This is a genomic window from Streptococcus suis (genome assembly GCF_002964575.1).
GTDB classification, from domain to species: Bacteria; Bacillota; Bacilli; order Lactobacillales; family Streptococcaceae; genus Streptococcus; species Streptococcus suis_R.
This window is the reverse complement of record NZ_POQQ01000089.1, coordinates 57209-172551: the sequence shown is the minus strand read 5'-3', so window position 1 is coordinate 172551 and position 115343 is coordinate 57209. Positions and strand designations below refer to the sequence as shown.

Annotated in this window: 106 protein-coding genes (2 of these 106 running past the window's edge); 25 read left to right on the top strand and 81 right to left on the bottom strand. The window is 41.7% G+C overall.

Features of this window, described 5'->3' with window-relative positions; all coding sequences use genetic code 11:
* The 8 genes from C1E58_RS11770 to C1E58_RS11735 form a co-directional block, all read left to right on the top strand.
* Nucleotides 1-176, top strand: the 3' portion of a protein-coding gene (locus C1E58_RS11770; RefSeq protein WP_105210458.1) for a NisI/SpaI family lantibiotic immunity lipoprotein. 214 nt of this gene lie to the left of the window's left edge; the window shows 176 of its 390 coding nt (coding positions 215-390); its start codon lies beyond the left edge, outside the window; it ends in the stop codon at nucleotides 174-176.
* An 8-nt stretch (nucleotides 177-184) separates the two neighbouring features.
* A complete protein-coding gene (locus C1E58_RS11765; protein WP_024407069.1) occupies nucleotides 185-937 on the top strand; it encodes an ABC transporter ATP-binding protein in 753 nt (250 codons plus the stop codon).
* A complete protein-coding gene (locus C1E58_RS11760; RefSeq protein ID WP_105210457.1) occupies nucleotides 938-2908 on the top strand; it encodes an FtsX-like permease family protein in 1971 nt (656 codons plus the stop codon). It abuts the gene before it with no gap.
* A gap of 90 nt (nucleotides 2909-2998) precedes the next feature.
* Nucleotides 2999-3250, top strand: a complete 252-nt coding sequence (relB, locus tag C1E58_RS11755) for a type II toxin-antitoxin system RelB family antitoxin (RefSeq protein ID WP_105210456.1) — start codon at nucleotides 2999-3001, stop codon at nucleotides 3248-3250.
* Nucleotides 3234-3491: a type II toxin-antitoxin system RelE family toxin gene (locus C1E58_RS11750; RefSeq protein ID WP_024397534.1), complete on the top strand. Its 258-nt coding sequence runs from the start codon at nucleotides 3234-3236 to the stop codon at nucleotides 3489-3491. The genes relB and C1E58_RS11750 overlap by 17 nt, the downstream gene beginning before the upstream one ends.
* Before the next feature lie 41 nt (nucleotides 3492-3532).
* Complete coding sequence (locus C1E58_RS11745; protein WP_105210455.1) at nucleotides 3533-4198, top strand: DNA-binding response regulator; 666 nt, start codon at nucleotides 3533-3535, stop codon at nucleotides 4196-4198.
* Entirely contained in the window at nucleotides 4195-5136 is a 942-nt protein-coding gene (locus tag C1E58_RS11740) for a sensor histidine kinase (RefSeq protein ID WP_105114731.1), read from the top strand. Before C1E58_RS11745 ends, C1E58_RS11740 begins: the two co-directional genes overlap by 4 nt.
* 75 nt (nucleotides 5137-5211) lie before the next feature.
* The gene (locus tag C1E58_RS11735) at nucleotides 5212-6720 is read left to right on the top strand and encodes a phosphomannomutase/phosphoglucomutase (RefSeq protein WP_105114732.1); all 1509 of its coding nucleotides are present in this window, start codon (nucleotides 5212-5214) and stop codon (nucleotides 6718-6720) included.
* A gap of 69 nt (nucleotides 6721-6789) precedes the next feature.
* On the opposite strand, the gene xerS is transcribed toward C1E58_RS11735, so the two are convergent.
* From xerS to C1E58_RS11715, 3 genes are all read right to left on the bottom strand, one after another.
* Nucleotides 6790-7860, bottom strand: a complete 1071-nt coding sequence (gene xerS, locus C1E58_RS11730; protein ID WP_105114733.1) for a tyrosine recombinase XerS — start codon at nucleotides 7858-7860, stop codon at nucleotides 6790-6792.
* 638 nt (nucleotides 7861-8498) lie between these two features.
* Complete coding sequence (locus C1E58_RS11720) at nucleotides 8499-8678, bottom strand: helix-turn-helix transcriptional regulator (protein WP_105210454.1); 180 nt, start codon at nucleotides 8676-8678, stop codon at nucleotides 8499-8501.
* A gap of 205 nt (nucleotides 8679-8883) precedes the next feature.
* Nucleotides 8884-9846: an Abi family protein gene (locus tag C1E58_RS11715; protein ID WP_193441748.1), complete on the bottom strand. Its 963-nt coding sequence runs from the start codon at nucleotides 9844-9846 to the stop codon at nucleotides 8884-8886.
* 441 nt (nucleotides 9847-10287) lie between these two features.
* Between C1E58_RS11715 and C1E58_RS11710 the strand changes: the two genes are divergently transcribed.
* Entirely contained in the window at nucleotides 10288-10722 is a 435-nt protein-coding gene (locus C1E58_RS11710; RefSeq protein WP_105125613.1) for a GNAT family N-acetyltransferase, read from the top strand.
* A 35-nt stretch (nucleotides 10723-10757) separates the two neighbouring features.
* On the opposite strand, the gene C1E58_RS11705 is transcribed toward C1E58_RS11710, so the two are convergent.
* The 4 genes from C1E58_RS11705 to C1E58_RS11690 form a co-directional block, all read right to left on the bottom strand.
* Nucleotides 10758-11423: a SatD family protein gene (locus tag C1E58_RS11705; protein WP_105125612.1), complete on the bottom strand. Its 666-nt coding sequence runs from the start codon at nucleotides 11421-11423 to the stop codon at nucleotides 10758-10760.
* Nucleotides 11424-11618: 195 nt separating this feature from the next.
* Nucleotides 11619-13193 (bottom strand): signal recognition particle protein, encoded by a 1575-nt coding sequence (gene ffh / locus C1E58_RS11700; RefSeq protein ID WP_105210453.1) that lies wholly within the window; start codon nucleotides 13191-13193, stop codon nucleotides 11619-11621.
* Between the two features lie 12 nt (nucleotides 13194-13205).
* Nucleotides 13206-13538, bottom strand: a complete 333-nt coding sequence (locus C1E58_RS11695) for a putative DNA-binding protein (protein WP_024378637.1) — start codon at nucleotides 13536-13538, stop codon at nucleotides 13206-13208.
* A 117-nt stretch (nucleotides 13539-13655) separates the two neighbouring features.
* Entirely contained in the window at nucleotides 13656-14354 is a 699-nt protein-coding gene (locus tag C1E58_RS11690) for a GntR family transcriptional regulator (RefSeq protein WP_105114737.1), read from the bottom strand.
* A gap of 273 nt (nucleotides 14355-14627) precedes the next feature.
* Between C1E58_RS11690 and guaA the strand changes: the two genes are divergently transcribed.
* The 3 genes from guaA to C1E58_RS11680 all read left to right on the top strand — a co-directional run bounded on the left by guaA (nucleotide 14628) and on the right by C1E58_RS11680 (nucleotide 17651).
* Nucleotides 14628-16178, top strand: a complete 1551-nt coding sequence (guaA, locus tag C1E58_RS11685) for a glutamine-hydrolyzing GMP synthase (protein WP_105210452.1) — start codon at nucleotides 14628-14630, stop codon at nucleotides 16176-16178.
* Between the two features lie 298 nt (nucleotides 16179-16476).
* Nucleotides 16477-16683 carry a hypothetical protein gene (locus tag C1E58_RS12030; protein WP_153055843.1) on the top strand — a complete coding sequence of 69 codons (207 nt, stop codon included), beginning with the start codon at nucleotides 16477-16479 and terminating at the stop codon, nucleotides 16681-16683.
* Between the two features lie 110 nt (nucleotides 16684-16793).
* Nucleotides 16794-17651, top strand: a complete 858-nt coding sequence (locus C1E58_RS11680) for a hypothetical protein (RefSeq protein ID WP_105210451.1) — start codon at nucleotides 16794-16796, stop codon at nucleotides 17649-17651.
* A gap of 51 nt (nucleotides 17652-17702) precedes the next feature.
* Here C1E58_RS11680 and C1E58_RS11675 read toward each other — a convergent pair whose 3' ends face one another.
* From C1E58_RS11675 to C1E58_RS11620, 12 genes are all read right to left on the bottom strand, one after another.
* Nucleotides 17703-18473 (bottom strand): DUF6287 domain-containing protein, encoded by a 771-nt coding sequence (locus C1E58_RS11675; protein ID WP_105210450.1) that lies wholly within the window; start codon nucleotides 18471-18473, stop codon nucleotides 17703-17705.
* A 9-nt stretch (nucleotides 18474-18482) separates the two neighbouring features.
* Entirely contained in the window at nucleotides 18483-19238 is a 756-nt protein-coding gene (locus tag C1E58_RS11670) for an SDR family NAD(P)-dependent oxidoreductase (protein ID WP_105210449.1), read from the bottom strand.
* Nucleotides 19239-19321: 83 nt separating this feature from the next.
* Nucleotides 19322-19921, bottom strand: coding sequence for a lysozyme family protein (locus C1E58_RS11665; RefSeq protein ID WP_105210448.1), 600 nt, complete (start codon nucleotides 19919-19921; stop codon nucleotides 19322-19324).
* Nucleotides 19922-20896 (bottom strand): nucleoid-associated protein, encoded by a 975-nt coding sequence (locus C1E58_RS11660; protein ID WP_105210447.1) that lies wholly within the window; start codon nucleotides 20894-20896, stop codon nucleotides 19922-19924. It lies immediately after the preceding gene.
* Nucleotides 20896-22155 (bottom strand): serine hydroxymethyltransferase, encoded by a 1260-nt coding sequence (glyA, locus tag C1E58_RS11655; protein ID WP_105210446.1) that lies wholly within the window; start codon nucleotides 22153-22155, stop codon nucleotides 20896-20898. Before glyA ends, C1E58_RS11660 begins: the two co-directional genes overlap by 1 nt.
* A 13-nt stretch (nucleotides 22156-22168) precedes the next feature.
* Nucleotides 22169-22600 (bottom strand): GNAT family N-acetyltransferase, encoded by a 432-nt coding sequence (locus C1E58_RS11650; protein WP_105210445.1) that lies wholly within the window; start codon nucleotides 22598-22600, stop codon nucleotides 22169-22171.
* A gap of 3 nt (nucleotides 22601-22603) precedes the next feature.
* The gene (locus C1E58_RS11645) at nucleotides 22604-23206 is read right to left on the bottom strand and encodes an L-threonylcarbamoyladenylate synthase (RefSeq protein ID WP_193441747.1); all 603 of its coding nucleotides are present in this window, start codon (nucleotides 23204-23206) and stop codon (nucleotides 22604-22606) included.
* Nucleotides 23193-24026, bottom strand: a complete 834-nt coding sequence (prmC, locus tag C1E58_RS11640; RefSeq protein WP_105210444.1) for a peptide chain release factor N(5)-glutamine methyltransferase — start codon at nucleotides 24024-24026, stop codon at nucleotides 23193-23195. Before prmC ends, C1E58_RS11645 begins: the two co-directional genes overlap by 14 nt.
* Nucleotides 24026-25105, bottom strand: coding sequence for a peptide chain release factor 1 (gene prfA / locus C1E58_RS11635; RefSeq protein WP_105210443.1), 1080 nt, complete (start codon nucleotides 25103-25105; stop codon nucleotides 24026-24028). Before prfA ends, prmC begins: the two co-directional genes overlap by 1 nt.
* Before the next feature lie 441 nt (nucleotides 25106-25546).
* Nucleotides 25547-26122, bottom strand: coding sequence for a thymidine kinase (locus C1E58_RS11630; protein ID WP_105210442.1), 576 nt, complete (start codon nucleotides 26120-26122; stop codon nucleotides 25547-25549).
* Between the two features lie 99 nt (nucleotides 26123-26221).
* A complete protein-coding gene (locus C1E58_RS11625; RefSeq protein ID WP_105210441.1) occupies nucleotides 26222-27475 on the bottom strand; it encodes a 5-methylcytosine restriction system specificity protein McrC in 1254 nt (417 codons plus the stop codon).
* A gap of 5 nt (nucleotides 27476-27480) precedes the next feature.
* Complete coding sequence (locus C1E58_RS11620; protein WP_105210440.1) at nucleotides 27481-29325, bottom strand: McrB family protein; 1845 nt, start codon at nucleotides 29323-29325, stop codon at nucleotides 27481-27483.
* A 430-nt stretch (nucleotides 29326-29755) separates the two neighbouring features.
* Here C1E58_RS11620 and C1E58_RS11610 point away from each other — a divergent pair, with 430 nt between their 5' ends.
* Nucleotides 29756-29938, top strand: coding sequence for a 4-oxalocrotonate tautomerase (locus C1E58_RS11610; protein ID WP_002934978.1), 183 nt, complete (start codon nucleotides 29756-29758; stop codon nucleotides 29936-29938).
* A gap of 49 nt (nucleotides 29939-29987) precedes the next feature.
* Here the strand turns inward: C1E58_RS11610 and lepA are convergent, their stop codons facing one another.
* Entirely contained in the window at nucleotides 29988-31820 is a 1833-nt protein-coding gene (lepA, locus tag C1E58_RS11605; RefSeq protein WP_105124578.1) for a translation elongation factor 4, read from the bottom strand.
* Nucleotides 31821-32139: 319 nt separating this feature from the next.
* On the opposite strand from lepA, the gene C1E58_RS11600 reads away from it, so the two are divergent.
* On the top strand, nucleotides 32140-33312 hold the full coding sequence (locus C1E58_RS11600; protein WP_105210439.1) for an IS110 family transposase: 1173 nt from the start codon (nucleotides 32140-32142) through the stop codon (nucleotides 33310-33312).
* A gap of 336 nt (nucleotides 33313-33648) precedes the next feature.
* Here C1E58_RS11600 and ndk read toward each other — a convergent pair whose 3' ends face one another.
* The 30 genes from ndk to nth all read right to left on the bottom strand — a co-directional run bounded on the left by ndk (nucleotide 33649) and on the right by nth (nucleotide 68586).
* Entirely contained in the window at nucleotides 33649-34062 is a 414-nt protein-coding gene (ndk, locus tag C1E58_RS11595) for a nucleoside-diphosphate kinase (protein WP_105210438.1), read from the bottom strand.
* Nucleotides 34063-34070: 8 nt separating this feature from the next.
* Nucleotides 34071-34658: a ribosome biogenesis GTP-binding protein YihA/YsxC gene (gene yihA, locus C1E58_RS11590; RefSeq protein ID WP_105210437.1), complete on the bottom strand. Its 588-nt coding sequence runs from the start codon at nucleotides 34656-34658 to the stop codon at nucleotides 34071-34073.
* A gap of 60 nt (nucleotides 34659-34718) precedes the next feature.
* Nucleotides 34719-35945 (bottom strand): ATP-dependent Clp protease ATP-binding subunit ClpX, encoded by a 1227-nt coding sequence (clpX, locus tag C1E58_RS11585; protein WP_105210436.1) that lies wholly within the window; start codon nucleotides 35943-35945, stop codon nucleotides 34719-34721.
* Nucleotides 35946-36142: 197 nt separating this feature from the next.
* Nucleotides 36143-36655 (bottom strand): dihydrofolate reductase, encoded by a 513-nt coding sequence (locus C1E58_RS11575; RefSeq protein ID WP_105210435.1) that lies wholly within the window; start codon nucleotides 36653-36655, stop codon nucleotides 36143-36145.
* Nucleotides 36656-36870: 215 nt separating this feature from the next.
* Nucleotides 36871-37710, bottom strand: coding sequence for a thymidylate synthase (locus tag C1E58_RS11570; protein ID WP_105210434.1), 840 nt, complete (start codon nucleotides 37708-37710; stop codon nucleotides 36871-36873).
* A gap of 52 nt (nucleotides 37711-37762) precedes the next feature.
* Nucleotides 37763-38065, bottom strand: a complete 303-nt coding sequence (locus C1E58_RS11565) for a hypothetical protein (protein WP_105210433.1) — start codon at nucleotides 38063-38065, stop codon at nucleotides 37763-37765.
* Nucleotides 38066-38077: 12 nt separating this feature from the next.
* A complete protein-coding gene (locus tag C1E58_RS11560; RefSeq protein WP_105210432.1) occupies nucleotides 38078-38356 on the bottom strand; it encodes a hypothetical protein in 279 nt (92 codons plus the stop codon).
* Between the two features lie 127 nt (nucleotides 38357-38483).
* Nucleotides 38484-39878 carry a glycosyltransferase gene (locus tag C1E58_RS11555; RefSeq protein WP_105210431.1) on the bottom strand — a complete coding sequence of 465 codons (1395 nt, stop codon included), beginning with the start codon at nucleotides 39876-39878 and terminating at the stop codon, nucleotides 38484-38486.
* A gap of 100 nt (nucleotides 39879-39978) precedes the next feature.
* Nucleotides 39979-43353: a MucBP domain-containing protein gene (locus tag C1E58_RS11550; RefSeq protein WP_105210430.1), complete on the bottom strand. Its 3375-nt coding sequence runs from the start codon at nucleotides 43351-43353 to the stop codon at nucleotides 39979-39981.
* Nucleotides 43354-43575: 222 nt separating this feature from the next.
* Complete coding sequence (locus tag C1E58_RS11545; RefSeq protein ID WP_105210429.1) at nucleotides 43576-44535, bottom strand: ROK family glucokinase; 960 nt, start codon at nucleotides 44533-44535, stop codon at nucleotides 43576-43578.
* A gap of 93 nt (nucleotides 44536-44628) precedes the next feature.
* Nucleotides 44629-44964, bottom strand: coding sequence for a hypothetical protein (locus tag C1E58_RS11540; protein WP_105210428.1), 336 nt, complete (start codon nucleotides 44962-44964; stop codon nucleotides 44629-44631).
* Entirely contained in the window at nucleotides 44965-46833 is a 1869-nt protein-coding gene (locus C1E58_RS11535) for an ABC-F family ATP-binding cassette domain-containing protein (protein ID WP_105210427.1), read from the bottom strand.
* Nucleotides 46826-48037, bottom strand: a complete 1212-nt coding sequence (locus tag C1E58_RS11530) for a CCA tRNA nucleotidyltransferase (protein WP_105210426.1) — start codon at nucleotides 48035-48037, stop codon at nucleotides 46826-46828. The genes C1E58_RS11535 and C1E58_RS11530 overlap by 8 nt, the downstream gene beginning before the upstream one ends.
* Nucleotides 48034-48801: a 4-hydroxy-tetrahydrodipicolinate reductase gene (gene dapB, locus C1E58_RS11525; protein WP_105210425.1), complete on the bottom strand. Its 768-nt coding sequence runs from the start codon at nucleotides 48799-48801 to the stop codon at nucleotides 48034-48036. The genes C1E58_RS11530 and dapB overlap by 4 nt, the downstream gene beginning before the upstream one ends.
* An 8-nt stretch (nucleotides 48802-48809) precedes the next feature.
* Nucleotides 48810-49661, bottom strand: coding sequence for a DegV family protein (locus C1E58_RS11520; protein ID WP_105210424.1), 852 nt, complete (start codon nucleotides 49659-49661; stop codon nucleotides 48810-48812).
* A 1-nt stretch (nucleotide 49662) separates the two neighbouring features.
* A complete protein-coding gene (locus C1E58_RS11515) occupies nucleotides 49663-50037 on the bottom strand; it encodes a DUF1149 family protein (RefSeq protein ID WP_105210423.1) in 375 nt (124 codons plus the stop codon).
* 134 nt (nucleotides 50038-50171) lie between these two features.
* Nucleotides 50172-56270 carry a ZmpA/ZmpB/ZmpC family metallo-endopeptidase gene (locus C1E58_RS11510; RefSeq protein WP_105210422.1) on the bottom strand — a complete coding sequence of 2033 codons (6099 nt, stop codon included), beginning with the start codon at nucleotides 56268-56270 and terminating at the stop codon, nucleotides 50172-50174.
* Nucleotides 56271-56457: 187 nt separating this feature from the next.
* On the bottom strand, nucleotides 56458-58413 hold the full coding sequence (locus C1E58_RS11505; RefSeq protein ID WP_105210421.1) for a fructose-specific PTS transporter subunit EIIC: 1956 nt from the start codon (nucleotides 58411-58413) through the stop codon (nucleotides 56458-56460).
* The gene (gene pfkB / locus C1E58_RS11500) at nucleotides 58410-59321 is read right to left on the bottom strand and encodes a 1-phosphofructokinase (protein WP_105210420.1); all 912 of its coding nucleotides are present in this window, start codon (nucleotides 59319-59321) and stop codon (nucleotides 58410-58412) included. The genes C1E58_RS11505 and pfkB overlap by 4 nt, the downstream gene beginning before the upstream one ends.
* Entirely contained in the window at nucleotides 59318-60067 is a 750-nt protein-coding gene (locus C1E58_RS11495) for a DeoR/GlpR family DNA-binding transcription regulator (protein ID WP_105210419.1), read from the bottom strand. Before C1E58_RS11495 ends, pfkB begins: the two co-directional genes overlap by 4 nt.
* A 115-nt stretch (nucleotides 60068-60182) precedes the next feature.
* Nucleotides 60183-61250, bottom strand: coding sequence for a pyridoxal phosphate-dependent aminotransferase (locus C1E58_RS11490; protein WP_105210418.1), 1068 nt, complete (start codon nucleotides 61248-61250; stop codon nucleotides 60183-60185).
* Between the two features lie 29 nt (nucleotides 61251-61279).
* The gene (trmD, locus tag C1E58_RS11485; RefSeq protein ID WP_105210417.1) at nucleotides 61280-62005 is read right to left on the bottom strand and encodes a tRNA (guanosine(37)-N1)-methyltransferase TrmD; all 726 of its coding nucleotides are present in this window, start codon (nucleotides 62003-62005) and stop codon (nucleotides 61280-61282) included.
* Nucleotides 61995-62513 (bottom strand): ribosome maturation factor RimM, encoded by a 519-nt coding sequence (rimM, locus tag C1E58_RS11480; RefSeq protein WP_105210416.1) that lies wholly within the window; start codon nucleotides 62511-62513, stop codon nucleotides 61995-61997. Before rimM ends, trmD begins: the two co-directional genes overlap by 11 nt.
* 139 nt (nucleotides 62514-62652) lie before the next feature.
* Nucleotides 62653-63675: a DUF6287 domain-containing protein gene (locus C1E58_RS11475; protein ID WP_105210415.1), complete on the bottom strand. Its 1023-nt coding sequence runs from the start codon at nucleotides 63673-63675 to the stop codon at nucleotides 62653-62655.
* A 113-nt stretch (nucleotides 63676-63788) separates the two neighbouring features.
* Entirely contained in the window at nucleotides 63789-64124 is a 336-nt protein-coding gene (locus tag C1E58_RS11470; protein ID WP_105114777.1) for a hypothetical protein, read from the bottom strand.
* A gap of 9 nt (nucleotides 64125-64133) precedes the next feature.
* Nucleotides 64134-64649: a hypothetical protein gene (locus C1E58_RS11465; protein ID WP_105114778.1), complete on the bottom strand. Its 516-nt coding sequence runs from the start codon at nucleotides 64647-64649 to the stop codon at nucleotides 64134-64136.
* A gap of 179 nt (nucleotides 64650-64828) precedes the next feature.
* Nucleotides 64829-65143 carry a DUF5301 domain-containing protein gene (locus C1E58_RS11460; protein WP_161941153.1) on the bottom strand — a complete coding sequence of 105 codons (315 nt, stop codon included), beginning with the start codon at nucleotides 65141-65143 and terminating at the stop codon, nucleotides 64829-64831.
* Nucleotides 65144-65278: 135 nt separating this feature from the next.
* Nucleotides 65279-66616, bottom strand: coding sequence for an MATE family efflux transporter (locus tag C1E58_RS11455; RefSeq protein WP_105117063.1), 1338 nt, complete (start codon nucleotides 66614-66616; stop codon nucleotides 65279-65281).
* Between the two features lie 69 nt (nucleotides 66617-66685).
* Complete coding sequence (gene guaC / locus C1E58_RS11450) at nucleotides 66686-67669, bottom strand: GMP reductase (RefSeq protein ID WP_105210414.1); 984 nt, start codon at nucleotides 67667-67669, stop codon at nucleotides 66686-66688.
* Between the two features lie 293 nt (nucleotides 67670-67962).
* Nucleotides 67963-68586: an endonuclease III gene (nth, locus tag C1E58_RS11445; RefSeq protein WP_105210413.1), complete on the bottom strand. Its 624-nt coding sequence runs from the start codon at nucleotides 68584-68586 to the stop codon at nucleotides 67963-67965.
* A 99-nt stretch (nucleotides 68587-68685) separates the two neighbouring features.
* On the opposite strand from nth, the gene C1E58_RS11440 reads away from it, so the two are divergent.
* Nucleotides 68686-69528: an NAD(P)H-hydrate dehydratase gene (locus tag C1E58_RS11440; protein WP_105210412.1), complete on the top strand. Its 843-nt coding sequence runs from the start codon at nucleotides 68686-68688 to the stop codon at nucleotides 69526-69528.
* Between the two features lie 290 nt (nucleotides 69529-69818).
* Here the strand turns inward: C1E58_RS11440 and C1E58_RS12565 are convergent, their stop codons facing one another.
* From C1E58_RS12565 to C1E58_RS11395, 8 genes are all read right to left on the bottom strand, one after another.
* Complete coding sequence (locus C1E58_RS12565) at nucleotides 69819-74771, bottom strand: S8 family serine peptidase (protein WP_105210411.1); 4953 nt, start codon at nucleotides 74769-74771, stop codon at nucleotides 69819-69821.
* A 163-nt stretch (nucleotides 74772-74934) separates the two neighbouring features.
* Entirely contained in the window at nucleotides 74935-76005 is a 1071-nt protein-coding gene (locus C1E58_RS11425) for an ABC transporter substrate-binding protein (RefSeq protein ID WP_105210410.1), read from the bottom strand.
* Entirely contained in the window at nucleotides 76005-76775 is a 771-nt protein-coding gene (locus C1E58_RS11420; RefSeq protein ID WP_029187210.1) for an ABC transporter permease, read from the bottom strand. Before C1E58_RS11420 ends, C1E58_RS11425 begins: the two co-directional genes overlap by 1 nt.
* Nucleotides 76775-77575 carry an ABC transporter permease gene (locus tag C1E58_RS11415; RefSeq protein WP_024400543.1) on the bottom strand — a complete coding sequence of 267 codons (801 nt, stop codon included), beginning with the start codon at nucleotides 77573-77575 and terminating at the stop codon, nucleotides 76775-76777. Before C1E58_RS11415 ends, C1E58_RS11420 begins: the two co-directional genes overlap by 1 nt.
* Nucleotides 77559-78713: an ABC transporter ATP-binding protein gene (locus tag C1E58_RS11410; protein WP_105210409.1), complete on the bottom strand. Its 1155-nt coding sequence runs from the start codon at nucleotides 78711-78713 to the stop codon at nucleotides 77559-77561. Before C1E58_RS11410 ends, C1E58_RS11415 begins: the two co-directional genes overlap by 17 nt.
* A 261-nt stretch (nucleotides 78714-78974) precedes the next feature.
* Nucleotides 78975-79880 carry a UDP-N-acetylmuramate dehydrogenase gene (gene murB / locus C1E58_RS11405; RefSeq protein ID WP_105210408.1) on the bottom strand — a complete coding sequence of 302 codons (906 nt, stop codon included), beginning with the start codon at nucleotides 79878-79880 and terminating at the stop codon, nucleotides 78975-78977.
* 127 nt (nucleotides 79881-80007) lie between these two features.
* Nucleotides 80008-80868 (bottom strand): homoserine kinase, encoded by an 861-nt coding sequence (thrB, locus tag C1E58_RS11400; RefSeq protein WP_105210407.1) that lies wholly within the window; start codon nucleotides 80866-80868, stop codon nucleotides 80008-80010.
* A 3-nt stretch (nucleotides 80869-80871) separates the two neighbouring features.
* Entirely contained in the window at nucleotides 80872-82158 is a 1287-nt protein-coding gene (locus C1E58_RS11395) for a homoserine dehydrogenase (protein WP_105210406.1), read from the bottom strand.
* 105 nt (nucleotides 82159-82263) lie between these two features.
* Between C1E58_RS11395 and C1E58_RS11390 the strand changes: the two genes are divergently transcribed.
* Nucleotides 82264-83202 carry a polysaccharide deacetylase family protein gene (locus C1E58_RS11390; RefSeq protein WP_105210405.1) on the top strand — a complete coding sequence of 313 codons (939 nt, stop codon included), beginning with the start codon at nucleotides 82264-82266 and terminating at the stop codon, nucleotides 83200-83202.
* A gap of 228 nt (nucleotides 83203-83430) precedes the next feature.
* On the opposite strand, the gene C1E58_RS11380 is transcribed toward C1E58_RS11390, so the two are convergent.
* The 10 genes from C1E58_RS11380 to C1E58_RS11335 all read right to left on the bottom strand — a co-directional run bounded on the left by C1E58_RS11380 (nucleotide 83431) and on the right by C1E58_RS11335 (nucleotide 94996).
* A complete protein-coding gene (locus C1E58_RS11380) occupies nucleotides 83431-85239 on the bottom strand; it encodes an ABC transporter ATP-binding protein (RefSeq protein WP_105210404.1) in 1809 nt (602 codons plus the stop codon).
* 9 nt (nucleotides 85240-85248) lie between these two features.
* Complete coding sequence (locus C1E58_RS11375; RefSeq protein WP_105210403.1) at nucleotides 85249-86985, bottom strand: ABC transporter ATP-binding protein; 1737 nt, start codon at nucleotides 86983-86985, stop codon at nucleotides 85249-85251.
* Between the two features lie 281 nt (nucleotides 86986-87266).
* Nucleotides 87267-87509, bottom strand: a complete 243-nt coding sequence (locus C1E58_RS11370) for a KH domain-containing protein (protein WP_002940680.1) — start codon at nucleotides 87507-87509, stop codon at nucleotides 87267-87269.
* Nucleotides 87510-87530: 21 nt separating this feature from the next.
* A complete protein-coding gene (rpsP, locus tag C1E58_RS11365) occupies nucleotides 87531-87803 on the bottom strand; it encodes a 30S ribosomal protein S16 (RefSeq protein WP_002940682.1) in 273 nt (90 codons plus the stop codon).
* Between the two features lie 346 nt (nucleotides 87804-88149).
* Nucleotides 88150-89895 carry an ABC transporter ATP-binding protein gene (locus C1E58_RS11360; protein WP_105210402.1) on the bottom strand — a complete coding sequence of 582 codons (1746 nt, stop codon included), beginning with the start codon at nucleotides 89893-89895 and terminating at the stop codon, nucleotides 88150-88152.
* Nucleotides 89882-91618 (bottom strand): ABC transporter ATP-binding protein, encoded by a 1737-nt coding sequence (locus C1E58_RS11355; RefSeq protein WP_105210401.1) that lies wholly within the window; start codon nucleotides 91616-91618, stop codon nucleotides 89882-89884. Before C1E58_RS11355 ends, C1E58_RS11360 begins: the two co-directional genes overlap by 14 nt.
* A gap of 4 nt (nucleotides 91619-91622) precedes the next feature.
* Nucleotides 91623-92609 (bottom strand): phosphate acetyltransferase, encoded by a 987-nt coding sequence (gene pta, locus C1E58_RS11350; protein ID WP_105117080.1) that lies wholly within the window; start codon nucleotides 92607-92609, stop codon nucleotides 91623-91625.
* 20 nt (nucleotides 92610-92629) lie between these two features.
* Complete coding sequence (locus C1E58_RS11345) at nucleotides 92630-93523, bottom strand: RluA family pseudouridine synthase (RefSeq protein WP_105210400.1); 894 nt, start codon at nucleotides 93521-93523, stop codon at nucleotides 92630-92632.
* The gene (locus C1E58_RS11340) at nucleotides 93523-94341 is read right to left on the bottom strand and encodes an NAD kinase (RefSeq protein ID WP_105117082.1); all 819 of its coding nucleotides are present in this window, start codon (nucleotides 94339-94341) and stop codon (nucleotides 93523-93525) included. The genes C1E58_RS11345 and C1E58_RS11340 overlap by 1 nt, the downstream gene beginning before the upstream one ends.
* Nucleotides 94325-94996, bottom strand: coding sequence for a GTP pyrophosphokinase (locus C1E58_RS11335; RefSeq protein ID WP_105210399.1), 672 nt, complete (start codon nucleotides 94994-94996; stop codon nucleotides 94325-94327). The genes C1E58_RS11340 and C1E58_RS11335 overlap by 17 nt, the downstream gene beginning before the upstream one ends.
* Before the next feature lie 86 nt (nucleotides 94997-95082).
* On the opposite strand from C1E58_RS11335, the gene C1E58_RS11330 reads away from it, so the two are divergent.
* The 6 genes from C1E58_RS11330 (at nucleotide 95083) to C1E58_RS11305 (ending at nucleotide 99259) form a co-directional block, all read left to right on the top strand.
* Nucleotides 95083-95658 carry a CYTH domain-containing protein gene (locus C1E58_RS11330; RefSeq protein ID WP_105210398.1) on the top strand — a complete coding sequence of 192 codons (576 nt, stop codon included), beginning with the start codon at nucleotides 95083-95085 and terminating at the stop codon, nucleotides 95656-95658.
* A gap of 122 nt (nucleotides 95659-95780) precedes the next feature.
* Nucleotides 95781-96758, top strand: coding sequence for a ribose-phosphate diphosphokinase (locus C1E58_RS11325; protein WP_105210397.1), 978 nt, complete (start codon nucleotides 95781-95783; stop codon nucleotides 96756-96758).
* An 11-nt stretch (nucleotides 96759-96769) separates the two neighbouring features.
* Nucleotides 96770-97885, top strand: coding sequence for a cysteine desulfurase family protein (locus tag C1E58_RS11320; protein ID WP_105210396.1), 1116 nt, complete (start codon nucleotides 96770-96772; stop codon nucleotides 97883-97885).
* A 1-nt stretch (nucleotide 97886) separates the two neighbouring features.
* Nucleotides 97887-98231, top strand: a complete 345-nt coding sequence (locus C1E58_RS11315) for a DUF1831 domain-containing protein (RefSeq protein ID WP_105210395.1) — start codon at nucleotides 97887-97889, stop codon at nucleotides 98229-98231.
* Between the two features lie 2 nt (nucleotides 98232-98233).
* Nucleotides 98234-98437, top strand: coding sequence for a DUF4649 family protein (locus C1E58_RS11310; protein ID WP_105210394.1), 204 nt, complete (start codon nucleotides 98234-98236; stop codon nucleotides 98435-98437).
* A 180-nt stretch (nucleotides 98438-98617) separates the two neighbouring features.
* Nucleotides 98618-99259 (top strand): redox-sensing transcriptional repressor Rex, encoded by a 642-nt coding sequence (locus C1E58_RS11305; protein ID WP_105117927.1) that lies wholly within the window; start codon nucleotides 98618-98620, stop codon nucleotides 99257-99259.
* A 42-nt stretch (nucleotides 99260-99301) separates the two neighbouring features.
* On the opposite strand, the gene radC is transcribed toward C1E58_RS11305, so the two are convergent.
* The 3 genes from radC to gyrA form a co-directional block, all read right to left on the bottom strand.
* The gene (gene radC, locus C1E58_RS11300; RefSeq protein WP_105210393.1) at nucleotides 99302-99982 is read right to left on the bottom strand and encodes a RadC family protein; all 681 of its coding nucleotides are present in this window, start codon (nucleotides 99980-99982) and stop codon (nucleotides 99302-99304) included.
* A gap of 77 nt (nucleotides 99983-100059) precedes the next feature.
* Complete coding sequence (locus tag C1E58_RS11295; protein ID WP_105210392.1) at nucleotides 100060-100809, bottom strand: class A sortase; 750 nt, start codon at nucleotides 100807-100809, stop codon at nucleotides 100060-100062.
* Between the two features lie 6 nt (nucleotides 100810-100815).
* Nucleotides 100816-103266, bottom strand: coding sequence for a DNA gyrase subunit A (gene gyrA, locus C1E58_RS11290; protein ID WP_105210391.1), 2451 nt, complete (start codon nucleotides 103264-103266; stop codon nucleotides 100816-100818).
* 188 nt (nucleotides 103267-103454) lie between these two features.
* On the opposite strand from gyrA, the gene C1E58_RS11285 reads away from it, so the two are divergent.
* Nucleotides 103455-104438, top strand: coding sequence for an L-lactate dehydrogenase (locus C1E58_RS11285; protein ID WP_105210390.1), 984 nt, complete (start codon nucleotides 103455-103457; stop codon nucleotides 104436-104438).
* 36 nt (nucleotides 104439-104474) lie between these two features.
* Here C1E58_RS11285 and C1E58_RS11280 read toward each other — a convergent pair whose 3' ends face one another.
* The 9 genes from C1E58_RS11280 to C1E58_RS11240 all read right to left on the bottom strand — a co-directional run bounded on the left by C1E58_RS11280 (nucleotide 104475) and on the right by C1E58_RS11240 (nucleotide 113165).
* Nucleotides 104475-105008: a dihydrofolate reductase family protein gene (locus C1E58_RS11280; RefSeq protein ID WP_105210389.1), complete on the bottom strand. Its 534-nt coding sequence runs from the start codon at nucleotides 105006-105008 to the stop codon at nucleotides 104475-104477.
* A 417-nt stretch (nucleotides 105009-105425) separates the two neighbouring features.
* Nucleotides 105426-106379 (bottom strand): ABC transporter permease, encoded by a 954-nt coding sequence (locus tag C1E58_RS11275; protein WP_105210388.1) that lies wholly within the window; start codon nucleotides 106377-106379, stop codon nucleotides 105426-105428.
* Between the two features lies 1 nt (nucleotide 106380).
* Entirely contained in the window at nucleotides 106381-107442 is a 1062-nt protein-coding gene (locus C1E58_RS11270) for an ABC transporter permease (RefSeq protein WP_105210387.1), read from the bottom strand.
* Nucleotides 107435-108970 (bottom strand): ABC transporter ATP-binding protein, encoded by a 1536-nt coding sequence (locus C1E58_RS11265; protein ID WP_105210386.1) that lies wholly within the window; start codon nucleotides 108968-108970, stop codon nucleotides 107435-107437. Before C1E58_RS11265 ends, C1E58_RS11270 begins: the two co-directional genes overlap by 8 nt.
* A 134-nt stretch (nucleotides 108971-109104) precedes the next feature.
* The gene (locus C1E58_RS11260) at nucleotides 109105-110166 is read right to left on the bottom strand and encodes a BMP family lipoprotein (RefSeq protein ID WP_105114813.1); all 1062 of its coding nucleotides are present in this window, start codon (nucleotides 110164-110166) and stop codon (nucleotides 109105-109107) included.
* A gap of 81 nt (nucleotides 110167-110247) precedes the next feature.
* Complete coding sequence (locus C1E58_RS11255) at nucleotides 110248-110637, bottom strand: cytidine deaminase (protein WP_105114814.1); 390 nt, start codon at nucleotides 110635-110637, stop codon at nucleotides 110248-110250.
* Complete coding sequence (gene deoC / locus C1E58_RS11250; protein WP_105114815.1) at nucleotides 110624-111286, bottom strand: deoxyribose-phosphate aldolase; 663 nt, start codon at nucleotides 111284-111286, stop codon at nucleotides 110624-110626. Before deoC ends, C1E58_RS11255 begins: the two co-directional genes overlap by 14 nt.
* A 14-nt stretch (nucleotides 111287-111300) precedes the next feature.
* Entirely contained in the window at nucleotides 111301-112578 is a 1278-nt protein-coding gene (locus C1E58_RS11245) for a pyrimidine-nucleoside phosphorylase (protein WP_105210385.1), read from the bottom strand.
* Nucleotides 112575-113165, bottom strand: a complete 591-nt coding sequence (locus tag C1E58_RS11240) for a class I SAM-dependent methyltransferase (protein ID WP_105114817.1) — start codon at nucleotides 113163-113165, stop codon at nucleotides 112575-112577. Before C1E58_RS11240 ends, C1E58_RS11245 begins: the two co-directional genes overlap by 4 nt.
* Before the next feature lie 112 nt (nucleotides 113166-113277).
* On the opposite strand from C1E58_RS11240, the gene coaA reads away from it, so the two are divergent.
* Entirely contained in the window at nucleotides 113278-114198 is a 921-nt protein-coding gene (coaA, locus tag C1E58_RS11235; RefSeq protein ID WP_105114818.1) for a type I pantothenate kinase, read from the top strand.
* Nucleotides 114199-114256: 58 nt separating this feature from the next.
* Nucleotides 114257-114505: a 30S ribosomal protein S20 gene (rpsT, locus tag C1E58_RS11230; protein ID WP_012027069.1), complete on the top strand. Its 249-nt coding sequence runs from the start codon at nucleotides 114257-114259 to the stop codon at nucleotides 114503-114505.
* Between the two features lie 50 nt (nucleotides 114506-114555).
* Here rpsT and C1E58_RS11225 read toward each other — a convergent pair whose 3' ends face one another.
* Nucleotides 114556-115343, bottom strand: the 3' portion of a protein-coding gene (locus C1E58_RS11225) for a transglutaminase domain-containing protein (protein ID WP_105210384.1). 442 nt of this gene lie beyond the right edge of the window; the window shows 788 of its 1230 coding nt (coding positions 443-1230); the start codon falls outside the window, past its right edge — the gene reads right to left on this strand; it ends in the stop codon at nucleotides 114556-114558.

The window sequence follows — 115343 nt, the reverse complement described above, 5'->3', positions numbered from 1 at the left end:
CAGTGAAAAAGACAGTATCCCTGAATAATCTCTATGTAACCACTAGCAATGACTGGGCCATCGGTGTCCAGGATGGTTATTATCAGGTGGATTTAGAAGATAATATTGCTGAATCAGACCGAATCGACTATCAAGCATTACTTGATACAGTTGATTTATCCAAAGAAAACAATTAGGAGTTTGTATGTTATTAGAAATCAATCATTTAGAAAAAGTTTACCGCACGCGCTTTTCAAAAGAGGAAACTCGTGCCTTGCAAGATGTGGATTTTAAGGTAGAGGAGGGCGAGTTTATCGCTATTATGGGGGAAAGTGGTTCTGGTAAGACGACTTTGCTCAACATTCTAGCAACCTTGGACAAGCCGACTAGGGGCTCTGTTATCTTAAACAATCAAGACATCACCAAAATCAAGGAAAGCAAGCTGGCAGATTTCCGTTTGCGTAACCTTGGCTTTGTCTTCCAAGATTTTAATCTCTTGGACACCCTGTCCATCCAAGACAATATCTTTTTACCTCTGGTATTGGCCCGTACCAGCCATGAGGAAATGGAAAAACGGTTGAAAGTTTTGGCGCCAAAACTGCGGATTCAAGATTTACTGAAAAAACGTCCTTTTGAACTGTCTGGTGGACAAAAGCAGCGCGTGGCCATTGCCCGTAGTTTGATTACCCAGCCACAGATTGTCCTAGCAGATGAGCCGACGGCTGCCCTAGATTACCGCAATTCGGAAGACTTGCTGAATTTGTTTGAAGACATTAACCTAGACGGACAAACCATTCTCATGGTGACCCACTCAGCCAACGCAGCCAGCCATGCCAAACGGGTTCTTTTTATCAAGGATGGTCGGATTTTCCACCAACTGTACAAGGCAGGCAAGAGCAATCAGGACTTTGCCAAGGAGATTTCGCTCAATATGTCTGCACTTTTAGGGGGTGAGTAGATGTTTTACCTCAAACTTGCTGGACAAAATATCCGAAAATCCATGGGTGTGTTTGCTCCTTTTGTTTTAGCCAGTCTGGTCCTCTTTACCTTGATTTGTTCTATGTTCTTGCTCATGCTCAGTCCAGTCATGAAAACCATGGGAACAGGTGCCGTGTCTATCGGGCTGGGTGTCGTTGTATTGACCATTTTCTCGCTGATTATGGAAATATATAGTTTTAATTTCCTTATGCAACAACGGACTAGAGAGTTCGGTCTCTACAATATGCTGGGGATGAACAAGAAGAAGGTGGCCTTGGTTGCTAGTATTGAATTGTTTTTCATCTTCCTCTTGGTCATTGTGCTGGGATCTGCATTAGCTGGTGTGTTTGCCAATGTTCTCTACTTGATTTTTGTGAATTTGACCAGTTATGGCGATCTTCACTTTAGCATTTCTCCTCTGGCATTTGTGCTCACTGCTTTTCTCTTTGCGGGTATCTTCTTTATCTTGGAATTGCTGGCTATTCGGACTATTGGCAAGACCAGTCCACTGATTTTGTTCCGAGCTAGTGAAAAAGGGGAGAAGGAGCCACGTGGGAATCTTCTCTTGGCTGCTCTTGGTGTCCTTAGCCTAGGTGTTGGCTACTACCTGTCACTTTCTTCTCGATCTGCAGGAGTTGGCGTCCTCTATCGTTTCTTTATCGCTGTTCTCTTTGTCATTGCGGGGACCTACTTGTTCTACATCAGCTTTATGACTTGGTATTTGAAGGCTCGGCGGAAAAACAAAGGCTATTTTTACACGCCAGAGCATTTCATTACCACATCGCAGATGATTTTTCGGATGAAGCAACACGCAACAGGCTTGGCCAATATCACGCTACTTGCGGTCATGGCCTTTGTCACCATTGCTACAACGACCTCCCTCTATACAGGCATGGCCAATATGACCAGTGGACTTTATCCAAAGGAAACATCCATTACCTATCCTGTTGCGGATAGGAGTCAGGGTGAAAGTGCTTATCAGCAATCGGTGCTCAGCCATTTTCCAGAAAAAGCCAATGACAGCTTATCTTATCTGACCTATCAAGCTGGTCTAGTCTATGACGGTGGGAAGGAGATTGTCATCAGTCCAGAAACCATTGCCAATCCAGACTTTAGCAAGATGGCCGTTACCTACTTCATCACCCAAGATGATTTCAGGAAGTTGGGCAATGACTTGCCAGAGCTGGCTGCCAATCAAGTTGCCTTTATGCGTCCGAGTGAAATGCCGTCGTTAGAGAAAGTCACTTTGGGAGATAGTACTTTCGAGAATGTAGTTAATCTAGATACAGCTATTTTCCCTGATATTACTAATACGCTCAATGCAGCTGTTATGGTGGTTAGTGATGATAGTGTTCTGGAAACCATTCGCAGTTACTATGAAGCAAATAATCCGCAAGGCTATCAGGTTAGTCTTGACTACCGTGTCTTTACCGACTTGACCAATGAAGAAGTGCTCTCTCTTGGGAAGCAGTCTGGGGATATGTATCATATTCTGGATGAAAATGGAGAATATCTTGGAAATGTTATGCAACGCACGGATTTCAACAATATGCTCATGGGCTTCACAGGTGGATTCCTCTTTACAGGCTTCTTGTTGGGCATTAGTTTCTTGCTGGGTGCTGCCTTGATTATCTACTACAAGCAGTATTCGGAAGGTCATGAGGATAAGAAATCCTACAAGATTTTACAGGAAGTGGGCATGAGCCAGCAGGCTGTCAAGAAAACCATCAACTCTCAAACGCTTTTGGTCTTCTTCATGCCACTAGCTATGGCAACCCTGCACTTTGTCGTTGCCCTAGTTATGCTCAAACAAATGTTGATGATGTTCGGTGTGGTTTCTTCCAGCATGATTTACACGGTTAGTGGAATTACATTGTTGGCAGTTGCACTAATCTACTTTGTCATTTACAAGTGGACCAGCCGAACCTATTATCGCATTATTGAACGATAGCAGAATTCTCGCTTATGCGGGATTTCTTGCTTTTTTAGGGAAGTGGTGTTACAATGGTAATACCAAAGGAATACTAGAAGAGGTGAGAAAATGGCAGCTATTACATTGAAAGTTTCTGAGCAGGATAAGCTCTTAATGCAGGCTATGGCAAAGTTTGAAGGTGTCAGTTTGTCAGAACTCATTCGGACTAAAACCCTTGAAGCTCTTGAGGACGAATACGATGCCCGCGTGGCAGACATAGCCTGGGCAGAATACCAAGAAGACTTGGCAAACGGCATTGAGCCGATTAGCTGGGAGGAAATGTTGGAAGAGTTGGGATTGACGAATGAAGACTTGTTATAAACTCGTACCAACCAGTCGTTTTATTAAACAGTTGAAAAAGCTGGATAAATTTACTCAAAAGCAGATTACCAACTACCTGTCCAGTCATGTGACTGACAACCCCAGACAATACGGAAAAGCCTTAACTGCCAATCGTTCTGGCCAATGGCGCTATCGTATCGGAAATTACAGGGTGATCGTCAGTATTGAAGATGATAAATTGATTTTGACAAGTCTAAAAATGAGAAACGGAAGTATATAGAAAGCCAAGACCTGTGTCCTGGCTTTTGCAGAATGAAGAAGATGAAAAAAGAGAAGATTTATATTGTTGAAGATGATGAGATAATCGTCCAACTCTTGAAGCAGCATTTGGGAAAATCTTATCAGGTAGAAAGTGTGCAGAATTTCCGAGCTGTCAGTCAGGAAGTTGCTGAAATCAAACCAGACTTGGTACTGATGGACATTAGCCTACCCTATTACAACGGTTTTTACTGGACAACGGAAATCCGTAAAACCATGACTATGCCCATTATCTTTATCTCTTCTAGCGATGATGAGATGAATGCAGTCATGGCTATGAACATGGGTGGCGATGATTTTGTTTCCAAGCCTTTTTCTCTAGGGATTTTGGATGCCAAAATCGGTGCCTTCCTGCGTCGGGTCAATCAATTCAGCAAATCAACTGACTTGTCTATCGATCAATTCCAGCTTAGTCTGGACGGGCGTTTTTCAAGCGAATCGGAACAGGTTCAGCTTTCACCTACTGAAACCAAAATTTTATCCACCTTACTAGAACGACAAGGGCAGATTGTCAGTAAGGAAGAACTCTTGGAAAAACTCTGGGAAAATGAAGAATTTATCGATCAGAATACGCTCAATGTCAACATGACCCGTCTGCGTAAGAAGGTGAGTGAGGTTGGTTTTGACCGTATTCATACTGTTCGTGGCGTGGGGTACCTGGTCAAATGATAGCAAAATTTATCCGAGAATACCGTAGTTTTTATTTCGCCTATCTGGTCTTGGCTGGTAGTTTTATCTTGCTCTTTTTACTTTACAAACTGCCCACCGAATTCCTGCAAAACGCTCTGCTATTGTCCCTAACCCTCTTAATCCTTCTGACTGCAGGGCTTTTCTGGAAGTTTCGCAACCGCATGAGAGCCTTGGAAGACTATGTCCATGAAGAAGCTTTGCCCCTGCTGAATAAGCCTGTGGACCTTGCCTATCTCAACTTGATTGAGGCGGAGAAGGAGGCGACGCGGGAGCAGCTCTTGGATTATAAGTCACGGGAAGAGGACCTGCAAGCTATGGTCAAAATGTGGTCCCACCAGATGAAAGTGCCTCTGGCTGCCCTGTCTTTAATGAGCCAGACTGACAATCTCAATCAGAAAGATGTCGATCATCAGCTCTTGCGCTTGGATAATTACATGGCCAATCTCCTCAACTACCTCAAGCTGACCAATCATGCCAGTGATTTTCGTTTTGAGCAGGTGGAAGTAAGAGAAGTGGTGGTGGATTTGGTCAAAAAATACCGCAATCAGTTCTTGCAAAAGGATATTTCAGTGACCATCGATGGAAATTGGCTACTGAAAACCGACAGAAAATGGCTCAGTTTTGCCTTGTCACAGATTATTGACAATGCCCTCAAGTACAATAAGACTGGTGGTAAGGTGGCCATTGAATTGAATGAGGGAATTTCCATTTCCGATACGGGAATTGGCATTTTGGCAGAAGACATTCCACGCCTGTTTGATGAGGGATTTACAGGTTTTAATGGCCGTGAACACCAAAAAGCGACAGGTTTTGGGCTTTATTTGACAAAGCGTATTCTAAGTCAATTAGATTTAGGCATTACAGTGGAAAGCCGAGTAGACGTCGGCACCACTGTAACCATCACCAAAGTACAGTAGAAGCTGTACTTTTTCCTTTTGAAAGCGTTTTGATTTTGTGATATACTGAAACTACTAGAAAATCAGGAGGTTACTATGTCACACCATCATGTTTTGCAAAACGGATCGGATATTCGTGGAATTGCTATCGCTACAGATGAATATGCTGTCAATCTCACTCCACAGGCTACCAAGGAAGTGGTTCGCGGACTTGTTCATTGGCTAACTCAGAAGCCAGAACTGGCGCAGGCCTATCAGGAAGGACAGCTCAAGATTGGTATCGGTCGAGATAGCCGCCTCAGCGGTCCAGACCTGGTTGCCGCCTTCACAGAAGAAGCGGTGCGTTTGGGCGTTCAGCTGTTCGACTTCGGTATGGCCACTACGCCAGCCCTCTTCATGAGCACCCAGTATCCGCAGTTCAAGTGCCACGCTAGTGTCATGATCACTGCTAGCCACCTGCCTTATTACTTCAACGGCATTAAGATTTTTTCGGAAAATGGCGGAGCAGAGCACGAAGATATTGACTTCATCCTCTCGCATAGTGAAGACTTGCCAGCTTCATCCCTTGGAAGTGTGACCACCGCAGACCTGATTACGCCTTATGCCCAAGACTTAGTTGGCAAAATTCGTACCGCTTGTGGCGAACAAGAAAAACCACTGACAGGTCTCAATATCATCGTCGATGCTGGAAATGGTGCAGGAGGATTCTTTGCTGAGAAAGTGTTGGCAGAGCTAGGAGCAGATACCACAGGCTCACAATTCCTAGACCCAGACGGAACTTTTCCAAATCACGTTCCAAACCCTGATAACAAGGAAGCTATGGAAAGCATTCGTCAGGCTGTCTTGAAGCAAGGTGCAGATCTTGGTATTATCTTTGATACCGATGTTGACCGTGCAGCACTAGTGACCAAGTCCGGTCAAATACTCAATCGTAACAACCTGATTGCCGTGCTTAGCCAGATTATCCTAGCTGAACATCCAGGAACCAGCATTGTGACTAATTCCCCAACGACTGAACACCTTAAGGTCTTTATAGAAAGTCTGGGAGGCAAACAAATTCGCTATATTTCAGGCTATCGTAATGTCATCAACCGTGCCATTTTAGCAAACCAAGAGGGAGTTGATTGCCAGTTGGCTATCGAAACTTCTGGACATGCCGCCTTTAAAGAGAATTACTTCCTCGATGACGGGACCTATGTGGCGGCTAAGATTCTCATGCTCTTACCCAAGCTACAAGCGGAAGGCAAGTCCTTGGACGACTTGATTGCCCAGCTCAAGCAACCACTTGAAACCCAAGAAGTGCGGTTCAAGCTGGAAGCTACAAACTATCGAGCACTTGGTGAACAAGTCATTGCTGATCTCAGAAATACCAACCTCGAAGGCTTTGCTTTTAACCCAGAAAACGAAGAAGGAGTGCGATTTGACCTGACTGAGCCTTATGGTGACGGCTGGCTCTTGCTCCGTATGAGCCTCCACGAGCCACTCTTGGTCTTGCAGGTGGAAAACGACCAGACCGGACACATACCTGCCGTTTTACGAACACTCTCAGCCTTTTTGGACCAGTACCCAGCAGTCAATCAGGAAAAATTGAAGGAATTAATTTAGATTTAAGAGAAAAAGGGGTAAGTTTTCACTTACTCCTTGATTTGTTTACATAATTTATATTACGCAAAGTTATAATTTATCCAGAGCATTTTTTTGCTCATCGTTGACGATATGGGTATAGAGGTCAGTGACTTGGGTATTGGCATGGCCCAGTTGGTGACTGACCAGAACTTGCGACTTGGTGGCGTCGTAGAGCCGTGTTGCCAAGGTATGACGGAGTTTGTGGGGGGTTACGCGTATCTTGAAGTCCGCAGAATACTTAGCCACCATTTTCTCAATGGAAGAAGCGTCGATGCGGTTAGGCAGACCACGGTACTCAGACAGGAAAAAGGCCGTATCCGTTTTTTCAGCCTTATAGCGTTGCTGGCGAATGCCCATGTAGGCTTCTAAGTAAGGCTTAGCAAACCCAGCCACATTGACCGAGTCACGCTTGCCACCTTTACGCGTTACCTCAATCATCATCATCTTGAGGTTGACATCACGGAGGTCCAGATTGACCGCCTCAGACAGACGAACACCAGATGCCAAGAGAAGTGCCAAAATCGCCAAGTCCCGTTCCTTGTTTTTTTGGAAGGAGGAGAGGGCACGTTTGGACAGCTTAACCTGGTATTCCTTGTCCACATAGTCCAAAAACTCCATCGTTTCATCGCCCAAAAAGAGTTTCTGCTTGATATTCTCCGCCCGAGCCGCCAAAGTTTCCTTCTTCTTCTTGGTGGACACCTTCTTCATGACATTGCGGTAGAAGTAGGGCTCGCCCTGCTCGTTTTCCACTTCTTCGGTTAAATACTTGAAGAGACTAGAAAGTGCCGACAGGGTACGGTTAATGGTGGTCTGCGACACACCATTCTGCGTGGTATTAGCGTTCAGTAAGGGACGCTCCCGCAGATAAAGAATGAAAGCTTCCATATCTTTTTTTGTCAAATGTTCCAGAATATCCAAGGGAATGTCAGCAATCCGTTCCACAGATACCAAATCCGAATCCTGTAACCATTCAAAAAAACGACGGTATTCTTTCAAGTATTCATACAAAGTTGTAAAACTGTAAGGCACAGACAACTTGGACTGATAATATTCCAAAACATACCAAGGCATGATTTCTTTTAGCTGTTCAATTTTTTCCAATAATAATTCGCGTCTCATCATTTTCTCCTGATTTTAGCTATATGAGTAGTATAGCATAATCTTATTTAAGTTTCAAGAAAATTATAGTTTTTCGGAAAGATGTACGTGGGGAAATTAGTTAATAAACTAAAAATTTCAAATTTCAGTATTTCTTGATAAATCTACATAATTTTACGGAAAACTAAAAATTTTGAATTCCAGATTTTTTTGAAAAATCTACATTTGAAAATTTTTAAAATCAATTTTTGGGGACTTTTTAAACTATTTTTTCTATATAAAAAGCAAGTCAAATTTGACCTGCTTTATTTTTTAAATTGAATAAAATGCTCTCTTTTTCTTCTTAATCCTTTACAAATTGAGCATGTTTCTCTATTTCTTTCTTCATACAATATTCTTTTATTGATTGGAAACATATATCTATGTTCTTCATTATTTTTACAGATTCACCACACTTTTATCTTCGAGCGTTTTGTCAATGTTTTTGGATCTGCAAGTAAGATGTTGTTTAAATAATCCCATTCTTTTAAAAGCTTATGTTGATAATGTTTCGATGTTATCTGTTCCATAGACATTTTTACTGAGACGAATTTTAAAATTGCCAAGCTCACTATCTAAATTATCAAAAATATCTTCAAAATCCATATTATCCTCCAATTTTATTCAGCTAATTCCTCTAGATTTACATCTAGATACCTTGCAATTTTAACCGCAGTTTTAAACGGCATATCTACTTGTTCAGCTTCCCACCTAGCGACAGTTCTACTTGTTGCTCCAATGGTTTTTCCCAGCTCAACCTGGGTCACTCCTTTTGCTTTAAGCAATTCCTTTAGTTTCATTTTTATTCTCCTGTTCTTTATCCTCTCAATTTATTTATTCGAAAAAGAAATGAAGAAATGTAAAGTTCATTAACTGAATTCTATTATACCACAAATCATGAGATGCAATCTTTACGCATAATGTAAGTATTTTAAAAAGTCACTACTATTGAGTGACTTTTTAATACATTGATTTAATATTTATCAAATAAAAATTATTCTAATTTCAAATTCTAGTGTACAAAGAATTATTTTGCAAACTATTCAACACTTCCTTGCTTTTAAGTCCGTAGTAATTTGCTTGCTTTTGGCTTTTGTCAATCAATTTTCTAAATGAACCAAAAATTTCTCTAAAATTATATTGGTTATCAATAGCATCCATCATATATTTCACTATAATAATCGGCAGAGCAATGCGGTTTGAATAAACACCTTCTTTTAGCTCGTATAAGAGTTCCTTCCATTCCTCACGAAGCATTGGTGTCGTGTGCATCTTAAGATCAATAATATTAGAATTGTGAGCGCACATATTCCTTAATAAGTTTAAACATTTCAACCAAGAAAGTAACTCAGCATCACTGCAATCATATTGTTTAGCTATTTGTCTAATATTATTTGTTGACATTAATTCGATAAGGTTGATTATCTGACCGAATGTCATTAGGTTAATAGCCAACCAAATTGGAGGATATTTCATATTGTCAATTTTCAATTTTTCCTTGATTTCTGGAGAAGTTGTTCTTTTCAATTCAGCTTTTAGCTGCTTTTTAAATTTATCTTCTCGATATTTTAGGTAATGCTTGCAGTACTCTTTTTTGTTGCACCACTGTGAGAAATTTAAATATCCATATGGCCCTAATCTTCTATAACCTAAAACAAACGCTACTTGGGTTTTTAAAGCTACCTCAATGTCTTCGAGAGCATTCAATAGATGGAGACGTAATCGTTTATCTTGATAATATCTAACAGTAATTTTTTTGAATGGAGTATTTTGATAATTTATTTGGCGTACACCATCAACTGTCACAATTTTTGAAAAAGGTCTAGCAAATTCCTTTAATTTATAGTAAGAGATTATTGATAACTTTTGCTCAGCTTTTTTCTTGTCCTGTTCTCCAGAAAACAGCATACCTCTTGATTCTAATAAAGCAACTTGCTCCTCAAAACTCTTATGTGAAAAACTACTCATCTGAACACTCCTTAAATAAAAAAACCACCCATCAGAACATGTCTGTGCAATTGAAGCAAGGGCGGCCATTGATATCTCATACTAAGTATATAGTATATTTAGATAGACGTCAAGTACTTTAGTGATTTTTTTTACGAATAAAAATTTATTTAAAATGACACATTACCGTCTTCAAAAAATGTACAATTGAGCCTATTACCTCACCGCCATTTTCGATATTATTTTGCACAATTGAATTTCCAACCAAACTACGTTCTCCTCATCCAATACTGTACTTTATCAGTGTCTAAAATAAAGTACATTTTTCAATCTATGTACTTTATGCTTCTATCCCAGTATTATCAAGGGTTTAGACCATGTACGGTCAATTGTTCATAAATTTTTAGTTTTTCATCTAAACCCACATATGCTATAATACAAACAAATACGAAAGGATGTTTTATGCTAGATTTTGTTCCTGTCAGTCCTGATAATTGGCGAGTTCCGTTATCTGTTTCTCCTGACCAAGCTGAGTTTGTCGCCGATAAGGTAACAACCTTGGCACGTGCCTTTGCTTATAGAATGTTTGATAGCCAGGCTTATTTGATTTACCAGCAAGATTGTCCTGTTGGTCTAGTTTTATACCATGATTTCCCTGAACGACAAGCCTATCTCATCTCTGAATTCTTCATTGATGCCGACTTCCAGCAACAAGGTTTGGGTCGTCAGGCTATGACACAGTTGCTGGAAAAATTCTGCTCAGAAAGAAAATTTTCAGCTGTTCAGCTCTGCATTTTATCCCAAAACAGCCCAGCCAGAACCTTGTATCAATCACTTGGCTTTGTTGAAACGGGCGAATATGATGAAGATGAAATTGTATTGCGATTAGAATTCTAAAAAAAGTTTACACAATATAAATTATGTAAATATAATTAGCTTCTTTGACTGAGCTGCAGGATTAAATCCATAGCTGTTTTTCGATTTCGGAAATAAAGTTTTATTCCACTGGACTTCAAGCGTTTGGTAAAGGCACTTTGACTAAGCTTCATCTTCTCGGCAATTGGCTTTTGCTTAAATTCTTCCTGATAGATTTTATTGCTGATTAAGAATTCAAACAAGTCTGTTTGTGAACTATTCCAAGTAGCTTTGATAAAATCACTTGAAGTAAGTAAAGGATTGATAACACGGTCGATTTGCTTGTATTCAGAAGAAAAAGCAACTAGGCTACTACCATAATCATCCTTATCTTGAATGACCTTTATCGCTTTTTGCGCTTCCCAATAAGCAGGTCCATCCACTCCAATGCTTTGTTTGGGGTCGATGGCTGTCAAAATTTCCCCCAGACCAATTCCAAATTTAATTTCTAGCTGATCACGAAAGGCCAGTTGAATTTGGTCAATCATCAAAAAAATATACGGGTTTGGCTTGCATAGAGCTTGAAACTCATCTCCCTTTGTAAGGGTAAATGGCGATGCTAAGTTCTGGGAAAAAGAATAATTGATACTATTCAGCTGCTGTTTTAGACCTTCTATAGTATTTGAACGCTGAGAAACCTGTTTTGAATGGATAATATTTCCTATTATTGCGATATAATTCATGACTTGTCCTTTGTTTATCGTTATTTTTTCTATTGTAACGGACATCACGGAAAATGTCCAGTATAAGGGATTTCTTTAAAACTTTCCTTTATAACGGAAATTTAAAATGCAAAATAGCGCTCTTTTCTACCATCCTACTCCTATTTTCTATTGCTACAACTTAACCACTTCGAACAAAAAAGTAAAAAGAAGAGATTATTTTCTCTTCTTTTTGGCTTTCTTGATTTTATTGGCTTGGCGTTTCATGGCTTGTTTCATAGCAAACTCACCAATTTTACCTTTCAAACCGCCTCCAAACATTTGGGACATATCTGGCATACCAGCTCCTCCCATCAGTTGGCTCATATCAGGCATTCCTGCACCGCCCATCATGTCTTCAAGAGCAGACATATCCATACCATTCATATTTGGCATATTCTTTGGAAGATTATTTGGGTTGATACCCATTTGCTTCATCATCTTGCTCATATCACCAGACATGACGCCTTGCATCATTGTTTTGGCTTGGTTGAAATCTTTGATAAATTTATTAACTTCGACAAAGCTATTTCCAGAACCGTTAGCAATACGACGACGACGGCTAGGTGTTAACAAGTCAGGATTTTCACGTTCAGCTGGTGTCATAGAGGATACGATAGCTCGTTTTCGTGCAATTTCACGCTCGTCAACTTTCAAGTTGGCAAGGGCTGGGTTACCAGCCATACCTGGAATCATCTTCAGCAGGTCTTCCATTGGTCCCATATTTTGAACTTGGTCCAGCTGATCGATGAAATCGTTGAAATCAAAGGTATTCTCACGCATTTTTTCAGCGAGTTCTAATGATTTCTTCTCATCATATTCCTTGCTCGCCTTCTCAATCAAGGTCAGCATGTCACCCATACCTAAGATACGAGAAGACATACGGTCTGGGTGGAAGGTTTCAATATCTGTGATTTTTTCACCAGTACCGGTGAATTTGATTGGCTGACCAGTGATGTGGCGGACAGACAAAGCAGCACCACCACGTGTATCGCCGTCAATCTTGGTCAAAATCACACCAGTAATAGCCAGTTGATCATTGAACTCACGCGCAACGTTGGCAGCTTCCTGACCAATCATGGCATCGACAACCAAGAGAATTTCATTTGGTTGGGCAAAGTCTTTGATTTCTCTTAATTCAGCCATAAGGGCTTGGTCAATTTGTAAACGACCGGCCGTATCAATCAAGACATAGTCATTGTGGTTGGCTTTGGCTTGTTCTAAACCTTGGCGTACAATCTCCAGGGCAGGGACTTGATTACCCAACTCGAATACAGGTACATCAATTTGTTGACCAAGGGTTTTCAACTGGTCAATGGCAGCTGGACGATAAATATCGGCCGCAATCAAGAGAGGACGAGCATTCTCTTCCTGCTTGAGTTTGTTGGCCAGCTTACCTGTGAAAGTCGTTTTACCAGCCCCCTGCAAACCAGCCATCATAATGATAGTTGGAATTTTTGGTGACTTGATAATGTCAGACGTTTCAGACCCCAATACAGCCGTCAATTCTTCATCAACGATTTTAATAATTTGTTGAGCAGGGTTCAGGGTTTCAATCACTTCGTGACCAATGGCACGTTCACGTACTTTTTTAATGAAATCTTTGACAACTGGCAGAGCAACGTCGGCTTCTAGTAAGGCCAGACGGATTTCCTTGGTTGCTTCTTGGATATCACTCTCAGAAATTTTCCCCTTACGACGTAGGTTTTTAAAAACACTCTGCAAACGTTCTGTTAAGCTTTCAAAAGCCATATACTTCTCCTCTTACTCTCTATTATCAATGCTGGTTAAAATGGCGATTTTCTCCTTCAAATAAGCATCTTCTGGATACTTAGTGAGTATTTCATCGAAAATCTGACTACGCACTACATAGTCAGAATACATATGCAGCTTCATCTCATAATCTTCCAGCAATTTTTCTGTTCGTTTAATGTTATCATAGACCGCCTGACGGCTAACTTGAAATTCCTCAGCAATCTCAGCCAAGCTATAATCATCTGCATAATACAGCTCAATGTAGTTCATTTGCTTATCTGTCAGCAAGGCTGCATAGAATTCAAACAAGGCATTCATTCGGTTGGTTTTTTCAATTTCCATAAGCTTTATTATATCAAAAATTCTGTCTTAAATAAATAGAAACATCTGCTTCCGTATCTAGAAAACAGACGTTGTTTACATAATTTATATTATGTCATAAAATAGAGCATAGAGCTACTAATTATTCTCCAGATAAAACTCGAACCGTTCACCAACATACTGGCTATTGACATACTCAAAGGCTTGACCGTCTTCCAGATAAGAAACCTGTCTTAAAGCTAGAATAGCTTGATTTTTCGAAATTTCTAAATATTTGGCAACCTTTTCATTAGCCAGTCGGGCAAAAATGGTTTGTTTACTTGTTCCGATCCGATAGCCATTATCGATAAGGGTTTTGAAGAAATGGTTGGTTACATCTTCCTTGGGAACGTTCTTAATCAAGCGTTCCGGAATGCTGGCTACCTCATAGACCACAGGGACATTATCAGCATAGCGAACCCGCTCCATCCGAATAACGTATTCCCCCTTACCTAAAGCAAGTTGCTCAACTTCTTTCTCATTTGGTTTGGTACGAGTATAAGACAACAACTGACTGCTCGGCATTTTCCCTTGGAGTTGTACCAATTCAGTAAAAGAGGTTGTTCCACGCATCTTTTCTTGGACCCGTGTGCTGGCTACATAGGTGCCAGACCCCACCTTACGTTGAAGTACCCCTTCTTCGACCAGCAGGGTAATGCCCTGGCGCAAGGTCATACGCGAAACGCCAAACTCATCAGCCAAATCGCGTTCACTGGGTAAGCGTTGTCCAACTGCCCAAACTCCCTTGTCAATCTGTTCTTTTAATTTATCATGAATGGTAATATATGCTGCTTTCATCTGACTAGCCTTTCTTACTCCTAGTTTATCAAAATATCCGAAATTTGACCAATCTAGACCGATTTTTATCTGCAAAAACTTTCTAGACAAACAATCATCTGAATTTCCCTATAACAAAATCAGTAAAAAACAGAAAAAAACGAACGCTGTTTTTTCAAAAATCCGCCATAGTTTGCAAAACAGATATTTAACAAATATAGTTTGGAAAATGTTCGTTTTTATGATAAAATAAGTAACAGTATTTGAATTATTTTCAAAACGAAAGGGAAAAACATGACAAAACAAGATGTCCAAAAAATTATTGTATTGGATTATGGTAGCCAGTACAATCAGCTCATCTCACGTCGCATTCGTGAGTTTGGTGTCTTTTCTGAATTGAAAAATCACAAGATTACTGCTGAAGAAGTTCGTGCCATCAATCCGATTGGTATCGTTCTCTCTGGTGGTCCAAACTCTGTCTACGCTGAAAATGCCATTGATATTGACCCAGAAATCTTCGAATTGGGTATTCCAATTCTAGGAATCTGCTACGGTATGCAGTTGATTACGCATAAGCTAGGTGGTAAGGTTGTGCCTGCTGGGGAAGCTGGGAACCGTGAGTACGGTCAGTCAACGCTTCAACTCAAGGCTGAGTCAACCCTGTTTGCTGGAACACCGCAAGAACAGCTTGTTCTCATGAGCCACGGTGATGCAGTAACTGAAATTCCTGCTGATTTCCACCTAGTTGGTCTTTCCGCGGACTGTCCTTTTGCTGCTATTGAAAACACTGAACGCCGTATCTACGGTATCCAGTTCCACCCAGAAGTTCGTCATTCGGTATATGGCAATGACATTTTGAAAAACTTTGCTTTTGGTATCTGTGGAGCTAAGGGCGACTGGACCATGGAAAACTTCATTGAAACTGAAATCGAAAAAATCCGCCAAACAGTTGGCGACAAGAAAGTCTTGCTTGGTTTGTCAGGCGGTGTAGATTCATCAGTTGTTGGTGTCCTTCTTCAACGTGCTATCGGCGATCAATTGACCTGTATCTTCGTTGACCACGGTCTTCTACGTAAGAATGAAGGCGATCAAGTTATGGAGATGTTGGGCGGCAAGTTCGGCCTCAATATCATTCGCGTTGATGCAGCTAAGCGTTTCTTAGACCTACTTGCTGGCGTATCTGACCCTGAAAAGAAACGTAAAATCATCGGTAATGAATTTGTTTACGTCTTCGACGATGAAGCGAGCAAGTTGACGGATGTTGAATTCCTAGCTCAAGGAACGCTTTATACTGATATCATCGAGTCTGGTACCGACACGGCTGAGACCATCAAATCTCACCACAACGTTGGCGGTCTTCCTGAAGATATGCAGTTTAAGTTGATTGAACCGCTCAACACTCTCTTCAAAGATGAGGTACGCGCTTTGGGTACTGCTCTTGGGATGCCTGAGGAAGTTGTATGGCGTCAGCCATTCCCAGGACCAGGTCTTGCTATTCGTGTCATGGGTGAAATCACAGAAGAAAAACTCCAAACTGTTCGTGAATCTGACGCTATCTTGCGTGAGGAAATTGCAAAAGCAGGTCTTGACCGCGATGTGTGGCAATATTTCACTGTCAATACTGGCGTTCGCTCTGTAGGTGTCATGGGTGACGGTCGGACCTACGACTACACAATCGCTATCCGTGCTATCACTTCTGTCGATGGAATGACTGCTGATTTCGCAAAACTACCATGGGAAGTCCTACAAAAAATCTCTGTCCGCATCGTAAACGAAGTCGACCACGTCAACCGCATCGTCTATGACATCACCAGCAAACCACCAGCAACAGTTGAGTGGGAGTAAAACAGTCTGGGGATAGACTGTTTTACCCGGCGCCTAAAAATAAAAGAGCGTCGCTAGTCTGGGGATAGACTGTTTTACCCGACGCCTAAAAATAAAAGAGCGTCGCTAGTCTGGGGATAGACTGTTTTACCCGACGCTATAGAAGAAAGAATAACTACAACCCGTAGAAAAGCAGATTTCTACGGGTTTCTTATAACTAAATTTTCCCTATTTCTACTTGCTTCAATCATTATTATTTGAAACTATATATACATAGAAAAAGGCATTTATTATACATTCGTACGGCATTTGCTGTCCAATGGTAATAGCTAGACCAGACTTTGTCGCCTATGACCATCTTTACCAAAATAATCTTAGTCTGCGACTAATGAAGGTTATTTTCGGTATTCCTTTGATTTGTTACACGGTCAAAAGTCCACAAGAGTATGAGAAGAACAAAGTCCTCTTTGACCTGCAAATCTTTGAAGGTTTTGATCCAAGGCAACTTAATAAAAAACAGGAATAATATACAAGTCATCCCCTATTGTTCTCAAAAAGGGGATGACTTGTATATAACTGTTTAACAAATTAAACTTTTGTCTGGATTTGAAATATTTTTTTTGCTATACTAATCATATGAAAACTATGACACTTGGAAAATTGCTCGCATTACCCCATTTTCATCATTTTTATAACCTGCCTATTAGTGAAAATTGGGAAGGTCCTGAAAATTATATAGTTGTTTTTGAACAGAATGGTCAAGCTGTATTTGTTGATTTGAATAGTGAAGTTGGTTACACTCACGAGGCACGTTTTGCTAGTCATTTTCATAAAGACAATCTTTTGGTTGGTTTGGGGGCTGTTCCTGTCAGCACCTGGCCTACTTGCCAAATCCTTACCATAGAGAAAAATAGCAATCAGAGGGGGATTGCCCTTGCTAACCTAGTTGAACACTACGGAGACCTATCTATTTTTAAGCAAATGGCAGAGCAGTATCGACAGCGTGAACGTTCTACTATTTATGACCCCTACCGCTATTCCTATACCATCGATGAGAAAAAAATAGAGGCTTCAAGCGCCTTAAACATTGTCCAGCGGAAAGAATACGAGAAGATACGAGATTTTCACCCCTTTCTTCAAACCAATAGGGGAAATGTTTATGCTGTACCATGTCACTATCAGGATAAACAACGAAATAAAGAAACCAAAATTTATATTATGGGCTGGTATTTCTACGAAAAACAATTAAAAATTTCTTGGAAACCATCCCACTCTCGAAAAAGTAGATGGCGTTCTTCCCTTGTTTCAGTTGATAAACTGTCCGAACGCTACTTTTTCCAAGGGGAACTCTATAAGAAAGGCTCCTTTCCTATATTCTTAGACAATCTGACCATACAAAACAAAAGCTACCAAAAACGCCTAGACACTGAATTCGCAGCCTTCATCAGTATCATTGAAAAACAGAAACAGGCAGCAAAACTGCGCATAAAATAAGGCTAAGCCTAATGAGCCTAGCCTTATTTTTAGAGTTGATGTCACTATCCCCTATGGTTGATAGACAATCTGATAATTGGCATTAACGATCACACCATTTTGATAAACAGAATAGTGGGTATTGTCATTTCCTTCTAAAACATTATATGGAATAGCTTCAGTCCGTGTGTAATTTCCCTCGATGACACGCCAATTATTCTCACCAAGGATAGAATTAGCGTATTCTATGGTCTTGGGACCACTTTCTAGCTGAATACCTGTTTCTGTATTCTTGAGGGGATCTATACCCTCGCTAGCAGTGTTGCTGACACGGTAAAAAGCATCTACATCCAGTTCTCCTGCTCCAACCTTTGTCAAAATACGATCCCGTGTTGTATCCGTTGGGTCAGTTCCAGCAGCATAAAGTGATTGGCTAAGCAAGGTGTCTTTAGGCACCATCATCAAACTAACTTCGCCAATACTCTTATCAATGTAGCCTGTTTCAAAAATTCCGTCTGTAATTTTTCCACGACCTAGTAAATTCTGACTTTCAGCCACCAAGCCTTTCATATTAAATACTAGGGTTTCACCACGACTGTTTTGCCAGGTCCCAATAAGGCTGTCATAATTTCCCTGCATGAGAGAATCGATGTCCATGGAAAGAATGGTGGCAGCTTCCGCCACACTTGACGAACTGGTATCGCTACTGCTCGAAGAACTAGAGGTGTTTGTAGTTGAACTACTTGACGGCTCAGAACCTGCTTGATTAGTACTAGGACTGCAAGCTACAAGGGTTGTCAATGTCAGAATACTTGCTAAAAGGATTGAATAGTTCTTTTTCATACGGTCCTCCTATTCTCTATGGATGGTAAAGCCAGTGGCCTGCTTAGTCGCCATAATGGTCATATCTGAAATCTGCACATGCCCCGGCTGGTTTGCCACAAAAAGTGCACAAGATGCAATATCCTCAGCCTGTAAGGCCTCAATGCCCTTGTAAACTCCAGCCGCTCTGTCTGTATCGCCATGGAAACGAACCTGGCTAAAATCAGTTTCAACAATACCAGGTTGCAGGGTTGTGACCTTGATATTTTTATCGATTGTATCAATCCGAATACCATCTGACAGCACCTTAACCGCTGATTTTGTAGCCGCATAAACCGCAGCGCCCGCATAGGCATAAATTCCAGCAGTAGAGCCGATATTGATAAGATGTCCCTCATTATGTTCAACCATTTGAGGTAAAATCTGGCGTGTAACAGTTAACAAGCCCTTTACATTGGTATCTATCATGATCATCATGTCTGCCAGGTCATAGTCTTGAAGTTTATCCAAGCCTAAAGCCAGACCTGCATTGTTGACCAAGATATGAACTTGTCCCACTTCTTGCAGTATCTGTTGGCAAGAAGCAATAACTTGGTCATTTTGTGTAACATCAAATGAATAAACGTAAACCTGTACATCATAATTTTTCTCAATATCACATTTTATTTCATTTAATTTATCGTTTCTGCGTCCAGTAATGATGACATTGTCACCATTCTTTGCGAAAGCGTAGGCGATTGCTTTGCCAATGCCACTGGTCGCACCAGTAATCATACAATTTCTCATTCTAGCATTCCTCATTCTGTCGATACAATTATTATATCATTTTTAGCAGAAAAAGAAAAACAACCAAGAAATTTTCTCGATTGTTAAAAAATATTCATCAACCGCATTAGGTGCATATTAAAACGAACCTGTCTAGCATAGTAAATATTTCCACCATTTACATAAAGTTTACCACCATGCAAGAGGGCTATTGGGTGATAGTAGGTATAGGTTTCACCACTTGTATTACCAAGGCTGGGAGCTACGACTGTCTTGGAATACTCTTGAGCTAAAGCAAGGGTATGTTCACCACCATTTTCAGCCACAAAATCAATATAGGCAGGCCCAAAATTGTAGGCTTGAACAGCGGTCCAGACTTCAACTCCCTTTTCCTCTGCTAAATGTAAATTCTCTGATAAATAGACTACGCCCTGACGGATACTCTCTTTACTATCAGTAATCGTATTGGTATAGCCCGTTGCAGATTCGCTAGACTGCATGACATCTGCTTCTCGTCCCTTAGTTTCTGTGTAAATCATAGCCAAAACCAGTTCTTCATTGGCAGCTGTATCATTCTCAGCCAGAACTTCTTGAACCATAGCCTGATAGGTCATCACTTGTTTGACATCTTGATAGATCTGGAAGCTCTTTACAAGGAGAAAAGCAAGGGCGATAAGGCTAATCGCTCTTATTAGTTTCTTCATTTACTTACTCTTTATATCTTCAATATTTTTGATAAGAATGGAATAGGTTCCATTATCGTTTTGGATAAACTCTACGGATTCAGCATCTTCATAAACTGCATTAGGAACGATCAGTTCAATACCGTTTGAGAGTGAGAGTTTCTGGTTCTCAAATTTTTTCAATTGCCGACTGCTATCAATCTCGTCAAAGGAAATCTTATCTGGAATAACTTCTTTGAGCTGGTCAACAAAGTTCAAACGGGCAGTCAGATTATTATCGAATAGTTGGTCAGCCAATTTTTCAGGAGAAAGTTCATTGTCTTCTTCCAAATGGTTGAAAATAGCTGACTTGACCTTTGATTGAAACTGAAAATCACCTTGGTGGAAATTATCCGCGATTTTCTGTGCGGTCTGTTCTACTGCTTTGATGGATTTTTTGGCAGAAATGGCTGGCGCTACCTGCAGAAGATTATCTGAAAAGTAATGGAGAAAGGCTCCATTGTGCTTAATCCTCTTTTCAATCAAATAATATTTACGTGTCTGTAGATTGATGATTAAGGCTTCATCTGGCGTAGAACCTGCTCCTGGCAGATTGTTTTGAGTGATTTTTAGCGGGCTATCACTTTCTGAACCAACGTGAGCAAGGTTTTCACGTAAGGCGATCCTTAGAAAAGCGAAATGCTCCACACCATTTCGTTCAAATTCAATGAATATCAAATCGTTGGTTTTAAGATTTTCTGAAATGGAAAATTCTTCTTTCCAGAGACCAGCAATTTTGACAGAGCTAGTCAGTAAATCTTCACTTAAGAAATCAAGAAAAGGATTGTCTGCTTCAAATTGTCCAGTTTTTGCTTCATCAGAAAAGACACGTTTGATTTTCTTGCGCAAATATTCTTCTATTTTCGGACTGACAGTCAAAAGCTGGTCAGCAAGGACCAGCTCAGTGTCGTCAGGACTAAATTGATGTATAATAGCTTTTTTTACAAATATATCCATTATAAACCTTCGTAAAGTGGGAAGCGGTCTGTCAAAGCACGTACTTCTTGACGAACTTCTTCTAGAACGGCTTCATTTTCTGCATTTTCAAGGGCTTTGATGGTCAACTCAGCAACCTTGCGAGCTTCTTCTACTCCAAAACCGCGAGCAGTAATGGCTGCAGAGCCAACACGGATACCGCTTGTTTTGAATGGTGAGAGTTTTTCGTAAGGAATTGAGTTTTTGTTGAGGGTGATGTTCACTTCATCCAAGAGATGTTGGGCAACTTTACCGTTCTCAACAACTTTTGTCACATCTACCAAGAAGAGATGGTTGTCTGTGCCACCTGTGATGACCTTGAAATTCGGGTTGGCAAGGAAGACTTCTGCCATCGCCTTGCTGTTGTCAATAATTTTTTGAGCGTAATCTTTAAAGGCTGGGTCTAAAACTTCTTTGAAGGACACAGCTTTTGCAGCAATAACATGCTCAAGTGGACCACCTTGGATACCAGGGAAGATAGCTGAGTTGATTTTCTTGATAAGGGCTTCATCATTGGTCAAAATCAAACCGCCACGAGGTCCACGAAGAGTTTTGTGGGTTGTTGTTGTTGTGATATGAGCGTGAGGAACTGGGTTTGGATGGAGACCAGCAGCTACAAGACCAGCAATATGGGCCATGTCCACCATCAATTTTGCACCAACTGCATCTGCGATTTCACGGAATTTAGCAAAGTCAATTGTACGTGCATAGGCAGAAGCACCAGCAACAATCAATTTAGGCTGCACTTCTTTTGCTTGCTCTAGAATTGCATCGTAATCCAGCAAACCAGTCACTTCGTCAACGTTGTAAGCAACGAAGTTGTAGGTTTGTCCAGAGAAGCTAACCGCAGCACCGTGAGTCAAGTGACCACCTGCTGACAAATCCATCCCCATCACTGTATCGCCTGGTTCAATCAAGGCCATGTATGCAGCACAGTTGGCTTGGCTACCTGAGTGCGGCTGAACGTTGGCATACTGAGCACCAAAGATTTCTTTTGCACGTTCAATGGCAAGGCTTTCGATGACATCGACGCATTCCGTACCGCCATAGTAACGACGACCTGGGTAACCTTCAGCATATTTGTTGGTCAAAATAGAACCTTGAGCAGCCATAACTGCTTTAGAAACAACGTTTTCAGACGCGATCAACTCGATATTATTTTGTTGGCGTTTTTCTTCAGCTTGAATAGCTTCCCAAACTTCTTTGTCGAAATCTTTGTAGTCAACTTTGTCAAAAATCATGTGCGGTACTCCTTTATAAGTGCTTGATAAAGCGATATTGTAATTTGTCAGATTCATATCCCAAATGCTCATAAAAACGATGGGCTTGTTTACGGTGTTCAGCTGAATTGAGGCGAATGAAAGATAATCCTTTGTCTAGAGCTAGCTTTTCAACTGCTTGTAACAACTTTGAACCAATTCCCTTGCCTTGGTATTCTGAAAGAACAGCCAATCCTAGAATATTAAGACCAGGATTTGAATACAGACTTTCATAGACTTGAGCATGAATGTAGCCTGATACTTGACCAGTTTCATCGTCCTCAAAAACCAAGATAGTATGTCCATTAGACTCCGAACAACGTTTAAATTGTATTTCTGTTTGCTCAAGAGGCACATCGTAGCCTAAGGCTTGTGCATTTATTTCTCTAATCGCTGACAAATCTGCAAACTCAATACTTCGAATCATGTCTTAATCCTCAAATTCTATTTCAGGGGCAGCAGCTTGGATCTCTTCCCGGCTGATACTGCCTTGTCGGAGAATTCTAGCTTTTGGTCCTGAAAGATCTAAGATGGTTGAATCAATTCCAGCCAAGGCCTCGTCATCGGCTATCCCTTCCAATTTTTCAGAGAATTGTGATAGGACTTTGGTAAACTCTTTACCACTTTCTTGTCCGGAAACATTAGCTGATGGTCCGATTAAGGGACCCGTTTCCGCAATCAAACGAAGGGTTTTTTCGTGTTTTGGTAGACGAAATCCAACAGTATCCAGGCCAGAATTAACCCAAAAAGGAACATTGGCGTTCGCTTTCAGGATAATCGTTAGCGGTCCTGGCATAAATCTATTATACAGTTTTTCTAGATAATGAGGGGGATTTTGACTGAAAAAATAAATATCGTTCAGATTTGAGACATTTAAGTTCATGGCCTTGTCCCTAGGGCGCTGTTTCAACTGATAGACACGGTTGACTGCATTTTCATTCAAGGCTTGGGCAAAAAGCCCATAGACGGTCTCAGTCGGCAAAACCACTGCTCCTCCATTCTCGAGGATTGTTCGGAGTTTATCCATTGTCATCCGCTACGACCTTTCTATCCTGACCGAATTGGTCTTTTAAAATGCGAATACGTTTTTTGGGACAATGCAGAGCCAGTAAGTCAGTCAAGGCTTGTCCTTGCTTGTAGCCAATTTCAAAGTAGAGTTTTCCATCCTCTTTCAAAAAAGCGCCTGCTTGCTCCGCAATTTGTCTATAGATAGCCATGCCATCTTCTTCCGCAAATAAGGCTAGGTGGGGCTCAGAAGTCAATACATTAAGCCCAACTTCATCTGTGTCATCTGGTGAGATGTAGGGCGGATTGGAAACAATGATGTCAAAATGACCTGTCACAGCATGCAAGACATCCGATTTTAGAAATTGGACAGAGACGTGATTATTTCTTGCATTTTCCTGAGCCACTTCTAAGGCATCCTCTGAAATATCAACTGCTACAACTTCCCAATCCGGTCTAGCTTTTGCAAGGGAAATGGCAATAGCACCGCTTCCTGTACCGATGTCTAAGATACGTAAACCTGCTCTGCTATTTTCCTGTAAAATCAAATCGACTAATTCTTCCGTTTCAGGTCTTGGAATTAAAACCCGATTGTCCACCTTGAACTCCAAGCCATGAAAATCAGCTTTTCCGATAATGTATTGGGCAGGTCGGTGCTGGGAAAGTTGCTGAAAAATCGCATCAATTTCTTCTTTGTCGGTCGGTGTGACTTCCTGACGGAGGAGGAGAAGAAATTCCGTAAAGTTCAGTCCCTTTAAGCCACGAAAGGTGAAGGACAGGGATTCTGCCTCTTCACCGATTGCGACTAATTGTTCTTCGTATGCTGCAAATAATTGAGCGTAATTCATTATTTGTTAAGCTCTTCTAGTTTTTGCGTCTGATCGTAAAGCACAAGAGCATCTACGACTTCGTCCATCTTACCTGACAAGATAGTATCCAGCTTTTGCAAGGTCAAGCCGATACGGTGGTCTGTCACACGGTTTTGTGGGAAGTTGTAGGTACGGATACGCTCTGAACGGTCACCTGTACCAATGGTTGATTTACGCTCTGCGTCTTGCTCATCTTGGGCAATCTGTGCAAAGTGGTCCGCAACCCGGGCACGGATGATCTTCATGGCCTTTTCACGGTTTTTCTGCTGGGTCCGTTCTTCCTGCATCTCTACCTTGATGTTGGTTGGCAAGTGAACGATACGCACGGCAGTCGCAACCTTGTTGACGTTCTGTCCACCAGCACCAGATGCGTGGTAAATATCGACACGAAGATCTTTTGGATCGATATCATATTCCACTTCTTCAACTTCTGGCATGATGAGGACAGTTGCTGTTGAGGTGTGGACACGACCTTGGCTTTCTGTCACAGGGACACGTTGGACACGGTGAGCTCCTGATTCATACTTGAGTTTTGAATAAACGGATTGACCAGAGACCATGGCAACCACTTCCTTGATACCGCCGACACCATTATAAGAAGCCTCCATGACTTCAAAACGCCAGCCTTGACCTTCTGCATACTTTTGGTACATGGTCAAGAGGTCGCCTGCAAAGAGAGCAGCTTCATCACCACCTGCGGCACCACGGATTTCCAAGATGATGTTTTTGTCATCGTTAGGGTCTTTTGGTAAAAGAAGGATTTTCAGCTTTTCTTCGTAAGCCTCTTTATCAGCCTTAGCTTGTTTGAGTTCTTCCTTAGCCATTTCCTCCAAGTCAGCATCACCAGAAGATTCTTTAATCATCTCTTCTGCATCGACAATGTTTTGAAGAACATTCTTATATTCACGGTAGGCTGTAACCGTGTCACGAGTTGCCGCTTCTTCCTTAGACAACTCCATAAAACGCTTGGTATCGCTGATTACATCTGGGTCGGACAACAATTCACCAAGTTCCTCGTAGCGATCTTCCACCGCCTGTAATTGATCATAGATGTTCATAAAATTAAGATACAAAGCCCGTTAAGCAAGCACAGTCAAAATAGGAATTTTGACCAAGTGTTACAAACACTTGGAGAAATTATCTTTTTGACACAGCTTGTAGGGCGTGTTCAGTTCCTTTCTGTAATATGTAGGTCATGAAACAGGCACAGTTCGTAGCCCGAATTCAATTCCTTTCTAAATATTTGACCGAACACACTTCTTGTTAGCTTGTAGGGCGTGTTCATTTCCTTTCTGTAATATGTAGGTCATGAGACAGGCACAGCTCGTAGCCCGTATTCAATTCCTTTCTAAATATTTGACCGAACACACTTCCAGTTAGCTTGTAGGACGTGTTCATTTCCTTTATATAATATGCAATCCATGAAAACAGGCACAGTTCCTAGCCTATTTTCAGTTTTTCAAAAATCGTGCCTTCATTCTTCGATTTAGAACCTTGTTTTACAGTTCAATCTCAGGCGAAAAGTAATGTTTACGGCAAACTGGAATGTAGGTTTCATTTCCACCGATTTGAATTTGTGCTCCTTCATAAGTCGGCTTACCATCCTGTGTTCGCAACACCATGGTCGCCTTTTTGGAACAATATTGGCAGATAGTTTTAATTTCATCCAGCTTATCAGCCAAAAGCAACAAGTGTTTGGAGCCTTCGAATAATTCGTTACGGAAATCATTTTTCAAGCCAAAGGCCATAACTGGAACATCCAATTCATCCACTACTCGCGCCAAGTCATAAACATGATGACGGCGGAGGAATTGGGCTTCATCAATCAAAACACAATAAGGACGGGGTTGAATTTTCTGAATATAACCAAAGATGTCCATTTCGTCGTCAATGGCCACAGCCTCTCTTCTCATACCGATACGGCTGGAAACAACGCCAAAGGCATCACGGGTGTCCAAGGCAGAAGTCATAATGACAACAGGCTTACCTTGCTCTTCATAGTTATGGGCTACTTTAAGAATTTCAATGGTTTTACCAGAATTCATCGTCCCATATTTATAGTATAATTGAGCCACTTTTCACTTTCCAATCTAAATTTTCACTCCCTCCATTCTATCATAATTTGACCATTTAGGAAATAGAAAAACAAGCCCGTTTTGAGCTTGTTTGCACGTTTAAAAGTTGATTTTTTCCAGCATCCGTTTTTCTTCATTTTTCATGTGCTGACAAAAATCATCATATCCAGTGTAGGCTTGAGGAATTTGGAAGTAATAGCTAAATAGCTTTCCGCCCAATCCAGACAGTTCTCCAATTTCTTCCAAACCAGATTTTTCAGTACTTGGCTGGATAAAACCGCCTTGTTTAGCTTGTAAAATATGTACATAAGCCGTTAACTGATTGTAGTCATTACGACTATCCAAAAATCGTTTATATTTGGTATCAATGGGGATACTTTTATAAACAAAATCAGGGTAACGGGGCGAATGTACTGGATTTTTAAACAAATGGAGCGTTTTTAAATTGGAACCACGACCATAGTGCTCCCAATTTGTAACTTTTCCAATGTATTCCTCCCAAAGCCACGCAATATCAATGAGAAATCCGTTGATATGTTGGTCTTGATTGCCAAAATGAATCTTTTCTTCCTGCAAAATACGGATACAAAGATCTTGTAATTGACCATATTCTTCAAAATAGCCATGTCTAAGCGGAGAATTGATGTTTTTCAGCAACACAGTTTCTCTATCCATTAAAGAATACGAAGGTGTTAGTTGTCGTATAACCTGGACATGTTCTCGAATGGTTGGTTCAATGTCTAGGATAAAGGCATGGTGATGACAAATTTTTTCAATGGTATGTCGAATAAGCTGGTTTACAGGATTGTCAAACGAAAACTCTCTGGTTTGATAGGCAATGCGACCTGTAAAAAGAGCATTTTGTCGGATATGCCGTGAAATGTCTATCCGTCCTCTAAGATGACTATCGTTGTAATTATTTCTAACATATTCTTTATAAATCCCTTTTGACATAGCCTGGTTCAAATAATAAGGAAACAGAAAGACAAGCAAGTCATAGAAAGATTGATTTCGCTGACTATTTAATTGATGCTTAGTAACGTTGTAATGTAGGACAGTTTCCAACATGTATTGTAGAAAGAAATCATCTCCATCGTCAAGACTAAACCTTGACCGAATCGTCATACTCTCCCCTTGACCAGCAAGAATGCCGGCCAGATTGCTGGTCCACCACTGTCCATTTCTCAATTCAAAGATAGATTGTTCTGCTCTCAAATCTGAAGATTGGTTTATATTTGGCGGAAAAAGTAGGAAATCTTCCCCAGCTAACTGCTTTAAGGTTCGATTACTTAATTTTTCTACAAGCACATTGGGGCTGATTTTTGTGTTGTCAGTGACAAGATAGTGAACCATCAGCCCTACTCCCCGCCAAAATAGATTGATTGTACTTGCTCCAATTTTTCAGCAGAACGCGGGTCTCCACGGAAATAGTCTTTCAATAGCGGTTGGAGTTTATTGGTCCATAGCGGAGCTTCATTTATAGTTAGCTCTGGCTTAGAAGAATCTTTGAAGTAACTAGCTCCGATCTGATAATCTGCGGACAAACCACAAATGGTCATAATGGCCTGATTCAAGCGTGTCATCTGCTCTTTGACATCCTGAGACAAGGCCATATTTTCAGCGGATTGTTCAGCAGTGATTTCGATAAAGGTAAATCTTCTTCGCATTGCAAAGTCAAATGTATCCACTGATCGATCAATATCGTTCATGGTTCCAATGATGTAGACATTTTCAGGAATATAAAACTTTTCAGTTGGATTCTTATGTAAATTTGCATACTGGGTAAAAACCGCTCCTTTTGGTCCTCGGTAACTTGGATCTAGCGAGAAGAAAAGTTCACCAAAGATTTTACTCATTTCTCCCCGATTTATTTCATCTATAATAAATACATAGGGTTTGTTTGTACTGGATTGCTGACTTTCCTTTATCCTTGGTAGAATATAGCTTTCGAAAATTGGAGTTTTATAAGTTGAATGGTAGTTCTCCTCTCCCCACTTCCCAGTTTCCAAATATTCTCGAACATTTTCTAAGGTCAGGCTTGCTTTAGTACCACCTGGGACGATGTAGGTGATATTATGACGGCTATTGACTTTAAAATGAAAATTCTTGAGCTCTATAACATCAGTTCCGATGGACTGAAGAAAATCCTGCCAAATTGAGTCCATATCTACATCCGATGCTTGACTAGCTTTAGCTTTCTCACAGAAAGTCTTAAAAATCCCATCTCGCAGCTCAAAACCAAGACTAGTTCCTACATTTACAGGTCTAAGCCCCTCAACAAAGTCTGTGTAATCATAGCTTGGATGAAATTGAACAAAACCAAGACGTTCTTGTTCTTCAACAGTAAGTTTCTCTATATCTCGAACACGTCCTCCACTGATGATATCAGCAGCAATTTGCTGGGCAAGATAGGTTTTGCCAGTCCCTGGGGCACCACGAAAAATCACATTCTTTGCCTCTAACAAGGTCGGGCTATACTGATTACTCAAAAACATATCTTCTTCCTCCACTATTTTGTCTGAAGACACCACCTCATTGCGAAACTCCCACAAAATAGAACTAAGCAAATCGGCATTCAATTCTAGATGGCGTTCCGTAAGAGTTTTCACTAACTGATAATTCTGTTTATAAACTCCGCCTAATTTCTCCAGCGGAACCAATTTTCCCCATAACTCTTGGCTACTTTGAAGATTAATACCTGTAAATACCTGTTGTTGACTATAAATACAGAGTAATTTTGTAACCATTGCAGAACGACTAAAGAAAGAATTTACATTGAATTCGTCATGATCAAATTCTAAAGCTATCCCTCTCTGAATAATCGCAAACAAATCATGTTTCAGACGAGAAAAAGCTGTATCCAGTTCTTCAGGAGCTAACGGTTTATTATTCTGATTGCAATAGGAAGCCAGTTCCTTGCTCCAATAAATCCCAAATTTTCCTGCGCTACCACCACGGATTCCTAAATACAAATCGCGATATTTCCCATGTTCCAATTCATAGCAAAGCGACTTATTTTCAGAGCCTTTTCCAGTAACATAGTCATCCAAAGACATATTCTTTAAACGTTCCAAGGGCCAAGTCTTCAAGAACTCATTTGCTAATTTTTGGTTATTCTCTTGCCACAATCTTGCCTTTTCTAATAAATCAGACCGATTAGCAAGATACCACTCAGAAAAGTAATCTAGACTTATTTTTGACATACAAACCTCCTATGTTATTCTATTATACTCTATTTATATGAGTGAGAACAAGAAAAACAAGCCCGTTTTGAGCTTGTTTGATATTAAGACCAAGGGAATGATAAGAAATTTCCGACACACTCAAAAATGATTTTAGCTACCTTTGGTTTCCACTTGTAGAGCATAACACATCCATAGATTAAGCTGAGGAAAGAAAAGGTAATCAATAAAGGTCCTTCCCATATACTCTTGGCAAAAACAGTTGCTACTAGATACAAAAATAATACAGCGAGTAGGAACGATAAAATCATACGATAAAAATAGTTCATAAGCCATTACCTCCTGTATAAGTATAGAATAGCAAAAACTGTAAGCGTTGTCAATGTTTTACTTATAGAAAACAGGTAAGAAATATGCTATACTGAAACTAGAAAACTAAAGGAGAAACGATATGCCATTTGTACGTATTGATTTGTTTGAAGGACGCACGGAGGAACAAAAGATTGCCCTTGCGCGTGAAGTAACAGAGGTTGTATCTCGAAATACAAACGCACCAAAAGAAGCGATTCATGTCTTTATCAACGACATGCCTGAAGGAACCTACTACCCACAAGGCGAAATGAAACGCAAATAAGAGAAAACACTCTTGCAACAAAATGCAGGAGTGTTTCTTTGTATCAAGATTATTTCTTATCGTCTTCATCCATGCTGAGAACACTGAGGAAGGCTTCTTGTGGTACTTCTACGGAACCGATTGCCTTCATCCGTTTCTTACCAGCTTTTTGTTTTTCCAAGAGTTTGCGTTTACGGGAAACGTCACCACCATAACACTTGGCCAAAACGTTTTTGCGAAGGGCCTTAATATCGCTACGGGCCACGATTTTCTGACCGATTGCTGCCTGGATTGGTACTTCAAACTGTTGACGAGGGATGATTTTCTTGAGTTTGTCCACGATGATTTTCCCACGTTCATAAGCAAATTCCTTGTGGACGATAAAGCTGAGAGCATCGACCTTATCGCCATTGAGGAGAATATCCATTTTCACCAACTTGGATGAACGGTATTCCGAAATCTCATAGTCAAAGCTGGCATAACCACGAGTGGATGACTTAAGCTTGTCAAAGAAGTCAAAGACAATCTCCGCAAGTGGAATTTGGTAGATAACATTGACACGGTTATCATCGATATAATCCATAGTTACAAAGTCACCACGTTTGCGTTGGGCCAATTCCATGACCGCACCGACGTATTCCTGCGGTACCATGATTTGTGCCTTAACGTAAGGTTCTTCGATAGTGGCAATCTTGGTTGGGTCTGGGAATTCGGACGGGTTGGCTACATCAATCATTTCACCGTCCGTCATGTTGACATGGTAGACTACCGACGGAGCTGTCATGATGAGGTCAATGTTAAACTCACGCTCAATCCGTTCTTGGATAACATCCATGTGCAAGAGACCCAAGAAGCCACAACGGAAACCAAATCCGAGTGCTTGTGACGTTTCTGGCTCAAACTGCAAGCTAGCATCGTTGAGCTGGAGCTTTTCCAAAGCTTCACGGAGATCATTGTACTTGTTGGAATCGATTGGATAGATACCTGCAAAGACCATTGGGTTCATCTGCTTGTAGCCTGCAAGTGGCTCGCTAGCAGGATTTTCAGCCAAGGTCACTGTATCACCGACGCGGGTATCTGCAACTGTCTTGATGGAGGCTGCGATGTAACCTACATCACCAGTCGCCAAGTAATCACGACCGATTGCTTTTGGTGTGAAGATACCGACTTCCGTCACATCAAAAGTCTTACCATTGCTCATCATCTGAATGGTATCGCCAGGTTTTACCACACCGTTGACGATACGAACTTGCAGGATAACTCCACGATAAGGGTCATAGACAGAGTCAAAAATCAAGGCTTGTAGCGGAGCAGCCACATCACCAGTCGGTGCTGGAACCTTCTCCACGATTTGCTCCAAGATTTCCTCGATACCAATACCAGCCTTGGCTGATGTCGGCACTGCTTCTGAGGCATCCAAACCAATCACATCTTCGATTTCCTGACGAACACGTTCAGGATCTGCTGCTGGCAGGTCAATCTTGTTGATGATTGGCAAGATTTCCAAATCATTGTCCAACGCTAGATAAACGTTAGCCAAGGTCTGTGCTTCAATCCCTTGAGCTGCGTCCACCACCAAAATCGCACCTTCACAGGCAGCCAATGAACGTGAAACTTCATAGGTAAAGTCCACGTGTCCAGGCGTGTCAATCAAGTGGAAAATGTAAGTTTCGCCATCTTTGGCCTTGTAATTGAGCTGAACAGCATTTAACTTAATAGTGATTCCACGCTCACGTTCCAAGTCCATGCTATCAAGCAACTGAGCCTGCATTTCGCGACTAGAAACTGTTTCTGTCTTCTCAAGAATACGGTCAGCCAAGGTTGATTTTCCATGGTCAATATGGGCAATAATAGAGAAGTTCCGAATCTTCTCCTGTCGTTTTTTCAAATCTTCTAAGTTCATGTTTCTTCCTCTACAAGAGTATTACTCTTTATTATATCAGAAATACCAAGAACTTGCCATAAGAAAAACGGGAGTGGGAAAGACATCCATGATGGCTCCGTCCTCACCCACAGAATAATGAAAACGAACATAAGGCCCTCACTAGGTGTATAATCTTAGTGAGGGCTTTGTGGTTGACGAGTTAATGATATTAGTCATCGCGGGAAAAACTAACCCACTCTACTGACGAGCACCCCAGAATATGCGATAGGCATGAGTATAAAAATACGACTAAAATTCGGTAGATAAGCTCTCTAATTTTTAGAAGGAGGGAATTGTCATGGATGTTCTCTATCAATCTTGTGCAGGTATTGATGTCCATCAAGCCAATATCGTTGTCTGTATCCTACACGGACCACTCACCTCAACTCGTCCAAAGCGTGAGATGGCTACGTTTGATACAACGACTAAAGGCCTACGTGCTTGCCACGATTTTCTCAGTCAATTTCATGTGGAAGCTGTTGGTATGGAAAGTACAGGTGTTTATTGGCGACCTGTCTGGCATGCTCTATGTGATGACTTCAAGTTGATACTCGCTCAACCAGCCCACATGAAGGCTATTCCAGGTCAGAAAACCGACAAGAAGGATGCTCACTGGATTGCCAAATTAACACGAATTGGTCTGCTTCCTCGGAGTTTCGTTCCCGATGAAACCATTCAAGAATTGAGGGAGTTGACCAGACAACGAAAACATTATGTGGAAAGTCGCAATCGAGAAACAAACCGTATCCATAAAATTCTTCAATCAGGTGGTATCAAGCTAACAACCTATATCGAAGATATAATGGGACTATCTGGTCGCAATCTCCTTCAGCTACTGGTTGATGGGACGCCTATGACACCTCGCATTGTCCATCAATCCGTTTATACCAGCTTGAAGAAGAAAGTACCGCAGCTTATGGAAGCCTTGGATGGCTATTTTTCTGACCATCACCGCTTTATGTTAAAGCAGTCATTGGAGATTTATGATTTTTATCAGAAGCAGATTGGGTTGTTGGAAGAGCGAATGAATGTCTATCTATCACAATATGAAAGCCATGTAGAAATATTGGATTCCATCCCAGGCATTGATGTCATTACAGCTTCTGTTATCATTTCTGAGATTGGTGTTGACATGAGTCAGTTTCCCACTGCTGGACATTTAGCTTCTTGGGCTGGACTTTGTCCAGGTAATAATGAGAGTGCTGGTAAAAAACGAAGCACCAAGATTCGACACGGAAATTCTTATTTGAAGAAATGTTTATGCCAAGCCGCTTTCGCTGTCAAAAAACAAAAAGGAAGTCCTCTAGCAGACCGATTTTATCAGATTCAAAGTCGGCGTGGTTCACAAAAAGCAACAATTGCACTCGCACATCAATTATTAAAAATAGCTTATATCCTCTTACAAGAGCAGATAACGTATCCTGAATTTTTAGCACAGAAAAAGACTACTAGGGACGAGCTAGTAGCCTAACATAAAAAATTTTTCGCTTTGATTATATCATAGGGAGAGAGTTTTTGCATTCTTTTGAGTTTTCGTATAAGAACTCCTACATTCTTAGAAGAGTTCCCCTCACTTCCAAACATGTAGGTTCGGGCTAAAATAGTCCACTGGACTATTTTACTCCCACCCCCGCACAGCTCCAACTATCTGGGAGATAGTTGGAGGTTGGAAATGGAGCGAACTTTGTTCGCATCAGCCATAGAGGACAGATTTGGAGTGTGAAACACGAACAAATCTGCCAATCAACCACTGCGCTGAGATGTTGACATAAACTTTGAGTAGGATTGCTGTGGTTGAACTGCTCTGCTATTTCCCCAGCCATAAAGCGATTTCTCGTTGGGCTGCTTCCAGACTGTCTGAGCCATGAACAACATTGGCCACAATACCATCAACCGGGGCTGTCGCAAAATCTCCACGAATGGTTCCTGGTAAGGCATTGGCTGGATTAGTTGCCCCCATCATATCACGCCAGGACTTGACAACTTCAGGTCCTTCCAAAATTCCAGCGATGACAGGACCACTTGTCATGTATTGCACCAAAAGCGGAAAGAAAGGCTTGTCTGTTAAATGCTCATAATGTTGCGCGACTAAGTCCTCTGTCGCCGTCAGCATTTTCAAATCACGAATAACAAATCCACGGCGTTCTATTCTACTGAGAACTTGCCCAACAAGTCCCCGCTGAACAGCATCTGGCTTAATGATAAAGAAGGTTTGTTCCATATTCACTCCTAAATCTCACTCAAAATAGCATCCCAAGCCTGGTCATAACCATGGCGTGTCTCAGATGAAAAGATAACGAATTGATCATTTTTATCAAAATCCAATTTCTTTTTGATAATGGATTCATGCTTGTTCCATTTGCCACGAGGAATTTTATCTGCTTTTGTGGCAACAATGATGACTGGGATCTCATAGTATTTTAAAAATTCATACATCTGAACATCGTCTGCTGATGGTTCATGACGCATATCCACCAGACTGACAACCACGCGCAGATTTTCACGACTTGTCAAATATTCCTCAATCATCTTGCCCCATTTTGCTCGCTCAGCCTTGGAAACCTTGGCATAGCCATAACCGGGCACATCGACAAAACGGATCTTGTCATCAATATTGTAAAAGTTTAACTGCTGAGTTTTACCAGGTTTACCTGAAGTACGAGCTAAATTCTTTCTTCCCAAAAGGGTATTGATAAAGGAAGATTTTCCAACATTTGACCGACCAGCTAGCGCGATTTCAGGAATATCGTCATCTGGATATTGGGCCTTTGAAACTGCACTTAGCAGAATTTCAGCATTATGTGTATTGATTTCCATTGTTTACCTTTCATAAATAAGTGGAGAAAGCTCGTAGCTCACACCCCTCCTTGTACTTCTTTAAGCTGTTTCAAGTAAAGGTTTTTCCTTACCATCAACTGCATCTTTTGTCACTCGAACACGTTTGACATTATCTTGACTTGGAACTTCAAACATAACATCCAACATAGTTTCTTCGATAATGGAACGAAGACCACGCGCCCCTGTTTTTCGCTCGATAGCTTTTTCAGCAATGGCAAGTAAGGCATCCTCATCAAACTCTAATTCCACATCATCGTAAGACAAGAGGGTCTGGTATTGTTTAACCAACGCATTCTTAGGCTCTGTCAAAATACGCACCAAGTCTTCTGTTGTTAATTGATCCAAGGCTGCAAACACAGGCAAACGACCAATCAACTCTGGAATAATACCGAATTTTTGAATATCATCGGCGATAATATGTTGCATGTAAGAATCTTCTTCATCAATGGCACGATTGTTTTGACCAAAACCGATGATTTTCTCACCGAGACGTTGTTTAACAATTTCTTCAATACCATCAAAGGCACCGCCTACGATGAAGAGGATGTTTTTGGTATCGACATGAATCATCTCTTGGTTTGGATGTTTGCGTCCGCCTTGTGGTGGCACACTAGCAACCGTTCCCTCGATAATTTTTAAGAGAGCCTGTTGAACACCTTCGCCTGAGACGTCGCGAGTAATGGACACATTTTCACCTTTTTTGGCAATTTTATCAATTTCATCCACATAGATAATCCCTCGTTCGGCGCGGTCGATATTAAAATCCGCCGCCTGCAAGAGTTTGAGAAGGATGTTTTCGACATCTTCACCCACATAACCAGCTTCAGTAAGAGCGGTTGCGTCCGCAATGGCAAATGGAACATTCAGACTTTTAGCCAAGGTTTGAGCCAAAAATGTCTTACCAGAGCCTGTTGGACCAATCATGAGAATGTTTGATTTTTGCAAATCAACATCGTTCTCATCACGACTATCTTGGAAATTGATCCGTTTGTAGTGGTTGTAGACAGCAACTGCCAAGGCACGCTTAGCACGGTCCTGTCCAATGACATAATGATTTAAAATATTGAGCAATTCCTGTGGCTTTGGTGTATCCGCCAAGTCTGTCAATACTTCTTCTGCTAGTTCTTCACGAATAATTTCCTGTGCTAGTTCCACACATTCATTACAAATAAAGACATTGTTTCCCGCAATGATTTTTTTAACTTCTTCTTGATTTTTCCCGCAAAATGAGCAATAAATCAATTCATGATTATGCTTAACAGCCATCTATCTCCTCTTTCATATCACTTATCTAAACAAAAATCCATAAACTGCATGGATACTATTGACTAAATTGGTAAAAGCATTCAATAAAAATAATATCGCTAAACCAAATCGTTTCTTTTTAAAGGCTTGAATTGCACAAAGAACGCATATTCCACATAGAAATGCTGTGAACAAACCGAATAAACTTCTCTCCATGCCTATTTCTCTCTTCTTTTATAGTTTTTTATGATGAAATCAACGGGGTTGGCTTCATCTTTTGGACGAAACTGTTCACTTTGTAGCTGGAATTCTTCCATTGGAAAAGTTTCTGGGAAGAAACTATCACCTTCAAATTGCCCCTGAATATCTGTTACAATCAGTTCTTCAATGTAGGGTGCAAAGGCAGTAAAAATTTGTCCACCACCAAGGACAAACAAGGTTCCTTCTTGTTGGTGGTACCAGTCCAGAACTTCTTCAACATCATGTAGGACTGTGACCCGGTCACTCTCCACTTGATAGCTTTTATCGGTGGTCAATACTAAGGTATGTCGATTTGGAAGTGCACGTTTTCCCATGCCATCAAAGGTTATACGTCCCATCACCATGGCATGACCACTTGTCGTTTCCTTAAAATGAGCCTGATCAGCTGGTAAAGACCAAGGTAGTTTATCTCCCTTTCCAATCAAACCATTTTCATCCTGAGCCCAAATTGCAACAATTTTCTTTGTCATTTTCTCTCACTTTCTCTCACTTTCCGTCCTATCATTCTATCAAAAATTCATAAAAAATGCACTTACCAAGTAGGTCAAGCGCAAATTTTTATAATGCTGAAACTGGCTCCAAAATTGTGTGAGCTTGGCAAAACACGAATTCGGAGCCAGTTTCAGCACGAGCCTAAAAATAAAGAGGTGAGGTTAAAGAACGAAGTTCTTCACTGCTAATCCAGTTAAATTGCTAAATCGAATTTTAGCTGCGGCTTAACCGGCTCATAGTCCACCAACTCAAAATCTTCTGCCTTAATATCAAAGAAATCGGTGCCGTCTGGGACGTTGAGGACTAAACGCGGTTCGACTTCCGAGGGGGTACGTCGGAGCAATTCTTCAGCTTGTTCAAACTGATTGTCGTAGATGTGAAGATTGTTGATGAAATAGAAAAACTTCCCTACCTTCCAGCCAAAATGCTTGGCAATCATCATCTGAAGGGCTACATACTGCATCGCATTGATATGATGGGCTACCAACATATCATTTGACCGCTGAGTTAGAGTTGCATCCAGATACATCTCCCCATCCACTCGCCGAACGTCAAACATGGTCTGAAAGGCACATGGCAAGAGACCTGCGGATTGGTCAAAGGCTTCATAATCCCAGAGGGAAATCACATTGCGGCGATTCCAGGGATTTTCCTCCAATTGCTTGAGGATTTTTGAAATGATGTCATGTTTTTTCACAATAGCACCGTAACGTTCACCAATTGTGCCAGTTCCATCTACTTCCCAGTCATTCCAATACTGGACACCGTATTTTTCCTGTAAAACCGACAAATCATTGGTCTGGTCTTGGTAAATCCAGAGAATTTCCTTGATGGCCGACTTAATTGGAATAGGTCGAAGTGTTGTAATAGGAAACTCGCCCTTGGCCAAGTCATACTCAGCAAAGGCGCCTGTAACGTACTTGGAATTAGCTACATTTCCATCCTTGTAACGAGGGCGAGCATTTTCCGAAAAAACGCCCTCTTCCATAATCTTACGAATGTTTTCTTTAAAAATACTATCTGCTTTTGTCATAGTTTTAGTATAGCAAATTCTAGCAAAAAACTCCAGTTTTGAACTGGAGTTGTCATTTATAGAGCAAGGGGTAGAGATTGAGGTGAAAGAGACCTGCTAGGGCAGTTACTAAGCTGAACAGTATAAAATACAAGACTACCAAGAGAACACTCAACAATATCTGACGAACATTTTTAGTGTAAATAGCCGTTGGTAAGCTAGCTAGACCGAAAAAGGGGATGATAAAAAATGCTAGTTTAAAATTCACATTTACAATATCAAACCATTGTCCTATTGGTAAAAATAGCATGACGATGAGAAAAGCTGCAATGCTGTACAAGACTATATTTATCCGTTTTAATAGTGTCACACTCATAAGAAACTCCTTCTAGGGACCAAAGAAAACATAGCCCAGTCCAAATATCAAGGGGAAGGAAATAATCAATAAAATACTGATGATACCTGTCCAAAGTTTTTTATAGTAAATCGATAACATGAGAATCAATGCCCCTAGCAAAGGTAAAATCATCATGGTCGCCACGTTTCCCCAGCTAGACGGGAAAAACCAGTCCCGAATCCAGTTATCAAGGAAAAAGGCAGATAGCAAAATCAACAGACCAACGAGAGTTAGATAATCGATCAGTTTAGATATGTTTACTTGTTTCATTAACCGACACCCCTTTCTCTTTACACTTTCATTGTACGCCTAAATACAATATTTTTCAATATATGTATATAGAGAAACTGTGACGGCGGAATCGAAAAAGCAGGGGAAATGCCCTGCTTTCATGAACTTAGTTATAACCTAGAGCAAGCTTATACTGCTTACGTGCCTCTGAATAGCTAAATTTGTTAGCATAGTCAAGAATCGTCTTAGACAATTCCTGTCGATCTTCTAAAGGTAAATTTGCTAGATTTTTCAAGACCTTGACAAGATCTTCTACACTATCAAAACCACATTGTTGATAGATACCTAATTCTTCTAAGACTTGATTATGGCCATAATCAACCCTGGAAAGGATAGGAATCAGTCCTTGGCCAAGACACTCTACCATGGCATTGGCAAACATTTCTGTTTTTGAACAAGAAAGATAGCCTAGGTATTGATTACGTTGGATAGTTACACTTGGGACAAACCCCTTAAATATGACATTTTCGGGGATAACATTCTCTTCTTTAAAAGCTTGGATTTCTTCGAATAGACCTCCGTAAATGTGAAGCTCTAACTCTGGTAGAAATCGCATAGCTTCTACAGCCATGGCTATTCGTTTGCCTTTACTGAAGTTTCCAACAAGGAGTAGCTTATTGGAAGACAAGCCTATTGGAAGTATTGGAGTAATGTTTACCGCAGTTGGTGGTAAAAATGTAGCTGTAACTCCCTCTTCAGCTAAGTTTGGAATGATGTATGGACTCGCTACATATATTTCCCTATCCAGGACAGTTGTGTAGGTTTCTCGGCTATTAACAGCCTCTACATGGTTATAATGTAGCACATCTCTATACCGAGCACCTACAGATTTACAATAGTCTTTTATTTTTTGTGAAGCAGCTTGAAGCTGGTCATTCAAAACAATATCCTCGTCAGGATTGAGGTTCTTAATCAGGTAATGAAGGAAGAGGTCGTCCGGAGTAATGAGACAATCTTTCCAATAATAATTACAGATATTCTTACCAATAAGTCCCCTTAGGGTCGTTTCTCCCGACCTATTCAGATACTCAAAACGGCCATCAGCATAACTAATATAAAACGGTCGTTCATGAACAGTAGTTGTGGCAATATGAACCAAGGAAAGGCTACGTTCAATAATAATGCTAACAAACCTTGAGGAAGTCAAGCTAACATTGAAATAGCCAGTATCTGTTGTATAGATTATCTCATTAGAGCCGATTTCTTTTTTACTCTCCCATGAAATCCCTTTAGCCTGCAAATCTTCTTCAAAGTCTTGGAGACTATAGTTGAAAATCTCAACATCAATATCAGAATAAAGGTGAGGCAGAATGACAACCTGGTCAGGGTTGAAACCGATATGGCGCATTTGTTCGCGCCAATAGGGAGCAGAATAAGGATTTGGTACAAGAAGTTTATTTGCGATACCTAAATCATTTAGAACATTTTGTCGAAATACTTGAGAGGTCTCGTAGCCAAAGGACTTATCCGTTAGCCAGTAGCGTAATGTATAAACCGTCACCTTTTTCTCCTATTACTTTAAAAGAATAATCAAAAGGATCTAGCGATAAAACAAGATCCTAAATCCTTTTGAAAACTACAAATTTGCCAAAATTGAAAATCTAGGCCTCAACTGTAGAATGAGTAAGACCGATTGAATCATATTCAACAGTCGGTGTCACAGACAGACTTGCTGGTTTGTAATAGTAGGTTATAATTGTCTCCCCTTCTTTTACATGTCCAACCTCTACAACATCTACATGGCTAAAGATATAAGGAACTTTTGGTGCTTCCTCTGTGATTTCTTTTGTATAGGTGTAGGAATAATATCGAGTCTCGTAATAATTTTCCCCCACTTTATCTTGTCTTGTTCCGTTAAATCGTTCTACTTCTGTAGCTGGGTCGAAACCACGAGCAATTGCTTGCTCTCTATAATCAATATTTTGATTCATTGCAGGCGCATCAGATTTTGCAACGTATGCAACAAATGTTTTTGTACCTTTAACAATTGTGTTATTTACAATTTGCCCTGTAGCACCCGTAGTAGTATCCAAAAATTCAACTGGAGAAGTAAGCATGCCAGCAATTACTTTATCTTTTGCTGCTTTATCAAGTGTAGTATTGTACAACAAATAGGTAGGTGTGGTAACAGTCTTAGTGTCCACAATAGAGCCATCTGCTCCCTTGATTGCAGTGGTTTCCACTGTTGCAACAAGTTGGTTATCTACAACCTTAGTAGATGGAACAATTTCCTCACCCGTCACTTCATTGACATAACGCGTAATCACTGTTCCTCGAATTTCTTTAGTTGAAGCCTCAAGTTTACGATAGATATAGGTTACATAAGTTGTACCTTCTGTCACTGATTCAACTTCAGCTCCGTTAATTCCTGCTAGAACATAAACTCCATCATTTGTTGTGATTCGTTCTTCCTTAACAGTAGCAGCATTGTAAATACCACCAATATTTTCTACTTTTGTATCTCTATCAGTTGGTACACCATCGATATAAGTTCTATTGACAGTCGTCCTAGTCACAACTCGATCAGTTACTAATGAAACTTCTGGTTTCAGTGTATTCCCTGCTTCGTCTTGGTAGCGAACAATAACTGACCCTTTAGTTTCTGTAACTTCTTCTGTTTCAGTTCGAGTATTGTTTTTAAGTTGATAGACAAATGTTACATCGGTTGTGCCAACCTTCAAAGTACCTTGGCTTGGAGCAGAATTTTCAGCTAAACCTTTAAATGCATAATTATTGTTGTTAAAGGTAATTGCATCCTGTCTAATACTATCCGCATTATAGGTTACACCAGTCGGAGTCGTTGTCGTCTGAATTTCCTCGACCCCATCTGTAGTAATGCTGGTACGAGAAATAATGTTTACAGCACCGCTAAGCAATTCTTTAGATGGAGCAATTGGTGTACCTTCTTCATCTACAAAGTGCACATTTACTGTACCTGTTTCTTGTACTGGATCAAGATCTTTGCGAATTACTACAGGTTGAGCAACCTTACGGTAAACATAAGTAACTTCTGTCTCGTCAGCTACTACTTTGCCAGTTTCATTTCCTTTAACAGCCACAAACTCATATGTGTCACCGTTGTACTCCAAGACAGTTGCCTTAACTGCTGCTGCATTATAGGTTGCATCGCTGACTACTTTATTTTCTTTAATTTCTTCGACACCGTCAGTGGTTACCTTGGTACGGAAGGTTGTAGAAATAACAGCACTTACCAATTCCTTAGAATCCGCAAGTTTATTACCAGCCTCATCGACATAATGAACAGTAACCTTACCGGTTTCTTGGATTGGGTCAAGCTCTTCACGAGTGACAACTGGTTGAGCAACCTTACGGTAAACATAAGTAACTTCTGTCTCGCCAGCTACTACTTTGTCAGTTTCATTTCCTTTAACAGCCACAAACTCGTAAGTCTCGCCGTTGTACTCCAAGACAGTCGCCTTAACTGCTGCTGCATTATAGGTTGCATCGCTGACTACTTTATTTTCTTTAATTTCTTCGACACCGTCAGTGGTTACCTTGGTACGGAAGGTTGTAGAAAGAACTGCATTTACCAGTTCTTTAGAATCTGCAAGTTTATTCCCAGCCTCATCGACATAATGAACAGTAACCTTACCGGTTTCTTGGATTGGATCAAGCTCTTCACGAGTGACAACTGGTTGAGCAACCTTACGGTAAACATAAGTAACTTCTGTCTCGTCAGCTACTACTTTGCCAGTTTCATTTCCTTTAACAGCCACAAACTCATATGTGTCACCGTTGAATTCAATGGTATTTACTTTCAGGGCAGTAGCATTATAGTCAAGATCATTTGGTACAGTATTTTCTTTAATTTCCTCTACACCGTTTACAGTCACTTTAGTACGATAAGTAGTAGAAACAACAGCATTTACCAATTCTTTAGAAGCAGCTATTGTATTGCCCTCTTCGTCAACATAGTGAACTGTAACCTTGCCCTTATTCTCCTGTGTCTCAGTTGTCAAATCAGCTGAAGGCAGAGTGTTAGGACTTGTAGGTGTTTCTGCAGGTACAGATGCGATTTCTGGATAATAGCCAACATATTCCCAACAAGTATCTGTTGCAGGTGTATGAGTAAAGCGAGCATTTAGTTGCAGTTTGACATTTTCAACCAAATCAAGGAAGGTTGATGAATTGGCAAGAACCGGTGTAGAAACTCCGATACTTCCTGCAACCAATAGAGCAATAGCTACATGTTTGCCTGTTTTACGGTTCTTAAACAATAAGTAACCACCAAATGTCAACATACCCAACCCTGCAATAGCAATAGTTTTTGAGCTAGCAGAGCCTGTTTTTGGCAAAATAGACTGTACAGATTTCGCAGGAATACCAGTTATCCTCGATACTGTCTGAGCAACAGTTGAAGGTGTTTCCGCTTTTGGTGTGACCGTTACTACAGGAGCTACTGGAACTTGTGGTTCAACTTGAGGTGCACCAGGAACTGCTGGGATTTGTGGAACTTGTGGCGTGCCAGGAACTACTGGGATTTGTGGAACTTGTGGTTCAACTTGAGGTGTACCAGGAACAACTGGGATTTGTGGAACTTGTGGCGTGCCAGGAACTACTGGGATTTGTGGAACTAATGATGGTGGGGTTGGTAGGATTGGTTGTACCGGCTCAGGATCCACTGGAACAACTTGGCAACTACCAGAAGGTTTATATACGGCAACAAAACCAGTAATCCACTCAAAATTCCCTGTCTCTGGATTGATCCAAGAAAGCTGTTCATCAATATTACCTGATTTAATTCGTGCTTTTTGCTCCGCCGTTAAATCATTGAAATTTACTCTACTAATCGTTGCATCTACCGTACGATTCGTTTGCACTACTGCAGAATTAGTAGTCTCATTAGCAGAAACCAATGACGAACCTGCAAGGACGCCAACTGTACCTAGTAGTGCCACTCCAAGTCCTTTGACAGCCTTATGTTTACGAAATCCATACTTATGTTTTTGTTCCATAAATTTTTCTCCTAATATGATATCATGTCAGTTATTATAAATAGACAGTACTTACATAGTCATTTTATTACATATTAAGATTTTTTCAAGTGATATTAAAAGATTTTTTTTGAATGTTCAGTTCTTACTGCTTATCGCATAACCTAACCAAAACCATCTACGTAGTTGATTTACAATGATAAAGAAAACGCTAAAAAAGCAGAGTTCCCCCTGCTTTAGATATTATTTCAAGACGAGCGATGCTGCGCCCAAGACACCTGCATCATTACCACGTGTTGCCAAGACAATCTGCGTGCTTTCCTTGATTTGTGGGAAGCTGTTTTCAGCAAAGACCTTGCGAACACCATCCAATAAGAAGTCACCTGCTGCTGACACACCACCACCCAGAACGATGTAGGCAGGATTGAGGACTGCAGCAATGTTTGCGCAAGCAACACCTAGGTATTCTGAGAAATGACGGTAGACAATCAAAGCCAAATCGTCACCTTCTTTTGCCAAATCAAAGACATCTTTAGCCGTTACATCTTGTCCATCATCAATCATTTGTTTCAGTTTTGCATCGCCAGCGTAATGGTCCGCATAACGACGGCTGAGGTTGACAATACCTGTCGCAGAAGCAACTGTTTCTAGACAACCTTTCTTACCACAAGTACAAGCAAATGGCTCATCAAAGTCAACTGTGATATGGCCCAATTCACCGCCAGCACCTTTTACACCGCGAATGAGGTTGCCAGCAGCGATGACACCACCGCCAACACCAGTTCCAAGGGTCATAAAGACAACGTTTGGATTGTTGTTTCCTGCACCAACCCACTGCTCACCAAGGGCCGCTACGTTTGCATCATTGTCGATAAAGAATGGTAAACCAAGGGCAGATTCAAACTGCTCTTTAACCATTTGCAAGGTTTTCCAGTTGAGGTTATAGGCACCGATAACAGTACCAGCTTCGCTATCAACCACACCAGGCGAACCCATACCAACACCCAAGAAATCATCCTTTGTCAAACCATGAGTTTCAAAGCGGTGTAGAATACTTTCAGTAATATCAGGAACAATGTGACTTCCTTCATCCAAAATATTTGTCTTGATGGACCATTTTTCTTGGATTTCCCCTTCAGTTGTTAAAATGGCTAATTTTACAGATGTACCACCCAAGTCAATACCGATAATTTTTTTAGACATAGTCTTCTCCTTGCATTTGTATTTTCTATATTATATCACAATGCAAAGGTTTGCGTAAAGCCTTTTCATAAAATTGTATGTATAAAAATTGCCCTATCTGAACAGATAGAGCAAAACTAAAAATTGAATATGCAAGATAAAGCGACCGACAGAAAAGAGCATGGCAACCGTGAAGTTACTGCCTTCCTTGGTTCCATTGTAGAGAAAAAGAGTAGAAATAAAGGTAAATCCCAAGGCAAAGCCCAGCATCTGCCAATTATGGTAGGCCTGCCCGTAAAAATACAAGGTCACTGCCAATAAGAGAACAGACAAGACTGTCAAAGCTAGCCGCAGCCCATTCATCTTCCTAGTCTTGAGATAGCTAAAGAGAGCCGCTCCCAAGGTCACTAAGAGATAGATGACCATATAAGACATGACAAGAACTTTCATCTAGCCCTCCAACTCGCTCAGATACTCATAGCGCTCGTATTTTTCCAAGAGCAGGTCGTTTTTCTCATCCAATTCCTGCTGCAAATCGGACAATTTTGTAAAGTCACTGCCACAGGCCAACATTTCCGCCTCGATTTCCGCAATCCGCTCCTCCAAGCCAGCAATCTCCTCCTCAATAGTCGCCCATTCCTGCTTCTCAAAGTAGGACATCCGCTTCTTGTTCTCTTTGACCTTCTCGGTTTTCTCCTTTGGTTTTTCCAAGGAAATAGCAGAGCTGGAAGCCAGAAAGGCTTTCTCATCCAGGTAGTCCGTGTAGTTGCCAAAGAAGGTCTCAATACCGCTATCTTCGAAAGCCAAGATTTTATTGGCTACCTTGTCTAGGAAATAACGGTCGTGACTAACGGTGATGACTGGACCAGTAAAGCCCTGCAAGAAATGTTCCAAGACTGTTAGAGTCGCTATGTCCAAGTCGTTAGTCGGCTCGTCCAGCAAGAGAACATTGGGTCTTTCCAAGAGAATTTTCAGCAAATATAGCCGCTTCTTCTCTCCACCAGACAATTTTTCAATCAGGGTACCGTGGGTATTACGTGGAAAGAGGAATTGCTCCAAGAGTTCTGCGATAGAAACCATACCAGATGTCGTCTTAGCTTCTTCTGCCACTTCCTGCAAGAAATTGATGACCCGCTTGCTTTCGTCTAGCCCTTTGATTGTTTGTGAGAAATAACCGATACGGATGGTTTCACCAATATCTACCTTACCGCTGTCTGCCTGTAAATCGCCTGCGATGAGATTGAGCAAGGTAGATTTTCCCTTACCATTATCACCAACAATTCCGATGCGGTCCTTGTTTTGAATGAGCAGGTTAAAGTCTTTTAAAATGGGCTTGTCAGGATAGGAAAAGCAGACATTTTCAAAGTTAATAACTTTTTTACCGATACGAGAGGTTTCAAAATTGATTTCCAGTTCGCTATCGTCTATCTTATTGGCTAAATCGCCTTTGAGGTCATGGAAACGATTGATGCGAGCCTGCTGCTTGGTTGCACGAGCTTGGGGTTGTCTACGCATCCAAGCCAGCTCCTGCTTGTAAAGTTGCTCTTTCTTATGGCGAAGGGCGGCATCTCGCTCGTCCTGCTCTGCCTTTAAACGAACATAGTCCTGATAATTTCCCTGATATTCGGTTAAGCTGGCGCGGTCCAATTCAAAAATCCGTGTCGCCACATTGTCCAAGAAATAGCGGTCGTGGGTAATAAAGAGAACTGACTTTTTAGTGTTTTTCAAGAAAGTCGTCAACCACTCAATAGTATCAATGTCCAAGTGGTTAGTCGGTTCATCCAGCAAGAGCAAGTCAGCATTGCCAAGGAGAACTTGGGCCAATTGCACTCGCCTACGTAAACCACCTGATAACTCAGCAACAGTTTTGTTGAGGTCTGTTAGACCGAGTTTCGACAAGACAGTCTTGACCTGACTTTCAATCTCCCAAGCATTGAGAGAATCCATCTCTGCCATGACTTTCTCCAGTCTTGCTTGACTGGCTTCATCGTAATGAGATAAGAACAGCTCGTATTCACGAATCAGTTGGGTTTCACGGAGGTCAGAAGAAAGGACGGTGTCTAAAACTGTCTTACTGTCATCAAAATCAGGTTCCTGGGTCAGGTAGGCGATTTTATAGGCATTTTTAGTGCGAAAAGGCGACACATCTCCGTCAAAACCGATGCGACCTGACAGAACATCCAACAAAGTCGTCTTTCCTGTACCATTGACCCCAATAATCCCAATTCGGTCGCCTTGATGGATGATGAAAGACAGATCAGCAAAGACCGTTTTATCTCCGACAGATTTAGTCAGGTGTTCAACGATAAAATCACTCATTATCTAATCTCCCTCTTACAAATGCCATAATGGTTGCCTCTTCATTGGGCAAATTTCCCTCAACAATCTCATACTCAACCTGCTTGAGTAGATTTCCCAAAACTGGACCTGGTTTGAGGTCAAATGCCTGCATCAGATGTCCTCCATTGACAACAATTTCATGCTTGTCGTGGATAGTTAAAGACTGATCAATCTGGTCAATTGCTGCAAAATCTGTAGTTAATCCCTGTGCTTGACGGAGTTCCTCTACCAAGTACAAGAATTCTTTGCCATACTTGAAACAGATTTGCTTGTTAACAGGTCCTGCTTGGCGAAGCTGGTAAATCTCTACCAGCTTGACCACAGTGCGTTGGAAATCATTGCTGGTTTTCCATTTTTTCAGGAAGGACTTGATGTTATCAATACCTAGGCAGACAAAGAGCATGGCCCAAGCTTGTTCAGAAGTCGAAAAGCGAAATTCTGCTGTCAGACTTGTTAGCATGGTCTCTAATTCATCACTTTTTCCAGCTAAATCAGGCAAGAAATTGTAGGCCTTGGAATCAATCAGAGCACGCAAGCCTTTTCGCCAAAAATCCGCCATCAAGAGTTTATCAAACTCGATAAAGCTACGCTCCACGGAGATTTTTTCCAAAAGCGGTGCGGTTTCAACCATAGCTGTGAAGGTAGTCGGCTCAATCTCAAAGTCCAAGGTCGCCGCAAAGCGAAAGCCCCGCATGATACGGAGGGCATCTTCATTAAACCGTTCCGCAGGAATACCTACAGCACGCAGAGTGCGGTTTTCCAAGTCGGTCAGTCCATCAAAGAGGTCAACGATTTGAGCCTCTTCATCAAGGGCAAAAGCATTAACCGTGAAGTCTCGGCGTTTAAGGTCCTCTTCCAAGGAACGCACAAAAGAAACCTGACTTGGACGACGGTAGTCTACATACTCTTCCTCTGTCCGAAAAGTGGTGATTTCATACTCTTTTCCGCCTTCCAAGACTAGGACAGTTCCATGCTCAATCCCCACATCAATAGTCCGCGGGAAGATTTGCTTGGTTTCTTGTGGATAGCTGGAAGTGGCAATGTCGACATCATGAATAGGTCTGCCCAGAATGGCATCCCGTACCGAACCGCCAACAAAATAGGCCTCGAAACCTGCAGCTTTAATTTTCTCTAAAATCGGCAAAGCCTCCTGAAACTCAGAAGGCAGATTGTTTAATTTCATAATAAGTGTTCCAAACCATAAACGAGTTGTGAGCGTTTGACTACCTCTTTAATGCCGAGATTGACACCGCCCATAAAGGAAATACGATCGTAAGAGTCATGACGAATGGTCAAGCCTTCGCCCTGTGCCCCAAAAATCACTTCCTGATGGGCAACAAGGCCTGGCAAGCGTACTGAGTGGATACGGAAGCCGTCAAATTCTGCACCGCGAGCGCCAGCAATCAGTTCTTCTTCATCCGCTGCACCTTGAGTCTGTGACTGACGGACTTGTGAAATGAGTTCGGCCGTTTTGACAGCAGTACCACTCGGTGCATCCTTCTTCTTATCGTGGTGTAATTCGATGATTTCAAGATTTGGGAAATACTTGGCTGCCTGTGCTGCAAATTGCATGAGCAAGATAGCACCAATAGCAAAGTTAGGGGCAATCAAGCCACCCAAGCCTTTCTCAGCAGACAAGACTGTCAATTCTTCAATTTCTTCTGGGGTAAATCCCGTCGTTCCAACCACAGGAGCAAAGCCGTTTTCCAAGGCAAAACGAGTGTTTTCATAGGCAAATTTTGGTGTTGTAAAATCCACCCAGACATGTGCGTCTAGGCCAGCCACTTCTTCTTTTGACTTGAAAACAGGAACACCATCTATTTCTGTTTCTGTCGCAAATGGATCTACCAAGGCAGCTAAACGAAGTTCTGCGTCACCCTTGACCATCTCAACTGCTGTTGAGCCCATTTTGCCTTTGAATCCTGCAATAATTACCTTAATTGTCATGCAAACTCCTATTCAATGATGGGAGAAATACCAAAGGCCACTGCCCCTTCTCCCAAATGCGTACCAATGACTGAACCAAATGATACGATTGGCAAATCACTACCTACCCCTGCTTCTTCCAACTGCTGTTTAAAGTTTTCAGCTTTTTCAGGCGCATTGGCATGAATGATGGCAATTTGGTAGTGACCATTTTTCGTTTGTTCTTGAAGAATTTCTAACAAGCGCTTGATCGCCTTTTTCTCAGTCCGAACTTTTTCATAAACTTCAATCTTACCTTCACCTGTGAAGTATAAAATTGGCTTAATACTCAAGAGATTACCTAGCAAGGCGGCACCATTGGACAAGCGACCACCTTTTACTAGGTGATTAAGGTCATCGACCATAATAAAGGCTGTGGTCTTGCCAATTTCTTGGTTCAATTTGCCAATAATTTCTTCAAAGCTCTGACCTTCATCGGCCCATTTGAGTACATTTTCAACCATCATACCTAAAGGTGCTGAAGTTATTTTTGTATCTGGGAAGGCAACCGTCAGGCCTTCATATTCTTCTGCCAGATACTGGATATTTTGGTAAAAACCAGAAATACCTGACGATAAGAACAAGCCTAGCGCGTGCGTATAGCCTTTTTCTTTCAAACTTGCCAAAATGTCGTCCAACTCCATCAAACTTGGTTGGCTGGTCTTTGGCAAATCCTTTGATGAGGCCATTTTTTGATAAAATTCTTCAACGGTCAAATTTTGACCTTCGATATAATTTTCTCCGTCAATATTGACTGGAATATGTAAGACGAATAAATCTTCTCTTCTAAAACTCTCAAAATTCAACACAGCTGATGAGTCTGTAATAACTGCTAGTTTCATCCTAAAACTCCAAATTTACACCAGGGGCATCAAAGGCAATCTCTGTAACGTCATAGGTCATGCGTTTCAACATATCCAATAGTGGCTCAACTAATGTCCGTTTTTCTTCCTCTGTAAATTCTGTCGGTTCATTTACGTAACGACCTTGTAAATGAATCGCCTGGCTCATAGCACCAGAAATAACAAAATGGTTCAAAACAATGATGAAACGCAAAATAGTAATCATTGATGTTTTATTTTCTTCTTCATTGCGTTCAAGTAGTTGGAAATCAACATTTAATTTCGTTTCTGGAACCCCATTTTCCTTTTCCCAAGCATGATTGCGGGCATCAAAGTGATACTGATTGACAAATTCTTTTTCGCGAATGATTTCCATGTCTAATTTCTCCTATAAACAATACTATGCTTATTATATCACAGTTCAAGGGAGAATTGGGAAAAAATAAAAGGAAGAAGGCGAAAATACTATCTTTCAACTTCTTCCCAAAAGGTAATGAGAATTGACCTCGGTCAATCTGTAAATATGGAGGAGGTAAAACTATCCGTTAATCCGACATAGGCTTTCAAAATAGCATCTTTCAAACCTTGGCGATTAAATCCTGCTTGCTTATTCTTAGCGGCCTGATAATCTTTATCAACTGCCTCCGCCATCAGCCTACTCAGCGTTTCAATATTATCTATTGTTTCAGTCTGACCATTGAAGCTAATCGTGATGGCTTTCAGTCTATCCTTCTTATCCCAGCGTTCTTTATACATAGCTTTTTTGAAGCTTGCATAATCCGTAAATTGTCCAGCAAATATTTTTTCAAAAATAAACTGATCAGATAGTAGACGACCTGCCGCCTCAGCTTCCGCTTTTAGCTTGTCTGTTGCATAAGGAATAAAGCCTTCTTCCCAACCTTTTGCTGCTAATAGCTCCAAGGCCGTCTTACGGAATTGTAAACCACCAACAGTACCACTATTATTTTGCAAGCCTGCATAAATCGGATAATAGAGCGGTACGAAATAATAGTTCTTCAAATTTTCGCGTAAATAGTCTTGTTCCAGCAAAAGTGAGGATTTGGCAACTAGTGCATGGTCAATCGCATCGTTGATAGTGGTAATGTTCAAGTTAGCCAGTTCCTCATTACTCAATTTCCTAATACGATCATGAGTGTTTTGGTAGTTTAAAGACTGGCTGACAGTTGCTTCATTGGCTGGGACCAACTCTATCTTGTTAAAGAAGTAAGGATAAGCCTCTTTCCCCTTAGTGGCAATGGCTTGGATTTCGACTGCATCCAAGAGGTAGGTCACATCAAAGACTCCTTTTAGATAGGTTTGTAAATCCTCTTTTGTTTTGAAGCGACTACTTGAAACATTGTGTGGGGTATTTGGACTATGTTCATTCATGAAATTAAAGCCATAGTAATAAATACCTCCACCAGCTGATGACTGCAACAAGCCCATAGCATAGGATTCTGCATCTTGACCAGGACGACGCTTATGACCATCCAACATGATGGTTTCATCATAGTTATGGACCAATTCATGACTCATAGTTGAATCCCCTAGATCAGATAACATGTCCCGATTTGAAAATTTCACAAAGGTTACTGTATCTGAAAAGGCACTATCTCTTGATTGTCTATGCCATTCATTCAAGGCACCTGCCAACTCCTGAACATAGCGGTATTCCTGATCATATTTACCAGCCCACCGCCGTTTATCAGCGTGGTCTTCAAATGCATTTGAATCCTTGATCCAGTAACCATCCCAAATTTCAGTTGAGCGTTGGATAAACTTATCTCTCAGATTAGAATCTGCCATTTGATACCACATATCCAAAAAGTCACCTAATCGTTTCCCGTGTTTCGGTATCCGACCTGTCTGTACTGTCTTAACTGCTTGGTAATATTGTTCTGGATTGGTCTTTTTCAAAGCCGTATCCACATATCTTCCGTAACCACCGAAGGCTACTGTTGCCATTGAGCTCATTACGAAAATATCATCCTTCTCCTTGATATTAAGCAATGGCAAGTAGTATTTTTCATAACGTGGAATACGTCCCAAATGACTATATAGACTGGTGTCAATGCTAGAGTTTGCATTGGATGGAATTTCATAAACAAAGGCATTGGTCGCTTCTTTAAACCACTTCCTTGAATCAGTTTCTCCCAAGAACAATTTCTTATTGTATTCCAAGAAATCACGAACTGTTCCAAGCTGACTAGAGAGTGCTCCAAAACGTTCCTTATGAATAGCTGCATTATTGGCAAGTGTTAATCTGTCAAAATACATATCTTCGTAGCCATTTTGCGAAACATAGAACTGATCATCATGCTTGGTGAGTTTATCCGTAAATGACCTCAACCAGCCTAGAGTATCTAATTGACGCTTATAGAAATCCGCATGATGGAGCACAATATTCTTGATATTGGTATCTCCGTATGTAATACCATATAGCCTATTGAGGTAGGCAAGAGCGAACATAATTTTTTCTTTATCTGCCAAGAATTCTTTTTTAATGACATCCCTGACAGCCTTGCTTGTGGTATCAACTACCTGTCTATTGGCCAGCAAACCTTTGATATGGACTTCGAGATTGTCTTTGACTTCTGCAAAGGATTCATCTAAATACAAGTCTTTTAGTTTGGCGGTCTTGTCTGCAGTTTGGATATGTAAGATGTCAGCCATCTCTTGGCTGTCAAGATCAACCTGAGAAAATGCTGTCACTAGTTCATCAATGAAACTGGTTTCCAGAGATAGTAATTGTTCTGGTGTATAGAGGAGTTGTTCACCTAAGCGGTATTCAACAACCTTGGTGTTACCGTACTCTCCATTAAATACCAAAGGTAGAACTTCTGAAGTTCCATCTTCATAATGGATCAGTAATTTGGTCAAGGAAGCGTGTTGGTCATAGATATTTGTTGCTACTCCATCCTCATTCAAGGTCAGAACTGACTGGATAGGCTTGCTATAGAGATTACTCGCTTCATCAATCAAGTTACCATATTTAACAATCGTATTCCGGTCATAGAATGGCAACAACTTAGACGTATTTTCATAGGCAGTTCTTCGTTTAGCCTGAGCATTTTGAACCTGATTATAATCGATGGTCTGCACTGAATTCGACTGACTGTCGCTATTTTCCTGTCCTGTTGTGGTTGGTGTTGTTGGAATTCCCCATGCCTTGATTTTCTCTAGCACGGCTTCTTGAGAAAGGCTTGTAGACTGAATGGTAGGATTTGGTTGGCCTGTTGCATGACCTTCAACACTATAAATATTGGTTGGCATTGACCCGTGTGTAGTATATAGATTTTGTGCCGAAGCAATGATACCTCCATTGGTAACAGATACACCTGTTGCAATATTATTCAAGACAGACATCCTAGCTGTACCTACAAAACCTCCAGTATCAGCAGGTGCTGTAGCCTGGATATTTCCTGTAACATAGGCATTGGTAATCGTAGATAAAATCATATCCGAAGTGACACCACCAATTTTTTGTCCGCGGCCACTTGCTGTCTTAGCATCAATTGCCACATTAACCCTTACCTTGTCAATGGTTGAACTATTTAGTATTCCTGTAACACCACCCATATAGTAGATTTCATGGCTTGCTGTATTATTTAATCTGACATCGATGATGGAATTGCTAATGCTTGTACCATTTGTTGCTTCGTAAACCAAACCAGCAATATTTTGTTTGGCCGTAATATTTCCTGAAACAGTGACCTTATCAATGGTAGCTTTATCTGCTTTTTTTGCTAAGGCAGCTACTGCTGTTTGATCATTTACAATGGCCACATCTTTTAAGGAGATATTTTCGACCCTAGCATTCTTAAGAGTGCTGAAAAGCGGTCTATCTAACTGTAAAATCGAGTAGGCCTTTTGCCCACCTAGGCTCTTCAGACTTCCAGTAAATTCTTTGGTAACGTAGGTGTCAGTCGAAACCTCCTTATCAACAACCATATCAGCAGCTAGATAATAAGTGCCACTAGGATTGTTATTGATAGCATCTACTAATTCACTAAATTTACTGTAGGCCCCCTCTTGCAAGACAAGTTTATCAATCATAAAGGTATGATTTTCATCAAAACCATTATTATTCTGGTTAAACTTAACCAATTTTGGATGAATAATATTTACCATAATCCCCTTGTCAGCATTCTCAAAGCTATCAACTGGAAGATAAATATCTTTGTTGTTTACAGTAGAAATCTTAACAAGGTAGTTTTCTGAAGAAATTGGAGCGCTAGTCAAGGCTGTAATCCTTGTTTTCTCGCCAAATTCATCAACTTGATACAGCTCAATACTATTGTAAGATCGAAATTCCAGCAACTTATTCTCTAGTTCAAATTTTTCTGTTCTGAGCTCTTCTTCCACATCATCACTACCTAAATTATAGGTAAATCGTGTTTTTACTTCATAGTCAGTGTTCAGCAGCAAGTCGGCAAATGGAACCTTGTATAGCTCTTCTTGTGTTAGAATTTCTTTTTCTGTGACTAATTCACCCCCTTTGTATAGAGATACCATAGCCTTGACAAATGTAGAATCATTGTCTATCAAAGTATAGCTTACTTCTACACTCCTATCATCTACATTTTCTTTAAGAATTGATAAAACTAACTCCGGTTTGGTTTTAATAGGTTCTTCTGGTTCTTCCGTAACTGGAGAACTTGGAGCGACGGGATCTGTTGGGGATTCTGGAAGAACTTCGCCCTCTGTTGATGGTGGCGCCGGAGTGACGGGAGCTTCTGGCTCGTCCGTAACTGGGGCAATTGGGACAACGGGATCTGTTGGTTCCTCGGGTAGAACTTCGCCCTCTGTTGATGGTGGAACGGGAGTGACGGGGACTTCTGGTTGTTCAGTAACTGGGGCAACTGGGACTACAGGCTCTGTTGGGTCCTCGGGTAGAACTTCATCTTCTGTTGATGGTGGAACGGGAGTTTCTGGTTCTTCCGTTACTGGGTCACTTGGAGCGACGGGATCCGTTGGAGTTTCTGGAAGAACTTCGGCCTCTGTTGATGGTGGTGCCGGAGTGACGGGAGCTTCTGGATCTTCAGCAACTGGAGAACTTGGGACAACTGGATCTGCTGGTTCCTCAGGTAGAACTTCGGCTCCTGTTGATGGTGGAACAGGAGTGACTGGAACCTCTGGTTCTTCCGTTACTGGGTCACTTGGAGCGACGGGATCTGTTGGGGATTCTGGAAGAACTTCGCCCTCTGTTGATGGTGGCGCCGGAGTGACGGGAGCTTCTGGCTCGTCCGTAACTGGGGCAATTGGGACAACGGGAGCTGTTGGTTCCTCGGGTAGAACCTCATCTTCTGTTGATGGTGGGACGGGAGTTTCTGGAGCTTCTGGCTGTTCAGTAACTGGGTCACTCGGAGCAACTGGGACTACAGGCTCTGTTGGTTCCTCGGGTAGAACTTCGGATTCTATTGATGGTGGAACGGGAGTGACGGGGACTTCTGGTTGTTCAGTAACTGGAGAACTTGGGACTACAGGCTCTGTTGGTGCCTCGGGCAGAACTTCGTCCTCTGTTGATGGTGGAACAGGAGTGACTGGAACCTCTGGTTCTTTCGTTACTGGGTCACTTGGAGCGACGGGATCTGTTGGGGATTCTGGAAGAACTTCGCCCTCTGTTGATGGTGGAACGGGAGCTTCTGGATCTTCAGTAACTGGAGTAACTGGGACTACAGGCTCTGTTGGTGCCTCAGGCAGAACTTCGGCTTCTGTTGATGGTGGTGCCGGAGTGACGGGAGCTTCTGGATCTTCAGTAACTGGAGAACTTGGGACAACTGGATCTGTTGGTGCCTCAGGTAGAACTTCGGCTTCTGTTGATGGTGGTGCCGGAGTTTCTGGATCTTCCGTAACTGGGGCAATTGGGACTACGGGCGCTGTTGGTTCCTCAGGTAGAACGTCGGCTTCTGTTGATGGTGGAACGGGAGCTTCTGAATGCTTAGATATTCCCTCAACCAATGTATTTGGCAATATCAATTCGCTTGACGACTTCTGTTCACCAGCATTTGCTTCTGTTACTGTGATTGTCTCATAATTTTCATCCCCTTCTAAAATAAAACCTACAAATTCATGTTGATCTATAGAAATCACTGCTTGTGGCAAAGCTTCACCTATAGCAAGGGTAAATTGTTTATCAAAACCTGAGAGGCTACCTGTAGAAATTGCAGTCACTGAAAGACTACCTGTAGCAGTTAAAATAATCAGACTTCTAACAATTCGTTTTTTCCTATCTTTTGTAAGAGATAGACCGATAATCAATAGCCCTAAACCAACCAGACTACTTGTAAAAGTCGGGATATCTCCTGTTAGAGGCAAATTTGTCTTTGGACGATAGACCATATAGTAAGTATGAGCATCTCCAACCTGCCTTGCTGGAATGGTCGCTTGAATTCGTGCCTTCTCATCTGATGTCAGTTCCGAATAAAGGACATACTTATAGGAGATCTGTTCTCTTGCTACATTTGTATGGGCAAGAGCAGTCAATTCTGCTTTAATAGCCAAATTTGGTACAAAAAATAAGGCGGCAGTCATACCAATAATAACTGATGCAACGCCTCTATTAAATGTACGAATAGAAAACTTATTTTGCTTTTCCTTCCAAAACATATGAAGCTCCTTCGTTTGTTTCTTCTTACTTAAAAGTATAGCATATTTTTCTAATAATAAACTGTTGAAAAACGAATAAAATATTTCAATATACTATATGCGACGTTCTTTACATAATTATTTATATTTTAATCTAAATACAGCATTTTCCAGATAAAAAACCTTGCCCGAAGACAAGGTTTTAATCTTATTTAGCTTGACGAAGAGCTCCGTAGAGAATACCTGAAACTACTGCACCGATCAATACATAAAGGATGTAAAGTAATGGATTTGAAGTCAAAGCGATAACGAAGATTCCACCGTGTGGAGCCATCAATTGGATACCTGACAAACCTACCAGGGCACCTGCAAGAGCAGAACCTGCGATAAAGCTTGGGATTGCACGGGCTGGGTCAGCAGCACCAAATGGAATGGCACCTTCAGTGATGAATGACAGACCCATAACGATGTTTGTCAAACCTGAGTTACGCTCTTCTTGTGTGAATTTGTTCTTGAACAAGAGAGTTGCAACGAATACTGCCAACGGCGGAACCATACCACCAGCCATAACTGCTGCCATGGCAACAGAACCACCGTCTGCAACAGTAGCTGCAAGCGTACCGGTACCGAAGACATAAGCTGCCTTGTTGACTGGACCACCCATATCGACTGCCATCATACCGCCAAGGACAAGTCCAAGGAGAATAGCAGAGCTGCCTTCAAGACCTGCAAGGAAGTTGTTCATACCAGTGTTGATTGCTGCCATTGGGATGTTAACGAAGAACATCAAGAAACCAGTGATTGCTGTTCCCAAAAGTGGCAAGAGCAAGATCGCGTTCAAACCTTGAAGTGATTTTGGCATGTTACGCAAAGCATTGCGAAGAACAAGAACTACACCACCAGCAAGGAAACCACCTACAAGGGCACCCAAGAAACCAGATGATACACCAGCAAGGGCAAGGGTTTCTTCACCACCAGCTGCATAAGGGATTTTACCGAAAGCAAGACCGCTGCTAGCAATTGCACCAGCTACGAAACCTGCAACCAAACCTGGTTTTTCAGCGATTGAGTAAGCAATGTAACCTGCAAGAAGTGGCAACATGAAGCCAAAAGCTGCTCCACCAATCTTCATGAACATAGCTGCGATTTCGTTGTATGAACCTAGACTACCAAGGCTGTCACTTGGTACACCGAGCAAGTTATCAAACAAGAAAGCAAGGGCAATCAAGATACCGCCACCGATAACGAATGGCAACATTTGAGAAACACCACTCATCAAGTGTTTATAGAATGCTTTACCAAAACTGAGTTTTTCTGAAGATTCCACAGTAGCTGCTCCTTCTGTCGCTGTATAGGCTGATGCTTTACCGTCCAAAATGATGTTAATCAATTCTTCTGGTTGTTTGATACCAGCAGCAACTGGACGAGACACCAATGGTTTACCATTGAAACGAGGCATGTCAACAGCCTTATCTGCTGCGATGATGACACCTGCTGCATTCTTAATGTCTTCAACGGTTAGTTTGTTACCAACCCCAGACGCACCGTTTGTTTCAACCTTGATATCAACCCCCATCTCAGCAGCTTGCTTCTTAAGAGCTTCTTCTGCCATGTAGGTGTGGGCAATACCTGTTGTACATGCTGTAACGGCAACGATAAATGGACGGTCGCCACTTGGAGCTACAACCACTTCTTCAGCCGCTTTATCTGCTGCTTCAGCTGTATCAAAGACTGCAATGACTTCTTCTGTGCTAGACACACCACGAAGTTTGTCGGCAAAACCAGCTTTCATCAAGTATTTAGACAATTCAGCAAGGGCAGCCAAGTGGGTGTCGTTAGCACCTTCTGGAGCTGCAATCATGAAGAACAAGTCTGTTGGTTGACCGTCAAGACTTGCATAGTCAACACCCTTGTTTGATTTAGCAAAGAGAACAGTCGCTTCTTTTACAGCAGCATTCTTAGCGTGTGGCATTGCGATACCGTCGCCAAGCCCTGTTGTCGTTTGTGCTTCACGGTTTAGGATACCTGTTTTGAAAGCATCAAAATCAGTCACATAACCTTTGTCAACCAAGCTAGTAATCATTTCATCGATAACAGCTTCCTTGCTTGTCGCTTGCAAGTCAAGCAACATGACATCTTTTCTCAAAACGTCTTGAATTTTCATAGTGTTTCTACCTCAACTTTTTCATAAGTTTCCTTAATAAATGCGATACTTGCCAAATCGTCTGAAAAGGCTGTTGCCGTACCGCAAGCAACTCCCCATTTGAGAGCTGCAATTGGGTCTTGTGAGCGAACGTACTCGCCAGTAAAACCTGCCACCATGGAATCTCCAGCTCCGACAGAATTTTTCACTGTTCCCTTGATTGGTTTAGCAAAGTAGGTGGCTGTTGGAGTAACCAACAAGGCTCCGTCCCCTGCCATTGAAATGATGACATTCTGAGCCCCCATGTCTAAGATTTTCTTAGCGTAGGTCTCGATGTCTGCAATGCCATTCAACTCAACGTTGAAGATTGCCTCAAGTTCATGGTTGTTTGGCTTGACCAAGAGTGGCTGGTGAGCAAGTGAATCTAGAAGTGTCTGACCTTCAAAGTCACAGACAACTTGCGCTCCTGCTTTTTTCGCCACAGGAATCAGCCTATTGTAGACTTCATTTCCAAGACTAGCTGGAGCAGACCCCGCAAAGACAACGGTGTCTTCCTTGGTCAAACCTGCTAAAACCATTTCTAATTCAGCCAATTGTGTATCTGTCACAATCGGTCCCAATCCGTTAATTTCTGTTTCTTGGTCGGCCTTGATTTTCACGTTAATCCGTGTATCTTGGTCAACCTGAACAAAATCGGTATCAATGCCTTCAGCAACCAATCCATCCTTGATGAACTGGCCAGTAAATCCGCCAAGGAAACCCGTCGCTGTGTTTGGATAGCCCAAACGCTTCAAGACACGGCTAACGTTAATTCCCTTACCGCCGGCATATTTATCATCGCTCTCCATCCGATTGACACTGCCCGTCTCGACATGTTCTAAACGTACAATATAGTCAATAGCTGGATTGAGCGTAACTGTATAAATCATACCTCGATTACCCTCGTTTTCTCTTTGATGATGTCCAACAAACTGCTCTCCGAAGATTGACAGATAATGTTGGCTTTTTCAATTGCTGCAACTTTTGCAAAGGAGAAATGACCGATTTTTGACGCATCTGCTAAAACAAAGCTTTCTTTTGCATTGTCTATAATGGTACGTTTGATGGTCGCTTCTTCAATATCTGGCGTTGTAAAATAGTTTTTATCTATACCATTCATCCCCAGAAACGCCTTATCAAAATTGAGCTGTCGAATTTGTTCCAATGCCATCGCACCAACCGAAGCATCCGTAGACTGCTTAACAAAGCCACCAATGATAATGGTCTTTATCTTGCGTTCTACCAACTTCACAGCATGATGAATGGAATTGGTCACGACTGTCAGATTTTCCTGTTGAAGATAATCAATCAAGACACCTGTTGTAGTCCCTGCATCCACAAAAATCACATCGCCATCCATGATCAACTGCGATGCCCGTTCAGCAATCATTCGTTTTTCTTGAACGTTTTTGACAGATTTTTCCAGAATGGACTCTTCCAGTTGCAAATTGGCAGGTGCTTCTGCTCCGCCATGCACTCTTCGAAGTTTACCTTCATCTTCTAACTCATCCAAATCCCTACGAACAGTGGATTCAGATGTTGCCAGAATTTCAACTAACTCTTCCAGTCGGACAAATTGTTGAGCCTGAATGCGTTCTAAAATGACTTGTTTGCGTTCTGATTTGAGAATGTTCAACACCTCCTGCAATCGTTTACAAAATCCATTATACACTAAAAAATGTCATTGTCAATCATTTTCTAGCAAAATCTTTCAAAAAATGCCAATTTTCTTCAAAAAAAAGAACAATCTCTTATGAAATTGTTCCATTTTCTATCACTGATGTGATCATCTCTTTAACCATAGCCATCTCTTCTGGTCTTCCAATAGATAGGCGAATGTAGCCTGCCAATTTACCCGTTGGATAGTATTTGAAGTTCCAATCCTGTGCCAAGGCTTGTCGATGAAACTCTTCTGCCCATGGTGCCTTGAAGGTTACAAAACTCGCCTGACTTGGCAGTACCTGACAATCTTCTAACTCTTCTAAAAATGCAATCATTTCTCGGCGGAGTTTGGTAATTGTTCCAACCGTTTGAAAAACTTGGTCTTTATAAGCCAAAGCTACTGCTGCCATATGAGCGGTTAAGTTGGATAAGCTAAATGGTGGAATAACCTTGTCTAGTTCGTAAATTAACTCCTCACTTCCAACTGCAAAACCAACCCGCAAGCCTGCTAGACCAAAGGCCTTTGAAAGTGTGCGTAAGACCAAAACATTGTCATATCGTTCAAGTCGACTAATAAAGCTAGTCACATCGGCAAACTCAATATAGGCCTCGTCGATAACCAGCAAACCTTGAAATGATTGTGCTAACCGCTCCAAGTCTTCCATAGAATAGGCAACAGAGGACGGATTATTTGGATTAGACAGCATGAGAATTTTGGCATTACTTGCCTCTGCACGCGCCAACAGGCTCTCCACAGGCAAAACCAAGGTTCCATCTTTTTCAACCAGGTCAACGGCTTCAAACTGGCTACCATGCATGTGATTATAGGTTTCATACATAAAAAAGTCTGGATTGACCGTCAAGAAAGTGTCATTCTTTTCCATAAAGGTGGAAATGATCATATGAATAAGGTGGTCCGAGCCAACTCCGACTGTCACTTGTTGAGGACTTACTCCAAGATAGGCCGCATATTTCTCAATCAGTTCCGAATAGGTATTATCCCCGTAGAAACTTAGGCGACTAACTTCCAAGCTCTCCAAGGTTTTTTCTGGCAAAAATGACCAGTCAATGATCCGATTTTCATTGTTGCCCAAGTCAAATCTGGCTTTTTGTTGGATTTTATAAGGTTTGTAATTCTCAAATACCTTGCGTTTCATGACTTCTCCTTTGAACAGGAAAACACAGTCTAATCAACTGTGCTTTCTGCCTTGATTTTTTCAAAAATAGCTAATTCTTCATCTGTAAAATTGTAGTTTTCTAACAAGTCTGGTCGACGTTGATAGGTTTTGCGTAGACTTTCCTCCAAACGCCATTTACGGATATTTTCATGGTGTCCGCTCATGAGGACATCTGGCACGACCATGCCCCGATATTCGTAGGGGCGGGTGTACTGCGGATATTCCAGCAAGCCAGATGAAAAACTATCATCTGTATGGCTGACCTCCTTGCCAATAACCTCAGGAATTAAACGAACGGTAGCATCAATCATGGTCATGGCAGCCAACTCTCCCCCTGTCAGAACATAGTCCCCGAGAGAAATCTCATCTGTCACCAAGGTCTTAATCCGCTCATCATAGCCCTCGTAATGACCACAGATAAAAATCAACTGGTCTTCCTGAGCTAATTCTTCAGCATAGGCTTGGTTAAACGTTTTACCAGCAGGATCCAGCAAGATAACACGTGGCTTGGTTTGTTCAATGCTATCCATGGTGTCAAAAATCGGCTGGGCACGGAGCAGCATTCCTTGGCCTCCACCGTAGGGCTCATCATCCACATGGCGGGCTTTTTCGGCTTTTTCACGAAAATTATGGTAGTTGATTTCCAGTAACCCCTTGTCACGCGCCTTGCCCACAATAGAGTGCTCCAGCGGAGCAAACATCTCTGGAAACAGGGTCAAAATATCAATTCTCATCGTCTAGGCCCTCGAGCAGTTCCACATCGACACGATTATTTGGAATATCAATGTTCAGGACAACAGGCGGAATATAGGGTAAAAGCAGGTCTTTCTTCCCTTTTCTTTTCACAACCCAAACATCATTGGCACCAGGTTGCAAGATTTCCTTGATTTGTCCAATCAGAACATCATTCTCATAGACATCCAAACCGATAATCTCATGGTAATAAAACTCACCGTCTTCGAGATCGGTCAAGTTTTCCTCGGCGATTTTCAAACTAAAGCCCTTGTACTTTTCAATATCGTTGATATGATACATGCCCTTAAACTTGATAACATCAAAATTCTTAGCCTTGCGGTGACTAGCAATTTCCACTTCCATGACAAACTGGTCTTTATCATTAAACAAGGCCAATTTTGCCCCTTTTTTGAAGCGTTCTTCTGCAAAATCGGTCACAGATAAAACACGCATTTCTCCTTGCAAGCCTTGGGTATTGACAATCTTTCCTACGTTAAAATAATTCATGACTTCTCCATTTGATTTTCTATCCTTTTATTTTAACATGACGAGGGTATTTTCTCAATAATAAGGCAAAAAAAGAAGGAGATCGGAGGCAAAAAAAGAAGGAGATAGGATTGTTAACCTACCTCACTTCCATAAATACTTAATCTTGTTTATAATAAACCTCGTTCGCCACTTCTTCCGCTGGTGGTAGGTACTGACTGATGAATAATCTATTTTTAGTCGTATCACTTAAATCTGTTTCCCCAGTAGTCGGAAATTCGATTGCAACTCCAGCTGGAATAATTTGTAGGCTGGCACCGTACATACCAAAACGATGGCTCCCTCTTGCAATGCCATTTGAATCGATGTCACGAATGGTTAGATCACTATCTTCCTCATTAGTGATCTTGCCAGACGAATCAATAACCAAGACAGTCCCTTTGGCATTTGCCCAAGTTCCAGCAATAGTTGAGAAATCACCAGCTAACAGCCCCTGCATATCAATAGTAGGTGCAGATGTATTTTCTTGCACTGCTACAACTTTTTCCAATTTAGTCCATGAAAGCGTGCTTAAATCGACAACTGTGGCAGATGAAGGATTGGTCGCCCCTTCTGCCTGTAGGGTCAGTTGACCTGCAGTAGAGTCATATTTATAGTTTCTAAAACTACCAGCCGTTTCTAAAGAGTAACTTCCATCTTCAAGTGGCCACAGGGTTACTTTTTCACCAATCTCTGGACCTTGCTGACGGAACTGATCAACCAGTCTTATCAACTGTCCGTCATTCCCTACAGTATATAGGTCGATGAGGACAAATTGAGAACTCGTCGATAAGGCAAGAGCTAATTCATCTACACCATCTTTATCAAAATCGTTTTGGACATAATATGCTCCAGTATAAACAGTTGGATATTGTTTAATCCCATAAAGAAGACTACTCACCTCATCACGATTTAGGGCTGAAAGTTCCAATCCCAAACTTGCCTGATAACGGTCGATAACCTTTTGATAACTAGAATAATCCACCTCTACCGTCTTCGTTTCCGACTGACTTGAAGTTGTTGAACTCGATGTTGCTTGTGAACTTGATTGACTACTTACAGCCGTCTCTTGCTTCACTTCACCCGATTTACACGCAGTCAAAAGCACTACAGAAAAAAGTAATAGAAATTTCTTCATTTTCATATAACCTCCAAATATAGTAGCAAATTTCCAAAGCTTGAAAAGCTACTTATCTTAAGTTTAATATTTTGGGCATATTTGTCGAGGTAAATGTTTGACTACATGCGACCTGATTTCTAACAAATTTTTTCGACAGGATTTGAACCTGCAAGAATTAGGATACTGATATTTTCATTCCTTGCCATAGAATGTGCATATTTACTTGCAGCTTCTTGGCTAGAAAAAACATGGGCTTGATTATAGTCATAAACTATGTTGTAGATATCATTAAAACTATCAATAGTACCAACAAAACTCTGTTTCTCATTTATCAAGTCAATAATTGTAATCCTATATTTTGATTGCTCTTCTGCCCATCTCTTTTCTTCATTTGCCTTTTTCATCTTAGGGTAAATGAAATATCTAAAAATAATGACGGAAGCAAATAATAAAATAGTTACAAAATCGCCCATAAATAACTCCTATAGATTGTTGAGATATTCACTCTGAACGCGTACAGCCTCTTTATATTCTCTCATTGTTTTAGGATGTCTGATAACAGAAAAAAGTACTTGACTAGCAATTAGCGCATATCGGACAAAAAATGTAATAATAAATGCAAAAGCAACGGTCTTTACATTCTCGGTATAATCCCTAGAAATTTTATTTTCGTTGATTGTATAGTGGTGTTCCCTAGCTAAACTCTCTGCAGTAACATTTTTTATACCATCCTTACTAAAAATCGAGCGACGATATCTAAAAATCTTCTTGGGATCATATGGAAATTTGAAGAGTTGATAGTCCGAATACCAGAAGAATGTATACACTGATAACATCAAATAAGCAAAAAATAAAATTGTTCCTACATTGATTTCTCCAAATAAAAATGGTATTAGACCCCAGAAAAGATTGAAATAGAAAACATCACCTAAATAGTATTTCAAAGGTACCTTAGGTGTATCAAAATAATTTTTAAAAAATGTTGTAATTTTTTTCATAAAAAGTCTCCAAAATTAGTAGTAGATAGATTAGCATCTCCTTGTAAGGCTCCTCCTTTAGCACATTTTTTTCATACAGTGCTATCTATCTCTTATATTGTACCCCCCCCCCGAACATATTTGTCAAGGTAAATGTTAAAAAAATTGAATTTTAAAAAGCCGGATTGCTCCGACTTCTTCTAGTCTATTAACTCAGATAGTGACTTTTTTGTCCTGACTGTCAGCTCATAAGGAAATTCCAGATAGGTTTTGCCATTTTTCTCATAGAGATAGGCAATTTTATTATAAGGTTGAAAGGTCAGTTGATAATAATTTTCTACTCCAACTGGCTGGTCTTGATTACTGGCATTGTCTAAGAAATAGGGATGAATTTGGACAAGCTCTGTCAGAAGCTCTTCTACTTCGCTACCTTTTAGCATTCCTATCTCTTCTCCATCCTGATTGCTGATTAAAATCTGGTCCGATTGAGGGAACCTAATTTCCGTTTTCCTCATGTGAAAATAGCCAATACTCAAGCAGATACAAGATAGAACAATACAAATCAACCACTTCTTTTTCATAATAAAACCTGCCTTTTTGAGTAAATTTTATCAAGCACAGAAAAATATGTCAAGAGAAAACTCAAACATTTATTGAAAACGAGCGATTTTTTTCAACCGCAATCTGAGGGCAATCCCACAGACAAAAATCCCTGAAATCAAGCCAATCCAATAAGCTTCTGGACCCATTTTGAAAAATCTTTCAAGGAAAAAGGCAACTGGGAAGGTCATGGACCAATAGGCAACTAAGCCAAGTATAAATGGAACTGTCGTATCCTTGTAGCCCCGCAAAATTCCCTGAATGGGAGCTGTATAGGCATCTGCTAGTTGGAACATGAGGGCAAAGCTTAGAAAATGCGAGGTCAGACGGATAAAATCTGCGTCATTGCCGTAGAGGAAAGCGACTTTGGAACGGAAAAAATAAAGAAAAGTAAGTGTCAATCCTGCAAAACCTAGTGCCACCAAGCGTCCTAAACGGCTGTAGGCTTTCACATCCTGAGGTCGTTTAGCCCCTACTTCATAGGCAATGACAATGGCTAGGGCTGAAGAAACCGAGGCAGGAAAGGCGTAAAGCAAAGTAGCAAAGTTCATTGCTGACTGATGGGCTGCGATAATTTGGGCTGAAAATTGTGCCATATACAAACCGACCACTGCGAAAATAGCAACCTCGGCAAAGACCTGCAAGCCAATCGGCAGACCAACCTTCAAGCCTTCCTTCAATAAAGAAAGGTCAATCGAACTCCACCGCCAAATCTCATAAGAAGCAATGGTCTTATTTTTGCACATGACCATGACGATAACCAGTAACACAGCCCAGTAAGCTAAAGCAGTCCCCAATCCAGCTCCTGCTCCGCCCAGGGCCGGTAGGCCCATTTTCCCATAAATCAAGAGATAGTTAAAGAGACTGTTAAAGGGAACCAGAAGCAGCATGAGGTACATGGAGAGGCGGGTCAAGCCCAAGGCGTCGAAAAAGGACCGACAGACGCTGAAAAGCAAGAGGGGGAGGATGCCAATAGAGATATAGGAGAGGTACTGCCTGCCGACCTGAAAGACCTCTTTGTCAAGGTCAAACTGTGCCAAGGCGGGAATGGCAAGCAGGTAGACCAAGAGCCAGAGAAGGACTGTCAGCCCAAGGGCTAGATAGACAAACTGATGAAATTCCTGTCGGATTTTTATCTTCTCTCCTTGTCCTAGATATTGAGCAATGATTGGAACAAGTGCAGATACGATGCCCGTCAAAAATGAGAACAAGGGATTCCAAAGACTGGTCGCCATGGAAACACCTGCCAAATCCATGGTGCTGTACTGGCCTGTCATCATGGTATCGATAAAGGAGGCCGAATAATTAGCAAATTGATAAATCAAAATAGGCAAAAATATCTTCATAAAGAGCCAAAATTTTTCTCTATTACTCGATGTTTGGTACATAAGCTTCTTCTTTCAACATAATACTAATATTGTAACAAGAAAAGGACCTGCCTTGCAAGTCCTCATTCATTAAATTGAATCACCATTCCAGATAGAGTTTTTCACGATAACATAGTCCACGTGTTTCAAGCTGGTAATATCACGACCACCTGCATAGGAAATAGAGGATTGCAAATCTTGCTCCATTTCAATCAGAGTATCTTTCAAATGTCCTTTGGCTGGCAGGAGAATTTTCTTACCTTCAACGTTTTTGTAAGCACCTTTTTGGTATTCGGAGGCGGAACCGTAGTATTCCTTGAACTGTTTGCCATCCACTTCTACTGTCTTACCTGGGCTCTCGATATGACTTGCAAAGAGGGAGCCAATCATGACCATGCTAGCACCAAAGCGGATGGATTTGGCAATGTCTCCGTGGGTGCGAATACCACCATCCGCAATAATTGGCTTACGAGCAGCTTTTGAACACCAACGAAGGGCAGCCAGCTGCCAACCGCCAGTACCAAAACCAGTCTTGACCTTGGTGATGCAGACCTTACCAGGACCAATACCAACCTTTGTCGCATCTGCACCAGCATTTTCCAATTCACGAACAGCTTCAGGCGTGCCGACATTTCCAGCAATGACAAAGGTCTCAGGCAATTCTTTCTTGATGTGCTTGATCATCTTAATCACGCTGTCAGCATGTCCATGCGCAATATCAATGGTAATAAACTCAGGCGCGTCAGCTTTTAAACTAGAAACAAAGTCGTACTCATAATCTTTTACACCAACCGAAATGGAAGCAATCAAGCCTTGATCGTGCATACGTTTGATAAATGGAATACGACCAGCTTCATCGAAACGATGCATGATATAGAAATACCCTTCTTTGGCAAGCATTTCTGCCACATCTTCATCAATAATAGTCTGCATATTGGCAGGAACCACTGGCAGTTTAAAGCTGTACTTTCCAAGAGTGACAGATGTATCTGCCTCCGAACGGCTATTGATGATACATTTATTTGGAATCAACTGGATATCTTCGTAGTCAAAAACAGGTGTTTCGTTAAACATGGGCTTCTCCTCTGTTCGTTTTTAAATGATTTTTGTATTAGGAAACGGCATTTTGTTCGCCTTTCCTTAACCGACATCTATGATTATAGCTTATTGTTTGTGTTTTGTCAATATACTTTGCATATTATTCATCAACGTTCGTTTATTATCATTTTAAGAAAGAAGACAAGGATAGAATATTCGTTATATTCCGATTTAGAAGATATTCTATTGATTATTTCTAAAAACGTTCTGATTTTACTGGTTATTTTTAAAAAGAAAAGTAAAAAAATCTCCAAAAACTGAATATTTTTTTACTCAAATTCATATAATTGTGGGAATTTATCACAGTCAGGATTTTTAGGATGACAGACTTCTCGTCCAAAATAGATCATAGCCTGGTGGGCTGGTAGCCACAATTCTGGTGGCAAGACTTCCATGACCCGTTTTTCCGTTTCCAGTGGCGTAGCTGATTTTTTGACGATGTCGTGGTGTTTGCAAATCCGGCCCACATGGGTATCAACTGCAAAGGCAGGAATGCCAAAACCGACACTCAACACCACGTTGGCCGTTTTTCTGCCCACTCCAGCCAAGGCTTCTAATTCTTCCCGTGTCTGCGGAACAATGCCATCATGACGGTCCAACAGCTGCTGCGCGCATTCTTTCAGAAACTTGGCCTTATTACGATACAAGCCCAGACGAGAAATGTAGGGTTCGATGTCCTTCACTTCTGCCGCTGCCATGGCTTGTGGCGTTGGGAAGGCTGCGAACAAACCTGGCGTTGCCTTGTTAACAGCAGCATCCGTTGTCTGGGCAGACAAAAGCACCGCACAGACCAATTCAAAATGATTGCGGAAGTCCAAACTAGGCTTAGCATCAGGATAGAGGGCGATAATTTCTTCAATAACTTTTCTTGCACGTTTCTTTGATAATACCATGTGTCCATTATAGCATGAAAAAGATGATTTTTCTAAAAAGTTACCTGCATTTATCGTTAGCTCTCATGCTATAATAATCTATGAAAGGAGTTGACATTTATGGATTTACAAGAATTTTGTAGACAGGTCATTCAAGCTCGACCAATGAACAGCCACAAGGGAACCTTCGGCCGTGCCTTACTGATTGGTGGACTTTATCCTTACGGTGGTGCTATCATTATGGCTGCCCTAGCCACTGTCAATAGCGGAGCTGGCTTGGTCACTGTCGCGACTGAGAAAGAAAACATTCCAGCACTGCATAGCCACCTACCTGAAGCCATGGCCTTTTCGGTTGAGGACACTGATTTACTCATGACTAACTTAAAACATGCGGACTTGGTATTGATTGGTCCGGGTTTAGGGGATAATAGCCGAGCAGAAAACCTAGTTGACCTTGTACTTGAAAATGTATCAGAAAATCAGATTCTCGTCCTCGACGGCTCTGCCTTGACCATTATCGCCAAGCAAAATCGAAAACATTTCCCTTGTAAACAAGTCATTTTAACTCCCCACCAAAAAGAATGGGAAAGACTGTCGACTATCCCCATTGCCAAACAAACAAGCCAGACCAATCTACAAGCCTTACAAACCTTTCAAAAACATACCATTTTAGTGGCCAAGAGTTCTACTACACAAGTGCTTCAGGCAGCTCCCGAACAGATGACTCCCATCAGAGCGGGCGGCCCCTATCAAGCAACTGGAGGGATGGGTGATACGCTTGCTGGCATGATTGCAGGCTTTGCTCTGCAATTTCCACATGTAGGACTATATGATAGAGTTGTGACAGCCACCTACCTTCATTCTCATATTGCAGACCAATTAGCTCAACAATTCTATCTAGTCAAGCCTACAGACATCTCGAAAAAAATTCAAACAACCATGCATTACTTTCAGATAAAATAGGGAGTGGGAAAGAACTCGACTGGTCTAAAAAAGAGTTCCCCTCACTTCCAAACAATAGGTTCGGGCTAAAATAGTCCACTGGACTATTTTACTCCCACCCCCGTACAGCTCCAACTGTCTGGGAGACGGTTGGAGGTTGGAAATAAGGCGAACTCTGTTCGCAACAATAGTAAAGGTCAGATTTGGAGTGTAAAACACGAACAAATCTGCCAATCAACCACTGCGCTGAGATGTTGACACGAACTCTGGGTAGTGGAGCTGGGCTTTTTGCCCAGCCTTTTTTGATTGTTTTAGATACTTTCATCTTTTTTCTTTTGAGTGAGGAAAACAGTTGTAACAAGAGCAATTCCGAGGAATAGATAAGCACTCTCGTCTTTTGAACTTGTGTTCGGTAACTGTCTATCAGAAGAAGCAACTACGATACCACCTCTTATTTCCATTTTCTGAGTAGGTACTATATCCTGACGGATAGCAGATTGCGGGACAGGATGGTTTTTCAGCGCTAGTACAGTAAAGGATGGTACTTGATTCTTATCCGGACTCAATTGATGACTAGGAGTTGGCGATTGGATAGGGGACACATTTGCGGTCGTATCGACCTTGCTAGAATGCGTGTTCTCTACCACTTCCTGCTGTTTTTCTGATGCAGGTAGGGGAGGCTGCACCGGTTTCCCTGGTTTTTCTTCAGATGGAAGGCCAGGTTCTACAGGTGGTGGTGTAGGTTTAGCATCTGACTTGATGTTTGATTCGGTATTCTCAGGAGATTGGTTTTCGCTAGTTGGTGATGCTACACCATCCAATGCTACTTGAGCTGCCTGAAGCTCAGCCAATGCTTGATCAACGCTCACTTGGCTAGCATTCTCATCAGCAAGGACAGCTTTTGCTTTTGCAAGTGCTTGGTCATAGGTCTGTTTCACCATCTCAGAAGCATTGAGATATTTTGCATCCGTTGTTCTGACGACAGTAGATAGTGATACGGCATTTCTCAACGCACGGATATCTGTCGGCAGACCATCTAAGCTAGATTTGCTAGCTTGTAAGTTTGACAAGACTTGATCAATTTCTTTTTGGCTGGTTTGATCTTTGCCAAGTGCTAGTTGCGCTAGACGAATCGCAGTATCATAGGCAATCTTGCTAGCGTCCGACGCATTATAATAAACTGCTTGCCCTGCTACTAGTTGATAGGCTTCCAATTCTTTGACCAAAGCACTGGTATCTGTTGCTTGACCATTCAGTGCTAACTTAGCTTTAGTCAATCCTTCTATCGCTTGGTCAACATCATTTTGAAGATGTTTATTAGCTAAAATCAGCTGCGCCTCTTTCAAAACTTTATTAAACTCAGCTTGAAGCAAACTGTCTGCATTGTAATAAGTTGCCGTTTCTTCAATAGTAGCTAGTTCAGTCAGCAAGTTAGATAAAGCTCGTTTGTCAATCAAGGTCAACTGTTTACGATTTACTTGATCAACCAACACATCTACGTTCAAATCTTCGTAAAACTCATAACCTTCAGGCAGGTTTGTTGCAATCGTATATTGACCAACAGGTACAAATTTACCGTAGTCTGTTTTTGAATACTTAGCATTTGGCAATGCCAGACTTTGTCCATCTGCTGTCACCAAGTTTACATTTGTTCCCGCAGGTAAGAGTTTGTCAACATCAACCAACAAACTTGCTTTTTCTTTTGCAAGAACATAGAAATCAACCTGACCAACACTATTTTCTTCACTGATTGTTACAGTGAACTTGTTTTCACCTGCTAAGCTCGACCACTCTGTATCGTAGAGGAAGAGTTCGATACTATAGGTTCCAAATGGTAATTTGAGAATGCTTGCATTTTCTGCGTAGCGAGGTAACTCATTCACAACCTGACCATTTTGATCTCTCACGATGTATGAGAAATCAATTTGTGCATCTTCCTTGGTTGCCTGATCAAGCAAATTAACCGTCACCAAGCCATTACCATTTCCAATTCCAATTAGGTTTTCAACTTTTTCAGAACTTACATTTCCCGCAAAATCTTCTACAATGTAATAGAATTTAGAAATATCTGCTAAATCAAGAGGCAAATTGAAGCTGCCATCCTCGTTTTGAGCTACAAAAACTTTGTTATCAGTCACTGTGACATGACCTTTTTCGTCAGTAGTCGTTAAGGTTGTCAAACCATTCTCACCACTTAATAGATAGAAGACGCGTTCACGGAATATTCCTGCAGGTCCTTTTTCAGTTGCTGGACGTGGATTAAATGTGAAACTGCTGGCATCATAAGTAGCCGTTGTAACGCTTGGTGCTTGGCGGTCAACGATGACATCAAATTCCAATTTCTGCACATCTGCCCCTGGTACCTCTGGAAGATAGGTCAAGACATACTTATAGTTTCCGTCTGCCAATGGATTGCCACTTTTATCTAGACCTGACCACTCCGTCGGATAAACAACTGTTGATTTTGGATTCAACTCATTTCCGCTGTAATAATTCTTTTCGCCAGTTTCAGCCTTGCTTGTCCATAAAGCATTGGTCTGTTCTACATCATCTGCTGCATAAACAGAGGCAACAAGATTGGTATAATTTCTAAGGAAAACTCCCTTGAACAAGACCGAATCTTGAATATTGTCACCATTTGGGGAAATAGCTAGTTTTAATTGTCCTGTTTCATCCATGGAAAGAACAAATTGGTCCTGGTCATTCTTAAAGGCACCAAGAACTTTCATTTCCTCTTCAGTCATGCGATCCGTAGAATAAACTTTTTCAGAGTAATTTGTCAACAAGCCTGTAAAATCTTGGTCTTGTTTAACTTCCAGTAATTCCTCCATATTTGGTGTAAAGTAGAAACCAACCTGACCTTCTGGTAAGAGTTGATAGATAGGCGTTTCAACTACAGGTAGATTCTGAAATTCTCCCCTAAAAGCAACATAGGGAATACTGATGAGCTCTCCAGCATCCACAGGGTCTGTGAAGCGAACGAAACCTTCTAAAAAGTAGCCATTTGGCATTTCTTGGAGTAACATTTCTGAAAATTCAGAAGCGTCTACTTTGATGGTGACTTGCTGACTACTGTTAGCCTTCACTGTGATTTCTTGACCTGGAATAGCCATCAATTCGCGTGATACCAAGACTGCTAGACCTTCATACGTCTGGTCCGTATTGACATGAGTGGTATAGTTCAAGACCTTATCTTCTGAACTAATATTATGCACTTCTACCGTAAATTCAAATTGGTCACCAACATTTCCCAAAGTCAAGCTAGGATAGCTATCCAGACCTGTAACAAAGAGATCTGTTGATACAGCAGCAGCAACGTCTAGCATACCTGCTCCTTGCTGGCGAGGTGAACTATAAACTTGATTAAGCGTATCAAAATGCGTTTTTGCTGTTGACATAAGTAACTGTTTGACCAGAGTTTCTAGTTCAGCAGCTGATTTATCTGGGAACTTATCTTTCAAATATTGTTTTACCAAGACTGCCGCTCCAGCTACGTGTGGCGCAGCCATACTGGTACCACTTTGAGAAGCATATTGGTTGTCATTGATAGCTGAGTAAATTGAACCGCCTGGTGCTGCTATATCTGGCTTGAGTTCTCCATCAGCAGATAGTCCCCAACTTGAAAATGCGGACATCTGACCAGCTTCTGGATTGGCAACCGTTTCAGATTCATTGTTAAACTGAATTTTGTAAGCATTGGCTGCGAGTGCTTCACCAAACTCTGCTGGAATAAAGACTGATGGTATAGCAATAGCAGTTTCATCCAAGGCCATTCCGATATTCTCTTCGCCTGGTACATTATTAAAGATAACGACACCTTCAGCACCAGCTTTTGTTGCATTGGAAATCTTGCTAGAGAAATTGATTGTACCGCGTTTAATCAGCGCCAACTTGCCTGTCAAATCAAGACCTGTAAAGTCTTCTTCCTGTCCCAAACCGGCATAAACATAATCATAAGCCTTGCCGATTTCAAATTTCTTTTCGCTTCTATCAGGATTGTCGTAGGAACTACGACCAAAATTCAAATCAGCATTGTCTTCAAGACCCACAATATTCAAAACACGCTGGCTGATAACGCTGTTATTGTAGGAAGCTACAGAAATAGCATCTTTGGCTGTTGAAGGATCAGCAACCAAACCATAATCGAGATTAGTGCTCCATGGAATTGAATGTCCTGCACCAAATGCACCATCATTACCAGCTGCAATCACAACTGAAACACCTGCTTTACGCGCTAGTTCAATAGCTGCAAGGACTGTATTGTCCATATTGACAAGCGAACCATTGGCGCCACCTAGACTCAAGTTAATGCTATCTGCACCTAGTTTAACGGCATCTTCAATAGCTCTCACATACAAGGCTGCACCTGTTGTACTATTTACATCTGAAAAGACCCGCATAAACATAACTTGTGCTTCTGGGGCAACGCCTTGAATATAGCGACCACCGTCCATGTTTGACGGATTACCAACAGCAATACCTGTAACGTGCATCCCATGAGATTGACTATCTGCTTCTTTTAGTACATCATTTCCATCCGCATAGTTATAACCAAACACAACCTTATCGCTAAACCATTTTCCATAAGAAATGCCTGCTGCCGTTTTAGCAACTTCCATGGCTTGTTCGGATTGGTATTTCGCCTTGCTTGTATCGGTTATCTTCAAGACATCATGCTCAACGTCCAATCCAGAGTCAATAATGGCAACGATACTTCCTTCACCCTTGTAGCCAGTTTCCCAAACTGTTGGGGCTGAAATCATCGAATTGCTGTCATTATCTAATGGTTTAGCCAAGCTTCTTGGAGCAAGACTTTCCTGATTTTTATCTGTCTGTTCCTGCTCTACCACCTCTATATTTGTGTCCTGCGATGACTCGCTTGTGCTTGTTTCACTTTCTGGAGCTTCCACAATTTCTTCTGTTTCAACATTGCTGACACTAGGTGCCGTTTCTTCAGCGGTAGGAAGTGTAGCAGAAACTTGTTGGGACTGATTCTCACTTGACTCATTGCTTTGTACATTATCTACAGCTTGAATCCCTTCTGATTGAGGCTTGACTTCCTCTTGCTGAGGTTGAGAATTAACTTGACCTTCAAGGATATTTTCAGCTGATGCAACTTGCTCCACCGTCTGATTGACAGCAGCATTTTCCAACACTTGTTCTGCGAAAACCTGAGAAGTTCCTGCAAAAGAAATAATGGAACCAACTAAGACTGAAACTAGCCCGAGTTTACATTTTCTGAGTGAAAATCGTTGTTTTTTCATACCATTCTCCTGTATTTTTCAATTTATTTTCCTATTTAAACATAATTTAGCCTATATTTCAAGAAAATATTGGGAATTTATGCATAATGTTTGTATTTATACAAAAAACTACCCTGAACAGTCGTTCAGAGTAGCTACTTTTTTGCATTCTTAAACAGAGTTTCTATTTCCGATACATCTTGAACTGGAGATAAAGGTCATTGTACATTCCCAGTATCTCTTGTCCGAGGTTATCATAGACTTCCATCTTCTTCATTGTTTCTTCTGAAGGATAGAAAGATTCGTCGTTCTGAGTTTCCTCATCCAACATGGCTTTTGCTGCAGGAATTGGTGTTGAGTAACCAACATATTCAGCATTGCGAAGCGCATTTTCAGGACGGAGCATGAAACTCATAAAGGCATAGGCACCTTCCAAATTCTTGGCGGTTTTAGGAATAACCATGTTATCAAACCATAGGTTAGAACCTTTTGACGGTACAACATAGCGCAGATTTTCATTGCCATCCAACATTTCACTAGCTTCACCTGAGAAGGAAACGGCAACGGCAGCTGCATCTTGGATCATATAGCCCTTGATTTCATCAGCTACGATGGCCTTGACATTTGGGGTCATATTGTAGAGGTGCTCTGCTGTTTCTTCAATTTCCGCAGGATTTTTAGAGTTTAAGCTGTACCCCAAGGATTGCAGACCAAAACCCATGACCTCACGAACACCATCAATCAACATGATGTTGTCACGGTACTCCTCTGACCACAAATCTTCCCATTCTTGGGGAGGATTTTCAACCATGGTTTCATTGTAAACAATCCCCAAGGTACCCCAGAAGTAGGGAATAGAGTAGTCATTGTTTTCATCAAAACTCAGACCCATAAACTGCGGATCGATATTGTCCAAACCTTCAATCTTTGATTTATCTAATTTTACAAGCATATCTTCTTCCGTCATTTTGGAAATCATATACTCAGAAGGAACAGCTAGGTCATAGGTCGTTCCCCCCTGCTTGATCTTGGTGTACATGGATTCGTTGGAATCAAAGGTCTGGTAATCCACCTGAATACCCGTTTCAGCTGTAAATTCTTCCAGTAATTCTGGGTCAATGTAATCTCCCCAGTTATAGATGACCAACTTATCCGTAGTCCCTTGTGTCGACTCAGCTTCTAACTTATAACTAATCCCCCACAAAATAAGGATAATGGCTACAATACCGACAAAGAATGAATACAATCGTTTCATTAGTCAGCCTCCTTTTCACGTGAGATAAAGTAATAGCCCACCACTAACAAGATTGAAAAGAGGAAGACAAGAGTTGACAAGGCATTGATTTCCAATGAAATCCCTTGACGAGCCCGAGAATAAATCTCAACAGATAGGTTTGAGTAACCATTTCCCGTTACAAAGAAGGTCACAGCAAAGTCATCCAAGGAATAGGTAAAGGCCATGAAATAACCTGCAATAATGGCTGGTGTCAAATATGGCAACATGATTTCTTTCAGCATTTGTGGCTGGGTTGCACCCAAATCATAAGCTGCTGAAATCATATCTGCATTCATTTCCTTCAATCGAGGCAAGACCATCAAGACGACAATCGGAATGGAGAAGGCAATGTGACTCAGCAAGACAGAAACAAAGCCTAATTGAAAACCAATCATAGTAAAGAGAATCAGGAAACTTGCCCCAATCATAACGTCTGGTGCTACCATCAAGATATTATTGACAGACAGCAAGGCATTTTGGAAACGAGGTTTTGCCTGATAGATATAAATTGCACCAAAGGTTCCGATAATGGTCGCAATCAATGAGCTCAAGAAAGCCAAGAAAAAGGTTTGTGCCAAAATCAACATCAGACGGCTATCACCAAGCATGGATGAAAAATGGTCCAAGGTAAAGCCTGTAAAGCCATTCATATCTCCACCTTCATTGAAGGCGTAGAAAATGAGATAGAAAATGGGCAAGTAAAGAAGGAGGAAGGCAACTGTTAAGTAGATATTTGCAAATTTCTTCATTATTTCTTCCTCTCTTTCGTCATCCACATTATCAAGAGCATGGCCAAAATCAAGACCACACCAATGGTTGAACCCATTCCCCAGTTTTGTGTGGTGAGGAAGTGTTGCTCAATAGCTGTACCAAGTGTAATCACTCGGTTACCACCAATCAAACGGGTCAACATAAAAAGGCTCAAACTTGGAATGAAAACCGCCTGAACACCAGAACGGACCCCATTCATGGAAAGAGGAAAAATAACTTTTGTAAAGGTCTGCCAAGAAGTTGCCCCCAAATCACGACTAGCATTGATAAGGTTTTTATCCAAATCATCTAGGGCATTAAAAATTGGCAAAATCATAAAGGGAATCTCGATATAAGCTGCAACAGCAATGAAGGAGAAATCCGTGAAGAGAATTTGCTGGGCACCCAGACCAATAAATTCTAAGAACTGGTTAATAGAACCATGTTGACCAAAAATACCAATAAAGGCATAGGCTTTTAGCAAGAGATTGACCCAGGTCGGCAAAATAATCAACATGAGCCAAAGCTGTCTATGCTTGAGCTTGGTCAAGAAATAGGCCGTTGGGTAAGACACCAAAAGCGTGACCAGTGTAATAATACCTGCGTAAAAAATGGAGTTAAAACTCATTCGCAGATAGGTCATATTTGGAGAATTGAAGTAGGTTTGATAATTAGCCAGAGTGAAATTACCATGAATATCAAAGAAAGATTTGAAGATAATCAGGGCAACAGGTGCGAGTACAAAGAGAAAGACCCATAGGGCATAAGGAATTGCAAAGAGCCTAGAGGTTTTCTTCATTGCGTTCCTCCTCGATGGCATTGATCAAGCCATCTTCCACTTCTTCCACTTCCACATATTCTTCAATACGGGCATCAAATTCTTCCTCTGTTTCATTGAGACGCATGATATGAATGTCTTCTGGTTCAAAATCCAGACCAATCACTTCTCCCACAATGGCCTTACGGGTTGAGTGAATCATCCATTCATTGCCCAAATCATCGTAGGCAATAATTTCATAGTGGACACCACGGAAGAGTTGGGTGTCTACTTTTACCTGCAATTTGCCTTCTTCTGGAAGAGTAATCTGTAAGTCCTCAGGACGGATGACGATTTGAACTTCTTCGTTAGGTCGCATACCACCGTCTACCGCTTCGAAGCGTTTGCCGTTAAATTCAACCAGATAGTCTTTAATCATACGGCCAGACAAGATGTTGGACTCGCCGATAAAGGTAGCAACAAAATGGTTGATTGGCTCGTCATAAATATCCACCGGCGTTCCAGACTGGACAATCTCACCTTCATTCATGACAAAAATCCAGTCACTCATGGCCAGTGCTTCTTCCTGGTCGTGGGTTACGAAGACAAAGGTAATGCCTAGACGTTGTTGCAACTCACGCAGTTCGTACTGCATTTCTGTTCTTAGTTTCAAGTCCAAGGCTGATAATGGCTCGTCGAGCAAGACAACGCGGGGCTGATTGATGATGGCACGGGCAATAGCAACCCGTTGGCGTTGACCACCAGACAATTTCTGAATAGAACGTTTCTCGTAACCTGAAAGACGGACCATTTGGAGAGCCTCGGTCACACGGCGTTCAATTTCCGCCTTGTCAACCTTGCGCAATTTAAGAGGAAAAGCCACATTTTCAAAGACAGACATATGTGGGAAGAGGGCATAGGATTGGAAAACGGTATGGACATCCCGTTTATTGGTCGGAACATCGTTTATCCGTTGACCATCCAGATAAATATCTCCTGAACTCGCATCCAATAAACCAGCAATAATATTCAAAATCGTTGATTTACCTGAACCAGAAGCTCCTAAAAGGGTATAAAATTTCCCTTCTTCCAATTCAAAACTAATATCCTTTAATACAGTTGTTCCACTGTCTTCAAATACTTTTGAAACGTGTTTAAATTCAATAATTGGCTTTTTCAATTCTCATAAATTCCTTCTTTTTAAACAGAGCCAAATGGCTAAAGTTTAGTCTTTCAGTTTGCTTTTAGTACTAGGCAACGAGCTGCAGACAGCTTGCACAGTCCAAACGTCTGTGCAAGGTTGGAAATAATACTTGCGATAGCAAGTAACTTTCGTAAGTACGGCAAAGCGAGTTCAAACAATCCAGTGGAGTGTTTGAAGTTGGAAATAAGGAAACAGAGTTTCCTCATATGCCGACGTAATAAAAGATAAACTGAATGACTATGTAGCAGCAGGGTCGCCGATAATACGCACCTCTCTCTCCAGCGTAACACCTGAAGATTTTTCAACGACTTCAATCACATGGGCGATCAAATGTTCATAATCCAATGCCGTTCCATCAGCCACATTGACCATAAAACCAGCGTGTTTTTCAGATACTTCCACACCGCCAATACGGTAGCCTTTCAAACCAGCTTCCATAATCAACTGACCTGCAAAATGACCTGGAGGGCGTTTAAAGACTGAACCACATGATGGATATTCTAATGGCTGTTTCAACTCACGCAAATGGGTCAAACGAGCCATTTCATTTTGGATAACAGGGTGATTACCAGGTTTTAGGGCAAATTTAGCAGATAAAACAATGGCACCATTCTCTTGTAGAATAGAAGAACGATAGCCAAAACGCAAGGAACGATTATCCAAGGTCTCTACGTAACCTGCAGGTGTCAAAATCTGTGCAGAAACCAAAATATGAGCGATTTCGCCACCGTAGGCACCAGCATTCATGTAAACAGCACCGCCAATACTTCCAGGAATACCACAGGCAAATTCAAAGCCAGTCAAAGAATGGAAAAGTGCAACCTTTGTCGTTTCAATCAGATTAGCCCCTGCTTCTGCTTCAATGGTGTAGCCCGAAACAGTCACAGAATTGAGCTGGTCCATGCGGATAACAAATCCACGAATACCACCATCACGAACGATAATATTACTTGAATTGCCTAGTACCTGCCAAGGAATATTTTCCTGCTTGGCAAACTCGACAATACGGACAATTTCATAACGGTTACGAGGAAAGGCTAGGTAATCAACAGCTCCTCCAACTTTTGTATAAGTATATTCTTTTAAGGGCTCGTCGAATCGAATGTCAATCCCATCCAATTCAAGCCTAATTTTATCTTTCATCATCTTCTCATTTCAATTTAAAATATACAGGTCATATTATACCAAAAAACAGCACAAAAAACGAATAGAAATCCAGTTTCTGGTCATAATTTTTTACGAAAAAAATCAGCTCTCACGGAGCTGAAAATTAGAGCACTTGAATACCCTTGGTATCTACACGGAGAGAATGAACGGTTCCATCTAGGTCTAATTGCTCAAGAGCAGCCACAAGGGCAGCTTCCTTGTCCTTGGGTGCTAATACCATAACAGTAGGTCCAGCTCCTGATAGATAGGTTGCATAGGCTCCCAATTCTTGTGCTGTTTGCTTGATTGGACAAAATTCTTTGACCAAGAGTTGGCGGAAGGGTTCATGGAACATATCTGACTGAATGGCTTTTCCAGCCTTTTCCAAATCGCCAGCCATCAAACTAGCAACAGCTACATTAGAAATGGCGCTAGCTGCCACGGCTTTTTTATAGCCCATTTGTGAAGGTAGCACCCCACGACTTTCAACGGTCCGCAAAGGGTAGTTTGGAATGAAGGCAACAAAGCTTGCCTCAGGAAACTCTGTTACCACTGCCTGTACTTTCTTATTGACATAGCTAGCAATAACTAGATTACCATAAATCGCAGGCGCCACATTGTCAGGATGCCCTTCGATTTCAGTTGCTTTGAGCAATTTTTCCTCTGCCGTCATATTCAGTCCTGCCAACTGATTGGCCAACTCAATACCTGCCACAATAACGGAACTGGATGAACCCAATCCACGCGCCAAGGGAATATCACTGGTCATCTTGATCCGATGTGGTTGCAAGTTTTTAGCCACTTTTAAAGCAGTTTTGATAAGGAGATTATTCTTATCCGATGGCACATGGTCCAGATTGTGTTCAATCATCCATTCTTCTGTCTGTTCAAAGACTTCAATGGTCAAGTATTTTGAAAGGGCAACGCCAACGGAGTCAAAACCAGGTCCAATATTGGCTGATGTTGCTGGAATAATAATTTTCATGTCTTATTCTCCCAATACCTTGAAGGTATTCAAGACAGTAAAGTCTGTTTCTTTTGCCAATTTTGCTGTTACATTTTCCAACTGTGTCTTACTCATTTCGTGGGTAACAATGACTAAGCGAGCTGTTTCACCATTGGCTGCTTGTTGCAGAATTTGCTTGAATGAAATTTCTTCTGCATTGAAAATTTCAGCCAGGCGCAACATTTGACCATTCTTATCAGCTGTTTCAATAGAGAAATAGTATTCACTCTTAACATCACTTGGAGCTGCTAATTGAAGCGGGCGACTGTATTCGTTAAAGGCTTTGCCGATAGTATTGTCTTTCAAGCGACGAACGATACGGATAATATCAGCCGTTACACTTGTTGCAGTTGGTTTCTGACCCGCACCTGGTCCATAGTACATGGACTGACCGATACCGATAGACTCCACAAAGACAGCATTCATCACACCATTGACACTCGCAAGTGGATGATTTTTCGGTAAGAAAGTTGGAGATACTTGGGCAGCAATACCAGAGGTGGTTTCTTGAATATCTCCCACAAGTTTGATGACATAGCCCAATTCTTGAGCCACTGCTACATCTTCTGGCGTGATGTTCGAAATACCCTTGTGTGCCACATGTTCAAAATCAACCGTCATACCGAAGGCAAATTGACTGAGGATAACAGCCTTGTAAGCCGCATCAATACCTTCAACATCATTTGTCGGGTCAGACTCTGCATAGCCAAGTTCCTGCGCTGTTTGAAGAGCCTTTTCGTAAGTCCAGCCCTCATCCACCATCTTGGTCAACATGAAGTTAGATGTACCATTCAAAACACCAAGGATACGAGTGACCTTGTCGGCCGCCAAAGAGTTGACCAAGGTACGCAAGATAGGAATACCGCCAGCCACAGCAGCTTCATAATAAAGTGCCAAGCCCTTTTCTTCAGCCAAGGCACGCAATTCGCTACCATGAACCGCCAACAAATCCTTATTGGCTGTAACGATATGTTTGCCAGCTTCCAAGGCACGGGTAATAAAGGTTTTAGCTGGTTCGATACGTCCCATCAATTCAACGACAATGGCAATGTCCTCATCCGCTAAAATCTCATCAATATTTGTTACAAAATTGTAGTCATGACCTGCAGCCAACAAGCGTTCTTTTTCTGCATCATCTTTGACTAGAACCTTTGCTACTTCAATACTGTCCTGTGCAGCCTTTTCAATCTTTTCTGCATTCTCTGCTAACAAAAATGGTACGCCACTTGCAACTGTACCAAATCCTAATAATCCAATCTTAACTACCATGTGATCTCCTTTAGAAAGTATTTCTCCCATTATATCAAATAGACTAACTTTTTGGCAAAAAATTTGGTATAATCATTCTAAACATATTTATGAGGAGAATGGTTTATGAAACATTCCAGATTGATCACTCTGAATAGAAAACAAAAGCGTAAAAGACGGACAAGGATTGAACGATTCTTAGACCTAGTTCCCCTAGCTATTCTGTCCCTTATTCTATTTCTCCTCTTGTCTAACATCAATCAATCAAGTAAGCAATCAGATGGACAGAATGGGCCAGCAATTTCTCAAACCAGCAAAGAGTTTACACAGGCAAGTACATCATCTCCCTTTCAGACCGACATCACTTGGGAAGTACAGGCTGAACCTGTCAAACTACCTATCCTCATGTACCATGCCATTCATGTCATGGCGCCTGAGGAAGCTGCAAATGCAAATTTGATTGTAGATCCAGCAACCTTTGAAAGTCATTTAAAAGCCTTACAGGACGCGGGCTATTACACGCTTTCACCTGAAGAGGCCTATAAGGTGCTCACTGAAAACGTCCTACCAGCTGGGAAAAAGGTAGTCTGGCTAACCTTTGATGATAGCCTCTGGGATTTCTACAGCCACGCCTACCCCCTGCTCAAGCAGTATCAGATGAAAGCCACCAATAACGTCATCACAGGTTTTACGGAATATGGACAGGCTGGTCATCTGACCATCGAGCAAATCAAGGAAATGCAGGCTGCTGGCCTTTCTTTCCAAGGTCATACTGTCAACCATCCAGACTTGGAATATAGCAGCATCGAAACGCAAGTAGCAGAATTGACCTCGTCCAAGACCTACCTAGATAGTCAGCTACAGCAAAACACCATCGCCATTGCTTATCCTGGTGGTCGCTATTCAGCTGATACAGTTGCCTTGACTGAACAAGCAGGCTACAAACTAGGTGTCACAACCAACAACGGCTTGGCTTCTGCAAGTGATGGCCTGCTCACTCTCAACCGAGTTCGCATCCTCCCAACCACTACAGCTGAAAATCTTCTTGCAGAAATTGCCTATTAAATGTTACAAACATGTCTATGAGAAAACTCCCCTGTCTTCACTGACAAGGGAGTTCGTTTTATTTATACTCAATGAAAATCAAAATCAGACTAGCTCCAAAGGTTTGGGGAACCTTTGGAGGTTAGAAATAGAACGAACGAAGTTCGCTTCTCCAAGAGCAGATAGCCCCCTACTACTTTCGCATCTTCAGGTAGTAGGCTGAAAAAATCCACAGGATTTTTTCACTCATCAAATCAAGTCAACAACGTCTGCTTTTGATTTTCGAAGAGTATTGGATTGACTAAACTGACTTTGATACAGATTATAATAGAAACCTTTGTCTGCCAAAAGACTTTCGTGGTTACCTTGTTCGATAATCTGTCCATCTTTCAAGACCAAAATCTTATCAGCTTCCTGAATGGTTGATAAGCGGTGGGCGATGACAAAACTGGTCCGCCCTTTCATCAATCGTTTCATGGCCTTTTGGATGAGAAGTTCCAAACGTGTATCAACGGAAGAAGTCGCTTCATCCAGGATGAGAATGGCTGGGTCAGCTAGCAAGGCACGCGCAATGGTCAAGAGCTGTTTCTGACCTTGGGAAATATTGCTGGATTCCTGGTTCATTTCCATATTATAACCGCCAGGCAGGGTACGGATAAAGTGGTCAACGTTGGCGGCTTTGGCTGCCTCCACAATTTCTTCATCCGTCGCATCCAGACGTCCAAATCGCAAGTTTTCCTTGATGGTCCCTTCGTAGAGCCAAGCATCCTGCAAGACCATACCAAATTGACTACGGTAGGATTGACGGGAAATCTTCCGAATGTCCTGACCATCCACCTTGATAGCACCGGATGTGACATCATAGAAACGCATGAGCAGGTTGATGAGGGTTGTCTTACCAGCCCCTGTTGGTCCAACGATAGCCACCATTTCACCTGGCTTAACATCAAGATTAAAGTTACGGATAAGCGGTTTGTCTTCTGAATAGCCAAATTCGACCTGTTCAAAGCTGACTTGTCCGGTCAGACTAGCTGTCAACTCTAGCGCATTGGCGTCTTCTTCGTCAAGCTCATCTAAGACTGAAAAGATGCGTTCAAGGGAAGATTTAGCAGACTGCAACTGGGGTGCCAACTGGGTCAAGGTTTGGACAGGCTGAGAAATCTGCCAGACGTATTGGACGAAGGCCTGCATATTACCCACCGTCAATGTACCTGCAAGGACTTTCAGACCTGACAGCAAGGCTACGACGACATAGGCAATGTTTGACAAACCGTGTACCAGAGGCATGAGCAAACCAGACATGAAACTAGCCTTGAAACCGACTTCCTGCAAATCTGCGGTAATCTGGCGAAATTCTTGCGTGGACAATTCTTCACGACCGTAGAGCTTGAGGACGTTAAAACCAGTAAGGTTTTCTTGGACAAAGCCGTTCAATCGACCTAGGGCATCAGCCTGTTGCTTGAAATAAGGCTGGGATTTGCCCATGACAAACTTGGAACCAAAATAGGTCACTGGAACCAAGGTTACGACTACAAGTGCTAGGGATACATCCAACCAGAAACACATGAAAATGGCTAGAGAGAGAGTCAGAACAGCATTGACTAACTGAAGGAAACTTTGTTGCAGGGCATTTGAAACAGTTTCCACATCGCTTGTAAAACGACCCAGCAAATCACCATACTGGTGCTTGTCAAAATAAGATACTGGAATTTTGTTAATCTTATGGCTCAAGTCCTGACGTAGCTCCTTGGTCGCCCCCTGCACTGCCTTGGTCATAAAATAGTTAGAACCATAGGCACCGATTTCATACATCAGAGCGCGCAGGGCGTAGATGGCAAGCATGATGGCAATGTAGGAATAGTTTAGTTGAGCTCCTTCTACTCCATTTGCCATGTCCAGCAAATTCTTGGTCGATTCTGTGATGATAAGCCCCAACACAAAGGGTTCCAAGGCATTCATCACTGCGCTGACAGTCTTTAGAATGACAGCGAAATAGACAGAAGATTGGTAACGACGTAGGTAGCCCCAAACACGGGTAAATACTGATGAATTCTTCATACATTCCTCCTATTCTTCTGTCAAGGATTGACGGTTAAGTTGAGAGTTGGCAATTTCACGGTAAATCTCATTGCTTTCCATCAATTCATTGTGAGTACCACGACCAACGATTTCACCCTCATTTAGCACGATAATCTGGTCAGCATCCATAATGGTTCCGACCCGTTGGGCAACAATCAGCACCGTCGCATGTTCCGTTACTTCCTTCAAACGAGCTCTCAAAATGGCATCCGTCTTATAGTCCAAGGCTGAGAAGGAATCATCAAAAATATAAATGTCTGGCTGTTTGACAATGGCACGGGCAATAGACAAACGTTGCTTTTGCCCGCCCGACAGGTTACTTCCACCCTCAGCAAGATGGGTGTCGAATTTCTCTTCCTTGCTCTCGATAAAGTCCTTGGCCTGAGCAACATCCGTCGCTTCCTGCAACTCCGCCAAACTCGCATCTAGCTTCCCGTACTTGAGGTTTTCTGCGATTGTTCCGGTAAATAGCAGAGCTTTCTGCGGAATGAAGCCTATCTTGCTGCGGAGTGCCTTTAGATTGTAGCGTCTGACATCCACACCGTCCACCAAGATACGACCAAGTGTCACATCATAGAAACGCGGAATCAAATGTACCAAAGATGACTTACCAGAACCTGTCGAACCAATAAAGGCAATGGTTTCCCCAGGCTTGGCCTTAAATGAAATATTGTGGAGAACAGGCGATTCCGTTTCACCAGGATAGGCAAAAGTTACATTTTCAAATTCCAAATAACCACGAGTGTCTGTTTCTGTAATCCCATCTTCATTCTTAGAAATAGAAATGGGCATATCCAAGACTTCCTGAATCCGTTGGCTTGATACCGACATACGTGGATACATGTTAAACAAGTTGGCAAAGAGCAAGAATGAGAAAAGCGCGTGGAAACTATATTCGATAAAGGCTACCAAATCACCGATTTGTAGACTGCCTGTTTTCAAGGGTTCCAAAGCGAACCAGACAATGGCCACAATCATGGCAATGATGATCTGTACAAAGAGCGGTTCTGTCAAACCTGTCAGATTAAAGAGTTTTTTGGATGTTTCTGTGTATTCTTCATTGACTGCCGCAAAACGCTCCTCTTGAAATTCTTCCCGCGTAAAAGCTCGAATAACCCGCAAGCCCATGAGGTTTTCACGAACATACTGGTTGATAGTATCCAAGCGTTTTTGCTGTGTTTCTGATAGAGGGCGGGTTTTAGTTGCTACATAGAAAATAACGATAACGAGAAACGGCATGGCTACTGCGACTGTCCAAGCCAGACTTGGACTGGTTACCAAGGTCATAATAACAGAAGCAATCATCATCAAAGGAGTGATAATTCCCAGCTTCAATACCATCTCCGCAAACTGCATCAAGACAAAAGCATCATTGGTCATACGAGCAACCAGAGAAGAAACACCAATCTGCTCATACTCGTGATGAGAATAGTCCTGAATTTTCTCGTACAAATCATTTCGAATATCTTTTACGATATTGGTCGTCAACTGACCAGCCGCATAGGCAAGCGTTATTCGTCCAACAATTCCAAGCAAGACGATTAAGCCCATCATTCCCGCCCAGTAATAGAGCTGACCGACATTATTTTTTGTAATTCCTTGGTCAATCATTCTAGCCAAAAAAGTCGGCAAGCCCAAGTTTACCACTACAAATAAGAAGGCTCCCAACAAGTCCAAGGCAATCCACTTAGGGTATTTTTTCAAATAGGTCCAAATCAGATTCATCTTTTCACCCTTTCTATATGTTCATACTCAATGAAAATCAAAAATAGACCAACTCTAAAGGTTTGTGGAACCTTTGGTGCTTGGTGATAGAGCGAACATCTTTGATTCTCTGAACGGATAGAAACCTGTTACTATTTTGTTTCAAGGTAACAGGATGAAAACCTCCACTGGAGCTTTTCACTCATCAAATCAAGTCAACAATATCTGCTTTTGATTTTCAAAAAGTATAAAAAGGGGCATAGCCCCTTTGTCAACGTTAAAAGCCACCAAATGGTGACTTTCTATTCTTTCTCGTCAATCACTAAACGAACTTTTTTATCACTTGTTGGAACAGAGTAAACAATCGTTCTGATTGCAGAAATTGTGCGTCCTTTTTTCCCAATGATACGGCCAATATCAGATTTATCCAAATCCAAATGATATTCTAAAAATTCAGGTGTATCAACAATTTTAATTGTCAAGCTATCAGGCTGTGAAATCAAAGGTTTCACAATCGCAATAATGAGATTTTCAATCATGTCCATAAGTGTTCTCGCTTACTGTTCTTATTTAGAGAATTTTTGCTCGTGGAATTTCTTCAATACGCCAGCGTTTGAAAGAAGGCTACGAACTGTATCAGATGGTTGTGCACCTTTTGCCAACCACTCAAGTACACGCTCTTCTTTAAGAGTTACTGAGTTTTCAGCCAAAAGTGGGTTGTAAGTACCAACTGTTTCGATGAAACGACCATCGCGTGGTGCGCGTGAGTCTGCAACGTTAATACGGTAGAAAGGTTTCTTTTTAGAACCCATACGAGTCAAACGGATTTTTACTGCCATTTTAAAATGTTCTCTTTTCTTTATTTTTTTATTCGGTGAAATAGCAGAGCTATTTAGCACATGTTCTATTATAACACACTTTGACCAGCTGTCAAGAAAAAAACTTGACAGAACGAAAAAATATCCGGCAACTCATTTACAACCTCATCAAAAACACATCCATCATTTCAAGATATCCCAACAAGCTCCACATTTTCTAGCATTCAAACGTCCTATAAAAAAACGCATAAAATCAAATATTTTTAACCATATTGTATTCATTTAATCCTTCTTCAGTACTTTACTTACATTCTTGGAATCATTTCAATCACTTATAATGATGAACTATTTCCCGTGTCCAGTGCTATCACGCTTCATTCGCTACATTATCCTCCATCTGCTGATTATTCTGCATTTTGTAATATATGCCCCCCATAGCCATCAACTCCCCATGATTTCCTTGTTCCACAATTTTTCCATCCACCTTGACCAAAATCAAGTCGGCTGATTGAATGGTTGAAAGCCGGTGGGCAATGATAAAGCTGGTCCTTCCCTCCATCAATTTAGCAAAGGCTTCTTGTACCAAGAGTTCGGTCCGTGTATCAATAGAGGAAGTCGCCTCGTCTAAAATTAGGATTTTAGGTATTTTAACAAAAACACGCGCAATGGACAAGAGCTGACGTTGCCCTTGTGATAAAGAAGAGCCGCCATCTGATAGCACCGTATCGTAGCCCTGCGGAAGCTGACGAATAAAGAAGTCTGCATTGGCTGCCATAGCTGCCTCAATAACCAATTCCCGCGTGGCATTTGGATAGCCATAGGCAATATTATCATGAATGGTACCAGATTTGATCCAAGTTTCCTGTAAGACCATGCCAATCTGTCTGCGAAGGTCTTCACGACTATACTGACTAATCGGAACCCCATCTAAGACAATCTGACCAGCCGTCACATCGTAGAAACGCATGAGAAGGTTTATCATGGTTGATTTACCAGCTCCTGTCGGTCCAACAATGGCAACTTTCTGCCCAGATTTAACGTCAATATTTAGAGCTTCAATCAATGATTGATTATCTCTGTAAGAGAAAGACACATTTTCAAAGGAAATAGCACCCTTCAACTCCTCAGAGTCAATTTTCCGCTCAGCAAGATCGTCAATGCTATCTTGAGCCAAAATAGCAAACAGCCTGTCTGCACAAGCTAAGGCGCTCTGCAATTCCGATAGGACCGAAGAAATATCATTAAAAGGCTTGCTGTACTGACTAGCATAATTGAGGAAGGTTGTCAGCGATCCCACTGTAAAATTCCCTGCCATAATTCTCAACGCGCCAAGTCCAGCTAGTAAGGCATAAATAAGGGCGTTGACAAAGCGAGTGCTGGGATTGACCGTTGAAGAGGCGAAGATAGCTTGTTGGGAATAGGCTGCATACTGGTCATTGACACCCTGAAAATGCTTGGAAAATTGCTCTTGAGCATTGAAAGACTGAACCAGTGTCAATTGACTAATTGATTCCTCAAGCAACTGGGATTGTCGGCCACGCGCCTGAGTTTGCTTTCTATAATAACCATAGGATTTCTTAGCGATATAGCGTGCCACAAGCAGAGAAAGAGGGGTCAGAGCCACAACGACCAACATCATGGTCATGTCCAGTCTAGCCATAGTAAAAATGGTTAGGAAAATGGTCAAGATACCAATGAAAAATTGATTGAAAATCATCAAGAGACCATTGGTCAACTGCTCACTATCACTTGAAAAACGAGCCACCAAATCGCCGACTGATTGACGATCAAGATAGGACAATGGCATATGGTGCAGCTTCACATAAACTTGTTCACGCAAATCAGCTACCATTCCATAAACCAAGCGATTGGTTAGGAGTGGGAGATACCATTGCACAAGCGTATTAAGCAAGATAACCATGACCATTTTACCTATAATACCAAGCAAGACCTGACCATCTGCTATCAAAACTACATCGACTGCCTGACCAATCAAGATAGGCAGATAAACTGTCAGAAGCACCTGCACCAAAGTTCCCACCAACATCAAGGACATTCGAAGGGGTTGGTGTAAAACCAATCTGACCAGTGCCTTAAAACTAGATTGTTTCATGGCTGCCCTCCTCCCTATGTTGTGATTGATCGATTTCTTGGTAAATGGCAGAGCTTCTCAGCAAGTCCTCATGGCGACCAAGTCCAACTTGACGCCCTTGATCCAAGACTAAAATCTGATCAGCTGCCCGTAAACTATTAGTCCTCTGCGACACCATTATTAAGGTTTGCTCTGGCAATTCACGACGAATTGAAGCCAATAAACGACTTTCTGTTAGGTAATCCAAGGCAGAGGTCGCATCATCTAAAATCAAAATCGGTGCTTTCTGCAAAATAGCGCGTGCAATGGTCAAACGTTGCCTTTGCCCACCAGAAAAATTCTTCCCGAAGGCTTCTACAGGGCTATCCAAGCCCCCCTTGTCCTCAATGAAGGACTTAGCCTGGGCAATTTCTAGGGCCGCCCACAAATCACTATCTACTATACTTTCTAAACCTAAGGAAAGATTAGAGCGCACCGTTCCAGCAAACAGCTGTGCTTGCTGGGGGACGATAGCGATTTGCCTGCGCCACTCTTTTAAGTTCTTAGGACTCTGTCCATCAATATAGATAGAGAGTTGGTTGGTCGGTAAAGAATAGAGTGCCTGCAATAAATCCACTAGGGTTGACTTACCTGACCCAGTCCCTCCAATAATTCCCATGAATTGCCCCTTGCGCAGTTGGAAATTTATGTTAACCAAGGTTTCTTCAGCTGATTTGGGGTAAGCAAATGTAAGGTCATGAACTAAAAAAACCAATTCCTTATCCCTACTTTTAACCACAGGCAAATCAGCCTCCACATTCTCTGATTCTTGTTCAAAAACTTCTTGAATGCGTCGGGCTGAAATATAGGTCTGATTAAGAGTAGACACAACCATAATCATCTTAACCAGCTCAACCAAAATTTGAAGGAGATAGTTGATAAGAGCAACCAATATCCCCTGCTCCAGTAGGTTGTTTGAAATAGCTGTATATCCCTGCCAGATGAGAATGAGCAAGGTGCTATTTACCACTAGAAAGGTCAATGGTGATAAAAGACTAGACCAAAAACCAGCCTCTAGCTGTTGCTGCTTATAACGCTGATTGATGCCTTGAAAAGCCTTTATTTCCCGCTCTCTTTGCCCAAATGCACGAATAATCCTCCAACCCGTAACGGTTTCTCTTACCTGTCCCACCAAACCATCTAATTCCTTGCGAATGGATTGGTAAATACGGCTGGTCAGGATGGAAATTCCAGTCACTATGATAAGTAAGAGGATAATCATTCCTAAGAAATAGACTGATAGGCTTGGACTAATATAAAAAGCCATCAACAGTGAACCAAATACAACTATGGGAGCTCGTAAAAATAAGCGCAAAAAGGTATTGATTCCTGTCTGGATCTGCAAGGTATCACTGGTCAGTCTGGTCAATAGACTTGAAGACGAAAGAATATCTCGACTAGATTTTGGAAGTGAAAGGACTTTTTGATACAAATCATTAGTCAGCTCCTTTGTCACACCAACTGCTGCCTTGGCTGAAAAATATTGAGCTATCAGCGAAACAGATATTCCGACACAAGCAAGACCGACCAATAATAAAAGCATAGCAACCAGGTTTCCCCGGTTGCCATTTGGAATAATGCTATCAACCATATAAGCAATCAACAAGGGTACCAACAGCTCGAAGCTAGCCTCCAATAACTTGAAAACTGGACCTAATAGTGATTCCTTCTTATATGGTTTAAAATATCGAAAAAGTGATGTCATCCGATTACTCAGCAGCAATTGCTTGGGCAGCAGTGATGATACCTAATTTGTAGACATCTTCAGAACTACATCCACGTGAAAGGTCGTTAACCGGTTTGTTCAAACCTTGCAAAACTGGACCAACCGCTTCGTAGCCACCAAGACGCTCAACAACTTTATAAGTGATGTTACCTGCTTCGATAGCCGGGAAGATAAAGACATTGGCTTGGCCCGCCACTGGACTACCAGGTGCTTTCAAACGAGCTGTATCAGGAACCAAGGCCGCATCCATCTGCAATTCGCCATCAATCAAAAGATCTGGACGGAGTTCTTGAGCAATACGAGTAGCTTCAACAACCTTGTCTACACGTGGACCAGAACCTGAACCTTTCGTTGAATAGGAAATCATAGCAACTTTTGGATCAATACCAAATGTTTTTGCAGTTTCTGCAGATTGGATAGCAATCTCAGCCAATGTTTCAGCATCTGGTTCAATGTTAATGGCACAGTCACCAAAAACGAACTTGTGTTGGTCTTTAACCATCAAGAAAACCCCTGAAGTACGTTGCACACCTGGCTTGGTTTTAATAATTTGAAGAGCAGGACGAACAGTATCTGCAGTAGAGTGAATCGCTCCTGAAACCATACCTTCAGCCAAGCCCAGTTGCACCAACATAACACCAAAGTAGTTGACATCACGCAAGATTTCATCTGCCTGCGCCTCATCAACCTTGCCCTTACGAAGAGTCACAAACTCTTGCTTCATAGCATCAAAATTAGCGTAATTATTTGGATCAATAACTGTAATACCTGGGTTTGAGAAACCAAAATCTGTCAACAAGGCATGAACATCTTCAGGTACACCAAGGATAATAGGCTCTGCCAAACCTTCAAATTTCAAACGAGCAGCTGCACGAACAACACGCTCATCAGTACCTTCTGGGAAAACAATTCGTAGTTTTTTACCTACGATTTTTTGCTTCATTTCACCAAATAAACTCCGAATTTCCATGAAAATTCTCCTTTAAAATATTATTTATTAGTTAACAAATTGATAACAGCCTGAAAATCGTCTGGAAGATCTGCTTCCAAGTCAATCCTTTTGGCTGAGAAAGGATTGTCAAAGGCCAAATGATGACAATGCAAGGCCTGACGCTCGATTCCACAATCTAAGCTCCCACCATACATATCATCTCCCAAAAGCGGAAAACCAATATGAGAAAAATGAACGCGAATCTGATGGGTTCGACCAGTATGGAGTTGAATGTCAACCAGATGAATATCCCCCCAAGATTGGACAAGCCGATAGGAAGTATGGGCATATTTCCCAGTCTTGGTCACACAACGTGTGATAATACTATCTTCTGGACGACCAATCGGGGCAATGATATCCCCCTCTGCTTCCAACACACCATCCCCCTTAACCAGAGCATAATAGCGCTTGTGGATGAGCTTGGCCTGCAACTGCTTGTCCAGTCGAGCATGGGCATAGCCATGTTTGGCAAAGAGCATGACACCCGAAGTATCTCTATCCAACCGCGTTACGATATGGACCTGCTTATTTTCGTAATCTTGCCCCACAAGGTAGCCTTTCACAAAATTAGCAATGGTCGAGGAATGCAGAGCTGACGGAATAGAAGCATAACCAACCGGCTTATTGATCGCTAGAAAGTGGTCATCTTCATAGACAATATCCAGCGGAAAGGAAATCGGTTTCAAACTCCCTGTCAAGTCCTCCTCAGCTGGTATGTCAATTGTAACCCTATCTCCAATATCAAGCAAGTATGTTGCATTGCGCTCGATGTCATTGACCCAAATATTGCCACCTGTGTACTTGATTTTTGCCAACAAGCCCTTTGAAACACCATGCTTTTTCAGGAATGTCTTAATTTTCGTATGCTGGTCAGCTATAAATTCAAACCGCATTACTCCACCTCTCCGATAAAGGCATCTTTCACACGGTTCCAGAAACTTGTATGGCTGGGGGTCGCAACAAAGTGAATTTTATGCTGGTCAATCTGGTACTCAATTTTTTCAATGTTGTCATAGACATAGGTCTTATTATCAACAGCAATCGAATAGCGGTCGCTGTGCTTGGGCTCAATGACAATCTTGTCTTTTTTGGGAACCACGATAGATGACCCTAGCGTGCGATAAACACGGTTATTTAGACTGGCAACTTCTGCAATTTGCAGGGCCTCAATGGTCGGATGCAAAACAGCACCGCCTAAGGACTTGTTATAGGCCGTCGAACCAGTTGGGGTAGAAACTGAAATACCATCCCCTCGGAAACGTTCAAAAGGAACATTGTTAATAATGACATCCGCCACCATGGTTTTGGATAAGCGCTTGATGGTTGCTTCATTTAAGGCACGCGCCTCTACAACACGACCATCTGCTAGCTTTACCTTGACATTCAAAATCGGATAGGACACCCTGGCACCAGTATCAAGCTTGAGGTTCTCAATCAATTTGTCCACCTCAAAGTCACGGTAATCCGTATAAAAACCTAGATGGCCTGTATGAATACCGACAAAACGCACACGGTCAATCAACTTTTCATACTTATGAAAGGCAGATAGGAGCATGCCGTCACCACCGATTGAAATCACAATATCAGGATTTTTAGGTGTCAGTATGAAATTTGCTTCTTTCAATTTTGTCCAAAGTTCTTTGGACACAGCTTCACTCTTTGGATTTCGGCTAGCGAGCAGAGCGATTTTTTTTCTACCTGTATTCTTCATCTGTATCGTCACTATTTCCCACACCGTCATTCAGCTTGCGATGGGCAGGGTCAAACAAGGCCTGCGCCTCCTGAATGTCGTTGCGGATTTTTCGCATCTCCTCGTCTAATTCATAGGCAATCTTTGCTGTCACTTCTAGGCGTTTCTTGATTTCTTCAGGAAAATTCCCCTTATACTTATAGTTGAGGGAATGCTCAATGGTCGCCCAGAAATTCATGGACAGGGTACGGATTTGGATTTCTGCCAAAACCGTTTCATTGCCATTTATAGTGTCCACTGGGTACCCAATCACCACATGATAGGAACGATAACCCGAAGCCTTCATATAGTTGATATAATCCCTTTCGTGAACAATTTGCATATCCTTGCGCTTGCGTAAAATCGCCAAAACTTCCTCAATATCGTCCACAAACTGAACCATAATCCGAAGTCCAGCAATATCCTGCATATCTTGAGCAAGATTTTCCAACTTAATGTGTCGCAGGGCCATTTTCTCTTTGATGGATTCAATAGGCTTTACCCGTCCAGTCACAAACTCTATAGGAGAATGGCGATTGGCTTTACGGTACTGCTTACGAATACCACGCAGTTTGATTTTCAACTCACCTACTGTCTGGATATAGGGGTCTAAAAATTCTTCCCAGTTAAAGTCCATACGGTCCCTTTCTTGTCAAAACCTCTAAATTATAATAGAATAACACAAAGACCATTCTATTATAACACATTGAAAGGGTTTACTGCATGAAAAACCACCTTGAAATTGAGTATAAAACCTTATTAACCAAATCCGAGTACCTTCGTCTTCTTTCCGACTTTTCAGACATAAGCCCCGTTCTTCAAACCAATCACTACATCGACACGCCTGACCTGGACATGAGAAAGCACCGTTTTTCACTCCGTATTCGGACTTTTGAAGAAATAGCAGAGCTGACCCTAAAAATTCCACAGGAAGTTGGCAACCAAGAGTATAACCAAGTTTTGGACATCCACACTGCTCTTCAGCTAATCGAAAACTTCCAACTGCCCGCAGGACACATTGCCGACATCATCTCAGCCACAGATGTTCCGATTGACAAACTGGCTGTCTGGGGGAGCCTGACTACCAAACGACACGAGAAAGAAACCTCCATCGGACTAATGGCTCTAGATGAAAATGAATATGCCGGGCAAGTGGATTACGAATTGGAAGTTGAAGTGACGGATGCCCACCAAGGCAAAATTCTCTTTGAAGACTTTCTCAAGAAGAACTCCATCCAATTTAAATACGCTAGCAGTAAGGTTGCACGAACTGCTAGCCATCGAAAATCAGTCCAATAAGGCTGATTTTTTTACTTGGATACTGAAAAAATTTCATTTTTTTGATAGAATAAAATTATCTATTGTTAATTTTACTTTTATGCTTTTTATAAAAGCCTAACATTTAAAGGAGTTACTTGAAAATGGGTCAACCACTTGGTGAAAACAACATTAAAATTTTCTCACTCAATAGCAATCGTGATATTGCTGAAAAAATTGCTGCATCAGCTGGTCTTCCACTTGGAAAACTATCTTCACGCCAGTTTTCAGACGGTGAAATCCAAATCAACATTGAAGAATCTGTCCGCGGTGTCGATGTCTACATCATCCAATCAACCAGCTACCCAGTCAACAATCACTTGTGGGAATTGCTGATTATGATTGATGCCTGCAAGCGTGCAAGTGCCAACACTATTACAGCGGTGATGCCTTACTTTGGCTATGCTCGTCAGGACCGCACGGCATCTCCACGCGAACCAATCACTGCTAAACTCGTTGCAAATATGCTGGTCAAAGCAGGTGTTGACCGTGTATTGACACTTGACCTACACGCTTCACAAATTCAAGGTTTCTTTGATATTCCAGTTGATAACCTTCTGACAGAACCACTCTTCGCATCTTACTACATGGACAAAGGGCTCTGTGGTGATGATGTCGTAATCGTTAGTCCAAAAAACTCTGGTATCAAACGTGCGCGTAACATCGCAGAATTCTTGAATGCTCCTATTGCCATTATCGACTACGCCCAAGATGATTCCGAGCGTGCAGAGGGCTACATCATTGGTGAAGTTGCTGGTAAGAAAGCTATCTTGGTTGACGACATTTTAAATACTGGTCGCACCTTCTCTCAAGCTTCTAAAATTGTCCAAGAAGGTGGCGCCACTGAAATTTACGCCGTTGCCAGCCACGGTCTGTTCGCTGGTAGTGCAGCTGAGTTGCTAGACGCTTCTCCAATTAAGGAAATTTTGGTGACCGACTCAGTTGCAAGCAAGGAACAAGAACCTAAGAATATCGCCTTCCTAACAGCTAGTGACTTGATTGCTAATGCCATCCATCGTATCCAAGAGCACCAACCACTCAGCCCACTCTTCAAGTTTACCAATCCTGAAAAAGAAAACTAGGAGTACCTTCTTTGATTTATTTAGATAATGCAGCTACCACTGCCCTATCTCCCACTGCTCTCCAACGGATGCTGGAAGTTGCCCAAGAAACCTACGGCAATCCCTCCAGTATCCATCAGGCTGGTCGAAAAGCCAATCAAATTTTGCGGCAGGCTAGACAAGACATTGCTCAAGTTCTTGACGTCCATCCTGATCACATTATTTTTACTGCTGGTGGGTCAGAAGCTGATAATCTAGCTATTCAAGGCTATGCCCTTGCCAATCAAGCCAAGGGCAAGCATCTGATTACAACTGCTATCGAACACCATGCTGTTCTTCATACCATGCAATACCTAGAAGACCGCTTCGGATTTGAGGTTACCTACATTCAACCTGTCAATCAGGTCATCACTGCCCAGCAAATCCAAGAAGCTCTGCGACCAGATACTATCTTGGTCAGCACCATGTTTGCCAACAATGAAACAGGCCAAGTCCTTCCTATTAAGGAAATTGGTCAACTATTGGCCGACCATCAGGCCGTCTTTCATGTAGATGCTGTGCAGGTCGTCGGAAAAATGGATGTACAGCCTGCTGACTATGGCATTGATTTGCTGGCTGCTTCTGCCCACAAATTCCACGGACCAAAAGGAGTCGGTTTTCTATACAGTCGCTTGCGGGGATTTGATTCCCTTATTCATGGAGGGAAGCAAGAAAACCAACACCGAGCAGGCACAGAGAACCTTCCTGCCATTGCTGCCATGGCACTTGCTCTTCAAGAACAGGTCTATCAACTTGACAGTAATGTTCATCACATCCAAGGTTTGAAAAATCACCTCCTAGCTGGATTAGATGGCTATTCATTTTACATCAACCAAGCAGGTCCCCATCTCCCTCATGTTATCAACATCGGTTTCCCTAATAAGCTCAATGAGCAAGTCCTCATGCGACTAGACTTGGCAGGTATTGCTGTATCTAGCGGCTCTGCTTGTACTGCTGGCGTTGTTCAGAACAGTCATGTGCTGGAAGCCATGTATGGAACAAATTCCCAACGACTGAAAGAGTCTATCCGTATCAGCTTATCTGAAACAAATACCCTAGAAGAGATTGACGCTCTCCTCACAGAATTACAAAACATCATTGGAGGATAAAATGGCCTTTCAACAATCAGTTAGCCTAAAAGATTGCGCATTTACCTATCACATTAGCCCTAACATCAAAAAATACACCCTGCGAGATACCACTTTTGAACAAACAAAAGCAGGGCACTACCAACTCACGCGCCTCTTGGAAGAAGTTCCTAACTCAAATCAGGGTTTTCTTTTAAAGATTATTGTCAATAAAGAGTTGAACGGTTTTAAAATCAACATCACAGACAAATCTGGCTTGCACTTGGTCAATATCTTTAAAGAAAATGGAAACAAGGTCATCCAGGAAAAATTCTACTTCTTGATGGATAGCTTAGTGGACCGTGACCTATTTACCAAGGAAGGTTAAGCATGATTATTGTTCACTATAAAGATGCTTACAAAATAGCTAGAAAACAAGAGTTTGACAATCTGGATGCAGCCAAACTGGCTTTCTCAGGTTGCCTCACTCTTCCTGATTACTATCCTGTAACCAAACTAATACGAGATGGTCACCAGCTAGATTATAAAGGAACCATTGGTGACCTCTACCGCTACTTTCAAACACTAGACTAGGCAAGATTTCATGCTTAGTCTTTTTCAATCCAATCTGTTGATTTTTTCACAATCTTGGACTAGAATAGAAGAAAGAATTGAAAATGAATGAAAAATTGGTAGGCCTATACTCAAGTAAAATAAGCATTAGACCAGTCAGCTAGTATAGTATTGTCGCCAACCATATTTAAGGAGGTCATTGTGAAAAACGAAAAAAAAGCAGATATCCCGCGCGCAACTGCCAAGCGCCTTTCGCTCTACTATCGTATCTTTAAACGCTTTTATGCCGGAAATATTGAAAAAGCTAGCTCCAAGGAAATTGCAGAAGCCATCGGTATCGACTCCGCAACCGTGCGCCGTGACTTCTCCTACTTCGGTGAACTAGGTCGCCGTGGCTTTGGCTACAATGTAAAAGAATTGATGGATTTCTTTGCGGAAATTCTCAATGACAATTCGATTACAAATGTTATGCTTGTCGGTGTCGGAAATATGGGCCGTGCCCTACTCCACTACCGCTTCCATGAGCGCAATAAAATGAAAATTGTCATGGCCTTTGAAGCGGATGACAATCCAGCGGTTGGAACCGTTGATGAAAATATTCCCATCCATGCTATTTCTGAAATCAAGGAACGTATTTTGGAAGCAGGTGCCCAAACAGCTATTCTGACTGTCCCAAGTATCAAGGCTCAAGAGGTAACCGATATATTAGTAGAAGCTGGTGTCAAAGGCATTCTCAGTTTCTCTCCGGTCAATTTATCGGTTCCCAAAGATGTAGTCGTTCAGTATGTTGACCTGACCAGCGAGTTGCAAACCCTTCTCTATTTCATGCGCAAGGGTGAATAATGAACAGAGGAACCGAATTCCCGGCTCCTCTCTTTTTATCCTCTAAAATAGCTCACTTTCTTCCCTAAAAGAATAATAATCCTTATTGCCTACAATCAAATGATCCAACAAGACCAGTCCTAGTGTTTCGCAGGACTTTTTTAAATTCTCGGTAAACAATAAATCGTTCCTACTTGGCTCAACGGATCCCGACGGATGATTATGAACAATGATAATGGATGTTGCCATGCATTTTACCGCGTAATGCAAGATCTCTCTTGGCTCAGCAATACTCCGGTTGACACTTCCTATAAAAATAGTCTTTTGGCAGATAATCTGATTTTGCGTATTGAGATAGAGGGCAACTAGATGTTCTTGCTTTTTATCTCCAAGTTCTTGGATCATCTTTCGGCCCAATTTCTCACTGCCTAAAATCCGGTCATTCAATAAAAGCTCCGACTGGTTAATCCGTTTTCCTAGCTCAATCATGGCCTTGATTTCAATCGCTTTGACACGACCGATGCCCGTTAATTTCTGCAATTCTTCAATAGACAGCTCCCTTAGGGCGGCCAGACTTTCCAAGCGATTGAGTAGATTATTGGATAAAATAGAAACAGGCTCATTTTTGGTTCCAGTTCGGATGAAAATAGCCAATAATTCCTGATTACTCAATTTTTCTGCCCCAACTTCTAGTAATCTTTCTCGTGGCAAAAGTGCCTCTTCCTTAAAATCAATTTGGTACATAAAATCCTCCTCACTTATTTTATTCGTAAACAAGCAAGAAAATGAAAAAAGACTGAGAAAATTCTCAGTCCTAAACCTTATTGACCATAATCATATTGGTTATATGATTTGTTAAATGAGTCAAGTATATCTTGTGAGGTTTCAGTATAAGGCGTTGTTGATTCTAGCACACCTTTTACGATAATCCGTGCAGTTGCATCATAGTCTTCACAAGTTACCAAGGTTACTTCTGTTCGACCCTCTACATCATCAATAACATAGACACTCTCAGGTGTAACTGTCTGCACACTGTCAATCACATAAGTATAGACATTGGTCTTATCAGTGATATAGATTTTCATACCATTCTGAGCACGGTCCAACGGGGAGAAGAGAACATCCGCCGCACCAGCTACACCAAAAATATGGTGACTAGCCAAGGCATAATTCCCTTTCCCCATTTCCTGGGTTTCCTTCATGGTTCCAGCACCGTACATTAGAGATGTGTTCCCCACACCCTTGAAAATAGGTAAATTGATTCCAAGTTCTGGGATTGAAATACCACCAATTACTGGTAAACGTTGGGCTTCCCACTGGGCAGCCAATATAGCTTCTGTAGAAATGGCCTGAACCTGTTCAAAATCAAAAGTAGTTTCTGCCTCTTTATTTTTTTCAATGTCTTCAGCAGTGACTTTTGAAATCTGATATTTATTGGTATTCCATCCAATTATAAAATTACGGATAGAGGTGTTAAAGATGAGAGCTAGAGAAATCAAGACTAGCAACAAAGCTAGAAGATTACGCCAAATCCCACTTTTTCCTTTTTTACTTTTAGCACGTTTTGACATAGAATTCTACTCCTTCTCTTCTTCATTCTTGGCATCTGCGGCATCAACGAGTGCAAATGTCATAATTTTTGCCTCATCATTTAGACGCATGACCTTGACACCCATGGTTGAACGACCAGTTTGAGAAATATTGGCAACACTGGTTCGGATAATGACCCCAGTATCGGTAATAACCATAATGTCTTCATCACCAGATACCGTTGTCAAACCTGCCAGAGAACCATTCTTCTCAGCAACTTTGAGGGTCTTGATCCCCTTACCACCACGGCCTTTGGTAGGATATTCACTGGCTGGGGTACGCTTACCAAAACCTTTTTCTGTCAAGACGAGGACTTCCTGGTCATCTGAAATCATGGTCGCACCAACTAGCTGGTCTCCCTCGCGTAGTTTAATACCGCGCACACCTGTTGCTGTACGGCCCATATTCCGAACATCTGTTTCAGTGAAACGTACAGAATAGCCGAACTTAGTCCCCATGATGATATCCGCCTGACCGTTTGTTAAGAAGACGTTAATCAGCTCGTCATCTTCTTTCAGGTTCAAGGCCTTAAGACCACTTTGACGGATATTAGCAAATTCTGAAACGCTAGTCCGCTTGACCACACCTTGACGGGTTGCAAAGAAGAGATAGCTATCTGCTTCTTGATCCTTGGTTACGTTGATAATGGTTTGAATGGACTCATTTTCTTCCAACTTGAGCAAGTTGACAACTGGCAAGCCTTTAGCCGTACGGCCATACTCTGGAATTTCATACCCTTTGAGTCGGTAAACTCGACCTTTGTTGGTAAAGAACAAGAGGCGATCGTGCGTGCTGGTCGACACCAACTCACGCACAAAGTCATCGTCCTTGACACCAGTTCCCTGAACCCCACGTCCTCCACGTTTTTGAGCCTGGAATTCATCCTGAGCCAGACGCTTGATGTACCCTTGATTTGACAAGGTAATCAAAACATCTGTTTCCTCAATCAAGTCCTCATCTTCAAGGGAAAGAACTTCTCCGACCATCAATTCTGTACGACGTGGATCAGCGTATTTGCGTTTGACTTCATCTAATTCTTCCTTGATAATGGTGACAACACGCTCTGGTTTGGCCAAAATATCAGCCAAATCAGCAATCAAGGCAATCAATTCATCATATTCAGACTGAATCTTATCACGTTCCAAGCCTGTCAACCGACGGAGGCGCATATCAAGAATGGCCTGACTCTGACGTTCAGAAAGCTCAAATTTCTCCATCAAATCAGCCTGAGCAATAGCATCCGTTTCTGAATTACGAATAATGCGAATGACTTCATCAATGTGGTCAAGGGCAATCAGCAAGCCTTCCAAGATATGAGCACGTGCTTCCGCTTTTTCCTTGTCAAATTGCGTCCGACGAGTTACGACTTCTTTTTGGTGCTCAATATAGGCTCCTAAAATCTGGCGAACAGAGAGAATTTTAGGAACACCATTTTGAATAGCCAACATATTGAAGCTAAAGTTGGTTTGCAACTGCGTTAATTTGAAGAGATTGTTCAAAATGACGTTGGCTGAAGCATCTCGACGTACTTCGATGACAAATCGCACACCCTCGCGGTTTGACTCATCTCGAACAGCTGTAATACCATCAATCCGCTTTTCTTGGACCAAACGGACAATATGTTCTTGAACCTTGGACTTGTTAACCATGTATGGAAACTCAGTAACGACAATACGCTCACGGCCGTTTCCATACTCTTCGATTTCTGTACGTGAACGAAGGGTAATAGAGCCATTACCTGTCTCATAGGCACGGTGGATACCTGATTTCCCCATGACCAAGGCACCAGTTGGAAAGTCTGGCCCAGGAAGGACTTCCATGATTTCCCGAGTTGTTACCTCTGGATTGTCCATCACCAGCTTCACAGCTTCGATGGTTTCGCCCAAGTTATGTGGCGGAATGTTGGTCGCCATACCAACGGCAATACCAGTCGTACCATTAACCAAAAGATTAGGGAAGCGAGCCGGTAGAACTTCTGGCTCACGCTCACTAGCATCATAGTTGTCCGCATAGTTTACCGTATTCTTGTTAATATCACGGAGCATTTCCAAAGCAATCTTGCTCATACGAGCCTCTGTATAACGCTGGGCAGCAGCTCCATCACCATCCATAGAACCGAAGTTTCCGTGGCCATCAACTAGCATATGGCGATAGCTCCACCACTGCGCCATACGAACCATGGCGTCATAAATGGCCTTATCCCCGTGCGGATGGTATTTACCCATAACATCCCCTGTGATACGGGCAGATTTCTTATGGGGTTTATCTGGTGTAATCCCTAACTCATTCATTCCGTACAAAATACGGCGATGAACAGGCTTGAGACCATCTCGCACATCTGGCAAAGCACGCGAAACGATTACACTCATCGCATAGTCGATGAAGGATGATTTCATCTCGTTGGTAAGATTCACCGTTACTAAGTTTTTATCTTGCATCTTATGCCTCTTTCAACAGTCATTGTGCCTCTATTATACCATATTTTACGACAAAACTCTTTATTGAAAACTATCATGTAAACATTTTCAAAGTCCCTTTCACAAGTGACAAAACACCTAAAAAGTGCTAGAATGGTAGATGGTTGGGATGAGGTCATCCCCAAATAAAACTAAGGAGATGTTTAGCAATGACTGCAACTAAACAACACAAAAAAGTTATCCTTGTCGGTGATGGTGCCGTAGGTTCTGCTTATGCTTATGCACTTGTTAACCAAGGTATTGGTCAAGAATTGGGTATCATCGATATCAACAAAGACCGTACACAAGGTGACGCAGAAGATTTGAGCCACGCATTGGCCTTCACTTCACCTAAAAAAATCTACTCTGCTGAGTACTCAGATGCTCACGATGCAGACCTAGTTGTTTTGACAGCTGGTTTGCCACAAAAACCAGGTGAAACTCGCCTTGAATTGGTAGAGAAAAACCTTCGTATCAACCAACAAATCGTTTCTGAAATCGTTAAATCTGGTTTCAACGGTATCTTCCTTGTTGCCGCAAACCCTGTTGACGTATTGACTTACTCAACTTGGAAATTCTCAGGTTTCCCTAAAGAACGCGTTATCGGTTCTGGTACTTCTCTTGACTCAGCTCGTTTCCGTCAAGCATTGGCTGAGAAAATTGGCATCGACGCACGTTCAGTACACGCCTACATCATGGGTGAGCACGGTGATTCTGAATTCGCAGTTTGGTCACACGCTAACGTTGCAGGTGTGAAATTGTACGACTGGTTGCAAGATAACCGCGATATCGATGAGCAAGGTCTTGTTGACTTGTTTGTATCTGTTCGTGATGCAGCTTACTCAATCATCAACAAAAAAGGTGCAACATACTACGGTATCGGTGTCGCTCTTGCTCGTATTACTAAAGCAATCTTTGATGATGAAAATGCAGTTCTTCCATTGTCTGTATACCAAGCAGGTCAATACGAAGGTGTTGAAGATGTCTTCATCGGTCAACCAGCTATTATCGGTGCACACGGTATCGTTCGTCCAGTAAACATCCCATTGAATGATGCTGAATTGCAAAAAATGCAAGCTTCTGCTAAGCAATTGAAAGACATCATTGACGATGCTTTCGCCAACCCAGAAATTGCTGCTGGTGTTAAAAACTAAGTAGACTAAAAAGGTGAACCATTGGTCCACCTTTTTTTATTTTCGTATATCATACCGTAACATGGCAATGCCATCGGTTACTGTAGACTCTACTAAAATCAATTTCTGCTCTTTGGTCAGGCCATCAAAAAGTGAAATACCCTCACCTAAGATTATTGGAATAATCCCAATAATGAAATGGTCAATTACTCCAGCTTCTAGACAGGTTTGAACCAAGCTAGCTCCACCAAAAAGCCAGATATCACCACCTTCTTCTGCTCGCAATTGCTCGATTTCTGCAACAATGTCCTTTACAAATCGTACATTGTTATAGTTAGCATATTCCGAACGACTGGCAATAATAAACTGCTTTTCCTGATATCCCTCAATCATCTCCAGAGGGCAATCTTCCAATGATTTTCGCCCCATGATGACCGTATCACAGCTACTGAAAAATGCAGGATTATCGAATTGCAAGGTCGTGTCATATTGATCTGTACCATGCCCCTCTATCCAATCATAACTCCCGTCTGTTCGAGCGATATAACCGTCTAAACTCATTGCAATATTCAAAACTAGGCGTCTAGCCATAACTTTCCTCCTCACATATTCTCGAGTAACCAAGTATAACATAAAAATCTATAGTAGGCAGAAGATGAATTTTAATTTCGAGCAAAAAGTATCACCTATGCTGCCAGACTAGTTTGCCTTCTGATTTTCAAGCTCATGATAAAAAGGTCCACTGGACCTTTACTCACCATCGTGTTTTCATGCTCGTGAAAAAACAACCCGTCGGGGTTATTATTCGCTCTCCAGTTTTCAAGCTCATGATAAAAAGGTCCACTGGACCTTTACTCGCCATCGTGTTTTCATGCTTGTGAAAAAACAACCCGTCGGGGTTGTTATTCGCTCTCCAGTTTTCAAGCTCATGATAAAAAGGTCCAGTGGACCTTTACTCGCCTTCGAATTTTCATGCTCGTGAAAAAACAACCCGTCGGGGTTGTTTTTTTACTTCGATTTAATATAGTTAACGCCGTCGGCTTTTGGTGCTACTGCTTTTCCGAAGAAGGCAGAGAGGGCAACGACTGTGATTAGATAAGGCGCAATTTGGAGATATACTGTTGGAATATCTTTCAAACCTGGAAGTTGGCTACCTACTACCGCTAAACTTTGTGATAGACCAAAGAAGAGACTGGCTAACATTGCACCAATTGGATTCCACTTACCAAAGATAACTGCGGCCAAGGCGATGAAACCTGAACCCACGATAGTTGTTGCAGAGAAGTTGATGTTTACGGATTGGGCGCTTACGGCACCACCAACACCACCAAGGAAGCCAGCAATCAAGACCCCTGCAGAACGCATAGCATAAACATTGATACCAAGCGTGTCAGCAGCCTGTGGGTGTTCACCAACTGAACGAAGACGAAGTCCAAACTTGGTCTTATAAAGGATGAACCAAGCCAAGAATGCCGTTGCAATGGCAACATAACCCATCAAACTCGTATTCTTGAAGAAAATATCTCCAATAACAGGAATATCAGCCAGGATAGGGAATGAAAACTTACCGAATGACTGGGTGATACTATCTGTTTGACCTTTGTTGTAAATAACTTTTACAAGGAAGACACCCAAGGCTGGTGCTAAGAGGTTCAATACCGTACCAGATACAACGTGGTCTGCACGGAGATAAATCGTTGCTACCGCATGAATTGCGGCAAATAGGACACCTGCTAGACCTCCAACAAGAATGGCTAGCAATGGAGTTGTTTTACCGAATGTTTCAGCAAACTCAATGTTGAAGACAACACCGGCAAAGGCGCCAATAACCATGATACCCTCCAAACCAACGTTTACAATACCGCCACGTTCAGAGAAGACACCACCAAGACTGGTAAAAATCAAAGGTGCTGAGTAAATCAACATCTGCGAAATGAGTAAGGCAAGAATTGAAATATTCATCTTATTTCGCTCCTTTCGCTTTATTTTTGGCTTTAAGCAACTGCTCAAAGATAAATTTCACACCGATAAAGAAGATGATAGACGCTGTAACAACGTTAATCAATTCAGGTGGAATTTGGGCACGAACCATACCTGGTGCACCAACAGAAAGGACACCAAAGAGGAAGGCCGCCAAAGGAATTCCCAGTGGTGAGTTTGAAGCCAAGAGGGCAACAGACATACCATTGAAACCAATATCCAAGTTACCACTTTGAATATAGACATTTTGGAAGGTTCCAAGACCTTGAATAGCACCTGCAAGACCTGCAAGAGCTCCTGAGATAACCATTGAAAGAATGATAGTACGTTTAGCTGACATACCTGCGTAGTCAGAGGCTGTTGGGTTCAAACCAACTGAACGAATTTCAAAACCAAGGGTTGTCTTGGTCAACAAGAACCAAATGACAAAAACAGCAATAATTGCAAAGAAGATACCCAAGTTCATACGAGAATTATCTGTCAATGCACGCAACCACTCCATTTGATAAGAAGCGTTGGCTGAAACGTTGATGGTCGAATCCGTATTCTTCATCAAATTATCTGCAAATACTTCACGAATGATATAGTTACATGAGTAAAGCAAGATGTAGTTCATCATAATTGTGACGATAACTTCACTGGTACCAAGATAAGCACGTAAAATACCCGGAATAGAACCAGCAATACCACCAGCAATCATGGCAATGACAACTGTTGCTAAAATCAAGATTGGACGTGGCATATCAGGATTTGACAAGGCAAACCACCCTGCAAATACCCAGCCGACATAGGCTTGACCAGGCAAACCAACGTTGAAGAAACCTGCACGACTAGCCACAGCAAACCCTAACGCGGTAAAGATTAGTGGTCCCATAGCACGGAAGATTTCTCCGATTGATTTCACATTACCAAATGCTGAATAAAATAGTTCTTCGTAGCCCCAAATTGGGTCGTAACCGAAGATAAGCATGATGATGGCACCCAACAAAAGACCAGAAAATACTGCCAAAAATGGAAGGGCCACATTGTGATATTTCTTAGGCATGACTTTCTCCCTTCTCTAATTTTCCGCCTGCCATCAAGACACCAAGCTCCTGCTTGTTTGTTGTCGCAGGATCTACGATACCATGGATGGTACCATCGTGAATAACGGCAATACGGTCTGAAACATCCAAAATTTCATCCAATTCAAAGCTGACCACAAGAACTGCCTTGCCCTTGTCACGCTCTGCAATCAAACGTTTACGAATGTATTCGATAGCACCAACGTCCAATCCACGAGTTGGCTGGCTAACGATTAGAAGATCGGGGTTACGGTCAATCTCGCGGGCGATAATGGCTTTCTGCTGGTTACCACCTGACAAAGCCTTAGAAGGTACTAACTCGCTAGCTCCACGAACATCAAACTCTTCCATGAGTTGACGAGCCTTTTCATTGATTTTATTGTAGTTCAGAATACCATTCTTAGAGTTTGGCTCTTTGTAGTAGGTCTGTAGGGCAATGTTTTCTGCAACAGACATTTGCAAGACCAAACCATCGCGGTGACGGTCTTCTGGAACGTGGCTGACCTGCATTTCAGTGATTTTACGAGGTGTTTTTCCGACAATTTCTTCACCTTTAATGGTAATAGAGCCGGATTTAACCTTACGCAAGCCTGTAATAGCTTGGATGAGCTCGCTCTGTCCATTTCCATCAATACCAGCAATACCAACCACTTCTCCAGCCCGAACATCAAGGTTTAGTCCTTTAACAGCTGGAATGCCACGGTTTTCATTTACTACCAAATCCTTGATAGAAAGGATAACTTCTTTAGGATTTGAAGCAATTTTCTCTGTTTTGAAGGATACAGAACGTCCAACCATCCACTCCGCCAAATCTTCGTTGGTTGCACCTGCTACATCTACTGTTTCAATGGATTTACCACGGCGAATAACTGTAACACGGTTGGCAACGGCACGGATTTCATCCAATTTGTGAGTAATCAGAATGATAGACTTGCCTTCTTCAATCAATTTCTTCATGATTTTAAGAAGCTCTGCTATTTCCGCAGGTGTCAAAACAGCTGTCGGTTCATCGAAAATCAAGAGGTCTGCACCACGGTAGAGGGTTTTCAAAATCTCTACACGTTGTTGGGCCCCGACAGAAATATCTGCTACTTTTGCTGTCGGATCGACTTCAAGACCATAACGCTCTGACAATTCCTTGATTTCAGCAATGGCTTTTTTGAGGTCAATCACACCACCCTTAGTCGTTTCCGAACCAAGAATGATATTCTCCGCAACTGTGAAAGCATCAACCAACATAAAGTGTTGGTGAACCATACCGATACCCAGATGGGCAGCTTTAGAAGGTGAGTCAATTGATACAACCTCACCGTTGATTGCAATTTCTCCGCTGGTAGGCTCCAAAAGACCTGCCAACATATTCATAAGAGTTGATTTACCAGCACCATTTTCACCGAGAAGGGCGTGGATTTCACCTCGTCTGACATGTAAGTTGATGTGGTCATTCGCTACAAATTCACCGAAAATTTTGGTGATATTGCGCATTTCAATGACATTATCCCTAGTCATAATCTTCTTCCTTTCTGACTATCATTTTTGTCAGTAAAACCTACCAGACACTGATAGGCTTTACTGAGAAAAATTCTCAGCTCCGAAAAGGGCGACCGATCAGGTCGCCGTTTCGGATTCTTGTTTATCTATGATTAAGGAGCTTCTGGAACAGTTACTTTACCGTCCAAGATAGCTTTCTTAGCTTCTGCAATTGCTTTTGTAGCATCTTCTGAAAGATTCGTTTCAGCCAAGTCAACACCTCCATCAGCCAATGAGAATTGGATGATTTCGCCACCTGGGAACTTACCTTCAACTGCCTTGTTAGCAATATCTTTTACTGACGTACCAACTTGTTTCAAAGTAGAAGCCAATACGAAGTTAGAAGCTTTACCATCTTTAGAAGTGTATTCACCTTCAGCAGATTGGTCACGGTCAACACCGATTACCCAAACTTTATCTGCTTCGTTACGAGTTTCGTTTTCAGCTTTTGCAGCTGCGAATACACCGTTACCTGTTTGACCTGAAGCGTGGAAAATAACGTCAGCACCTGCAGCATATTGAGCTGCTGCGATTGTTTGACCCTTAGCCGAGTCTACGAATGAACCAGCGTAGTCAACTGTTACTTTGATGTCAGGATTTACAGATTTAGCACCAGCTACGAAACCAGCTTCAAAGCGGTCGATAACGACACCTTCCATACCACCGATGAAACCGATATGATTTGACTTAGTTGATTTAGCAGCCGCTACACCAGCAAGGTATGATGCTTCATGGTCAGCAAATCCAACACTTGCTACGTTTGGCTGATCTTTAACAACAGAGTCTACGATAACGTAGTTTGTATCTGGGTTATTTGGCGCTACTTCAGCGATAGCAGATTCCAAGGCAAAACCAATACCGAAGATAACATTGTATCCAGCAGATACTGCTGAGTCAAGGTTAGTGATGTAATCTGCTTCACTAGCTGATTGGAAGTAGTCATAGCCGCTACCTTTAGACAAGCTATGTTCTTCACCCCAAGCCTGCAAACCTTCCCAAGCTGATTGGTTGAATGAACGGTCATCAATACCACCTACGTCGGTAATGATCGCAGCTTGCACTGATGACTCAGTGGATTCGCTGCTTGAAGAGCTAGTAGACGTACGGCTACCACAGGCAGCAAGAGTAAGTGCTGCAAGTGATACAACACCCAAACCAACAAGTTTCTTGTTCATTTCTGAACCCTCCTAAAAAATTCTTTGGCAACAAATTGTTGCGATGATAAATGTGTTCAGTCTACCGACTGGCTTACAAACTTAAGTCAAGTCTGTAAAAGAGTATGGAAGTAATTCCCCGACTGTCATCTCGACTGTCGATTTATCTTTAGCGACCAAGGTCACTTTTAGATCCTGTTCAAAAAATTCCGCCATCACTTGACGGCAGGCCCCACAAGGGGAGATTGGCTTTTCTGTTTCACCATAAATGACGATTTCAGAAAAATCAAGAACTCCTTCGGAAACAGCCTTAAAAATAGCTGTTCGCTCTGCACAGTTTGTCAACCCAAAGCTGGCATTTTCAATATTTACTCCAGTAAATACTTGGCCGTTTTTGGCAACCAAGACTGCACTTACTGGAAAGTGGGAATAGGGAACATAAGCATGGCGGCTATTTTCCACGACCAAATCAATCAGATTAGTAGTCTCCATCCGCCTTTTCTCCCTTCATGATTGCAACACCTGATGAAGCACCAATACGAGTTGCACCAGCTTCAATAAAAGCAATGGCATCTTCATAAGAACGAGCACCACCAGAAGCTTTAACCCCCATATCAGGTCCAACAGTTTTTCTCATAAGAGCAACGTCTTCAACAGTTGCACCACCCGTTGAGAAACCAGTTGACGTCTTGACAAAATCAGCACCTGCTTCTTTTGATAGTTCACAAGCTTTTACTTTTTCCTCATCCGTCAACAGACACGTTTCGATAATGACTTTGACAAGCTTATCGCCACTAGCAGTAACAACAGCCTTAATGTCCTCTAAGACCAAATCATAGTTTTTAGATTTTAAAGCACCGATATTGATGACCATATCAATTTCATCAGCACCATTTTCAATAGCATCCTTGGTTTCGAACGCCTTAAGAGCTGGAGTATTGGCACCCAAAGGGAAACCGATGACGGTACAAACTTTTACATCGCTATCTTTCAACTCTTGAGCTGCATAAGCCACCCAAGTCGGATTGACACAGACACTGGCAAAATCATATTCTTTGGCTTCTGCCAAGATTTGTCCAACTTGTTCTTTACTGGTTTCTGGCTTTAAAATGGTATGGTCGATATATTTATTCAGTTTCATACTTTCTCCGTACATTAAGAAATAATTTCAATAATTTCTTTCGTTTTTACACTATCTTTATCTATTTTAACATTTTTCTTGAAATTTGTAAGCAAATTTTCCGAAATATTTTCATTTGCGTAAATTGTTGCGATTTTTTCTTCCTTGGCAATTGCTTCTCCGACTTTCTTATGGAAAACAATTCCTGTTTCATAGTCCAAATCGTCTGTCTTAACAGCCCGACCAGCACCAATTCTCATAGCAAAGAGTCCAAATTCCAAAGCAGGAAGTCCAACGATGTAACCATCTTCATCAGAGAGTACGTCAACCTGATTAGAAACTTGAACCGGACGGTACAAGTCTGCCAAATCTCCGCCCTGAGCTACAACCATCTCTTCAAATTTCTTGAGGGCTGCTCCGTTATCAATATGCTGACGAACTTCTTCGACTGACTTTTCAACGTTTGCCAAACTGAGCATGATTTGAGCCAATTCACAGATAAATTCTGTCACATCTGCTCTGCCATTTCCCTGAAGAATCTGAAGAGCTTCAAGAATTTCCAAACGGTTACCGATGGATGTACCTACTGGCTGAGACATATCCGTCAAGACAGCTATTGTCTTGCGACCAACAGCTTTTCCTAGGTCAACCATGGTTCGAGCTAGAACACGCGCATCTTCAATGTTCTTCATGAAGGCACCTTCGCCCACCGTTACATCCAAAAGAATAGCATCAGCTCCAGCTGCGATTTTTTTCGACATAACCGAACTTGCAATCAGCGGAATGATATCCACCGTGGCAGTCACATCACGCAGGGCATAAAGCAATTTATCAGCCTTAACTAAATTGTCTGATTGACCAATAACAGCCACACCTGTTTCCTGAACTTGCTTGATAAAGTCTTCCTGACTCACTTCGATTTGGTAGCCCTTGATAGCCTCCAGCTTATCAAGAGTACCACCTGTGTGACCCAAGCCACGTCCACTCATCTTAGCAACAGGAACACCAAAACTTGCAACAAGCGGTGCTAAAATCAAGGTGACCTTATCACCTACACCACCAGTTGAATGCTTATCTACTTTGATACCAGCGATCGCAGACAGGTCAATTTCCTCGCCTGTGTGTACCATAGCCATGGTCAAGTCCGAGATTTCTCTTGTAGACATCCCTTTAAAGTAAATGGCCATTGCCAAGGCAGACATCTGATAGTCTGGAACACTGCCATCCACATAGCCATCAATCAACCACTGGATTTCTTCTGTAGACAATTCCAAGCCGTCACGTTTTTTCTGAATTAAATCAACTGTTCTCATTCTTTCACACTTTCAAGGATGTAATAACCCTTATCTTTTTTTATAATTTGGCAATTCCCAAACACTTCTTCCATTCGTTTTTTTGCACTCGGTGCCCCTTGTTTCTTCTGGATAACAATGGTCAGGCTTCCACCGTCAACCAAATGCTCCTTGGCACCTGTAATCACTTCATGCACAACTGACTTCCCAGCTCGAATGGGAGGGTTAGAAATCACATAATCAAAACGACCCTCAACTGCTTCATAGACATCGGATTGGAAAATCGTCGCAGAAACACCATTTTTCTCAGCATTTTTTTCTGCCAACTCTAAAGCTCTGCTATTGACATCAATCATGGTAACATTTAGGTCATAGACTTTTGCTAAGGTCAATCCCAGAGGTCCGTAGCCACATCCTACATCCAAGAGAGTTTTTCCCTTCGCTAGTTCCAGGGAATTCAAAAGCACCTGACTTCCATAATCAACCATTTTCTTACTAAATACACCAGCATCTGTTAAGAAAGTCATAGGAGTATCCAGCAAGCTGACACGGAGTTCATGAATATCATGTGCTGCACTTGGATTCTTTTCATAATACATATTAGACATACCTTGATTATACCATTTCTTAAAAACGTTTTCAAGAGTTTTGCAAGATTGGAAAATATGATAAAATGTAAGTATTATGTAAAACGCTTACTTCTATTAGAAAGAATAAACTATGAAGAATGAATTTTTAAATTTTGAAGAAATCGACCGGAAAACCTGGCAACAGCTCCATCGGAAGACCACTATTCCCCTGAGCCAAAAAGAGCTCAATTCAATCAAGAGTTTCAATGACCGTATCCAACTGCATGAAGTATCGGACATCTATCTGCCTCTTATCAACCTTATTCATATTTATCGGAAGGCTCGAAAGGACCTCAATTTCACCAAGAGCCTCTTCCTGCAAAAATCCATCAAACCTCAGCCTTTTATTATCGGTGTTTCTGGTAGTGTGGCCGTAGGAAAATCCACCACCAGCCGCCTGCTTCAAATTCTTATCGCCCGTACCTTTAAACACGCCAAGGTTGAATTGGTCACAACAGATGGCTTCCTCTATCCAAATGCCATTCTGGAAGAGCGCCAGATATTGAACAAAAAAGGATTTCCAGAGTCCTATGATATGGAAAAATTGATTGATTTCGTGGATAAGATAAAAAATGGTTATGATTGTCAAATCCCTGTCTATTCTCATGAGATTTATGACATCGTACCTGATCAACTTCAGGAAATTAAGGCCCCTGACTTTCTGATTGTAGAGGGAATCAATGTGTTTCAAAATCCACAAAACCAACGACTTTATGTCAGCGATTATTTCGACTTGTCTATATACGTTGATGCCGATGTGGAACATATTGAAACCTGGTACCTAGAACGTTTCCAAAAATTATTAACTCTGGCAAAGAATGATCCCAACAACTACTACCATCGTTTTACTCAGATGACCTATCCAGAAATCATTGCCATTGCCCAAAATACTTGGAAAAATATAAACCTAGCTAATTTGGAAAAGTTCATCGAACCCACCCGAAACCGTGCAGACATTATTCTCCATAAGGCTGATAACCATGAGATTGATAAAATTTATCTAAAAAAATAAATTTCACTTGTCAAAACAAGTCTTTTCAGATATAATGGTATAGTTAGTACAAGAAAGGGTGGAGGTGAAACCATTGGCAAACATTAAGTCAGCTATCAAACGCGCTGAATTGAACGTTAAACAAAACGAGAAAAACTCAGCACAAAAATCAGCTATGCGTACTGCAATCAAAGCATTTGAAGCTAACCCATCTGAAGAGCTTTTCCGCGCTGCTAGCTCAGCAATCGATAAAGCAGAAACTAAAGGTTTGATTCACAAAAACAAAGCAAGCCGCGACAAAGCACGTCTTGCATCAAAACTTGCTTAATAAAAAAGAAACCTTCGGGTTTCCTTTTTTTATTCTCACAACAAATCAGGCTACCAGCCTGTCACTTCAAACGTATAGGTCTGGTCATTATAAAAATACTGATAGGTATACACATCTCCTAGACTATAAAAGAGATTATTGTTGTCACTTCCTGCCATATCCACCATTTCTTGCAAGGCTTGCTGGTTGGAAAATTGTAGAAAAATCCTATCTGCTCCCTGTTCCTTCTGACTACGGACGCTATCTAATACCGCAGTTTCGTCAAACCTGGTGAAATAAGCACCCAGTTGCACATAATAATTAAGAGAATTATCTGTGGCAGATGGATAGACCAAGGGTCTTGACTGAAAAGGGAATTCTTGCCCCCAGTAACCAAGCAAGTCACTATCAGCTTTTCTAGTTCGGTTTAAGGCTTCATCCGTAACACAGAGGTAGTCATAGGAAATCTCTGCTTGACCTTGACCTCCCATAGCTTCTTCAAAAACTGGGTCTCCCCAAGTCGTATCAATGCCATAGTATTGACCACCAATCTGGACCAGGTTCCAAGCGTGACCGATTTGACCACCTTGCTCACTATTAGCCATGCCACTAACATAGATGCAATGGATACCAGCTAATTTGCATAAATACTGAAAGGTTCGGCTATAGCCTGCACATACAGATTTCTTTTCCAGAAGGACACTGGTAATCCCCTGCTCTTTCCAGGAAAGACTATCATTGGACAGGGCTTCTACATCATAGTCTGTCTGCTTGATAATGGTTTCGTAGAAAAACTTAACTATCTCATAGTCTGAACCCTTGGGAGCCTGTTCTAAAATAGCTCGGGCAACTTCTTCTA

Bases quoted from the DNA above. Each gene is read 5' to 3' on its own strand.
- C1E58_RS11740 (WP_105114731.1), top strand. From the start codon at position 4,195: ATGATAGCAAAATTTATCCGAGAATACCGTAGTTTTTATTTCGCCTAT.
- C1E58_RS11345 (WP_105210400.1), bottom strand. From the start codon at position 93,523: ATGCGGTTTGAATTTATAGCTGACCAGCATACGAAAATTAAGACATTC.
- C1E58_RS11460 (WP_161941153.1), bottom strand. From the start codon at position 65,143: ATGAGGAAAACGGAAATTAGGTTCCCTCAATCGGACCAGATTTTAATC.
- C1E58_RS11545 (WP_105210429.1), bottom strand. From the start codon at position 44,535: ATGTCTAAAAAAATTATCGGTATTGACTTGGGTGGTACATCTGTAAAA.
- C1E58_RS11660 (WP_105210447.1), bottom strand. From the start codon at position 20,896: ATGGATATATTTGTAAAAAAAGCTATTATACATCAATTTAGTCCTGAC.
- C1E58_RS11510 (WP_105210422.1), bottom strand. From the start codon at position 56,270: ATGTTTTGGAAGGAAAAGCAAAATAAGTTTTCTATTCGTACATTTAAT.
- C1E58_RS11390 (WP_105210405.1), top strand. From the start codon at position 82,264: ATGAAACATTCCAGATTGATCACTCTGAATAGAAAACAAAAGCGTAAA.
- C1E58_RS11760 (WP_105210457.1), top strand. From the start codon at position 938: ATGTTTTACCTCAAACTTGCTGGACAAAATATCCGAAAATCCATGGGT.
- C1E58_RS11520 (WP_105210424.1), bottom strand. From the start codon at position 49,661: ATGAAACTAGCAGTTATTACAGACTCATCAGCTGTGTTGAATTTTGAG.
- C1E58_RS11255 (WP_105114814.1), bottom strand. From the start codon at position 110,637: ATGGAGACTACTAATCTGATTGATTTGGTCGTGGAAAATAGCCGCCAT.
- ffh (WP_105210453.1), bottom strand. From the start codon at position 13,193: ATGGCTTTTGAAAGCTTAACAGAACGTTTGCAGAGTGTTTTTAAAAAC.
- C1E58_RS11275 (WP_105210388.1), bottom strand. From the start codon at position 106,379: ATGAATATTTCAATTCTTGCCTTACTCATTTCGCAGATGTTGATTTAC.
- C1E58_RS11670 (WP_105210449.1), bottom strand. From the start codon at position 19,238: ATGAGAAATTGTATGATTACTGGTGCGACCAGTGGCATTGGCAAAGCA.
- C1E58_RS11680 (WP_105210451.1), top strand. From the start codon at position 16,794: ATGAAAACTATGACACTTGGAAAATTGCTCGCATTACCCCATTTTCAT.
- prmC (WP_105210444.1), bottom strand. From the start codon at position 24,026: ATGAATTACGCTCAATTATTTGCAGCATACGAAGAACAATTAGTCGCA.
- thrB (WP_105210407.1), bottom strand. From the start codon at position 80,868: ATGAAAATTATTATTCCAGCAACATCAGCCAATATTGGACCTGGTTTT.
- pfkB (WP_105210420.1), bottom strand. From the start codon at position 59,321: ATGATTTATACAGTTACGCTCAATCCAGCTATTGACTATATTGTACGT.
- C1E58_RS11395 (WP_105210406.1), bottom strand. From the start codon at position 82,158: ATGGTAGTTAAGATTGGATTATTAGGATTTGGTACAGTTGCAAGTGGC.
- C1E58_RS11565 (WP_105210433.1), bottom strand. From the start codon at position 38,065: ATGAGTGTGACACTATTAAAACGGATAAATATAGTCTTGTACAGCATT.
- prfA (WP_105210443.1), bottom strand. From the start codon at position 25,105: ATGAACATCTATGATCAATTACAGGCGGTGGAAGATCGCTACGAGGAA.
- trmD (WP_105210417.1), bottom strand. From the start codon at position 62,005: ATGAGAATTGATATTTTGACCCTGTTTCCAGAGATGTTTGCTCCGCTG.
- C1E58_RS11375 (WP_105210403.1), bottom strand. From the start codon at position 86,985: ATGAATCTGATTTGGACCTATTTGAAAAAATACCCTAAGTGGATTGCC.
- C1E58_RS11265 (WP_105210386.1), bottom strand. From the start codon at position 108,970: ATGACTAGGGATAATGTCATTGAAATGCGCAATATCACCAAAATTTTC.
- C1E58_RS11705 (WP_105125612.1), bottom strand. From the start codon at position 11,423: ATGAATTATATCGCAATAATAGGAAATATTATCCATTCAAAACAGGTT.
- C1E58_RS11280 (WP_105210389.1), bottom strand. From the start codon at position 105,008: ATGGCTAGACGCCTAGTTTTGAATATTGCAATGAGTTTAGACGGTTAT.
- C1E58_RS11335 (WP_105210399.1), bottom strand. From the start codon at position 94,996: ATGGACTTTAACTGGGAAGAATTTTTAGACCCCTATATCCAGACAGTA.
- C1E58_RS11540 (WP_105210428.1), bottom strand. From the start codon at position 44,964: ATGAAAGTTCTTGTCATGTCTTATATGGTCATCTATCTCTTAGTGACC.
- C1E58_RS11530 (WP_105210426.1), bottom strand. From the start codon at position 48,037: ATGAAATTAAACAATCTGCCTTCTGAGTTTCAGGAGGCTTTGCCGATT.
- rpsP (WP_002940682.1), bottom strand. From the start codon at position 87,803: ATGGCAGTAAAAATCCGTTTGACTCGTATGGGTTCTAAAAAGAAACCT.
- C1E58_RS11475 (WP_105210415.1), bottom strand. From the start codon at position 63,675: ATGAAAATGAAGAAATTTCTATTACTTTTTTCTGTAGTGCTTTTGACT.
- glyA (WP_105210446.1), bottom strand. From the start codon at position 22,155: ATGATTTTTGACAAAGTTGACTACAAAGATTTCGACAAAGAAGTTTGG.
- C1E58_RS11380 (WP_105210404.1), bottom strand. From the start codon at position 85,239: ATGAAGAATTCATCAGTATTTACCCGTGTTTGGGGCTACCTACGTCGT.
- C1E58_RS11600 (WP_105210439.1), top strand. From the start codon at position 32,140: ATGGATGTTCTCTATCAATCTTGTGCAGGTATTGATGTCCATCAAGCC.
- C1E58_RS11490 (WP_105210418.1), bottom strand. From the start codon at position 61,250: ATGAAACGCAAGGTATTTGAGAATTACAAACCTTATAAAATCCAACAA.
- coaA (WP_105114818.1), top strand. From the start codon at position 113,278: ATGAAGAATGAATTTTTAAATTTTGAAGAAATCGACCGGAAAACCTGG.
- murB (WP_105210408.1), bottom strand. From the start codon at position 79,880: ATGAAAGATAAAATTAGGCTTGAATTGGATGGGATTGACATTCGATTC.
- dapB (WP_105210425.1), bottom strand. From the start codon at position 48,801: ATGACAATTAAGGTAATTATTGCAGGATTCAAAGGCAAAATGGGCTCA.
- C1E58_RS11575 (WP_105210435.1), bottom strand. From the start codon at position 36,655: ATGACAAAGAAAATTGTTGCAATTTGGGCTCAGGATGAAAATGGTTTG.
- C1E58_RS11425 (WP_105210410.1), bottom strand. From the start codon at position 76,005: ATGAAACGATTGTATTCATTCTTTGTCGGTATTGTAGCCATTATCCTT.
- C1E58_RS11620 (WP_105210440.1), bottom strand. From the start codon at position 29,325: ATGTCAAAAATAAGTCTAGATTACTTTTCTGAGTGGTATCTTGCTAAT.
- C1E58_RS11325 (WP_105210397.1), top strand. From the start codon at position 95,781: ATGGGTCAACCACTTGGTGAAAACAACATTAAAATTTTCTCACTCAAT.
- C1E58_RS11245 (WP_105210385.1), bottom strand. From the start codon at position 112,578: ATGAGAACAGTTGATTTAATTCAGAAAAAACGTGACGGCTTGGAATTG.
- C1E58_RS11610 (WP_002934978.1), top strand. From the start codon at position 29,756: ATGCCATTTGTACGTATTGATTTGTTTGAAGGACGCACGGAGGAACAA.
- C1E58_RS11330 (WP_105210398.1), top strand. From the start codon at position 95,083: ATGAAAAACCACCTTGAAATTGAGTATAAAACCTTATTAACCAAATCC.
- C1E58_RS11690 (WP_105114737.1), bottom strand. From the start codon at position 14,354: ATGAAAGCAGCATATATTACCATTCATGATAAATTAAAAGAACAGATT.
- C1E58_RS11415 (WP_024400543.1), bottom strand. From the start codon at position 77,575: ATGAAGAAAACCTCTAGGCTCTTTGCAATTCCTTATGCCCTATGGGTC.
- C1E58_RS11295 (WP_105210392.1), bottom strand. From the start codon at position 100,809: ATGTCAAAACGTGCTAAAAGTAAAAAAGGAAAAAGTGGGATTTGGCGT.
- guaA (WP_105210452.1), top strand. From the start codon at position 14,628: ATGACAAAACAAGATGTCCAAAAAATTATTGTATTGGATTATGGTAGC.
- relB (WP_105210456.1), top strand. From the start codon at position 2,999: ATGGCAGCTATTACATTGAAAGTTTCTGAGCAGGATAAGCTCTTAATG.
- ndk (WP_105210438.1), bottom strand. From the start codon at position 34,062: ATGGAACAAACCTTCTTTATCATTAAGCCAGATGCTGTTCAGCGGGGA.
- C1E58_RS11505 (WP_105210421.1), bottom strand. From the start codon at position 58,413: ATGAAAATTCAAGACGTTTTGAGAAAAGATGTCATGTTGCTTGACTTG.
- C1E58_RS11720 (WP_105210454.1), bottom strand. From the start codon at position 8,678: ATGAAACTAAAGGAATTGCTTAAAGCAAAAGGAGTGACCCAGGTTGAG.
- C1E58_RS11260 (WP_105114813.1), bottom strand. From the start codon at position 110,166: ATGAACAAGAAACTTGTTGGTTTGGGTGTTGTATCACTTGCAGCACTT.
- C1E58_RS11625 (WP_105210441.1), bottom strand. From the start codon at position 27,475: ATGGTTCACTATCTTGTCACTGACAACACAAAAATCAGCCCCAATGTG.
- C1E58_RS12030 (WP_153055843.1), top strand. From the start codon at position 16,477: ATGGTAATAGCTAGACCAGACTTTGTCGCCTATGACCATCTTTACCAA.
- C1E58_RS11535 (WP_105210427.1), bottom strand. From the start codon at position 46,833: ATGAGTGATTTTATCGTTGAACACCTGACTAAATCTGTCGGAGATAAA.
- xerS (WP_105114733.1), bottom strand. From the start codon at position 7,860: ATGAGACGCGAATTATTATTGGAAAAAATTGAACAGCTAAAAGAAATC.
- C1E58_RS11270 (WP_105210387.1), bottom strand. From the start codon at position 107,442: ATGCCTAAGAAATATCACAATGTGGCCCTTCCATTTTTGGCAGTATTT.
- rimM (WP_105210416.1), bottom strand. From the start codon at position 62,513: ATGAATTATTTTAACGTAGGAAAGATTGTCAATACCCAAGGCTTGCAA.
- C1E58_RS11650 (WP_105210445.1), bottom strand. From the start codon at position 22,600: ATGATTCGAAGTATTGAGTTTGCAGATTTGTCAGCGATTAGAGAAATA.
- C1E58_RS11735 (WP_105114732.1), top strand. From the start codon at position 5,212: ATGTCACACCATCATGTTTTGCAAAACGGATCGGATATTCGTGGAATT.
- C1E58_RS11710 (WP_105125613.1), top strand. From the start codon at position 10,288: ATGCTAGATTTTGTTCCTGTCAGTCCTGATAATTGGCGAGTTCCGTTA.
- C1E58_RS11695 (WP_024378637.1), bottom strand. From the start codon at position 13,538: ATGGAAATTGAAAAAACCAACCGAATGAATGCCTTGTTTGAATTCTAT.
- C1E58_RS11750 (WP_024397534.1), top strand. From the start codon at position 3,234: ATGAAGACTTGTTATAAACTCGTACCAACCAGTCGTTTTATTAAACAG.
- C1E58_RS11550 (WP_105210430.1), bottom strand. From the start codon at position 43,353: ATGGAACAAAAACATAAGTATGGATTTCGTAAACATAAGGCTGTCAAA.
- C1E58_RS11340 (WP_105117082.1), bottom strand. From the start codon at position 94,341: ATGAAGAATACAGGTAGAAAAAAAATCGCTCTGCTCGCTAGCCGAAAT.
- C1E58_RS11315 (WP_105210395.1), top strand. From the start codon at position 97,887: ATGGCCTTTCAACAATCAGTTAGCCTAAAAGATTGCGCATTTACCTAT.
- deoC (WP_105114815.1), bottom strand. From the start codon at position 111,286: ATGAAACTGAATAAATATATCGACCATACCATTTTAAAGCCAGAAACC.
- C1E58_RS11360 (WP_105210402.1), bottom strand. From the start codon at position 89,895: ATGAAACAATCTAGTTTTAAGGCACTGGTCAGATTGGTTTTACACCAA.
- lepA (WP_105124578.1), bottom strand. From the start codon at position 31,820: ATGAACTTAGAAGATTTGAAAAAACGACAGGAGAAGATTCGGAACTTC.
- C1E58_RS11470 (WP_105114777.1), bottom strand. From the start codon at position 64,124: ATGGGCGATTTTGTAACTATTTTATTATTTGCTTCCGTCATTATTTTT.
- C1E58_RS11515 (WP_105210423.1), bottom strand. From the start codon at position 50,037: ATGGAAATCATTCGCGAAAAAGAATTTGTCAATCAGTATCACTTTGAT.
- C1E58_RS11455 (WP_105117063.1), bottom strand. From the start codon at position 66,616: ATGTACCAAACATCGAGTAATAGAGAAAAATTTTGGCTCTTTATGAAG.
- C1E58_RS11420 (WP_029187210.1), bottom strand. From the start codon at position 76,775: ATGAAGAAATTTGCAAATATCTACTTAACAGTTGCCTTCCTCCTTCTT.
- nth (WP_105210413.1), bottom strand. From the start codon at position 68,586: ATGGTATTATCAAAGAAACGTGCAAGAAAAGTTATTGAAGAAATTATC.
- C1E58_RS11240 (WP_105114817.1), bottom strand. From the start codon at position 113,165: ATGTCTAATATGTATTATGAAAAGAATCCAAGTGCAGCACATGATATT.
- C1E58_RS11440 (WP_105210412.1), top strand. From the start codon at position 68,686: ATGGATTTACAAGAATTTTGTAGACAGGTCATTCAAGCTCGACCAATG.
- C1E58_RS11665 (WP_105210448.1), bottom strand. From the start codon at position 19,921: ATGAAGAAACTAATAAGAGCGATTAGCCTTATCGCCCTTGCTTTTCTC.
- yihA (WP_105210437.1), bottom strand. From the start codon at position 34,658: ATGGAAATCAATACACATAATGCTGAAATTCTGCTAAGTGCAGTTTCA.
- C1E58_RS11570 (WP_105210434.1), bottom strand. From the start codon at position 37,710: ATGACAAAAGCAGATAGTATTTTTAAAGAAAACATTCGTAAGATTATG.
- C1E58_RS12565 (WP_105210411.1), bottom strand. From the start codon at position 74,771: ATGAAAAAACAACGATTTTCACTCAGAAAATGTAAACTCGGGCTAGTT.
- gyrA (WP_105210391.1), bottom strand. From the start codon at position 103,266: ATGCAAGATAAAAACTTAGTAACGGTGAATCTTACCAACGAGATGAAA.
- C1E58_RS11310 (WP_105210394.1), top strand. From the start codon at position 98,234: ATGATTATTGTTCACTATAAAGATGCTTACAAAATAGCTAGAAAACAA.
- C1E58_RS11645 (WP_193441747.1), bottom strand. From the start codon at position 23,206: ATGACAATGGATAAACTCCGAACAATCCTCGAGAATGGAGGAGCAGTG.
- C1E58_RS11370 (WP_002940680.1), bottom strand. From the start codon at position 87,509: ATGGACATGATTGAAAATCTCATTATTGCGATTGTGAAACCTTTGATT.
- C1E58_RS11765 (WP_024407069.1), top strand. From the start codon at position 185: ATGTTATTAGAAATCAATCATTTAGAAAAAGTTTACCGCACGCGCTTT.
- clpX (WP_105210436.1), bottom strand. From the start codon at position 35,945: ATGGCTGTTAAGCATAATCATGAATTGATTTATTGCTCATTTTGCGGG.
- pta (WP_105117080.1), bottom strand. From the start codon at position 92,609: ATGGAAATTCGGAGTTTATTTGGTGAAATGAAGCAAAAAATCGTAGGT.
- radC (WP_105210393.1), bottom strand. From the start codon at position 99,982: ATGTACCAAATTGATTTTAAGGAAGAGGCACTTTTGCCACGAGAAAGA.
- C1E58_RS11745 (WP_105210455.1), top strand. From the start codon at position 3,533: ATGAAAAAAGAGAAGATTTATATTGTTGAAGATGATGAGATAATCGTC.
- C1E58_RS11715 (WP_193441748.1), bottom strand. From the start codon at position 9,846: ATGAGTAGTTTTTCACATAAGAGTTTTGAGGAGCAAGTTGCTTTATTA.
- C1E58_RS11675 (WP_105210450.1), bottom strand. From the start codon at position 18,473: ATGAAAAAGAACTATTCAATCCTTTTAGCAAGTATTCTGACATTGACA.
- C1E58_RS11465 (WP_105114778.1), bottom strand. From the start codon at position 64,649: ATGAAAAAAATTACAACATTTTTTAAAAATTATTTTGATACACCTAAG.
- C1E58_RS11285 (WP_105210390.1), top strand. From the start codon at position 103,455: ATGACTGCAACTAAACAACACAAAAAAGTTATCCTTGTCGGTGATGGT.
- C1E58_RS11355 (WP_105210401.1), bottom strand. From the start codon at position 91,618: ATGACATCACTTTTTCGATATTTTAAACCATATAAGAAGGAATCACTA.
- guaC (WP_105210414.1), bottom strand. From the start codon at position 67,669: ATGTTTAACGAAACACCTGTTTTTGACTACGAAGATATCCAGTTGATT.
- C1E58_RS11560 (WP_105210432.1), bottom strand. From the start codon at position 38,356: ATGAAACAAGTAAACATATCTAAACTGATCGATTATCTAACTCTCGTT.